The sequence below is a fragment of the Priestia sp. YIM B13489 genome (genome assembly GCF_042787645.1).
In the GTDB taxonomy this organism is placed as follows: Bacteria; Bacillota; Bacilli; order Bacillales; family Bacillaceae_H; genus Priestia; species Priestia megaterium.
Genome location: NZ_JBHZOQ010000036.1, coordinates 376,447 through 491,789, shown reverse-complemented (window position 1 = coordinate 491,789; position 115,343 = coordinate 376,447). Strand labels below are relative to the sequence as shown.

General features: G+C 37.9%; 108 protein-coding genes, 1 pseudogene and 1 riboswitch (1 of these 110 running past the window's edge). Of the genes and pseudogenes, 92 read left to right on the top strand and 17 right to left on the bottom strand.

The annotated features are described in order from the left end of the window. The 54 genes and pseudogenes from ACFX4W_RS04330 to spoVK all read left to right on the top strand — a co-directional run. Positions 1 to 230: the 3' portion of a PolC-type DNA polymerase III gene (locus ACFX4W_RS04330; RefSeq protein WP_028410838.1), read on the top strand. Its footprint begins 4,081 nt before the window's first position; 230 of the gene's 4,311 nt are visible here — the last part of the coding sequence; the start codon falls outside the window, past its left edge; it ends in the stop codon at positions 228 to 230. Positions 231 to 594: 364 nt separating this feature from the next. After that, entirely contained in the window at positions 595 to 1,065 is a 471-nt protein-coding gene (gene rimP, locus ACFX4W_RS04325) for a ribosome maturation factor RimP (RefSeq protein ID WP_303524837.1), read from the top strand. 37 nt (positions 1,066 to 1,102) lie between these two features. Then, the gene (gene nusA, locus ACFX4W_RS04320; protein WP_013058839.1) at positions 1,103 to 2,215 is read left to right on the top strand and encodes a transcription termination factor NusA; all 1,113 of its coding nucleotides are present in this window, start codon (positions 1,103 to 1,105) and stop codon (positions 2,213 to 2,215) included. A 13-nt stretch (positions 2,216 to 2,228) separates the two neighbouring features. After that, positions 2,229 to 2,510, top strand: a complete 282-nt coding sequence (gene rnpM, locus ACFX4W_RS04315; protein WP_013058838.1) for an RNase P modulator RnpM — start codon at positions 2,229 to 2,231, stop codon at positions 2,508 to 2,510. Further along, the gene (locus ACFX4W_RS04310) at positions 2,510 to 2,809 is read left to right on the top strand and encodes a YlxQ family RNA-binding protein (RefSeq protein WP_280560141.1); all 300 of its coding nucleotides are present in this window, start codon (positions 2,510 to 2,512) and stop codon (positions 2,807 to 2,809) included. Before rnpM ends, ACFX4W_RS04310 begins: the two co-directional genes overlap by 1 nt. A gap of 22 nt (positions 2,810 to 2,831) precedes the next feature. After that, positions 2,832 to 4,700, top strand: a pseudogene (gene infB / locus ACFX4W_RS04305) (translation initiation factor IF-2); the annotation flags it as partial. Next, positions 4,697 to 4,975 carry a DUF503 domain-containing protein gene (locus ACFX4W_RS04300; protein ID WP_016765375.1) on the top strand — a complete coding sequence of 93 codons (279 nt, stop codon included), beginning with the start codon at positions 4,697 to 4,699 and terminating at the stop codon, positions 4,973 to 4,975. The pseudogene infB and the gene ACFX4W_RS04300, both read left to right, overlap by 4 nt. Before the next feature lie 14 nt (positions 4,976 to 4,989). Next, positions 4,990 to 5,355 carry a 30S ribosome-binding factor RbfA gene (gene rbfA, locus ACFX4W_RS04295; protein ID WP_013058834.1) on the top strand — a complete coding sequence of 122 codons (366 nt, stop codon included), beginning with the start codon at positions 4,990 to 4,992 and terminating at the stop codon, positions 5,353 to 5,355. A 92-nt stretch (positions 5,356 to 5,447) separates the two neighbouring features. Then, a complete protein-coding gene (gene truB / locus ACFX4W_RS04290; protein WP_043976518.1) occupies positions 5,448 to 6,365 on the top strand; it encodes a tRNA pseudouridine(55) synthase TruB in 918 nt (305 codons plus the stop codon). Positions 6,366 to 6,393: 28 nt separating this feature from the next. Beyond that, on the top strand, positions 6,394 to 7,350 hold the full coding sequence (gene ribF / locus ACFX4W_RS04285; RefSeq protein ID WP_043976521.1) for a bifunctional riboflavin kinase/FAD synthetase: 957 nt from the start codon (positions 6,394 to 6,396) through the stop codon (positions 7,348 to 7,350). A 149-nt stretch (positions 7,351 to 7,499) separates the two neighbouring features. Beyond that, a complete protein-coding gene (rpsO, locus tag ACFX4W_RS04280) occupies positions 7,500 to 7,769 on the top strand; it encodes a 30S ribosomal protein S15 (protein ID WP_013058831.1) in 270 nt (89 codons plus the stop codon). Between the two features lie 168 nt (positions 7,770 to 7,937). Further along, on the top strand, positions 7,938 to 10,064 hold the full coding sequence (gene pnp, locus ACFX4W_RS04275) for a polyribonucleotide nucleotidyltransferase (protein ID WP_043976524.1): 2,127 nt from the start codon (positions 7,938 to 7,940) through the stop codon (positions 10,062 to 10,064). Positions 10,065 to 10,206: 142 nt separating this feature from the next. Beyond that, positions 10,207 to 11,187, top strand: coding sequence for a polysaccharide deacetylase family protein (locus tag ACFX4W_RS04270; protein ID WP_377559246.1), 981 nt, complete (start codon positions 10,207 to 10,209; stop codon positions 11,185 to 11,187). A gap of 28 nt (positions 11,188 to 11,215) precedes the next feature. Next, a complete protein-coding gene (locus ACFX4W_RS04265) occupies positions 11,216 to 12,460 on the top strand; it encodes a M16 family metallopeptidase (RefSeq protein ID WP_028411394.1) in 1,245 nt (414 codons plus the stop codon). 98 nt (positions 12,461 to 12,558) lie between these two features. Beyond that, positions 12,559 to 12,825, top strand: coding sequence for a YlmC/YmxH family sporulation protein (locus ACFX4W_RS04260; protein ID WP_043976526.1), 267 nt, complete (start codon positions 12,559 to 12,561; stop codon positions 12,823 to 12,825). Between the two features lie 188 nt (positions 12,826 to 13,013). Further along, complete coding sequence (dpaA, locus tag ACFX4W_RS04255; RefSeq protein WP_013058826.1) at positions 13,014 to 13,913, top strand: dipicolinic acid synthetase subunit A; 900 nt, start codon at positions 13,014 to 13,016, stop codon at positions 13,911 to 13,913. Continuing rightward, positions 13,913 to 14,518, top strand: a complete 606-nt coding sequence (locus ACFX4W_RS04250; RefSeq protein ID WP_025750286.1) for a dipicolinate synthase subunit B — start codon at positions 13,913 to 13,915, stop codon at positions 14,516 to 14,518. The genes dpaA and ACFX4W_RS04250 overlap by 1 nt, the downstream gene beginning before the upstream one ends. A 191-nt stretch (positions 14,519 to 14,709) precedes the next feature. Continuing rightward, positions 14,710 to 15,753, top strand: coding sequence for an aspartate-semialdehyde dehydrogenase (gene asd, locus ACFX4W_RS04245; protein WP_013058824.1), 1,044 nt, complete (start codon positions 14,710 to 14,712; stop codon positions 15,751 to 15,753). A gap of 39 nt (positions 15,754 to 15,792) precedes the next feature. Then, a complete protein-coding gene (dapG, locus tag ACFX4W_RS04240; protein WP_013084757.1) occupies positions 15,793 to 17,025 on the top strand; it encodes an aspartate kinase in 1,233 nt (410 codons plus the stop codon). A 75-nt stretch (positions 17,026 to 17,100) separates the two neighbouring features. Next, positions 17,101 to 17,973 (top strand): 4-hydroxy-tetrahydrodipicolinate synthase, encoded by an 873-nt coding sequence (gene dapA, locus ACFX4W_RS04235; RefSeq protein WP_043976529.1) that lies wholly within the window; start codon positions 17,101 to 17,103, stop codon positions 17,971 to 17,973. 194 nt (positions 17,974 to 18,167) lie between these two features. Further along, the gene (locus ACFX4W_RS04230) at positions 18,168 to 19,835 is read left to right on the top strand and encodes a ribonuclease J (protein WP_025750285.1); all 1,668 of its coding nucleotides are present in this window, start codon (positions 18,168 to 18,170) and stop codon (positions 19,833 to 19,835) included. A gap of 105 nt (positions 19,836 to 19,940) precedes the next feature. Next, entirely contained in the window at positions 19,941 to 20,693 is a 753-nt protein-coding gene (locus ACFX4W_RS04225; RefSeq protein ID WP_013058820.1) for a ClpP family protease, read from the top strand. Beyond that, complete coding sequence (locus tag ACFX4W_RS04220) at positions 20,690 to 20,899, top strand: YlzJ-like family protein (protein WP_043976531.1); 210 nt, start codon at positions 20,690 to 20,692, stop codon at positions 20,897 to 20,899. Before ACFX4W_RS04225 ends, ACFX4W_RS04220 begins: the two co-directional genes overlap by 4 nt. A 138-nt stretch (positions 20,900 to 21,037) precedes the next feature. Further along, complete coding sequence (locus ACFX4W_RS04215) at positions 21,038 to 23,395, top strand: FtsK/SpoIIIE family DNA translocase (protein ID WP_043976532.1); 2,358 nt, start codon at positions 21,038 to 21,040, stop codon at positions 23,393 to 23,395. Between the two features lie 358 nt (positions 23,396 to 23,753). Then, entirely contained in the window at positions 23,754 to 24,479 is a 726-nt protein-coding gene (locus ACFX4W_RS04210; protein WP_028411389.1) for a GntR family transcriptional regulator, read from the top strand. 133 nt (positions 24,480 to 24,612) lie between these two features. Beyond that, the gene (locus tag ACFX4W_RS04205) at positions 24,613 to 25,701 is read left to right on the top strand and encodes a BMP family lipoprotein (protein WP_013058816.1); all 1,089 of its coding nucleotides are present in this window, start codon (positions 24,613 to 24,615) and stop codon (positions 25,699 to 25,701) included. Positions 25,702 to 25,820: 119 nt separating this feature from the next. Next, the gene (locus ACFX4W_RS04200) at positions 25,821 to 27,350 is read left to right on the top strand and encodes an ABC transporter ATP-binding protein (RefSeq protein WP_043976534.1); all 1,530 of its coding nucleotides are present in this window, start codon (positions 25,821 to 25,823) and stop codon (positions 27,348 to 27,350) included. Continuing rightward, on the top strand, positions 27,347 to 28,408 hold the full coding sequence (locus tag ACFX4W_RS04195) for an ABC transporter permease (RefSeq protein WP_043976536.1): 1,062 nt from the start codon (positions 27,347 to 27,349) through the stop codon (positions 28,406 to 28,408). Before ACFX4W_RS04200 ends, ACFX4W_RS04195 begins: the two co-directional genes overlap by 4 nt. Next, entirely contained in the window at positions 28,405 to 29,364 is a 960-nt protein-coding gene (locus tag ACFX4W_RS04190; RefSeq protein WP_013084750.1) for an ABC transporter permease, read from the top strand. The genes ACFX4W_RS04195 and ACFX4W_RS04190 overlap by 4 nt, the downstream gene beginning before the upstream one ends. Positions 29,365 to 29,622: 258 nt before the next feature. Further along, positions 29,623 to 30,918, top strand: a complete 1,296-nt coding sequence (gene yfmF, locus ACFX4W_RS04185; protein ID WP_043976538.1) for an EF-P 5-aminopentanol modification-associated protein YfmF — start codon at positions 29,623 to 29,625, stop codon at positions 30,916 to 30,918. Continuing rightward, complete coding sequence (yfmH, locus tag ACFX4W_RS04180; RefSeq protein WP_025750276.1) at positions 30,905 to 32,188, top strand: EF-P 5-aminopentanol modification-associated protein YfmH; 1,284 nt, start codon at positions 30,905 to 30,907, stop codon at positions 32,186 to 32,188. Before yfmF ends, yfmH begins: the two co-directional genes overlap by 14 nt. Positions 32,189 to 32,251: 63 nt before the next feature. Beyond that, on the top strand, positions 32,252 to 32,977 hold the full coding sequence (ymfI, locus tag ACFX4W_RS04175) for an elongation factor P 5-aminopentanone reductase (RefSeq protein WP_162214894.1): 726 nt from the start codon (positions 32,252 to 32,254) through the stop codon (positions 32,975 to 32,977). A gap of 65 nt (positions 32,978 to 33,042) precedes the next feature. Then, positions 33,043 to 33,303: a DUF3243 domain-containing protein gene (locus ACFX4W_RS04170; RefSeq protein WP_013058809.1), complete on the top strand. Its 261-nt coding sequence runs from the start codon at positions 33,043 to 33,045 to the stop codon at positions 33,301 to 33,303. Positions 33,304 to 33,516: 213 nt separating this feature from the next. Further along, positions 33,517 to 34,308: a DUF3388 domain-containing protein gene (locus ACFX4W_RS04165; RefSeq protein ID WP_013058808.1), complete on the top strand. Its 792-nt coding sequence runs from the start codon at positions 33,517 to 33,519 to the stop codon at positions 34,306 to 34,308. Between the two features lie 12 nt (positions 34,309 to 34,320). Beyond that, positions 34,321 to 35,304, top strand: coding sequence for a helix-turn-helix domain-containing protein (locus ACFX4W_RS04160; RefSeq protein ID WP_241771330.1), 984 nt, complete (start codon positions 34,321 to 34,323; stop codon positions 35,302 to 35,304). Between the two features lie 144 nt (positions 35,305 to 35,448). Further along, the gene (gene pgsA / locus ACFX4W_RS04155) at positions 35,449 to 36,033 is read left to right on the top strand and encodes a CDP-diacylglycerol--glycerol-3-phosphate 3-phosphatidyltransferase (RefSeq protein ID WP_043976546.1); all 585 of its coding nucleotides are present in this window, start codon (positions 35,449 to 35,451) and stop codon (positions 36,031 to 36,033) included. A 16-nt stretch (positions 36,034 to 36,049) separates the two neighbouring features. Further along, the gene (locus ACFX4W_RS04150; protein WP_043976547.1) at positions 36,050 to 37,291 is read left to right on the top strand and encodes a competence/damage-inducible protein A; all 1,242 of its coding nucleotides are present in this window, start codon (positions 36,050 to 36,052) and stop codon (positions 37,289 to 37,291) included. A gap of 199 nt (positions 37,292 to 37,490) precedes the next feature. After that, positions 37,491 to 38,528, top strand: coding sequence for a recombinase RecA (recA, locus tag ACFX4W_RS04145; RefSeq protein WP_013058804.1), 1,038 nt, complete (start codon positions 37,491 to 37,493; stop codon positions 38,526 to 38,528). A gap of 280 nt (positions 38,529 to 38,808) precedes the next feature. Further along, positions 38,809 to 40,368 carry a ribonuclease Y gene (gene rny, locus ACFX4W_RS04140; RefSeq protein ID WP_043976549.1) on the top strand — a complete coding sequence of 520 codons (1,560 nt, stop codon included), beginning with the start codon at positions 38,809 to 38,811 and terminating at the stop codon, positions 40,366 to 40,368. Between the two features lie 81 nt (positions 40,369 to 40,449). Next, entirely contained in the window at positions 40,450 to 41,247 is a 798-nt protein-coding gene (locus tag ACFX4W_RS04135) for a TIGR00282 family metallophosphoesterase (RefSeq protein WP_043976551.1), read from the top strand. 223 nt (positions 41,248 to 41,470) lie between these two features. Further along, positions 41,471 to 41,731 carry a stage V sporulation protein SpoVS gene (gene spoVS, locus ACFX4W_RS04130; RefSeq protein WP_003181955.1) on the top strand — a complete coding sequence of 87 codons (261 nt, stop codon included), beginning with the start codon at positions 41,471 to 41,473 and terminating at the stop codon, positions 41,729 to 41,731. 75 nt (positions 41,732 to 41,806) lie between these two features. Further along, complete coding sequence (locus ACFX4W_RS04125; RefSeq protein WP_377559243.1) at positions 41,807 to 42,724, top strand: dipeptidase; 918 nt, start codon at positions 41,807 to 41,809, stop codon at positions 42,722 to 42,724. A 184-nt stretch (positions 42,725 to 42,908) separates the two neighbouring features. Beyond that, on the top strand, positions 42,909 to 43,085 hold the full coding sequence (locus ACFX4W_RS04120; RefSeq protein ID WP_157842229.1) for a hypothetical protein: 177 nt from the start codon (positions 42,909 to 42,911) through the stop codon (positions 43,083 to 43,085). Positions 43,086 to 43,102: 17 nt separating this feature from the next. After that, entirely contained in the window at positions 43,103 to 44,860 is a 1,758-nt protein-coding gene (locus tag ACFX4W_RS04115; RefSeq protein WP_237074174.1) for a 2-oxoacid:acceptor oxidoreductase subunit alpha, read from the top strand. Next, a complete protein-coding gene (locus ACFX4W_RS04110) occupies positions 44,847 to 45,713 on the top strand; it encodes a 2-oxoacid:ferredoxin oxidoreductase subunit beta (protein WP_377559242.1) in 867 nt (288 codons plus the stop codon). Before ACFX4W_RS04115 ends, ACFX4W_RS04110 begins: the two co-directional genes overlap by 14 nt. Before the next feature lie 498 nt (positions 45,714 to 46,211). Next, on the top strand, positions 46,212 to 47,741 hold the full coding sequence (gene miaB, locus ACFX4W_RS04105; protein ID WP_013084741.1) for a tRNA (N6-isopentenyl adenosine(37)-C2)-methylthiotransferase MiaB: 1,530 nt from the start codon (positions 46,212 to 46,214) through the stop codon (positions 47,739 to 47,741). Between the two features lies 1 nt (position 47,742). Then, complete coding sequence (locus ACFX4W_RS04100) at positions 47,743 to 48,174, top strand: YlbF/YmcA family competence regulator (protein WP_013058797.1); 432 nt, start codon at positions 47,743 to 47,745, stop codon at positions 48,172 to 48,174. 223 nt (positions 48,175 to 48,397) lie between these two features. Next, entirely contained in the window at positions 48,398 to 48,943 is a 546-nt protein-coding gene (locus ACFX4W_RS04095) for an outer spore coat protein CotE (protein WP_013058796.1), read from the top strand. A gap of 177 nt (positions 48,944 to 49,120) precedes the next feature. After that, positions 49,121 to 50,518, top strand: coding sequence for a branched-chain amino acid transporter BcaP (bcaP, locus tag ACFX4W_RS04090; protein WP_013084740.1), 1,398 nt, complete (start codon positions 49,121 to 49,123; stop codon positions 50,516 to 50,518). A 163-nt stretch (positions 50,519 to 50,681) separates the two neighbouring features. Beyond that, positions 50,682 to 53,339: a DNA mismatch repair protein MutS gene (gene mutS / locus ACFX4W_RS04085; RefSeq protein WP_043976558.1), complete on the top strand. Its 2,658-nt coding sequence runs from the start codon at positions 50,682 to 50,684 to the stop codon at positions 53,337 to 53,339. A gap of 18 nt (positions 53,340 to 53,357) precedes the next feature. Beyond that, entirely contained in the window at positions 53,358 to 55,235 is a 1,878-nt protein-coding gene (mutL, locus tag ACFX4W_RS04080; RefSeq protein ID WP_043976560.1) for a DNA mismatch repair endonuclease MutL, read from the top strand. Between the two features lie 100 nt (positions 55,236 to 55,335). Further along, positions 55,336 to 56,286, top strand: coding sequence for a tRNA (adenosine(37)-N6)-dimethylallyltransferase MiaA (gene miaA / locus ACFX4W_RS04075; protein ID WP_043976720.1), 951 nt, complete (start codon positions 55,336 to 55,338; stop codon positions 56,284 to 56,286). A gap of 32 nt (positions 56,287 to 56,318) precedes the next feature. Further along, on the top strand, positions 56,319 to 56,543 hold the full coding sequence (hfq, locus tag ACFX4W_RS04070) for an RNA chaperone Hfq (protein WP_013058791.1): 225 nt from the start codon (positions 56,319 to 56,321) through the stop codon (positions 56,541 to 56,543). 187 nt (positions 56,544 to 56,730) lie between these two features. After that, positions 56,731 to 57,687 carry a stage V sporulation protein K gene (gene spoVK, locus ACFX4W_RS04065; protein WP_016765353.1) on the top strand — a complete coding sequence of 319 codons (957 nt, stop codon included), beginning with the start codon at positions 56,731 to 56,733 and terminating at the stop codon, positions 57,685 to 57,687. Between the two features lie 32 nt (positions 57,688 to 57,719). Here spoVK and ACFX4W_RS04060 read toward each other — a convergent pair whose 3' ends face one another. Further along, complete coding sequence (locus ACFX4W_RS04060) at positions 57,720 to 58,331, bottom strand: trimeric intracellular cation channel family protein (RefSeq protein WP_013084735.1); 612 nt, start codon at positions 58,329 to 58,331, stop codon at positions 57,720 to 57,722. Positions 58,332 to 58,608: 277 nt separating this feature from the next. Here ACFX4W_RS04060 and hflX point away from each other — a divergent pair, with 277 nt between their 5' ends. The 7 genes from hflX to ACFX4W_RS04025 all read left to right on the top strand — a co-directional run bounded on the left by hflX (position 58,609) and on the right by ACFX4W_RS04025 (position 68,348). Then, positions 58,609 to 59,871, top strand: a complete 1,263-nt coding sequence (gene hflX, locus ACFX4W_RS04055; protein ID WP_080781559.1) for a GTPase HflX — start codon at positions 58,609 to 58,611, stop codon at positions 59,869 to 59,871. Between the two features lie 14 nt (positions 59,872 to 59,885). Then, positions 59,886 to 61,148: a methionine gamma-lyase family protein gene (locus ACFX4W_RS04050; RefSeq protein ID WP_043976562.1), complete on the top strand. Its 1,263-nt coding sequence runs from the start codon at positions 59,886 to 59,888 to the stop codon at positions 61,146 to 61,148. Positions 61,149 to 61,338: 190 nt separating this feature from the next. Next, positions 61,339 to 61,746: a MerR family transcriptional regulator gene (locus tag ACFX4W_RS04045; protein WP_013058786.1), complete on the top strand. Its 408-nt coding sequence runs from the start codon at positions 61,339 to 61,341 to the stop codon at positions 61,744 to 61,746. A gap of 83 nt (positions 61,747 to 61,829) precedes the next feature. Next, a complete protein-coding gene (glnA, locus tag ACFX4W_RS04040) occupies positions 61,830 to 63,164 on the top strand; it encodes a type I glutamate--ammonia ligase (RefSeq protein ID WP_013058785.1) in 1,335 nt (444 codons plus the stop codon). 729 nt (positions 63,165 to 63,893) lie between these two features. After that, on the top strand, positions 63,894 to 64,940 hold the full coding sequence (locus ACFX4W_RS04035) for an N-acetylmuramoyl-L-alanine amidase (protein WP_043976565.1): 1,047 nt from the start codon (positions 63,894 to 63,896) through the stop codon (positions 64,938 to 64,940). Positions 64,941 to 65,131: 191 nt separating this feature from the next. Further along, positions 65,132 to 65,272: riboswitch (cyclic di-AMP (ydaO/yuaA leader) on the top strand. A gap of 162 nt (positions 65,273 to 65,434) precedes the next feature. Beyond that, positions 65,435 to 67,261: an APC family permease gene (locus ACFX4W_RS04030; RefSeq protein WP_013084729.1), complete on the top strand. Its 1,827-nt coding sequence runs from the start codon at positions 65,435 to 65,437 to the stop codon at positions 67,259 to 67,261. 109 nt (positions 67,262 to 67,370) lie between these two features. Then, a complete protein-coding gene (locus ACFX4W_RS04025) occupies positions 67,371 to 68,348 on the top strand; it encodes a cation diffusion facilitator family transporter (protein ID WP_043976567.1) in 978 nt (325 codons plus the stop codon). Positions 68,349 to 68,670: 322 nt separating this feature from the next. Here the strand turns inward: ACFX4W_RS04025 and ACFX4W_RS04020 are convergent, their stop codons facing one another. Together ACFX4W_RS04020 and lexA are read right to left on the bottom strand one after the other, a co-directional pair. Further along, on the bottom strand, positions 68,671 to 70,116 hold the full coding sequence (locus tag ACFX4W_RS04020) for a magnesium transporter CorA family protein (RefSeq protein WP_043976569.1): 1,446 nt from the start codon (positions 70,114 to 70,116) through the stop codon (positions 68,671 to 68,673). Positions 70,117 to 70,328: 212 nt separating this feature from the next. Continuing rightward, positions 70,329 to 70,946: a transcriptional repressor LexA gene (lexA, locus tag ACFX4W_RS04015; protein ID WP_013058778.1), complete on the bottom strand. Its 618-nt coding sequence runs from the start codon at positions 70,944 to 70,946 to the stop codon at positions 70,329 to 70,331. 146 nt (positions 70,947 to 71,092) lie between these two features. On the opposite strand from lexA, the gene yneA reads away from it, so the two are divergent. From yneA to ACFX4W_RS03975, 8 genes are all read left to right on the top strand, one after another. Beyond that, entirely contained in the window at positions 71,093 to 71,422 is a 330-nt protein-coding gene (yneA, locus tag ACFX4W_RS04010) for a cell division suppressor protein YneA (protein ID WP_013084723.1), read from the top strand. A 53-nt stretch (positions 71,423 to 71,475) separates the two neighbouring features. Continuing rightward, complete coding sequence (locus ACFX4W_RS04005; protein WP_043976570.1) at positions 71,476 to 72,144, top strand: YneB family resolvase-like protein; 669 nt, start codon at positions 71,476 to 71,478, stop codon at positions 72,142 to 72,144. A gap of 69 nt (positions 72,145 to 72,213) precedes the next feature. Further along, positions 72,214 to 72,444, top strand: a complete 231-nt coding sequence (locus ACFX4W_RS04000) for a DUF896 domain-containing protein (RefSeq protein ID WP_013058775.1) — start codon at positions 72,214 to 72,216, stop codon at positions 72,442 to 72,444. A 167-nt stretch (positions 72,445 to 72,611) separates the two neighbouring features. Next, positions 72,612 to 74,618 (top strand): transketolase, encoded by a 2,007-nt coding sequence (tkt, locus tag ACFX4W_RS03995; RefSeq protein ID WP_013058774.1) that lies wholly within the window; start codon positions 72,612 to 72,614, stop codon positions 74,616 to 74,618. 148 nt (positions 74,619 to 74,766) lie between these two features. Next, positions 74,767 to 75,207: a sporulation inhibitor of replication protein SirA gene (gene sirA / locus ACFX4W_RS03990; RefSeq protein ID WP_013084721.1), complete on the top strand. Its 441-nt coding sequence runs from the start codon at positions 74,767 to 74,769 to the stop codon at positions 75,205 to 75,207. Between the two features lie 90 nt (positions 75,208 to 75,297). Next, positions 75,298 to 75,510, top strand: coding sequence for a YneF family protein (locus ACFX4W_RS03985; RefSeq protein ID WP_013058772.1), 213 nt, complete (start codon positions 75,298 to 75,300; stop codon positions 75,508 to 75,510). Between the two features lie 90 nt (positions 75,511 to 75,600). Further along, positions 75,601 to 77,364 carry an ABC transporter transmembrane domain-containing protein gene (locus ACFX4W_RS03980; RefSeq protein ID WP_043976573.1) on the top strand — a complete coding sequence of 588 codons (1,764 nt, stop codon included), beginning with the start codon at positions 75,601 to 75,603 and terminating at the stop codon, positions 77,362 to 77,364. Further along, positions 77,354 to 79,159 (top strand): ABC transporter ATP-binding protein, encoded by a 1,806-nt coding sequence (locus ACFX4W_RS03975; RefSeq protein WP_043976575.1) that lies wholly within the window; start codon positions 77,354 to 77,356, stop codon positions 79,157 to 79,159. The genes ACFX4W_RS03980 and ACFX4W_RS03975 overlap by 11 nt, the downstream gene beginning before the upstream one ends. A 21-nt stretch (positions 79,160 to 79,180) precedes the next feature. Here ACFX4W_RS03975 and ACFX4W_RS03970 read toward each other — a convergent pair whose 3' ends face one another. Continuing rightward, a complete protein-coding gene (locus tag ACFX4W_RS03970) occupies positions 79,181 to 79,357 on the bottom strand; it encodes an aspartyl-phosphate phosphatase Spo0E family protein (protein ID WP_013084718.1) in 177 nt (58 codons plus the stop codon). A 130-nt stretch (positions 79,358 to 79,487) separates the two neighbouring features. Here ACFX4W_RS03970 and ACFX4W_RS03965 point away from each other — a divergent pair, with 130 nt between their 5' ends. The 3 genes from ACFX4W_RS03965 to ACFX4W_RS03955 all read left to right on the top strand — a co-directional run bounded on the left by ACFX4W_RS03965 (position 79,488) and on the right by ACFX4W_RS03955 (position 81,558). Beyond that, a complete protein-coding gene (locus ACFX4W_RS03965) occupies positions 79,488 to 80,195 on the top strand; it encodes a cytochrome c biogenesis CcdA family protein (protein ID WP_034649306.1) in 708 nt (235 codons plus the stop codon). A gap of 209 nt (positions 80,196 to 80,404) precedes the next feature. Then, positions 80,405 to 80,962 carry a DUF2179 domain-containing protein gene (locus tag ACFX4W_RS03960; protein ID WP_013058767.1) on the top strand — a complete coding sequence of 186 codons (558 nt, stop codon included), beginning with the start codon at positions 80,405 to 80,407 and terminating at the stop codon, positions 80,960 to 80,962. Positions 80,963 to 81,066: 104 nt separating this feature from the next. Beyond that, entirely contained in the window at positions 81,067 to 81,558 is a 492-nt protein-coding gene (locus tag ACFX4W_RS03955; protein WP_013058766.1) for a CcdC family protein, read from the top strand. 31 nt (positions 81,559 to 81,589) lie between these two features. Here ACFX4W_RS03955 and ACFX4W_RS03950 read toward each other — a convergent pair whose 3' ends face one another. Continuing rightward, positions 81,590 to 82,015 carry a DUF2621 domain-containing protein gene (locus tag ACFX4W_RS03950; protein ID WP_013058765.1) on the bottom strand — a complete coding sequence of 142 codons (426 nt, stop codon included), beginning with the start codon at positions 82,013 to 82,015 and terminating at the stop codon, positions 81,590 to 81,592. 276 nt (positions 82,016 to 82,291) lie between these two features. Between ACFX4W_RS03950 and gabT the strand changes: the two genes are divergently transcribed. The 3 genes from gabT (at position 82,292) to ACFX4W_RS03935 (ending at position 86,622) form a co-directional block, all read left to right on the top strand. Next, a complete protein-coding gene (gene gabT / locus ACFX4W_RS03945; protein WP_043976578.1) occupies positions 82,292 to 83,647 on the top strand; it encodes a 4-aminobutyrate--2-oxoglutarate transaminase in 1,356 nt (451 codons plus the stop codon). Positions 83,648 to 83,795: 148 nt separating this feature from the next. Then, positions 83,796 to 85,166 (top strand): sigma-54 interaction domain-containing protein, encoded by a 1,371-nt coding sequence (locus ACFX4W_RS03940; RefSeq protein ID WP_043976580.1) that lies wholly within the window; start codon positions 83,796 to 83,798, stop codon positions 85,164 to 85,166. Between the two features lie 31 nt (positions 85,167 to 85,197). Then, positions 85,198 to 86,622 carry an NAD-dependent succinate-semialdehyde dehydrogenase gene (locus tag ACFX4W_RS03935; protein ID WP_043976581.1) on the top strand — a complete coding sequence of 475 codons (1,425 nt, stop codon included), beginning with the start codon at positions 85,198 to 85,200 and terminating at the stop codon, positions 86,620 to 86,622. Between the two features lie 36 nt (positions 86,623 to 86,658). On the opposite strand, the gene ACFX4W_RS03930 is transcribed toward ACFX4W_RS03935, so the two are convergent. Then, a complete protein-coding gene (locus ACFX4W_RS03930; RefSeq protein ID WP_157842230.1) occupies positions 86,659 to 86,907 on the bottom strand; it encodes a hypothetical protein in 249 nt (82 codons plus the stop codon). Between the two features lie 117 nt (positions 86,908 to 87,024). Between ACFX4W_RS03930 and ACFX4W_RS03925 the strand changes: the two genes are divergently transcribed. Continuing rightward, entirely contained in the window at positions 87,025 to 87,192 is a 168-nt protein-coding gene (locus ACFX4W_RS03925) for a hypothetical protein (protein WP_014458527.1), read from the top strand. 116 nt (positions 87,193 to 87,308) lie between these two features. Further along, the gene (locus tag ACFX4W_RS03920) at positions 87,309 to 87,794 is read left to right on the top strand and encodes a metal-dependent hydrolase (protein WP_043976585.1); all 486 of its coding nucleotides are present in this window, start codon (positions 87,309 to 87,311) and stop codon (positions 87,792 to 87,794) included. Positions 87,795 to 88,140: 346 nt separating this feature from the next. Here ACFX4W_RS03920 and ACFX4W_RS03915 read toward each other — a convergent pair whose 3' ends face one another. From ACFX4W_RS03915 to ACFX4W_RS03905, 3 genes are all read right to left on the bottom strand, one after another. After that, complete coding sequence (locus tag ACFX4W_RS03915) at positions 88,141 to 89,373, bottom strand: ATP-binding protein (protein ID WP_241771331.1); 1,233 nt, start codon at positions 89,371 to 89,373, stop codon at positions 88,141 to 88,143. Between the two features lie 213 nt (positions 89,374 to 89,586). Further along, positions 89,587 to 91,014, bottom strand: coding sequence for a cryptochrome/photolyase family protein (locus tag ACFX4W_RS03910; RefSeq protein ID WP_080781560.1), 1,428 nt, complete (start codon positions 91,012 to 91,014; stop codon positions 89,587 to 89,589). 810 nt (positions 91,015 to 91,824) lie between these two features. Further along, a complete protein-coding gene (locus ACFX4W_RS03905) occupies positions 91,825 to 92,238 on the bottom strand; it encodes an Lrp/AsnC family transcriptional regulator (RefSeq protein ID WP_043977947.1) in 414 nt (137 codons plus the stop codon). Between the two features lie 117 nt (positions 92,239 to 92,355). Here ACFX4W_RS03905 and ACFX4W_RS03900 point away from each other — a divergent pair, with 117 nt between their 5' ends. Continuing rightward, complete coding sequence (locus ACFX4W_RS03900; RefSeq protein ID WP_043977944.1) at positions 92,356 to 93,117, top strand: MBL fold metallo-hydrolase; 762 nt, start codon at positions 92,356 to 92,358, stop codon at positions 93,115 to 93,117. A gap of 54 nt (positions 93,118 to 93,171) precedes the next feature. Then, positions 93,172 to 93,579: an ester cyclase gene (locus ACFX4W_RS03895; protein ID WP_043977942.1), complete on the top strand. Its 408-nt coding sequence runs from the start codon at positions 93,172 to 93,174 to the stop codon at positions 93,577 to 93,579. A 319-nt stretch (positions 93,580 to 93,898) separates the two neighbouring features. Here the strand turns inward: ACFX4W_RS03895 and ACFX4W_RS03890 are convergent, their stop codons facing one another. Further along, on the bottom strand, positions 93,899 to 94,873 hold the full coding sequence (locus ACFX4W_RS03890) for a LacI family DNA-binding transcriptional regulator (protein WP_043977939.1): 975 nt from the start codon (positions 94,871 to 94,873) through the stop codon (positions 93,899 to 93,901). A gap of 553 nt (positions 94,874 to 95,426) precedes the next feature. Between ACFX4W_RS03890 and ACFX4W_RS03885 the strand changes: the two genes are divergently transcribed. The 7 genes from ACFX4W_RS03885 to ACFX4W_RS03855 all read left to right on the top strand — a co-directional run bounded on the left by ACFX4W_RS03885 (position 95,427) and on the right by ACFX4W_RS03855 (position 103,095). Then, positions 95,427 to 96,728 carry an ABC transporter substrate-binding protein gene (locus tag ACFX4W_RS03885; RefSeq protein ID WP_043977936.1) on the top strand — a complete coding sequence of 434 codons (1,302 nt, stop codon included), beginning with the start codon at positions 95,427 to 95,429 and terminating at the stop codon, positions 96,726 to 96,728. A gap of 21 nt (positions 96,729 to 96,749) precedes the next feature. Further along, on the top strand, positions 96,750 to 97,694 hold the full coding sequence (locus ACFX4W_RS03880; protein WP_043977933.1) for a carbohydrate ABC transporter permease: 945 nt from the start codon (positions 96,750 to 96,752) through the stop codon (positions 97,692 to 97,694). Beyond that, on the top strand, positions 97,694 to 98,542 hold the full coding sequence (locus tag ACFX4W_RS03875; RefSeq protein WP_043977930.1) for a carbohydrate ABC transporter permease: 849 nt from the start codon (positions 97,694 to 97,696) through the stop codon (positions 98,540 to 98,542). The genes ACFX4W_RS03880 and ACFX4W_RS03875 overlap by 1 nt, the downstream gene beginning before the upstream one ends. Before the next feature lie 149 nt (positions 98,543 to 98,691). Next, entirely contained in the window at positions 98,692 to 99,933 is a 1,242-nt protein-coding gene (locus tag ACFX4W_RS03870; RefSeq protein WP_043977927.1) for an MFS transporter, read from the top strand. Positions 99,934 to 99,954: 21 nt separating this feature from the next. Continuing rightward, positions 99,955 to 101,415 (top strand): glycoside hydrolase family 32 protein, encoded by a 1,461-nt coding sequence (locus ACFX4W_RS03865; protein WP_043977953.1) that lies wholly within the window; start codon positions 99,955 to 99,957, stop codon positions 101,413 to 101,415. A 53-nt stretch (positions 101,416 to 101,468) separates the two neighbouring features. Next, positions 101,469 to 102,458, top strand: a complete 990-nt coding sequence (locus tag ACFX4W_RS03860; RefSeq protein WP_043977925.1) for a carbohydrate kinase family protein — start codon at positions 101,469 to 101,471, stop codon at positions 102,456 to 102,458. A gap of 76 nt (positions 102,459 to 102,534) precedes the next feature. Then, positions 102,535 to 103,095, top strand: a complete 561-nt coding sequence (locus ACFX4W_RS03855; RefSeq protein WP_043977922.1) for a maltose acetyltransferase domain-containing protein — start codon at positions 102,535 to 102,537, stop codon at positions 103,093 to 103,095. A gap of 786 nt (positions 103,096 to 103,881) precedes the next feature. On the opposite strand, the gene ACFX4W_RS03850 is transcribed toward ACFX4W_RS03855, so the two are convergent. From ACFX4W_RS03850 to ACFX4W_RS03830, 5 genes are all read right to left on the bottom strand, one after another. Beyond that, positions 103,882 to 104,466 carry an NAD(P)H-dependent oxidoreductase gene (locus ACFX4W_RS03850; RefSeq protein ID WP_043977917.1) on the bottom strand — a complete coding sequence of 195 codons (585 nt, stop codon included), beginning with the start codon at positions 104,464 to 104,466 and terminating at the stop codon, positions 103,882 to 103,884. Between the two features lie 45 nt (positions 104,467 to 104,511). Then, the gene (locus tag ACFX4W_RS03845) at positions 104,512 to 104,814 is read right to left on the bottom strand and encodes a hypothetical protein (protein WP_043977915.1); all 303 of its coding nucleotides are present in this window, start codon (positions 104,812 to 104,814) and stop codon (positions 104,512 to 104,514) included. 119 nt (positions 104,815 to 104,933) lie between these two features. Continuing rightward, positions 104,934 to 106,301, bottom strand: coding sequence for an FAD-dependent monooxygenase family protein (locus tag ACFX4W_RS03840; RefSeq protein WP_043977912.1), 1,368 nt, complete (start codon positions 106,299 to 106,301; stop codon positions 104,934 to 104,936). 676 nt (positions 106,302 to 106,977) lie between these two features. Continuing rightward, complete coding sequence (locus ACFX4W_RS03835; RefSeq protein ID WP_377559238.1) at positions 106,978 to 107,316, bottom strand: VOC family protein; 339 nt, start codon at positions 107,314 to 107,316, stop codon at positions 106,978 to 106,980. A gap of 83 nt (positions 107,317 to 107,399) precedes the next feature. Next, the gene (locus tag ACFX4W_RS03830; protein WP_043977906.1) at positions 107,400 to 107,582 is read right to left on the bottom strand and encodes a hypothetical protein; all 183 of its coding nucleotides are present in this window, start codon (positions 107,580 to 107,582) and stop codon (positions 107,400 to 107,402) included. A 120-nt stretch (positions 107,583 to 107,702) separates the two neighbouring features. On the opposite strand from ACFX4W_RS03830, the gene ACFX4W_RS03825 reads away from it, so the two are divergent. Together ACFX4W_RS03825 and ACFX4W_RS03820 are read left to right on the top strand one after the other, a co-directional pair. Beyond that, positions 107,703 to 108,173, top strand: coding sequence for a DinB family protein (locus tag ACFX4W_RS03825; protein ID WP_043977903.1), 471 nt, complete (start codon positions 107,703 to 107,705; stop codon positions 108,171 to 108,173). Between the two features lie 273 nt (positions 108,174 to 108,446). Further along, a complete protein-coding gene (locus tag ACFX4W_RS03820) occupies positions 108,447 to 109,100 on the top strand; it encodes a hypothetical protein (RefSeq protein WP_043977901.1) in 654 nt (217 codons plus the stop codon). Between the two features lie 45 nt (positions 109,101 to 109,145). On the opposite strand, the gene ACFX4W_RS03815 is transcribed toward ACFX4W_RS03820, so the two are convergent. After that, a complete protein-coding gene (locus ACFX4W_RS03815) occupies positions 109,146 to 109,502 on the bottom strand; it encodes a hypothetical protein (RefSeq protein WP_043977899.1) in 357 nt (118 codons plus the stop codon). A 461-nt stretch (positions 109,503 to 109,963) separates the two neighbouring features. Here ACFX4W_RS03815 and ACFX4W_RS03810 point away from each other — a divergent pair, with 461 nt between their 5' ends. The 4 genes from ACFX4W_RS03810 to ACFX4W_RS03795 all read left to right on the top strand — a co-directional run bounded on the left by ACFX4W_RS03810 (position 109,964) and on the right by ACFX4W_RS03795 (position 113,518). Further along, positions 109,964 to 110,383 carry a hypothetical protein gene (locus tag ACFX4W_RS03810; RefSeq protein WP_043977896.1) on the top strand — a complete coding sequence of 140 codons (420 nt, stop codon included), beginning with the start codon at positions 109,964 to 109,966 and terminating at the stop codon, positions 110,381 to 110,383. 974 nt (positions 110,384 to 111,357) lie between these two features. Further along, positions 111,358 to 111,912, top strand: coding sequence for a DUF3231 family protein (locus ACFX4W_RS03805; RefSeq protein WP_237075583.1), 555 nt, complete (start codon positions 111,358 to 111,360; stop codon positions 111,910 to 111,912). A gap of 10 nt (positions 111,913 to 111,922) precedes the next feature. Then, a complete protein-coding gene (locus ACFX4W_RS03800; RefSeq protein ID WP_272911293.1) occupies positions 111,923 to 112,471 on the top strand; it encodes a DUF3231 family protein in 549 nt (182 codons plus the stop codon). 417 nt (positions 112,472 to 112,888) lie between these two features. Beyond that, positions 112,889 to 113,518 carry a vanadium-dependent haloperoxidase gene (locus ACFX4W_RS03795; protein WP_237075581.1) on the top strand — a complete coding sequence of 210 codons (630 nt, stop codon included), beginning with the start codon at positions 112,889 to 112,891 and terminating at the stop codon, positions 113,516 to 113,518. Positions 113,519 to 114,129: 611 nt separating this feature from the next. Here the strand turns inward: ACFX4W_RS03795 and ACFX4W_RS03790 are convergent. Continuing rightward, positions 114,130 to 114,468 (bottom strand): antibiotic biosynthesis monooxygenase family protein, encoded by a 339-nt coding sequence (locus ACFX4W_RS03790; RefSeq protein ID WP_237075580.1) that lies wholly within the window; start codon positions 114,466 to 114,468, stop codon positions 114,130 to 114,132. Positions 114,469 to 115,343: the final 875 nt, after the last annotated feature.

Below are 115,343 nucleotides of genomic sequence, written 5' to 3'. Positions count from 1 at the left end.
CAGACGAATTTTTAATTGACGGCACGTCTTTAGTTCCACCGTTTAATGCCATTCCCGGTCTTGGCACAAATGCAGCGCTGAACATTGTAAAAGCTCGTGAAACGGGAGAGTTTTTATCGAAAGAAGACTTGCAGCAGCGAGGCAAAGTATCGAAGACGATTTTAGAGTATCTAGACAACCATGGATGCCTTGAATCATTACCTGATCAGAACCAGCTTTCTCTTTTCTAACATTTGCATAAAATAAGCGGTTATGATATAGTAATTGTGGAAATGCTAAGGATACGGACGAGAAAGAGTGGGGAAACCCGCTCTTTCTTATTGATATGAACTTACTGACATAGTAAGTAGTATGGAGAACGAATCGGCTTCTAGCATGATTCGTTTTTTCTGTAGATTTTCAATCACCATGATTGATTTATTATGTGACGTTTAAAATCCTGCAACACAAATGACAACATTTCCACTCTAGTAGGTTAGACCTCTTATAGAGTGCAAAATAAAAATAGCAAATAAACCACTCTTTTTTGATATAAGAGACATAAAAAACGCGTAACCTAAACATACCATGCAATGTCTCGAAGGGAGGATTAGAATGAGTAAAAATGTAAAACAAACAGTGGAAGAAATGGTTTCCCCTATCTTAGAGGAAATGAATTTAGAGCTTGTTGAAATTGAATACGTAAAAGAAGGAAAAGATTGGTTTTTACGTGTGTTTATCGACTCTGATACCGGCGTGGATATCGAAGACTGCGGAGCAGTAAGTGAAAAATTGAGTGAGAAAATGGATGCAGTAGATCCAATCCCTCATAACTATTTTTTAGAAGTATCATCGCCTGGTGCGGAACGCCCATTAAAAAAAGATAAAGATTTTGAACGTGCAATTGGTAAGCATGTATACATAAAAACATATGAACCAATTGAAGGTACAAAAGAATTTGAAGGCGAATTACAATCATTTGACGGAGAAACTGTCACATTATCTATTCGTATCAAAACACGCACAAAAACGGTGGTTTTACCATATGACAAAGTCGCTTTTGCTCGATTAGCGATTGTATTTTAATGTGTAGGGGCCAATATTAAAGGGGGATTATCCAACGATGAGCAGTGAGTTATTTGATGCCTTAGTCATTCTTGAAAAAGAGAAAGGCATTAGCAAAGATGTAATTATTGAAGCAATTGAAGCAGCGCTAATTTCTGCTTACAAACGCAACTTTAACCAAGCGCAAAACGTACGCGTTGATTTAAATTTAGAAAGAGGTTCAATGCGCGTGTTTGCTCGCAAAGATGTGGTTGATGAAGTATATGATCCACGCCTGGAAATTTCGGTTGAAGAAGCACAAACAATCAACCCTAACTTCCAACTAGACGATGTGGTTGAAATCGAAGTAACGCCAAAAGACTTTGGACGCATCGCGGCCCAAACAGCAAAACAAGTTGTTACACAGCGTGTTCGTGAGGCGGAACGAGGCGTTATCTATTCAGAGTTCAGCGATCGCGAAGAAGATATTATGACAGGTATTGTTCAGCGTCAAGATTCTCGCTTCATCTATGTGAGCCTTGGCAAAATTGAAGCATTGCTTCCTCAAAGCGAGCAAATGCCAAATGAGCAGTATAAACCTCATGATCGTATTAAAGTGTATATTACGAAAGTAGAAAAAACAACAAAAGGCCCGCAAATCTATGTTTCACGTACGCACCCAGGTCTTTTAAAACGTCTTTTCGAAAAAGAAGTACCGGAAATCTATGACGGTACAGTTGAATTAAAATCAGTAGCTCGCGAAGCTGGAGACCGTTCAAAAATCTCTGTTCATTCTGAGTATGCTGAAGTAGATCCGGTCGGTTCTTGTGTTGGGCCAAAAGGTCAGCGCGTACAGGCTGTTGTAAATGAACTAAAAGGTGAAAAAATTGACATCGTTCGCTGGTCAAATGATCCAGTTGAATTTGTTGCCAACGCTTTAAGTCCATCTAAGGTAGTAGATGTGATTGTAGATGAAAATGAAAAAGCAACAACTGTTATCGTTCCTGACTATCAGCTGTCACTTGCAATTGGTAAACGTGGACAAAATGCACGTCTAGCTGCTAAGCTGACAGGCTGGAAAATTGATATTAAAAGTCAATCAGAAGCTGAACAAGAAGGCATGGTTGTAAAAAACAGCGATGATATGCTAGTAAGTCAACATGCATTTGATTCAGATGAAGATATGGAATAAGAGGTGAGCCAAGGTGAACAATCGTAAAAAAGTCCCGATGCGAAAATGTGTGGCCACTGGAGAAATGAAGCCTAAAAAAGAGCTAGTACGCGTTGTACGCTCAAAAGAAGGCGACGTTTCAGTTGATGTAACGGGTAAAAAGTCCGGGCGCGGAGCTTATGTAAGCAAGGATAAAGAAGCAATTTTATTGGCAAAAAAGAAAAATGTGCTTTCGACACATTTAGGCGCGTCAATAGATGAAGCGGTTTATGAAGAGTTGCTAGCGCTTGTAGAAAAGGAGAAACAGTCACGCTAATGAGTGAACAATGGATCTCCTTTTTAGGGCTTGCAAACCGTGCACGAAAATTGATTTCTGGAGAAGAACTTGTGGTTAGAGAAGTTCGGAAACAAAAAGCAAAGCTAGTACTTTTAGCAAGCGATGCGTCTGAAAACACAAAGAAAAAAGTAACGGATAAATGTTCTTACTATAACGTTTCGGTTAAAATCGTTCCCGATCGCTATACGCTAGGTCAAGCGATTGGTAAAGATGCTCGAGTTGTAGTAGCCGTGATGGACGAGGGATTTGCTAAAAAGCTAGCAACGATGCTCGGTTAATTTTATGGGGGTGAAAGTATTGAATAAAAATACAAAATCAACAGCTAACAAAGGAAACAATAAAGGTAACAAAAAGCCACAGGCACAAAAGTCACAGGCACCAAAAGGTAGACCAGCTCCAGCAGCTGCAAAAGAGTTACCGGAAAAAGTAACGTTTGTCGGAAGCTTAACGGTTTCTGAGTTAGCAAAAGAATTAGGCAAAGAGCCTTCTGAAATTATTAAAAAACTATTTATGCTTGGTGTAATGGCAACAATTAACCAAGAGTTAGATAAAGATTCTATCGAACTAATTGCCGGAGAATACGGTGTAGAAGTTGAAGAAGAAGTAGTGGTAGATGACACTGCTTTTGAATCATTAGAAATCATTGATGACGAAAAAGACCTTCAAGTGCGTCCTCCAGTTGTTACAATCATGGGTCACGTTGACCACGGTAAAACAACGCTTCTTGACTCTATCCGTAACACAAAAGTAACGGCTGCAGAAGCAGGCGGTATCACGCAGCATATCGGTGCTTATCAAGTTGTGGTTGACGAAAAGAAAATTACATTCCTTGATACACCAGGGCATGCTGCATTTACAACGATGCGTGCTCGCGGTGCGCAAGTAACGGATATTACAATCCTTGTTGTTGCAGCAGACGATGGTGTAATGCCTCAAACAATTGAAGCGATTAACCATGCAAAAGCGGCAGAAGTGCCAATTATTGTTGCGGTTAACAAAATGGATAAAGAAGCAGCAAATCCAGATCGCGTTATGCAAGAACTAATGGAGCACGGCCTTGTAGCTGAAGAGTGGGGCGGAGAAACAATCTTCTGTAAGCTTTCAGCCATTTCAGGTGAAGGGATCGATCAATTGCTTGAAATGATTTTACTTGTAAGTGAAGTAGAAGAGTTAAAAGCAAATCCTAACCGTCGTGCAGCAGGTACAGTTGTAGAAGCACAGCTAGATAAAGGCCGTGGGTCTGTAGCAACGCTTCTTGTTCAAACTGGTACACTACGCGTAGGTGATCCAATCGTAGTCGGAAATACGTTTGGCCGCGTTCGCGCAATGGTAAATGATATCGGCCGCCGTGTGAAGGAAGTAGGACCATCTACTCCGGTTGAGATTACTGGCTTAAACGAAGTTCCGTTAGCTGGAGATCGTTTCTTAGTGTTTGAAGATGAGAAAACAGCTCGTCAAATCGGAGAAGCTCGTGCTCAAAAGCAGCTTGAACAACAGCGCGGTGAAAAATCTCGCGTAAGCTTAGATGATTTATTTGAAAAAATTAAACAAGGTGAAATGAAAGACTTAAACCTTATCGTAAAAGCAGACGTACAAGGTTCTGTAGAAGCATTGGCTGCTGCTCTTCAAAAGATTGATGTAGAGGGTGTAAATGTTCGTATTATTCATACGGGTGTAGGTGCGATTACAGAATCCGATATCATTCTTGCAACTGCTTCTAACGCAATCGTTATCGGCTTTAACGTGCGTCCGGATGCTGGAGCAAAACGTACAGCTGACGTAGAAAACGTAGATATTCGTCTTCACCGCATTATTTATAAAGTAATTGAAGAAATTGAATCTGCGATGAAAGGAATGCTTGATCCTGAGTTTGCTGAAAAAATCATCGGTCAAGTGGAAGTACGTCAAACATTCAAAGTATCAAAAGTTGGTACAATCGCAGGAAGTTACGTAACAGACGGTAAAATTACACGTAACAGTGGAATTCGTTTAATTCGTGACGGAATTGTTATCTTTGAAGGTGAAGTAGATGTGCTAAAACGCTTTAAAGACGATGCAAAAGAAGTCGCTCAAGGATATGAGTGTGGTATTACAATTAAAAACTTCAATGATATTAAAGAAGGAGATATTATTGAAGCATATGTAATGGAGCAAATTGATCCTAAATGATTGGACTAGTGGAGTGTGAATGCTTAATTTACAATGCTGCTTCTCTTAAAGAAAAACGTGCCGTGCTTCAGCGCATCTTGATGCGCTTGAAGCAGCGGTTTAACGTATCAGTTTCAGAAACTGATTTTCAAGATGTGTGGCAACGAACAAAAATTAGCATTGTCGCAGTCTCATCTAGCCGTGTCACAACCGAACAAGAACTGCAAAAAGCGCTAAGCTTGATTGATTCTTTTCCAGAGATTGAACGTACCATTACAACTTTTGATTGGTTATAAAAGGGGTGACACAGATGAACATAAGAGCAACTAGAGTCGGAGAACAAATGAAAAAAGAGATGGGCGAGATTTTAAATCGTAAAATCAAGGATCCGCGCATCGGTTTTGTGACTGTAACAGATGTTCAAGTATCAGGCGATTTACAGCAAGCGAAAGTGTATATCTCTGTTTTAGGAGATGCTGAACAGCGTGAGAATACGTTAAAAGGCCTTGCGAAAGCAAAAGGATTTATCCGCTCAGAAATCGGTCAGCGCATTCGCTTACGTAAAACACCTGAAATTACGTTTGAGTTTGATGAATCAATTGATTATGGTAATCGAATTGAATCATTGCTTCATGAAATTAAAAAAGAAAGCGATGACCATCAAGAGAACGAATAAGATCAGTGAATGTAGAAACAAAAAAGGGTGTCTCAAAAGTGGTTTTTGCTTCTGAGACACCCTTTTTTAAATGAAAAGGAGATGAAGAATGAGTGGACGGTGTTTTAATTTTACATAAACCAGCTGGCCTGACTTCGCACGACTGTGTGTTTAAAGTCCGAAAGCTGCTTCGCACTAAAAAAGTAGGGCATACAGGCACATTAGACCCAGATGTTACAGGGGTATTGCCTATTTGTATCGGTAGAGCTACTAAAATTGTAGAGTATCTAACAGGAGCTACTAAAACCTATGAAGGAGAAGTTACACTCGGATTTTCTACAACAACAGAAGATTCTTCCGGAGAGGTTGTAGAAGAAAAGAAAGTAGTGGATTCTTTTTCACGTGCTCAAATCGAAGAAGTGCTGTCTTCGATGACAGGAGAACTTCAGCAAGTGCCTCCAATGTACTCTGCGGTAAAGGTCAAAGGTAAAAAGCTATATGAATATGCAAGGCAAGGAATCGAAGTAGAGCGCCCTGTTAGAACCATTCATATCTATAACTTTGAACTGCTGGACGACCGCGCTATATTTGAGGGAGAACAAATTTCCTTCAAATTCCGCGTAACGTGCAGCAAAGGTACATATGTGCGAACGCTTGCTGTGATGATTGGAGAAGCACTTGGCTATCCGTCTCATATGTCTTATTTGCAGCGAACGGGTTCAGGGCAGTTTTCACTGGAAGATTGTGTGACATTTGAAGATATTGAACGGGCGGTAGAAGAAGAAACGATCAATGAGAAACTGCATTCGATCGAAGAAGCTCTTAATCATTTGCCGAAACTTCAAATTAGTGATACATTAGCAGAGAAAGTGAAAAATGGCGCGGTATTGCCGTGCACAGAAGATGAAGAGTTAAAAAAAGAACCATTCTTTTTAATGATAAATTCAGCAGGCAAGTGCTTAGCAATTTATGCTCAGCACCCAACGAAAAAACATTTAATGAAGCCGGTTAAAGTGTTGGCAATCGACTAGACCGGTTAGGGAAAAGGTGAACTGTGTTTTGGAAACGATTGAAATTCGACATCCACACCACTTTCAACGAGAAGCTGTTCAACAATCAGTGTTAGCGCTTGGTTATTTTGATGGTGTGCATTTAGGGCATCAGCAAGTGATAAATTCAGCAAAACAGTTAGCGGATGAAAAAGGCATAGCTAGTGCTGTGATGACGTTTACTCCTCACCCTTCTGTGGTGCTTGGGCGCAATGTGCAGCACATTGATATGATCACACCACTTCAAGAAAAAAAGAAACTCATTGAGGAAATGGGAATTGACTTTTTATATATCGTTCATTTTGATAAACAGTTTGCAGCACTATTGCCTCAAGAGTTTGTTGATCAGTATATTATTGGCCTGAATGTGCAGCATGTGGTAGCTGGATTTGACTATACGTATGGAAAGTTAGGTAAAGGAACAATGGAAATACTACCATTTCATTCTCGATCAAAATTCACTCAAACAACAATTGATAAGTTAACAAATGGCGAAGAAAAAATTAGTTCAACGCTCATTCGCGAAAATTTAGCAAATGGAGACATGCATCGAGTAAAAGAGCTGCTTGGGCGCTATTATGAAGTGTCAGGTACAGTGACTCATGGAGAAAAGCGAGGCAGGCAAATAGGTTTTCCGACTGCTAACATCGCTTTAGACGATGAGTATTTACTTCCGCGCATCGGCGTGTATGCTGTTGAGCTTCAGCTCCACGGCAAGTGGTATGCAGGAGTATGCAACGTGGGCTATAAGCCGACTTTTCATGATAATTTAGAAAAGCCAACAATCGAAGTCCACTTATTATCATTTGACGAGCAAATCTACGATCAGCACGTAACGGTGAAATGGCACCGAATGATTCGTTCAGAAAAAAAGTTCAGCGGCATCGAAGAGCTTGTCGGTCAGATCTCAAGGGACAAGGAAGAAGCCCTTGCTTATTTTGAAGGAATTCAAAAGCATAAGAAATAAAAAAATATATATAAATAGTTGCTACGACTTGCTTTTTGTTCTAATAAGTAGTAACATAACACTTGTATGTAAAACAACCATTGCTTGGCATTACGATTCACCAACGTTTTGCTCGGTAACTGGGGTTTAATAATAAGGAGGTGAATAGGATGGCTATCACACAAGAGCGTAAAAATGAAATCATTAGTGAGTACAAAACTCATGCGAACGACACTGGTTCTCCAGAAGTTCAAATCGCTGTCCTAACAGAGCAAATTAACAATCTAAACGGTCACTTACGTACTCATAAAAAGGATCACCATTCACGTCGTGGTCTTTTAAAAATGGTAGGTCGACGTCGTAACTTACTTAACTACCTACGTAACAAAGACGTTACTCGTTATCGTGAGTTAATCAACAAACTTGGTTTACGTCGATAATAAGAAGAAAGCGGGAGCATTCCCGCTTTTTTAGTATGTACATTTAAGAAACATTAAAGATGCTACATAATGTGAAAAAAGCTATTGTTTTTGGATATTTCGTTTATAATAAAACTATCACATTTGATTACATACATATTTTATATGTAGAGAGGGGTACTCGTCGATATGGAACAAGAAAAACGAGTGTTCTCCGTAGATCTAGCTGGACGAAAGCTAGAAGTTGAAGTTGGCCAGTTGGCAAAACAAGCAAATGGCGCAGCATTAATCCGCTATGGAGACACAGTTGTATTAAGTACAGCAACGGCTTCAAAAGAGCCTAAAAATGTAGATTTCTTCCCGTTAACAGTAAACTATGAAGAGCGTTTATATGCAGTCGGTAAAATCCCAGGTGGATTCATTAAGCGTGAAGGCAGACCAAGTGAAAAAGCAATCTTGGCTAGCCGTTTAATCGACCGTCCGATTCGTCCTTTATTCGCAGATGGTTTCCGAAACGAAGTTCAAGTTGTCAGCGTTGTAATGAGCGTAGATCAAAACTGTTCTTCAGAAATCGCGGCAATGTTCGGTTCTTCATTAGCATTATCAGTATCTGATATTCCATTTGAAGGTCCTATTGCAGGCGTAATCGTAGGCCGTGTAGACAATGAATTTGTTGTAAACCCAACGGTAGATGAGCTTGAAAAAAGCGATATTCATCTAACGGTTGCTGGTACAAAAGATGCGATCAACATGGTTGAAGCAGGCGCTGATGAAGTACCGGAAGAAGTAATGCTAGAAGCAATTATGTTTGGACACGAGCAAATTAAAAAGTTAATTGCGTTCCAAGAAGAAATTGTAGCAGCAGTAGGCAAAGAAAAAGTAGAAGTTGCGCTTTATACTGTGGATGCTGACCTTGAGCGTCAAGTTCGCGAAATTGCAGAAGGTGACATGAACCGTGCCGTTCAAGTTCAAGAAAAGCATGCGCGCGAAAATGCGATTAAAGAAGTAAAAAGCGCAGTAGCTGCAAAATTTGAAGAGCAAGATGTAGAAGAAGAAGTACTAAATCAAGTGAATGAAATTTTATCGAAGCTTGTTAAAAGTGAAGTGCGTCGCTTGATCACAGAAGAAAAAGTGCGTCCTGATGGCCGTAGTATTGACGAAATTCGTCCACTTTCTTCTGAAACAAACTTGCTTCCTCGTACACACGGCTCTGGATTATTTACGCGTGGACAAACTCAAGCGCTTAGCATCTGTACATTAGGTGCACTTGGCGATGTGCAAATTTTAGATGGTTTAAGTGTAGAAGAATCTAAACGCTTCATGCATCACTATAACTTCCCTTCATTTAGTGTTGGTGAAACTAGACCGATGCGCGGACCGGGTCGTCGTGAAATTGGACATGGTGCGCTAGGTGAACGTGCACTTGAGCCTGTTATTCCAAATGAAAAAGATTTCCCTTATACAATTCGTCTTGTATCTGAAGTATTAGAGTCAAACGGTTCTACTTCACAAGCGAGTATTTGTGCAAGTACGCTTGCAATGATGGATGCTGGGGTTCCCATTAAAGCACCTGTAGCAGGGATTGCCATGGGTCTGATCAAATCAGGTGAACACTACTCGATTCTAACGGACATTCAAGGAATGGAAGATCACCTAGGAGATATGGACTTTAAAGTAGCAGGTACGGAAAATGGAGTAACTGCGCTTCAAATGGATATTAAAATTGACGGGTTATCTCGTGGAATTTTAGAAGAAGCCCTTCAACAAGCAAAAAAAGGCCGTATGCAGATCTTAAATCATATGATGTCAACGATTGCTACGCCTCGTCAAGAGCTTTCTCAATATGCGCCTAAGATCCTTACAATGGCTATTAACCCTGATAAAATTCGTGATGTTATTGGACCAAGCGGCAAGCAAATCAATAAAATCATCGAAGAAACAGGCGTTAAAATTGATATCGAACAAGATGGTACAATCTTCATTTCTTCTATTGATCAGCCAATGAATGAAAAAGCGAAGAAAATTATTGAAGATCTTGTACGCGAAGTTGAAGTCGGCCAAATGTACTTAGGAAAAGTAAAACGAATTGAAAAATTCGGTGCATTTGTAGAAATCTTCAGCGGAAAAGATGGGCTTGTTCACATTTCAGAGCTTGCAGAAGAGCGTATTGGAAAAGTGGAAGACGTTGTATCAATTGGCGACGAGATTCTAGTTAAGGTTATGGAAATTGATAAACAAGGCCGCGTTAACTTATCTCGTAAAGCAATTTTAAAAGAACAAAAAGAAAAAGAAGAAAAAGCAAAAGAAACAAAATAATCTTCTTTTACTACTATATAGATATTGTGAAATCGTCCATACATGAAGAAAATCCATGTGTAGGGCGATTTTATCGTTTGTAGATGTTTGTTCTACCTTGTCCCCTTTATACATATTTTAAATGGTAAAGGGGGAAGGATAAGTGAAGAGAACCATTGTGCAATTTGCAGCATTTCTATTTTTACTGGCAATTACATATAAATCTATTTATAATCCTTTTGCTGAAGCATATATAGAAGCACTTAAATCCGATGTACAACTTGTATCAGCTCAGCATGATGCGTTATATCAAAAGATTGAAGAAAAAGCAAAAGATTATGAAAAGCCGGCAGCGAATGCACGAATCGATCCCGTTTGGAAACGGGTTCCTGGCTATAACGGCATAAAAGTTGATCTTGCTGCTTCTTATAAAAATATGAAACCTGCGGGTAAATTTGATGAAAAAAAACTAGTGTACAAACAGGTTAGACCAAAGGTTCACTTGAAGGATTTACCACAGGAACCTATCTACCGTGGACACGATGAAAAGCCTATGGTATCGTTTACAGTGAACGTAGCATGGGGGAACGAGTATTTGCCTAAAATGTTAGAAGTGCTAAAAAAGCACCATGCTAAAGCAACTTTCTTTTTAGAAGGAAAATGGGTTAAAAATAATCCAGATATGGCAAAAATGATTGTAGACGCAGGGCATGAAGTAGGAAACCACTCTTATTCTCATCCTGATATGGCTACTTTATCGGCTAGTCAAATCAATCAGCAGCTTAAAAAAACGAATGATATTATTACGTCTACTACGGGACAAAAAGTAAAATGGTTTGCTCCGCCGAGCGGCAGTTTTCGCCCCGAAGTAGTAACGCTTGCTTCTCAGTTAAAAATGAGTACCATCATGTGGACGGTTGATACAATCGATTGGCAAAAGCCAAGTTCAGAAGTGTTAATTAATCGAGTAATGAAAAAGATTCACCCAGGGGCTATTGTACTGATGCACCCGACTGAATCAACGGCTGAATCGCTTGACCAATTGTTAACCGATATTGAACGCAAAGGCCTCAAAGTTAGCGATGTGTCAACAATGCTAGATGAAGAACGAATGATGAAAATACCTTCTTCTACTAAGAAGTAAGTGAGATAAGCAAAAGGGAGGCACTAGCTTGATAAAACGATATACGTGCAAAAATGGTGTAAGAATTGTATTGGAAAATATCCCAACTGTTCGATCTGTGGCCATTGGGGTGTGGATCGGAACGGGTTCTCGAAGTGAACACCCTGAAATTAATGGTGTATCACATTTTCTTGAACATATGTTTTTTAAAGGAACAAAAACAAGATCTGCTCGTGAAATTGCAGAAAGCTTCGACCGCATTGGCGGACAAGTAAATGCATTCACTTCTAAAGAATACACGTGTTACTATGCAAAAGTATTAGATGAACATGCAGATCAAGCGCTCGATGTGCTGGCGGATATGTTCTTTAATTCTTCATTTGATGAAGAGGAATTAGCTCGTGAAAAAAATGTTGTATATGAAGAAATTAAAATGTATGAAGATACACCTGATGATATTGTACACGATTTATTAGGAAAAGCCGTATATGGCAATCATCCATTAGGCTATCCAATTTTAGGAACGGAAGATACGTTAAAAACATTTAACGGTGATTCGCTTCGTCAGTATATGGAGCAAATGTATATTCCCGAAAACATCGTTATTTCAGTAGCTGGAAACATTGATGAAAGTTTTATTCAGCAGGTGGAAAACTATTTTGGTACATATACGTCAAGTCACTCCGCTCATCAATATGTTCAGCCAGAGTTCCATACAAATCATATTGCGCGCAAAAAGGAGACTGAACAAGCTCACCTTTGCCTTGGCTTTAAAGGTTTGCCAATCGGCGGAGAAGATGTATATAGCTTAATTGTATTAAATAACGTGCTTGGTGGAAGTATGAGCAGTCGTTTGTTCCAAGAAGTTCGCGAACAGCGCGGCTTGGCTTACTCTGTTTTCTCTTATCATTCTTCTTATCGAGACAGCGGTCTTGTCACGATTTATGGGGGAACGGGAAGCCATCAGCTCGACGTATTATATGATACGGTTCAAGAAACGCTTTATGATTTGAAAGACAAAGGGATTACGGATAAAGAACTTGCTAACAGCAAAGAGCAGCTGAAAGGAAACTTAATGCTGAGCCTTGAAAGTACAAATAGCCGTATGAGCAGAAACGGAAAAAATGAGTTAATGCTAGGCTATCACCGTTCATTAGATGAGATTTTAGATCTTGTTAATGCCGTGACTAAAGATAGTGTAAATGGTCTTGCGCGAGATATTTTCAAAGATGAATTTGCTCTTTCGCTAATAAGCCCGAGTGGAGATTTACCTAAAGGTTTTAAAGGAAATTAAACAGTAAAAGTAAGGTTGGCTAAAATAATTGAGCCAGCCTTATTTTTTTGTCATTTTTTGTACGGTTGTTCAATAAATTAGATGAAAGGAGGGATTCTATGAGATTAAGCGAACTGAGTGGAAAAGAAATTGTAGATGTTAAGCGAGCAGAGCGTTTGGGTATTTTAGGGCAAACGGATCTTGAAATTAATGAGCATACGGGACAAATTAATGCGCTTATTATTCCATCTGTGAAGTGGTTTGGGCTTCGAAAGCAAGGAGATGAAGTGCGAGTGCCGTGGGGGAATATCGAAAAAATTGGTACAGATATGGTGATTGTAAATGTCCAGCAGCTAGAAGACATAAACAATCAGTCAACAAAATAAGAAACGAGATGCTTCCTGCATCTCGTTTCTTTTATTTTCAGGGATAAAGATTCACCGATTCCTGTGTGTTTACATAGTATGTTGAAGAAAAGCAATAGGCATTCTAGGGCGTAATGATAGCACTTTACATCTCGATGGTTTAAGCGAAAGATACATCTATTTAATGTTAAAGAAGGTGAAAATGAAACATGTTAACGGATTTGCACATAGCTGTAATTGGCGGTGATGCTAGGCAGCTTGAAGTCATTCGAAAATTAATTCAATTAGATGCAAAAACCTCTCTTATTGGTTTTGATCAGCTAGATCATGGTTTTACAGGTGCGACGAAATATCAGATAGAGGAGCTGGATTTTTCAGATGTTGACGCCATCATCCTTCCAGTGCCTGGAACAAATCACGAAGGGCAAGTAGATACTATTTTTTCAAATGAAAAAGTAGTGCTGACTGAAGAAATACTTAAAAAAACGCCTGAGCACTGCATTATTTATTCTGGTATTAGCAATGGGTATTTAAACGAATTAGTCAAAACGACAAACCGTAAACTCGTTCAGCTATTTGAGCGTGATGATGTAGCAATTTATAACTCTATTCCTACTGTTGAAGGTACCATCATGCTTGTTATTCAACATACGGATTTTACCATTCACGGTTCAAATATTTCTGTTCTAGGTTTAGGAAGAGTAGGAATGAGCGTGGCGAGGTCCTTTGCTGCACTCGGTGCCAATGTAAAAGTAGGAGCTAGAAAATCTGAACATTTAGCACGTATTGCTGAAATGGGTTTGCAACCTTTCTATCTTTCTGAACTCGATAAAGAAATTGCTGATAGTGATATATGTATTAACACCATTCCATACCCCATCTTAACGGCTAAGACATTATCTAATGTCCCGACCCATGCGCTCATTATTGATTTAGCTTCAAAGCCTGGAGGAACCGATTTCCGCTATGCGGAAAAACGAGGAATTAAAGCTATTTTAGCACCTGGTCTTCCAGGAATTGTGGCTCCAAAAACAGCAGGTCAGATTGTCGCTAATGTATTAGTGAATTTATTAAAAGACGCTGCGGATGCGAGAGAGGAGAAAAAATAATGTCATTAAAAGGTAAAAGAATAGGATTCGGCTTGACGGGATCTCACTGTACGTATGATGCGGTTATGCCGGAAATTGAAAAGCTTGTTAATTTGGGAGCAGAAGTGTTACCGGTCGTTTCTTACACTGTACAATCCACAAATACTCGTTTTGGAGATGGAGAAGACTGGGTGAAAAAAATTGAGGAATTAACGGGTCACGCCGTCATCAATACAATTGTAAAAGCAGAGCCTCTAGGACCGAAAATTCCGCTTGATTGTATGGTGGTTGCCCCAATCACTGGGAATACGATGAGTAAGTTTGCAAATGCAATGACTGAATCTCCGGTACTCATGGCAGCTAAAGCAACGCTTCGTAATAATAAGCCGGTGGTACTGGGAATTTCGACTAATGACGCACTAGGGCTAAATGGTGTAAACTTAATGAGGCTAATGGCGACTAAAAATATTTATTTTATTCCATTTGGTCAAGATGACCCGGTGTTTAAGCCGAATTCAATGGTAGCGCGTATGACGATGTTATCAGACACGGTGTACGCAGCGCTTGAAGATAAACAGATTCAGCCTGTTATTGTCGAAAGGTTCCGCGACGGTCAAGAGTCATAGGACATATATGCCTCTTGCTGTTGCATGAATCTATTCAATACTGCGGCTGTAAGAGAACTCTCAATTTCAAAGAAGAGAAGATTTTAAAAATCTTCTCTTCTTTGACGCAATGAAGCATAATAATATGTTAAAATAGTCAGTATATGCAGATAAATGTTGAGTAGTTGAAAATTGTTGGAGGCGGTATTAAAATGACAAGAGAATTACATGTAGCAGTAGTAGGAGCAACAGGTGCAGTAGGACAACAAATGATTAAAACCCTACAGGAGCGTAATTTTCCAGTTGGTAAATTAACGTTATTATCTTCAGCTCGTTCAGCTGGTAAAAAAGTGTTGTTTAACGGAGAAGAAGTTGTTGTGCAAGAAGCAACTCCTGATAGCTTTGAAGGCGTAGATATTGCTTTATTCAGTGCAGGCGGGAGCATTTCAAAAGCACTTGCACCAGAGGCAGTAAAACGCGGAGCAATCGTTGTAGACAACACAAGCGCTTATCGAATGGATGAAAATGTCCCGTTAGTTGTGCCGGAAGTGAATGAAGACGCATTACACGCACATAACGGAATCATTGCTAATCCAAACTGCTCTACAATTCAAATGGTTGCAGCATTACAGCCATTACGCGAAACATACGGCTTATCTAAAGTGCTAGTATCAACGTATCAAGCCGTTTCTGGAGCAGGCGCCGCTGCAATTAATGAATTAAAAGAACAAGCCAAAGCTATTTTAGAAGAAAAAGAGTTTACACCGGAAATTTTACCGGTTGGTGGAGATAAAAAACATTATCAAATTGCTTTTAATGCCATTCCGCAAATTGATAAATTTCAAGATAACGGTTTTACATTTGAAGAAATGAAAATGATTAATGAAACGAAGAAAATTATGAGCATGCCTGAATTGCCAGTAGCTGCTACTTGTGTTCGTCTACCGGTTGTAACAGGTCATTCAGAGTCAGTGTACATTGAAATTGAAAAAGACGGTGTAACGGTAGCTGATGTGAAAAATTTATTGGCTGATGCACCTGGTATCGTATTGCAAGATGATCCAGAAAATCAAGTATATCCAATGCCAGCAGATTGTGTAGGTAAACGAGATGTGTTTGTCGGCCGTATTCGTAAAGATTTAGATCGCGATAACGGTTTCCATATGTGGATCGTTTCTGATAACTTGTTAAAAGGTGCAGCTTGGAATTCTGTACAAATTGCAGAATCACTTATTAAGCTTAGCTTAGTAAAATAAGCGCAACCAGGGTGTCTCGGAACATGATGAGGTGTAAGTATGAAAATAATCGTCCAAAAATTTGGAGGAACTTCCGTTCGTAACGAAGAAGGAAGAGCGAGAGCAATCTATCATTTAAATAATGCATTAAGTGAGGGTTACAAAGTAGTCGTTGTTGTATCGGCAATGGGACGAAAAGGTGAGCCGTATGCAACGGATACATTGCTTTCACTTGTTGATGGAAATAAAGCGTCTCTTAATAAACGTGAGCTTGATATGCTTATGGCATGCGGAGAATTAATTTCATCGGTTGTGTTTACGAATTTATTAAACGAAAATGGTATTAAAGCTACAGCGTTAAACGGTGCACAGGCCGGGTTTGTAACGAATGATGATTTTACCAATGCCAAGATACTAGAAATGAAATGCGACCGTTTGTTGAAAGAATTAGAAGAATACGATGTAGTTGTTGTAACAGGCTTTCAAGGGGCAACTACTGAAGGTGATACAACAACGCTTGGACGCGGAGGCAGCGATACATCTGCTTCAGCTTTAGGTGCAGCCCTTATGGCTGATTACATTGACATTTTCACAGATGTAGAAGGTGTGATGACAGCGGACCCGCGTATTGTAGAAGATGCAAGACCGCTATCCGTTGTCACATATAACGAAATATGCAACATGGCTTATCAAGGTGCAAAAGTAGTTCACCCACGTGCCGTAGAGATTGCCATGCAAGCCAAAGTGCCGATGCGCGTCCGTTCCACGTATGCTGATTCAACAGGTACGCTTGTTACATCTCAAGGTGAAGCACAGCAGCGTGGCAGCGATGTGCAAGAACGCCTTGTAACAGGCATCGCGCACGTATCCAACGTCACTCAAATTAAAGTTTTTAGTAAAGAAGGCCATTATGATACGCAAGCAGAAGTATTCAAAGCAATGGCACAAGAAAAAATCAGCGTAGATTTTATCAATATTTCACCGAAGGGTGTTGTATATACGGTAACAGATGAAGCAACTGACAAAGCGATTGATGTGCTTCATGCGCTAGGTTATGAGCCGGCTGTTATTCGCAACTGTGCCAAAGTGTCAACGGTTGGAGCAGGAATTGCAGGGGTGCCTGGTGTTACCTCTAAAATTGTTACAGCCCTTTCTGGCGAAGGTATTCAGATTTTACAATCTGCTGACAGCCATACGACGATTTGGGTGCTTGTAAAAGAAGAGGATTTAAAGAAAGCCGTTAATGCTCTTCATGGTGCCTTTGACTTGTCAAAAGCACCGCAAAAGAGATAAACTACATGTTCCGTTAGCTATAAGCTAACGGTTCATTACATGAATAGGGATAATGCAATTTCAAGGAGTGAAAACATGATTGATTTTGGGAAAGTCGCAACAGCGATGGTAACGCCTTTTGATCATAAAGGAAATATTGATTTTGAAAAAACAACGCAGCTTATTAACTATTTAATCAGCAACGGTTCGGATGCGTTGGTTATTGCAGGAACAACGGGTGAATCCCCTACGCTTTCAACAGAAGAAAAGCTGGCGCTGTTCCGCCACTCAGTAAAGGTAGTAGACGGCCGTGTACCTGTTGTGGCTGGTACAGGAAGCAACAATACGTATGCATCAATTGAATTAACGAAAAAGGCAGAAGAAATCGGCGTAGATGCGATTATGATTGTAGCACCTTATTACAACAAGCCGAATCAGGAAGGCTTATATCAGCACTTTAAAACAATTGCTGAAAGTACAGAGCTGCCTGTCATGTTATACAATATTCCGGGGCGATCCGTGATCAATATGTCTGTTGATACAATTGTGCGCCTAGCTGAACTGCCAAATGTTGTAGCGTTAAAAGATGCAAGCGGAGATCTTGACGCAATGACAGCTATTATCGCACAAACAAGCAATGATTTTGCTTTATACAGCGGTGATGATGGTTTAACACTACCGGTACTAGCAATTGGAGGAACTGGTATTATTTCTGTTGCCTCTCACATTATTGGGAATGAAATGCAAGAGATGGTTAAGCTGTATGAGTCAGGAAATCCGAAGGAAGCAGCAAAAATTCATCAGCGTATTGTACCTGTTATGAAATCTCTTTTTGCAGCTCCAAGTCCAACACCTGTTAAAACGGCTTTACAGTTGAAAGGGTTAGACGTAGGATCGGTACGATTACCTTTAGTTCCGTTAACGGAAGAAGAACGCCAAACGTTAGTCAGCACATTAAATACGCTATAAGCTATAAGTATGTTTTTTAAACGTCTCTTCATTGACCGTATATACGAGTCGATGAAGAGACGTTTTTTTCTTATAAGATAATAGAAGAGCAGATGACGGAAATAGACGAATGAAATTTCTTGTATTCCAATTCTTACTTCAGTTATAATGTAAGCAAATGAAATTGTACGGGTGAAAGTAAGTAGGAGGAGCTTATGGTACTAGAAAAGACAGAAAATATTAAAATTTCAGCCTTGGGTGGAGTCGGAGAACTTGGAAAAAACATGTATGTGGTGGAAATCAATGAAAACATATATGTGTTAGATGCAGGATCAAAGTTTCCGGGAGGGGAAATGTTAGGAATTGATATTGTCATTCCGGACATTACATATTTAGTAGAAAATCAGCAGAACGTAAAAGGCATATTTGTTACTCATGGACACGAAGAACAAATTGGCGCTATTCCCTTTATACTTCAAAAATTGGATGTGCCTGTATATGGTACAGAATTAACGCTAGCACTTATCAAAGAAAAGTTAAAAGAATATGGAATTAAAAAATATGAAGCTTTACATCCTATCACTTCGTCAACGGTTTTATCGTTTGAAGGAGTAGATATTTCATTTTTCAGAACGCAGCACAGCATCCAAGATTCAGTCGGTATTTGTTTACAAACAAATCAAGGTGCGATTGTATATACAGGTGATTTTAAATTTGATCAAAATTCAGTCAGCATTCAAAGCGCTGATATTGGAAAAATGGCTGCCATTGGGGAACAAGGCGTCCTGTGTTTGCTTTCAGACAGTACAAATGCGGATAAGCCGGGCTATACAGTTTCCGAAGCCGTCATTGGACAAAATATTACCGACGCTTTTTATAAAAGCAAAGGTCGAATCATTGTTGCTGCATACAGTTCCAATCTGCACCGTATTCAGCAAATCATTCATGCCGCATATCAGCACGGCCGTAACCTGATCGTTATGGAAAAAAATATGCTGAAAATCATTGATATTGCAGCAAAACTTGGACATTTGCAGCTGCCTGAGGATTTAATTGTTCCTGTGCAAAAGCTAAAAGATCTTCCAGAACATGAAACGGTTATTTTAACAACAGGTCATCACGGAGAGCCGATTTTAGGTCTTACTCGAATGGCTAAACAGTCCCATAAATTTATTCAAATCAAACAAGATGACACGGTCCTGCTGGCTGCTACACCTGTGGCGGGGCACGAAACGACCTTTTCAAAAACAATTGACGTCATCTTTCGTTTAGGAGCAAGCGTAGTGTTTGCTCAGAAGAAAGTGCAGGCTTCCGGACACGGCAGTCAAGAAGAATTAAAATTTATGATTAACTTAACAAAGCCGAAATATGTCATGCCTGTGAATGGAGAGTATCGAAAACAAAAAGCTTATGCAAAGCTGGCCGGTCAATTAGGAATATCAGAAGATCATATTTGTTTGCTTGAAAAAGGTGAGCGAGTTGAGTTTAAAGATGCTCGCATGTACCCTAGCGGTTCTATTCAAGCAGGAAATACGCTCATTGATGGACTAGGCGTCGGTGATATTGGAAATATCGTTCTGAGAGACCGCAGGCTGCTGTCACAGGACGGAATCTTAACGGTAGTAGTTACGATTAATAAACGCCAAAAAACGGTAGTAGCGGGGCCAGAAATCATCTCGCGCGGATTCGTCTATGTAAGAGAATCAGAAAAGCTTTTAGAAGAAGCAACGAAGATTGTTCAGCAAATTTTAGAAAAGTGTATGGAAGACAAAGTGATCGAGTGGTCTTCATTAAAATTAAAAATGAGAGAAAGTTTAAATCAATTTTTATATGAAAAAACCCGTCGTAAACCGATGATTTTACCGATTATCATGGAAATCTAATGTGAAGCCTTCCCGCTGGGAAGGCTTTTTATTTGCAGCTGATGCGGATGTAATAACTATGAGAAGTTCATACTACTACTATCAATAAGTGAAAGGAGCTAGAATATGTTTGAAAATAACGAAAGATTACATTCTGATGAAGCGCCTCAGCAGCCTAATAAAAATGAAGAAAGCAAGGGCGGAATATTAGATAAAATTCAACAACTAGGACAGACCAACGTGGCTCAGCTTCCTCAGGATTCTAATATTCACTGTTTAACGATTGTAGGACAAATCGAAGGGCACATGCAGCTGCCTCCTCAAAACAAAACGACAAAATATGAGCATGTCATCCCGCAAATTGTGGCGATCGAACAAAATCCAAAAATTGAAGGATTGCTTATTATTTTGAATACAGTAGGTGGAGATGTAGAAGCGGGTCTTGCAATTGCTGAAATGATTGCTTCGTTATCCAAGCCTTCTGTGTCGATTGTGTTAGGAGGCGGACATTCAATCGGTGTTCCAATTGCGGTTTCAACTGATTATTCGTATATTGCCGGTACAGCGACCATGACCATTCACCCTATTCGCTTAACAGGTCTTGTTATTGGTGTACCGCAAACATTTGAATACTTAGATAAAATGCAAGAGCGCGTGATTAACTTTGTGAGAGAACACTCTCATATTTCAGAAGAAAAGTTTAAAGAACTTATGTTTTCAAAAGGGAATTTAACGCGTGATATCGGGACAAATGTAGTTGGTGGAGATGCTGTTTCATACGGGTTAATTAACGAAGTTGGCGGAGTTGCTCAAGCAATCAAAAAGTTGAATGAACTGATTGAGCAAGGACGTCAGAATGAGGAGCAGCTGCTGCAATGATTTTGTATACAATGATGCCGCAAGAACTAATCTTTCAGCAGTCTTATCAACAAGAACAATCTCAGCCAAAGCTTATTAACCATAATGGAATCCCGGTTATTGTTGAAGAAAATGAACAAAAGCAACAGCAAATTGTGAGGATTTTAAGCACGAATCCTCAAGATTATTTGAATGAAAATTATTATCCTGGTCAAATTTTGTCGTAAGGATTTCAGTATAATTATGGTGAATATGGTATAATGAATATGACGAAGAAGGCAGCCGCTGTATTGGCTGCTTTTTTATTCAACTGATAAAAGAAACAAAATCAACATAGAGTGTTGGACGTTGATTGGAGTGGAAAAATGGCAAAGAAAAAACGAAGAGGTCAAATAAAAAAGGATGAATGGAAACGCATATTGCGCTTTGAGCTTATTGGCTTACTTTTATTAGCATTAACGTTAATTGCCATGGCAGGACTTGGTGCTGTAGGACAGGCCCTTGTACTAGTGGTCCGCTTATTTATTGGCGAATGGTATATGCTGTGTTTAATCGGAATGGCTATTCTATCTGTTTATATTATTTGGAAAAGGGAAATGCCTCCTTTAGTGACGCGGCAACTTATCGGTACATATCTCATTATTTTATCTATTTTACTGTTTAGTCATGTTACGTTATTTGAAAATTTATCAAAAAATGGAACGTTTACAGATCCGTCTGTCATTATGAACACGTGGGATTTGTATATGCTCGAAGCAACGGGTCAATCAAATCACAGCGATTTAGGCGGAGGGATGATAGGAGCTATTATGTTTGCCATGTTCTACTATCTATTTGATAGCTTAGGAACAGAACTTATCGCTGCCTTGCTTATTGTGATTGGGGTACTGCTTATTACCGGACGTTCGCTTCACGAAACGGTATTAAAACTTTTGTCACCTCTAGTGAATTTTTTAACAACGGAGTTAAAAGAAGGCTGGCAAGATATTCAGACGTGGAAACATAAAAAGAAAAAAGCCCCTAAAACAACAAAAAAGAGACGCCAAGAAAAAGCTGTTCAAGAACCTGAAGAAAGCATGGACATAGAAGTAGAAGCACCTTCGCCTCCAATTATTGAACACTTTGACTACGGAGAGGAAGAGTCTAGTCAACCTCCTGCTGCTCCTATAGCTCCGGTGCCGCCGGTTATGGAATCGAAGCCTGTAGCTGCTGCACCGCAACAGCCAAGGCCACAAAAGGAAAAGGAAGAAGAAAAAGCTCCTATGATTACATTTACTGAAACGGAAAATAAAGAGTATGAGCTTCCTCCTATCAAGCTATTAACGATGCCAAAGAAAAGCAACCAGGCAAAAGAGCATAAAAACATTTATAAAAATGCCGAAAAACTTGAAAAAACGTTTCAAAGTTTCGGCGTAAAAGCAAAAGTGGCAAAAGTTCACCTTGGACCAGCTGTTACAAAATATGAAGTATATCCTGATGTAGGAGTAAAAGTAAGTAAGATTGTCAATTTAAGTGATGATCTAGCACTTGCATTAGCTGCCAAAGATATCCGGATTGAAGCTCCAATTCCCGGGAAATCAGCGGTAGGAATTGAAGTGCCGAACGAAGAAGTAGCGATGGTTTCACTTAGAGAAGTACTTGAAGCAACTGAAAATAACCGACCGGATAAAAAGCTATTAGTTGGTTTAGGAAGAGATATTTCAGGCGAAGCTGTGCTAGCAGAGCTTAATAAAATGCCTCATATGCTTGTAGCAGGGGCAACAGGAAGCGGAAAAAGTGTGTGTATCAACGGTATTATTATTAGTATTTTAATGAGGACAAAGCCTCATGAAGTAAAATTAATGATGATTGACCCTAAAATGGTTGAGCTCAATATGTACAATGGTATTCCACATTTATTGGCTCCTGTTGTAACGGATCCGAAAAAAGCTTCTCAAGCCTTAAAGAAAGTTGTAAATGAAATGGAGCGACGTTATGAGCTGTTTTCACACAGCGGAACGAGAAACATTGAAGGATATAACGATTTAGTAAAACGTATGAATGACGATGGAGACGCCGATGCAAAACAGCCGACTCTTCCTTATATTGTGGTGATTGTCGATGAGTTGGCTGACTTGATGATGGTTGCTTCGTCTGACGTCGAAGATTCGATCACACGTCTTGCTCAAATGGCTCGTGCTGCCGGCATTCATTTAATTATTGCTACACAGCGACCATCAGTAGATGTTATTACGGGAGTTATTAAAGCTAACATTCCTTCCCGAATCGCTTTTAGTGTATCTTCACAAACTGACTCTCGTACGATCTTAGATATGGGAGGAGCTGAAAAGCTTCTAGGAAGAGGAGATATGCTGTTCATGCCTGTTGGAGCTTCAAAACCTGTGCGTGTGCAAGGTGCCTTTTTATCAGATGAAGAAGTAGAAGAAATTGTTGATTTTGTAATTGCACAGCAAAAAGCGCAGTATCAAGAAGAAATGATTCCAACCGATGCTCCTGAACAAGTTGATGATTTTGCAGATGAGTTATATGATGAAGCGGTACAGCTTGTAGCAGAAATGCAAACAGCTTCTGTTTCTATGCTGCAGCGACGCTTTCGAATTGGCTATAACCGGGCTGCACGCTTGATCGATGCAATGGAAGAGCGTGGAGTGGTGGGGCCTTATGAAGGAAGTAAGCCGCGTTCCGTGCTGATTTCTCAGCAAAATGAGGATGTTGGATCTTAATAAGTTTCATAAAAAAGATGACTTGCATATGTGCAAGTCATCTTTTTTATGAAACGAAAGAGAGGAAGAATAGTATCATACAAAAATATGTCATGCTAAATAAATGAAATAAAAACGAATATTAAAAAATTTAATGACTAAAATGTTTGGTTTTTATCTAATATTAGAAGAAAAGCAGGTTGTTAGGTATGCTGACATTAAAAAAATAACAAAAATTCATTTTTTTAAAAAAATAATAAAAATTTTAATAAAAAATTAATATAACCTATTTATTTATCTGTCGAAAAATGATATATTATTTTCGATTAAGTAGTCGAACATCAGAGGTCTGATGACTTTTTAATATGGAGGAAGAGTGATGTCTATACGTGCGGATAATCGGCACTTGTATTTACAAGTGATTGATAAAATTAAACAAAATATAGAAAAAGGAATTTTTAAAGAAAAGGAAAGACTCCCTTCAGAGTTTGATTTATCAAAGCAGCTAGGGGTTAGCCGCGCAACGCTACGTGAGGCACTTCGCATATTAGAAGAAGAGAATATTATTGTTCGCAGACACGGTGTGGGAACATTTGTCAACACGAAGCCTACTTTTTTGTCAGGGATTGAGCAATTAAATAGTATAACACATATGATTGAACAAGCCGGTATGAAGGCTGGAACAATCTTCTTATCTTCTCAAATACAAGAGTTGTCTGAAAATGATTTAACACGTTTTGCTTGCGGGGAAGATGAACAGATTTTATTTGTTGAACGGGTGAGAACGGCAAACGGAGAGCCGGTTGTATATTGCATGGACAAGGTTCCTCAAAAAATATTGCCTGAAAATTTTGAATATAAACAAGAGTCTTTGCTAGAAATTCTTGAAAAACAAGCAGGAAAGCACATTTCTTACGCCGTGGCAAACATTGAGCCTCTAGGCTATCATGAAAAAGTTTCTCCTATTTTACAATGCGAACCAGAAACCGCTTTGCTTGTACTGAAACAAATGCATTATGACCAGTATGATGAACCCATTTTATATTCCATCAATTATTTCAAAGCAGATCAATTTAGTTTCCAAGTACTGCGTAAACGCGTCTAGTTTTTTTGTGTTTAAATGTCAGAAAATTTACAACTGTTTAACATTGTCCTTTTAAGGAGGTGTCAAATGTAGGTCACAAGGACGAAATAGAAAATTGGCTTTATACTTTTAAAACTATTCAGGGGGTTAAAACATGTTAAAACGTAAAACGGGACTTGCATTATCACTAGTATTAGCGGCAGGAACACTTTTAAGCGCGTGTGGCTCAGACGACGCAGGTAAAAGCGGCGGAGATAAAAAAGCGGCGGATTTTAAAGTGGGAATGGTAACAGATACGGGCGGGGTAGATGATAAATCGTTTAACCAATCTGCTTGGGAAGGTCTGACAAAGTTCGGGAAAGATAACGGACTTGATGAAGGAACTGGATATAAGTATTTGCAGTCTACAAAAGCATCTGAATACGAGAGCAATCTTTCTAAATTTGCTGAGAGTGGCTATAACTTGACGTATGGAATTGGCTTTTTATTAAAAGAAGATATTAAAAAAGCAGCAAAGCAGTATCCTGATGCTAACTTTGCATTAGTAGACGATACGCTAAAGTCAGAGAACTTAGATAACGTGGCAAGCATTCTATTTAAAGAAGAGCAAGGCTCCTTCTTAGTAGGGGTAGTGGCAGCTAAACAAACAAAAACGAACAAAATCGGCTTTATCGGAGGCGTTGAATCTCCATTAATCAAGAAGTTTGAAAACGGATTTAAAGCAGGTGTTAAATCTGTAAACCCAGATGCTGAAGTTATCTCTCAATACGCAGAAAGTTTTAACTCTCCAGAAAAAGGTTCGGCTATTGCTTCTACGATTTACAGCAAAGGCGCTGATATTATTTATCAAGCGGCTGGCGGTACTGGAAACGGCGTATTTACAGAAGCTAAAAACCGTTCAAAAGGCGGGAAAGACAAAAAAGTTTGGGTAATTGGAGTTGACCGCGATCAGCATGAAGAAGGTATGCCTGAAAACGTAACGTTAACTTCGATGGTTAAACGCGTTGACTTGGCTGTAGAAGATGTTGCTAAAAAAGCAATGGACGACAAATTCCCAGGTGGTAAAGAAGTTGTGTTTGGCTTAAAAGAAGACGGAGTAGGAATCGCTCCATCACAAGATAATGTAAGCAAAGATGCGTTAAAAGCAGTTGATGAGTATAAGCAAAAAATTCTAGACGGTGACATTACAGTGCCTCAAACGGATAAAGAATTTAAAGAGTTTGAAAAAACGCTTAAAAAATAAGCTGACGTCTGTTAAGCAATGATTATATGAGTATAAAAGGCTAGTGAAAACTAGCCTTTTTTATAGCCAAAAAACCGAAGACAGAATCCTGTAGCAGGCAGGAATAGGGAGTGAAAGCAGTGGAATATGTTATTGAAATGCTAGATATTCGCAAAGAGTTTCCTGGTATTGTCGCTAATGACAATATTACACTCCAAGTGAAAAAGGGAGAAATTCATGCTCTGTTAGGAGAAAATGGTGCGGGTAAGTCAACGCTGATGAACGTTTTATTTGGACTTTATCAGCCTGAAAAAGGGCAGATTCGTGTAAACGGCCAAGAAGTCAAAATCACGGATCCTAACGTAGCGAATGACTTAGGAATTGGGATGGTTCATCAGCATTTTATGCTCGTTCAAAACTTTACAGTAACAGAAAATATTATTCTTGGAAACGAACCGACGCGAACGGGCAAAATTAATATTAAAAAAGCAGCTCAAGATATTCAAGAGCTTTCAAATCAATATGGATTATCGGTAGATCCATATGCGAAGATTCAAGATATCTCAGTTGGCATGCAGCAGCGAGTGGAAATTTTAAAGACGCTTTACAGAGGAGCTGACATTCTTATTTTTGATGAACCTACTGCCGCCTTAACACCTCAGGAAATTACGGAATTAATTCAAATTATGAAAAAGTTAATTCAAGAAGGAAAGTCGATTATTTTAATTACGCATAAATTAAAAGAAATTATGTCAGTGTGTGACCGCTGTACAATTATCCGAAAAGGCGTCGGGGTTGGCACGGTAAATGTGCAAGAGACCAACCCTGATGAACTTGCTGCTTTAATGGTAGGAAGAGAAGTGCATTTTAAAACTGAAAAGAAAACAGCGACTCCAAAAGAAGCTGTGTTAACAATAAAAGAATTAGTAGTAGAAGACAGCAGAGGAGTAGAGGCTGTAAGTTCACTTAATCTAAGCGTTCGGGCAGGCGAAATTGTAGGCATCGCGGGTGTAGATGGTAATGGTCAAACAGAGCTGATTGAGGCAATTACGGGTCTGAGAAAAATAAAGTCGGGCTCGATCACATTAAAAAATCAAGAATTGTCTACGTTATCCACTCGTAAAATTACGGAGTCAGGAATAGGACATATTCCGCAGGATCGTCATAAGCACGGACTGGTATTAGATTATACAATAGGTGAAAATATTGGTCTTCAAACGTATTATCAAAAGCCGATGTCTAAATCAGGTATTTTAAATTATAAAGAGATGTATAAAAAGGCAAAAGAACTAATTGCAGAATATGATGTGCGAACGCCTAGTGAATATACACAAGCGCGATCGCTATCGGGGGGGAATCAGCAAAAAGCCATTATTGCCCGTGAAGTAGACCGCAGTCCGGAACTATTAATTGCAGCTCAGCCAACGAGGGGGCTCGACGTAGGAGCCATTGAATTTATTCATAAAAAGCTGATTGAAGAACGAGATAAAGGACGAGCAGTGTTGCTCGTTTCGCTAGAACTCGATGAAGTAATAAATTTAAGCGATCGCATTGCGGTTATTTATGAAGGAAAAATAGTCGACATTGTAGATCCAAAAGAAACGAATGAACAAGAGTTAGGCTTATTAATGGCAGGCGGTACGCGTGAGAAAGCGGGTGGAACAGCATGAATAAACTTGTGAAAAATGAACGTGTAATGATGATTTTGATCCCTGTTGTATCGGCCATATTAGGACTCATTGCCGGAGCGGTTATTATGTTGCTAGGCGGCTATGATCCAATGCTTGGCTATCAATCTCTTTTTGACGGGATGTTTGGAACGCCAAAAGCCATTGGAGAAACGATTCGTGCCATGACTCCTCTTGCTCTGGCTGGTATCGCGGTTGCGTTTGCTTATAAAACCGGTCTCTTTAACATTGGAGTAGAAGGACAGCTTTTAGTTGGCTGGTTGGCTTCAGTATGGGTTGGGTATGCGTTTGATTTACCAGCGGTTATTCATATTCCTTTAGCTGTATTAGCAGCAGCTGCAGCTGGAGCAGTTTGGGCGTTTATTCCAGGGTTTTTAAAGGCAAAATTTCATGTTCATGAAGTAATTGTTTCCATAATGATGAATTATATTGCCCTTTATACAACGAGCAGCTTAATCCGTACGTATTTATATGCGGGTAATGAAAAATCGTATGATATTAAAGAATCGGCATCTTTAGCATCAAGCTTTTTAGCGCAGTTAACCAATAACTCCCGCCTTCATTACGGCATTCTTATTACCATCGCTGCAGCCGTCGTAATGTGGTTTATTTTGAATAAAACAGCTAAGGGCTTCGAGCTAAGAGCTGTTGGTTTTAATCAACATGCTTCACAGTATGCAGGAATGGATGTAGGCCGAAACATTGTGTTATCCATGGCGATTTCAGGGGCTTTTGCCGGGCTTGCCGGGGCAATGGAAGGGCTTGGAACATTTCAGTATATGGGCACATTCACTGCATTTACGGGTACGGGGTTTGACGGTATCGCCGTAGCCCTGTTAGGAGCTAACAGCGCAATTGGAATTTTATTAGCTTCATTCTTTTTCGGAGGATTGCAAACGGCGGCTCCTCAAATGAACTTTATGACAGGGGTACCGTCTGAATTAATTCAAATTGTCATTGCGCTTATTATCTTTTTTGTTGCATCTAGTTATTTAATTCGCTGGGTGCTTGGCCGTGCAGGCAAGGGGGGAGCAAAATGAACTTCTTAGAGGTGTTAGCCATTATTATTCCAGCGGCGCTTTATTCAGCTGCACCGCTTATCTTTACTGCGCTCGGAGGGATATTTAGTGAACGTTCCGGGGTCGTGAACATCGGGTTAGAAGGGCTGATGATGTTTGGCGCGTTCACAGGTATTGTTTCAACCCTTTTACTTCAGGATTCATTAGGTGCTTGGGCCCCGTGGGTAGCGATAGTAATTGCGGCTGTTGTTTGCGCTGTGTTTTCGCTGATTCATGCTGTTGCAAGTATTACATTAAAAGCAGATCAAACTGTAAGTGGGGTAGCGCTGAATTTTCTAGCTGCGGGTCTTTCAATCTTTTTAATCAAAAAGATTTTTGGAAAAGGACAAACAGATTTTATCCAATTCCGTATCGATAAAGTAAGTATTCCAGGTCTATCAGACATTCCAGTAATCGGCAAAATTCTGTTTTCGAATGTTCCTATTACGTCTTATATTGCAATTGCGCTAGCTTTTGCTGTATGGTACATCATTTATAAAACGCCGTTTGGTCTTCGTCTTCGTTCAGTTGGTGAACATCCAATGGCAGCAGACACGATGGGGATCAAAGTTGTGAGAATGCGTTACGTTGGCGTTATGATTTCCGGCATGTTCGCTGGAATCGGCGGAGCGGTGTATGCTACGTCTATCGCTACAAACTTTGCAGCGGGAACGATTGCTGGACAAGGGTTCCTTGCTATTGCAGCTATGATTTTTGGAAAATGGCATCCTATTGGTGCTTTAGGTGCAGCCATGTTTTTCGGATTAGCACAGTCCTTGAGTATCACGGGAGCTCAGATTCCGGTTATTCAAGATATTCCATCCGTCCTTTTAACCATTGCACCGTACGTATTAACAATTTTAGCACTCACTGGTTTTGTAGGACGTGCTGAGGCTCCTAAAGCGCTAGGCGTTCCTTATGAAAAAGGCCGCCGCTAATAAATCCTCTATACGAGGTCTAACAATGACTAAAGTTGGATAAATATAGAAGGTGGAGACAAAGAAATCATATTCTTTTCTCCGCCTTTTTTTCATTGAGAGAAAGAATATGAAAAGAAATGAGGAAGCGCGCGGCAAGTTACTTGAAAATGTTTCCTTGAATTCGATATAGTGGTTATAAGACTAAAATTAGCGTTAAAGATTCAAAATAGAAGTATTGTCTAGTTAATACATCAAAATTTAAAAGGAGGTTTATATATGAAATTATTGACTGAACAAAAACATGAACTAGAAGGATTGACTGTTCATACCATTCAAACAGCTAAGTACAAAACAAACACGTTCATTTTAAAACTAAATGCCCCTTTAGATAAGAAAACGGTGACAATGCGTGCCCTTTTACCTTATGTGCTTCAAAGCGCTACCGAGTCGCTGCCGTCTACGACAAAGCTTCGTACATATTTAGATGAGCTTTATGGTGCTACTTTACAAGTAGACTTAACAAAAAAAGGTGATAACCACGATATTACGATTCGCATTGATATAGCGAATGAAAAATATTTGAAAGATTCAACTCCGCTTTTGCAAAAAGCGTTAGCGCTTCTTGGCGATATTTTATTAAAGCCAGCAGTTGAAGGGGACTCTTTTTTAAAGGATATTATGACAAAAGAAAAGCGTTCGCTTCGTCAGAGAATTCAAGCCGTATTTGATGATAAAATGCGCTATGCTAATTTAAGACTAGTCGAAGAAATGTGTAAAGAAGAACCTTACTCTTTACATGTAAACGGTCAAATTGACGACGTGGAAGAAATTACAGGTGAAAGTTTGTACGCCTATTATCAGCAGGTGTTAAAAGAAGATGCCATTCACCTTTATGCTATTGGAGATTTGCAAGTCGAAGAGGTTTTACAAACAGTAAAAGAAACATTTACGTTACCAAAGCGCGAGCAAAAAGACATTGAAGATTCTATTACGTCTAAAGATATCTCAAAAGTAAATGAAGTAGTGGAAAAACAAGAAGTAAAACAAGGGAAATTAAATATTGGCTACCGCACAAATGTTGTATACGGAGATAGACAGTATTTTGCTCTGCAAGTATTTAACGGTATATTCGGAGGTTTCTCACATTCTAAGCTATTTATCAATGTGCGTGAAAAAGCAAGCTTAGCCTATTATGCCGCTTCAAGGGTAGAAAGTCATAAGGGGTTACTGATGGTCATGTCGGGTATTGATGCTAAAAATTACGACCAAGCCGTGACCATTATTAAAGAACAAATGCAGGAGATGAAGCAAGGGTCGTTCACAGACGGCGAAATCGCTCAAACAAAAGCCGTCATTCACAATCAGCTGCTTGAAACGGTGGATACTCCACGAGGACTAGTAGAGGTTATGTATCATAATGAATTAACAGGCAAAGACATTTCAATTGACGAATACTTAAAGCATATTGATGCGGTATCTAAGCAGGAAATTATTAAAGTGGCTGAGAAAATTGAAATGGATACAATTTATTTCTTAAAAGGAACGGGCGGTGAAGAAAATGGAGAAAATTGAATTTTCGCAGCTTCAGGAACAGCTGTATCATGAAAAAATGGATAACGGGCTACAGGTATATATTTTGCCAAAGCCAGAGTTTAACAAAACGTTTGCTACCTTTACAACGAACTACGGATCGATTGACAATCAATTCGTACCGCTAAATGAAAATGAAATGACAAAAGTTCCGGACGGAATCGCACACTTTTTAGAGCATAAATTATTTGAAAAAGAAGACGGGGATGTCTTTCAGCAGTTTAGTAAACAAGGCGCTTCGGCCAATGCATTTACTTCTTTTACCCGCACAGCTTACTTATTCAGCTGTACGTCAAATTTTGAAGAAAACCTTGAAACATTAGTGGACTTTGTACAAGAGCCGTACTTCTCAGAAAAAACGGTCGAAAAAGAAAAAGGCATTATCGGTCAAGAAATTACAATGTATGACGACAATCCGGACTGGCGCTTGTATTTTGGCACCATTCAAAATATGTACAAAAACCACCCTGTTAAAATTGATATTGCCGGCACAATCGAATCGATTTCACATATTAATAAAGATTTGCTGTATACATGCTATGAAACGTTCTACCATCCAAGCAACATGCTGTTGTTCATTGTAGGTCCTGTTGATGCAGAAAAAGTAATGAAGCAAGTCCGAGACAATCAGCAGAAAAAAGATTATAAAGAAATCTCTGACATACAGCGTCATTTTGACGAAGAGCCTGAAACGGTGGATCAAGAAAAACAAGTACTAAAAATGCCGGTGCAGTCTTCTAAATGTATGGTGGGTCTAAAAGCGAAAAATCCGCAGCGTTCAGGTGGAGAAATGCTTAAATATGAGTTAGCAATGAATATTATTTTAGATTACGCATTTGGAAAAAGCTCTTCGTACTATGAGGAATTATATGCAGACGGGCTCATTGATGAAACATTTGCTTATGATTATACGGAGGAAAGAGGATTTGGTTTTGCTCTTATCGGAGGAGATACGGACCAACCGGAGCAGCTGTATGATCGAGTTAAACAAATTTTACTTGAAATGAAAACAAAATCACTAACAGAAGAGGAGCTTGAGCGTATCCGTAAAAAGAAAATTGGCGGATTTTTACGTTCATTAAACTCACCTGAGTTTATCGCTAATCAGTTTACACGCTATGCATTTAATGATATGAATTTATTTGATATTGTTGAAACGCTGGAAAAACTGAAGGTGAACGAAATAAAAGATGTGCTAAACGAGATTATTGATGAAAAGAACTTTACGGTTTGTGAAGTAGTACCTAAATAAAGATGATTGTTGCCAAAAAAGCTGATGTTCATCAGCTTTTTTGCATGTAAAGGAGAGAAGGTTATGGAGAAATTTGCCCTTGTGACAGGTGCAAGCGGAGGAATTGGCACAGCGATTGCTAAGCAATTGGCTGAGGATGGATATTCGCTTATTTTGCATTACCATCAACGAAGAGACAGAATAGAGGCGCTTGCACATGAGCTTGCTGAAAAGGTAAAAACCGTGTTTACGGTACAAGCGGATTTATCATGTAAAGAGGGAGTGGAGAAGTTTTTAGAGGAAATTATTGTTCCGGTAGAAGTTATTATTCATAACAGCGGACGAAGCGTTAGCGGGTTAATGACAGATACTCCGGCAAAAGAAACTGAAGAAATGATCTATCTTCACATCACGGCTCCCTTTGTTATTACCAAAGCTTTATTACCTAAAATGATTAGTGCTAAAAGCGGACAAATCATCATAATTTCTTCCATTTGGGGACTTACAGGAGCTTCATTTGAAGTCCTTTATTCAATGGTAAAAGGTGCGCAAAATACATTTGTAAAAGCTTTGGCGAAAGAGGTTGCACTAAGTGGGGTTCGAGTAAATGGAGTTGCGCCCGGAGCGATTGAAACGGATATGATGGCCAGCTATTCAAAAGAAGAGGTCAAAGAGCTGGCTGAAGAGATCCCTTTAGGAAGAATAGGATATCCAAAAGAAGTGGCAGAGGCGGTTTCATATTTAATATCTTCACGAGCTTCCTACATAACGGGACAAATATTATCGGTTAATGGCGGCTGGTACATATAAAGTGTGCATAAAATCAAAAACAAGGTACAAACTATGATATGAATAAACCTTAAGGAGGGCTACTCATGTCAGTATTAGAAAATTGGGATAGCTGGAAAGATTTTTTAGGCGACCGTTTACATCATGCGCAAAACGAAGGAATGCAAGAAGAAGTTATTCATGATCTTGCTTATCAAATTGGTGGATATTTAGCAAACCAAGTTGATGCAAAAAATGATCAAGAGCGAATTTTAGCAGACCTTTGGAGCGTTGCTTCTAAAGAAGAGCAGCATGCGATTGCGAGCAGCATGGTGAAATTAGTTCAAAATAACGGATCAGTAAAATAAGTTATCGTTTCTAAAAAGGAGCTAATTCACAGCGTGTGAGAGCTCCTTTTTTCTTAGAAATAAATAGTACAAATAAATAAGCGCTTACATACATAACAAATGTAGAACTACTTGTCTTTAGGGTTTATAATAGAATGGAAATCATTTATAGTTAAACTAGGTGAAAAAAAGGGGGCACCTCTCGAAGGCCAGCCAAGAAATGGGAGGGGTTTGATGGAGAAAATTGAGTGGTATTTAGAATATCAAATACAAAAAAATCGTCCGGGTCTTTTAGGTGATATTTCATCGCTTCTTGGAATGTTGTCAATTAATATTGTCACAATTAATGGAGTGGATGATATTCGCCGCGGATTATTGCTGCGCTGTGATTCACATGAGCAAATAGACAGGCTTGAATCTATTTTGAAAACAATGGATAATATCATTGTGACAAAAATGAGACCGCCTAAATTGCGTGATAAGTTAGCAGTGCGTCACGGCCGCTATATTCAGCGGGACGCAGATGATAAAAAGACGTTCCGTTTCGTAAGAGATGAATTAGGTTTGCTCGTAGATTTTATGGCGGAACTGTTTAAACAAGACGGTCATAAGCTTATCGGCATTCGAGGTATGCCGCGAGTAGGCAAAACCGAATCCATTGTAGCAGCTAGCGTATGTGCGAACAAAAGGTGGCTTTTTGTGTCTTCTACACTCTTAAAACAAACGATTCGCAGTCAGCTTATTGCTGACGAATACAACGCCGATAATATTTTTATTATTGACGGGATTGTATCGACAAAACGAGCGAATGAAAAGCACTGGCAGCTTGTACGAGAAGTAATGAATGTACCCGCGACAAAAATTGTGGAGCATCCGGATGTATTTGTACAAAATACCGAGTATTCGTTAGATGATTTTGCCTACATTATTGAAATAAGAAACGACCCCAATGAGAAAATTACATATGAAATAATGGAAGGTCCTCAAATGTTTCAAGACGGTGGATTATCGATGTTTGATTTTTAGCATAATTGGTAGGTGTTAGCATTGACAGAGTTAGGACAAAGGTTAAGACAAGAACGAGAAAGCAAAGGATTGTCGTTAGAAGATTTACAAAAACTAACGAAAATTCAAAAACGCTATTTACTTGGCATTGAAGAAGGCAATTATGAGGTTATGCCTGGGAAATTTTACGTACGAGCGTTTATTAAGCAATACTGCGAAGCAATTGGGTTGGACACAGATGCTATTTTTGAAGAATACAAATCAGACATTCCTTCAACTCAAACAGAAGACATGCCGCAGCAGCTTTCGCGCGTTCGCAGCCGCAAAGAAATTCCTCAGCATACAAAAGGAGTTTCAAAAGCATATGACTACCTTCCAACTGTTCTAGTGGTGGCGGGAGTTGTAGTTGTTGGGATTATCATTTGGGTAATCGCTCAAAATATCGTCTCGGATAAAAACAAGGAGCAGGCTAACCAAGAAGCTCCAAACAGCGAAGTTCAGCAGTCTAACACGCAGGAAGAAACGAATGAAACTACTGCAAAAAATGACAATAGCAACTCAGAAGATGAACAAAGTGCTGCTGATAAGAAAGAACAAGAAAAAGAAAAAGCTGAAAAAGAAAAAGCCGCAAAAGAAAAAGCCGCAAAAGAAAAAGCTGAGAAAGAAAAGAAAGACAGCGGTAAACAAGAATACAAGGAAGTTCAAAAAACAGGCAGAAGTGCTACGTATGCTCTTTCCGGTGCAGATGCATTTAATCTAGAAGTAACATCCACTCAAGCAGATACTTGGTTAGATGTGAAAAATGGAAAAGGAAATGCTTTCTTTAGCTCCATTCTAAAAAAAGGTGAAACAAAAGAATTTGATTTGACGAAAGAAACTGAAGCTCGCGTCAACATCGGTTATTCACCTGGGGTAGAGTTAAAAGTAAATGGAAAAGCGGTTGACTTGCCGTTTGATTCATCCAAGCAAGTTCGACAAGTTGTAACGATTCAATATCAGCCGGCAGAAGCACAGTAAACACCCTGTTTTAAAAAGTGATCAGGGTGTAAATAAAGATAATATGTGAATTAATCACTCATTCACGCTATAATAAAACCAAAGCCGTGCAAACAACTTCGTTTGCACGCTTTCATTTTGTAACAGTAATTGGAGGCAGAAGAAATGAATTTACCAAACAAGATTACCATTTCGCGGATTTTTCTAATTCCCGTATTCCTCATTTTTATGATGGTGCCGCTACCATTTGGCACAGTAGAGGCGGCAGGAAAAGAGATTCCGATCGCTCACCTATTAGGGGCAGCATTATTTATTATTGCATCTACAACAGACTGGATAGACGGATACTATGCTCGAAAGTACGATTTAGTCACGAACTTGGGCAAATTTTTAGATCCACTAGCAGACAAGCTATTGGTTTCAGCTGCGCTTGTAGCTATTGTTGACTTAGATTTAATTGCAGGTGCAGGATGGGCTGCTATCATCATTATTAGCCGGGAATTTGCTATCACTGGTTTAAGACTTGTACTAGCAGGGGAAGGGGAAGTTGTAGCAGCAAATATGTTAGGTAAAATTAAAACATGGACTCAAATTTTAGCTATTTCAGCTATTCTGTTGTATAACTTGCCTTTTGAATGGGTTTCCATTCCATTTGCTAGCGTAATGCTTTGGATCTCAGTGGTTTTTACGGTTATTTCAGGCTGGGACTACTTTGCTAAAAACAAACAGGCTTTTGTTAACTCAAAATAAGTAAGATGGAGATGATATGATGAACGCTGAAATTATTGGAGTCGGCTCTGAGCTGCTGCTTGGACAAATTGCCAATACAAACGCTCAGTATTTATCGAAAAAATTAGCCGAACTTGGAATTAATGTTTACTATCATACGGTAGTAGGAGATAATGCACAGCGCTTAAAAGAAGTGATTGCTACAGCTCAAACGCGTGCGGAGTTAATTATTTTCACAGGCGGGCTTGGTCCTACAAAAGATGATTTAACAAAAGAAACAATTGCGAGTGTGCTAGGAGTAGAGCTGACAACAAATGCAGAAGCACTTGAAAGCATTGAAGCCTATTTCAAACAGTCAAATCGTATCATGACACCTAACAATAAAAAACAGGCAATTGTGCTAGAAGGTTCGGCAGTGCTTCCTAACGATTACGGAATGGCTCCAGGTATGGGGCTTACGGTAGAGGGAAAACACTATATGCTATTCCCCGGGCCTCCAAAAGAGCTTTATCCAATGTATGAATCGTATGGTCAAGAATTTTTAGCTCAAAAGCTTGAATTAAAAGAAAGTATTGAATCACGCGTTCTTCGCTTTTTCGGAATAGGAGAATCACAGCTTGAGACGGAAATTGAAGATTTGCTTGATGCGCAAACCAACCCGACGATTGCGCCGCTAGCAGGAGATGGAGAAGTGACGCTTCGCTTAACTGCTAAGCACGCTGATGCCGCTGAAGCACAGCGCATGTTAGACGAAGTGGAAAAAACCATTTCAGAGCGCGTAGGCGAGTATTTATATGGATACGAAGCAACTTCTTTACATAATGAATTGGTAAAAGAATTAACGGCGCAAGGCTTGACGATTGCTTCAGCCGAAAGTTTAACCGGCGGTTTATTCAGCGAACGTTTAACAACTGTTTCAGGTGCTGGAGAAGCTGTAAAAGGCAGCCTGGTCGCCTATCATTATGAAATCAAGCAAAATATCCTCGGAGTGAGCGAACACACGCTGAATCAGTACGGAGCCGTTAGCGAGCAGTGCGCGGCTGAAATGGCTCAGCGTATTCAACAGTTATACAAAACGGATATTGGCATCGGGTTTACAGGTGTAGCTGGACCTTCCAAACAAGAAGGACATCCTGTAGGAACAGTATATATAGGGGTAGCCTATAAAGATCAAGCTCCTCAAGTTTACAGCCTGCAGCTATCTGGAAGCCGCCAGGGGATTCGTTCACGAACGGTTAATTATGGCTGTCATTACGTATTAAAGATGATAAAGAAATAAAGAAAAAAGGCTGTTTGGTTTTTCCAAAACAGCCTTTTTTTTATAAAATAATAAACGAACATTTATTCGCTTTTTGCTTGTCAAACGACTCAAAAACTAGTATAGTAAGTTATAGAAAGTTGTTAATTCGACATTGCTACTACATCGTAGTAAGTTTGCAGTTTATAGATGATTTCAAAGAGATAGAGGAGGAAATTGAGTGAACGATCGTCAAGCAGCCCTTGATATGGCTTTAAAACAAATTGAAAAGCAATTTGGTAAAGGTTCAATTATGAAATTAGGTGAACAAACGGAAAAAAGAATTTCTACAATTCCAAGTGGTTCATTAGCGTTAGATATAGCTTTAGGTGTAGGTGGATATCCACGTGGACGCGTAGTTGAAGTATATGGTCCAGAAAGCTCAGGTAAAACAACAGTTGCTCTTCATGCGATTGCAGAAGTTCAACAGCAGGGCGGACAGGCTGCATTTATCGATGCGGAGCACGCGTTAGATCCTGTATATGCTCAAAAATTAGGTGTGAATATTGATGAGCTATTATTATCTCAGCCTGATACGGGAGAACAAGCTTTAGAAATCGCTGAAGCTTTAGTTCGAAGCGGTGCAGTAGATATTATCGTTGTTGACTCAGTAGCAGCATTAGTGCCAAAAGCGGAAATTGAAGGAGAAATGGGAGACTCTCACGTGGGTCTACAAGCTCGTTTAATGTCTCAAGCATTGCGTAAACTATCTGGAGCTATCAACAAGTCTAAAACAATCGCTATCTTTATTAACCAAATTCGTGAAAAAGTCGGCGTTATGTTTGGTAATCCTGAAACAACTCCTGGTGGACGTGCGCTTAAATTCTATTCTTCAGTGCGTCTAGAAGTGCGTCGTGCAGAGCAGTTAAAGCAAGGAAACGATATTGTAGGTAACAAAACAAGAATTAAAGTTGTGAAAAACAAAGTAGCTCCGCCTTTCCGTGCTGCTGAAGTAGATATTATGTACGGAGAAGGTATTTCAAAAGAGGGTGAAATTTTGGATATCGCTTCTGAACTAGATATTGTTCAAAAAAGTGGATCTTGGTATTCATATAATGACGAGCGTCTAGGTCAAGGTCGTGAAAATGCAAAACAATTCTTAAAAGAAAATACTGATATTCGTCAGGAAATTGCGGGACAAGTGCGTGAACATCATGGTTTAGACCAAGATGGAGAGCCAGCTCCTGAGGATGACGATCAAGGCGATTTAAATATTTAATTTGCTGCGAGATAAAAAAAGACTCCTCTATTTCAAAGAAGGGGTCTTTTTTTTGTAAAAATTGTTAATGATAGAAAAGTAACATACGAAATTTCAATATATACTGTAGAGGCAGGCTTGACAATAAAAATGCACAGATTTACAATTAAGATGTATATTTTCCCTTTTTAAAACATTTTAGCGTTTAAAAGCCTTTGTGTGTATATTGAAAGGTGAATACGATGTACATGCCGACATGAAATTTAAAACTTACAAGTTTATAGCAAGGGGAGGTGAAATGATGGATACTAATACAATCATCTTCGCTTTGCTTGGCCTAATCGTCGGTGCAGTTGTTGGCTTTTTTGTTTGTAAATCGATTGCTGAAGCTAAAATTGCGGGAGCAAAGTCTAGTGCAGAACAAATTATCGATGAAGGAACCCGCGAGGCGGAAGCTTTGAAAAAAGAAGCTTTACTAGAAGCGAAGGATGAAATCCATCAGCTTCGTACAGAGGCAGAACAAGATATTCGTGATCGTCGAGCAGAACTTCAAAAACAAGAAAATCGATTAATGCAAAAAGAGGAAAATCTTGATCGTAAAGACGAATCACTTGATAAACGTGAAGCGTTACTTGAAAAGAAAGATGATTCTCTTACTGTTAAACAACAGCATATTGAAGAGATGGAAAGCAAAGTTGAAGAAGTAGTACGTGCACAGCAAACAGAGCTAGAGCGCATTTCAAGCTTAACAAGAGAAGATGCAAGAGCGATTATTTTAGATCGTGTTGAAAATGAACTTTCCCACGATATTGCAATAATGGTAAAAGAAACAGAAAACCGTGCAAAAGAAGACGCCGATAAAAAGGCGAAAGAAATTCTTTCACTTGCTATTCAGCGTTGCGCAGCAGATCATGTTGCTGAAACGACTGTCTCAGTTGTTAACTTGCCAAATGACGAAATGAAAGGCCGAATTATCGGTCGAGAAGGTCGAAACATCCGTACGCTTGAAACTTTGACAGGAATTGATCTTATTATTGATGATACGCCAGAAGCAGTTATTTTATCAGGATTTGACCCAATTCGTCGTGAGACAGCAAGAATTGCACTTGATAAACTCGTTCAAGATGGTCGTATCCATCCCGCGCGTATTGAAGAAATGGTTGAAAAATCTCGCCGTGAAGTGGACGAATATATTCGTGAAGTTGGTGAACAAACGACGTTTGAAGTCGGTGTTCACGGGTTGCACCCAGACTTGATGAAAATTCTTGGTCGCTTAAAATTCAGAACAAGCTATGGTCAAAATGTGCTGAAACATTCAATGGAAGTAGCGTATTTATCAGGACTTATGGCTGCTGAATTAGGTGAAGATGAAACGTTAGCCAAACGAGCAGGATTGTTACATGATATTGGTAAAGCAATTGACCATGAGGTAGAAGGAAGTCACGTAGAAATCGGTGTTGAATTAGCTACAAAGTATAAAGAACATCCGGTTGTTATTAACGCGATTGCTTCTCACCATGGAGATACAGAACCAACATCAATCATTGCTGTACTAGTTGCAGCAGCGGATGCATTATCTGCTGCAAGACCAGGTGCTCGCAGTGAGACGTTAGAAAACTATATTCGTCGTCTTGAAAAGTTAGAAGAAATTTCAGAGTCTTATGAAGGCGTTGAAAAATCATTTGCGATTCAAGCAGGGCGTGAAGTTCGTATTATGGTGAAACCAGATACGATTGGTGATCTAGAAGCGCATCGACTTGCTCGAGATATCCGAAAACGAATTGAAGATGAGCTGGATTATCCTGGCCACATCAAAGTAACCGTTATTCGTGAAACAAGAGCAGTAGAGTATGCAAAATAAAAATGAAGTGGCGTTTCGCCACTTTATTTTTTTTCGTAGAGATGAAGATGCAGATTAAGAATGAAGTATAGGAGCTTTTACATGAGAATTTTATTTATCGGAGACGTAGTTGGTTCTCCAGGCCGTGAAATGGTTGAAGAATATTTACCAAGATTAAAAAGAAAATACTCTCCGGGACTTACAATTGTGAATGGAGAAAATGCAGCTTCAGGAAAAGGCATTACTGAAAAGATTTATCGTCAGTTCTTGCAAGCAGGGGCTAATATTATTACCCTTGGTAACCACGCGTGGGACAAACGTGAAATTTTTGATTTTATTGACGATGCAAAAAATCTTGTTCGTCCAGCTAATTTTCCTGAAGGTACACCTGGCAAGGGAATTACGTATTTTACGTACAATCAGCTTGAGGTAGCCGTGATTAATTTACAAGGGCGCACGTTTATGGCTCCGCTTGATTGTCCATTTCAAAAAGCAGATGACCTGATTGAGGAAGCACGTCAGCGCACTCCGCTCATTTTTATTGATTTTCATGCTGAAACAACAAGTGAAAAGCAAGCGATTAGCTGGTATGTGGACGGGCGTGTCAGCGCTGTTGTCGGCACTCATACGCATGTTCAAACAGCTGACAATCGTATATTGCCAAAAGGAACAGCCTACATCTCTGACGTAGGGATGACGGGACCATATGACGGCATTTTAGGGATGGAGCGCGAAGCTGTTATTAAGCGTTTTTTAACGTCTCTTCCTGTTCGATTTGAAGTGCCAAAAGAAGGAAGAACGCAGCTTAGTGGAATCGTTATTGATATTGATCAAAAGACGGGGAAAGCAACAAAAACAGAGCGAATTTTAATTAACGAAGACCATCCGTTTTTTGAATAAAGGGAAAAAGTCAATGTGTCGAAAGACGATACGTTGGCTTTTTTATTTTGTCAAAAACGTAAAAAGAAAAAAGAAAGGTGTAGAAATATAAGTTTTTGAATATTTAGGAAAAACAAGCAGGAATACGTTTGACATATCGTGAATATAGTAACATTGAAATCAATTAAGTCATTGGTCTAATGATCTCTCATCATACATTGTAAAGAATAAGGAGGAGCTAGATATGGAAATATTAAAAGTTTCAGCAAAGTCTAATCCAAATTCAGTTGCTGGTGCCTTAGCAGGCGTGCTGCGCGAACGCGGCGCAGCAGAAATTCAAGCCATTGGGGCCGGGGCGCTTAATCAAGCAGTAAAAGCTGTAGCAATCGCAAGAGGGTTCGTTGCACCAAGTGGGGTTGATTTAATCTGCATCCCAGCTTTTACAGATATTCAAATTGATGGAGAAGAGCGAACAGCCATTAAATTAATTGTAGAGCCGCGATAATTATAAAAACCACGGACCTGTAAAGCATAGAAGCCAAACAGGTCCTTTTTGTATAGAATTAAAGGGGTGTGGGTTGTGATATTTGATGCTCATTGTGATGTATTGATGAAGCTCTGGTTAAATAAACGTTTATCTTTTACATATGATTCAGCGATGCATGTGACGTTAGAAGGAATAAAAAAAGCAAACGGGAAAGTTCAGCTATTCGCTCTTTATATTCCAGAAGCGGTTCCGGCAGCTCAGCGCTTTGATGTTGCGTTAGAAATGATCCAGCTGTTTCAAAGTCATATTTTATCGCTTCCCGGTGTGAAATGGATTCGTTCAAAACGCGATATAGATAGCTTGAAAAAAGGTGAAATAGGAGCAATGCTGACGCTTGAAGGCTGCGATGCCATTGATACCAGTTTAGTTCGCTTAAAGACACTGTTTTCACTGGGTGTACGCTCAGTAGGTTTGACATGGAATTATAGCAATGCCGTGTGTGACGGTATTTTAGAACCTCGAGGCGCGGGGTTATCTTCTTTTGGAAGAGAAGTTGTTGAATTGAATAATGAACATAAAGTGTGGACGGATGTATCTCATTTATCGGTAAGAGGTTTTTGGGATGTGATTGAGCTAGCACAATATGTAGTGGCTACTCATTCCAATTCACACGTATTGTGTTCTCATCCGCGGAATTTAAGAGACGATCAAATTCATGCTTTAATAAAGCGAAACGGCGTGATTGGCATTACGTTTGTGCCTGAATTTTTAACGAGTTCTGCCAAAGCGCAAATAGCGGATGTGATCCGTCATCTTGATTACATGTGTGAAAGAGGAGGCGAATGCTCCGTTGGTTTTGGCTCTGACTTTGACGGCATTGACAAAACGGTTCATCGTCTCGGAAGATATGAACAGTATACGAATTTAATCGAAGAACTCCTTAAGCATTACACTGAGGAGCAGGTAAAACGTTTTCTGTTTCAAAACTTTGCTGATCGTGTATGCAGCTAATAAAAAAAGAGCTTTTTCTTCTTGGAAAAGCTCTTTTTTATAGAAGTTATTTATATACTAATGCCTCATGTAAAGACAGAAAAGATCATTAAAAAACTTCATCTTATTCATTAAATATAAATATAATTAAAACGATTGAGAATTCAATGAAAAGGGTTGCATTTTTCTGGCAATCGGAATAAAATTGAAAACGGATTATGGAGCTGCTCAAGCAGAAACGTATCCTGCACAGCCACAAGGTGCTGTGGGAGTTTTGCAGATGATTTTGGTTGGTGAAATGCAGAAGCAAATGAAATCGTTTGCTAATTTACTTTTTTCAGTTTTTATCAATAAAATAGATTTCTATATTATAAGCAATTAAAGGAGTGGCGTTGATTTATGGTACAGCAACTTTCATGGAAAGTTGGCGGACAGCAGGGTGAGGGAATCGAAAGTACGGGAGAAATTTTTTCAACCGCTTTAAATCGATTAGGTTATTACTTATACGGCTATCGTCATTTTTCTTCTCGTATCAAAGGTGGACATACAAATAATAAGATTCGAGTGAGTACAACTCAAGTTCGATCTGTGTCAGATGATTTGGATATTTTAGTTGCGTTCGATCAGGAAACAATCGATGTAAACGTCCATGAGCTGCGCGCAGGAGGCGTTGTAATTGCAGATGCGAAATTCAACCCAAGTCTGCCCGAAACATGTACAACTGCTACGCTATATGCTGTTCCGTTTACGGAAATTGCAACGGAATTAGGAACGTCGCTAATGAAAAACATGGTTGCTGTAGGCGCTTCAAGTGCTGTGCTTCATATTGACACAGAAGTATTTGAAGAAGTAGTACTTGAAATCTTCGGTAAAAAGGGCCAAAAAGTTGTACAAAAAAACATGGAAGCTATTAAAAAAGGTGCAGATTACATTCGTGAACAGCTAGGCGAACAATTAGAAACAATGAAACTAGATCCAGCGGATGGTAAAAAACGTATGTTTATGATTGGAAACGATGCGATTGCGCTGGGTGCTTTAGCCGGTGGGGCTCGTTTTATGCCAGCATATCCAATTACTCCTGCTTCAGAAATCATGGAATACTTAATTAAAAAGCTTCCTCAATTTGGTGGAACCGTTATTCAAACAGAAGATGAAATCGCAGCATGTACGATGGCTATCGGAGCTAACTATGCAGGCGTACGTGCGCTGACAGCATCAGCTGGACCAGGTTTATCCTTAATGATGGAGTCGATTGGATTAGCAGGAATCACTGAGCAGCCTGTTGTGATTATAGATACTCAGCGCGGCGGGCCAAGTACAGGTCTTCCAACTAAGCAAGAACAGTCTGATTTAATGGCCATGATTTACGGTACGCACGGTGAAATTCCGAAGATCGTCATGGCGCCAAGTACGGTTGAAGAAGCATTCTACGATACGATTGAAGCGTTTAACTTAGCAGAAGAATATCAGTGCCCAGTTATTATGCTAACGGATTTACAGCTTTCACTTGGGAAGCAATCAGTAGAACCGCTTGACTATAATCGCGTTGAAATCCGCCGCGGTAAGCTTCAGCAAGGAGAGCTAGAAGAGCTGGAAGAAAAACAATACTACAAGCGCTACCGCGTAACAAAAGACGGCGTATCACCACGCGTCATTCCAGGAATGAAGCATGGCATTCATCACGTGACGGGAGTAGAACATGATGAGACAGGAAAGCCATCTGAATCTCCGGTGAACCGCGATGATCAAATGAATAAGCGTCTTCGTAAAACAAAAGGAATTCGTTTTAATACGCCAATTCATGTTCACTCTCATGAAAAAGAGTCTGATATTTTATTTGTTGGATTTAATTCGACGCGTGGAGTTATTGAAGAGGCAATGGGACGTTTGGAACAGGACGGTATAAAAGTAAATCACGCTCACATTCGTTTGATTCATCCGTTCCCAGCTGACGAACTGCTTCCTTACGTGCAAGGAGCTAAAAAAGTAGTCGTCGTTGAAAACAATGCTACTGGACAGCTTGCTAATATTTTAAAAATGAATATTGCAAGTCATGATAAAATTCAAAGCGTATTGAAGTATGATGGAAATCCATTTCTTCCGCAAGAAGTATACGCAAAAAGTAAGGAGATGTTTGTGTTAAATGGCAACGTTTAAAGATTTTCGTAACAGTGTAAAACCTAACTGGTGTCCGGGGTGTGGAGATTTCTCCGTACAGGCAGCCATTCAACGCGCATCTGCTAACGTAGGTTTAGAACCTCATGAGCTTGCTGTTATTTCAGGTATTGGATGTTCTGGACGTATCTCTGGTTATATTAATTCATATGGTTTTCATGGTATTCACGGACGTGCGCTTCCAATCGCTCAAGGTGTAAAAATGGCTAATCGTGACTTAACCGTTATCGCATCTGGCGGTGATGGAGATGGGTTTGCTATAGGTATGGGACACACGGTACATGCGATTCGCCGAAACATCGATGTAACGTATATCGTAATGGATAACCAAATCTATGGTTTAACAAAAGGACAAACATCTCCTCGCAGTGAAGTAGGATTCAAGACAAAAAGTACGCCTGAAGGATCAATCGAGTCGTCTTTATCTGTCATGGAGCTTGCGTTAACTTCTGGAGCAACGTTTGTGGCGCAAAGCTTTTCAACGAATTTAAAAGAGTTAACAAGCTTAATTGAACAAGGCATCCAGCATAAAGGTTTTTCCTTAATTAACGTATTTAGCCCGTGCGTAACGTATAACAAAGTGAACACGTATGATTGGTTTAAAGAAAACCTAACTAGTCTTAGCACAATTGAAGGTTATGATGCAAACAATCGTATGCAAGCTATGCAGACGTTAATGGAGCATAACGGCTTAGTAACAGGGCTTATTTATCAAAATGCGCATCAGCCGTCGTATCAGCAGCTTGTTCATGGTTATAGTGAAGAGCCGCTGTCAAAAACAGACTTAGGTATGACTGAGGAAAAATTTGATGAGCTAGTAGCTGAATTTATGTAAAAGAGGCTGCAATAAAAGCAGTTTAGTAGAGGGGAAATCCGAACGGTGAACTGAGATTCTTGATGGAGAATCCAACTCGTTCGGATTTTTTCATAGTGATAGCGAACGTAGGTTTCATGTAGGGAGTGGCTTCTAGCTGTTAATTGGAGAGCTAGGAGAAGGCTCATCGGCCGCTCGCCGAAAGCGAAGTTTTGCACAGAAATCAACAGCGGTGTAATAAGCGAGTTTCTATGAGCTCTTTTATCCCATTTGTTCGTCTCTAAAATAGATTAATTTAGTTATGTATCAATCTCTTTTTGTTATTTAATAAATGTTTCGAAAGACGAAAGAAATTTTAACGAAACAGGTATAGAAAATAGGTATATGATTGTGTTCGCTACTTGAAAGTTATATACTATGTTAATGTGATGAGTTTTATGCATAAGCATAAGGCTGTCACATTTTTTTGCGATTTACAGGTGCAACGTGACAATTGTCATGGCGAAAGGAGATTTTTTTATGAACGAAAAACAACGTTTAGAAAGCAACCAAGTTAATCCAGCGGACAAAAAATCCGAAAAGGATTACAGTAAATATTTTCAAACAGTATACATGCCACCTTCTTTAAAAGATGCGAAAAAACGAGGAAAAGAAGAAGTTTCCTATCACAATGATTTTGCAATCGATGAACAGTTTCATGGAATGGGACAGGGACGTAAATTTTATATCCGTACGTACGGCTGTCAAATGAATGAGCACGATACAGAAGTAATGGCTGGTATTTTTCTAGGCCTTGGCTACGAGCCAACTGACTCTGTTGAAGATGCTCATGTTATTTTATTGAATACGTGTGCAATCCGTGAAAATGCGGAAAATAAAGTGTTTGGTGAATTAGGACACTTGAAGGCCTTAAAGCGCGAGCGCCCTGAGCTATTAATCGGCGTCTGCGGATGTATGTCTCAAGAAGAGTCAGTTGTAAATAAAATTTTACAAAAACATCAGCACGTGGATATGATTTTTGGTACACACAACATTCACCGTTTGCCTCACATTTTAAACGAAGCATACTTAGCAAAAGAAATGGTGATTGAAGTATGGTCTAAAGAAGGGGACGTTATTGAAAACCTTCCAAGAGCACGTAAAGGCAGCGTCAAAGCATGGGTTAACATCATGTACGGCTGTGACAAGTTCTGTACGTACTGTATCGTTCCGTATACGCGAGGAAAAGAACGAAGCCGCCGTCCAGAAGACATTATCCAAGAAGTACGTCATTTAGCTGCTCAAGGCTACAAAGAAATTACGCTTTTAGGTCAAAATGTTAATGCATATGGAAAAGATTTTGAAGACATAACGTACGGCCTAGGCGACTTAATGGACGAAATCCGTAAAATTGACGTTGCTCGTATCCGTTTTACAACAAGTCATCCTCGCGACTTTGATGACCGTTTAATTGAAGTTCTTGCTAAAGGCGGAAATCTTGTCGACCACATTCATTTGCCTGTTCAATCAGGAAGCAGTGATATCTTAAAAATTATGGCACGAAAATATTCTCGTGAACATTATTTAGAGCTTGTTCGTAAAATTAAAGAAGCCATTCCAACAGCATCATTAACAACTGATATTATTGTTGGTTTCCCAAATGAAACAGATGAGCAGTTTGAAGAAACAATGTCGCTATACCGTGAGGTTGAATTCGATAGTGCTTATACATTTATTTATTCACCTCGTGAAGGTACGCCAGCTGCTAAGATGCAAGACAACGTACCAATGGAAGTGAAAAAAGAGCGTCTTCAACGCTTAAATGCTCTTGTAAATGAAATTTCTGCAAAGAAATTGAAGGAATATGAAGGTAAAGTTGTCGAAGTATTAGTAGAAGGTGAAAGTAAAAATAATCCGGAAGTATTAGCAGGCTACACGGAAAAAAGTAAGCTTGTAAACTTCAAAGCACCTAAGTCAGTAATTGGGCAACTTGTAAAAGTAAAAGTTACAAAAGCCAAAACATGGACATTAAACGGGGAAATGGTAGAAGAAACAGCAGAGGTGAAGTAATATGGCGCAGTATAACAAGAGTGACGTAATTAAACGTGCTCAAGAGCTGGCAAAAATGATTGCTGAAACAGAAGAAGTAGATTTCTTCAAGCGTGCCGAAGCTCAGCTTAACGAAAATCAAAAAGTGCGTGAAACCATTGCAAGTATTAAAAGTTTGCAAAAACAAGCTGTTAATTTCCAACATTACGGTAAAACAGAAGCGTTAAAACAAGTGGAGGCAAAAATCGATCGTTTACAGGAAGAGCTGGATGAACTGCCGATTATTCAGCAGTTTCAAGAGTCTCAAATAAACGTGAATGATTTGCTTCAACTTGTTGCTAACACTATTTCAAACACAGTAACGGATGAAATTATTGTGTCAACAGATGGTGATTTACTGCGCGGTGAAACAGGTTCACAGGTGCGAAACAGCCCTGGATCTAGCTGCTCATAAAAAAAATGCCTCAGCAATTTGCTGAGGCATTTTTTTGTGCATCCCGTGGCATGAAAATTGGGCAGATTTTCTCTCTAATAATTGTCACGTTTTTCTATATCCTTGCATACAATGGAACATAGGTTTTTTATGCCTTAAACCTAGTTTCTTAAAAATAATGTGCAAACAAGTGAATGAGCCTGCATAGGATGAAATGAAGATAGTTTGAGGAGGGTATGCTCACATGTCACAACACTATAGAGAAATTATTACAAAAGCAGTCGTAGGTAAAGGTCGCAAGTTTACACAATCGTCTCATACGCTTGCACCGAAAAATCGACCAACAAGCATCTTAGGGTGCTGGGTGATTAACCATGAGTACAAAGCAAAGAAAAGCGGCAGCAATGTAGAAGTTGACGGCAGATATGATATTAACATCTGGTATTCGTACAATAATAATACAAAAACCGAAGTTTGGACGGAAACCGTATCATACAAAGATAATATTAAGCTGCGCTATAAAGACGAAGATTCGATTGGAGACGATTACGAAGTAATTGTTCGCGTGCTCCAGCAGCCAAATTGCCTAGAGTGCACAATTTCACCAAATGGCAATAAAACGATTGTTCAAGTAGAGAGAGAATTGTTGGCGGAAGTGATTGGCGAAACCAAGGTTTGTGTTGCAGTAAATCCGAAAGGCTGCGATGATGAAGACGAATTTGATTTAGACGTAGATGACGATGAATTTGAAGATTTGGATCCTGATTTTATATTAGGGGACGATGAGTAACTAGGAAGAAGTTCTTCCTAGTTTTTTTATTTTTACTATTTTAAGAAAATTCTTATAAAAATAAAAAAATATATTGCTTTTTGTCGAATCCGCAGTGTATAGTAAATCTAAAGAAAATAATGCATTAATTTTCAGAAAATTTAGTTATATCAGATAAGTATTTCTTGGGGGTTTACTATGAGCTTATTTCGTAAAAAATCAATTCAAACGTTAATTAGTGAAACCAACTCTAAAGGTGTTAAATTAAAAAAGGATTTAGGCGCTTTCGATTTAACAATGTTAGGAATTGGAGCTATTATCGGAACCGGAATTTTTGTATTAACGGGCGTAGCCGCCGCTGAACATGCCGGTCCAGCTTTAGTTATATCTTTCATTATGTCAGGACTTGCGTGTGTGTTTGCAGCTCTTTGTTATGCAGAGTTTGCCTCAACAGTTCCCGTTTCAGGAAGTGCATACACTTACAGTTATGCAACATTTGGTGAATTAATCGCTTGGATTTTAGGGTGGGATCTTATCTTGGAATACGGTCTTGCTTCTTCTGCTGTAGCCAGCGGATGGTCCGGGTATTTCCAAGGATTATTAGCAGGGTTTGGCATACATTTTCCAAAAGCTTTAACGAGTGCATATAATCCTGCAAACGGCACGTATATTGATATTCCAGCAATTATGATCGTATTTTTAATCACATTACTTTTAACGCAAGGAGTAAAAAAATCTTCACGTTTTAATGCTATCATGGTTATTATTAAACTGGCTGTTGTACTTCTGTTTATCGGGGTAGGAGTTAGCTATGTTAAACCAGAAAACTGGACGCCGTTTATGCCGTTTGGTTTCTCGGGAGTAGCGACAGGAGCAGCAACTGTATTCTTCGCCTACATTGGGTTTGATGCTGTAGCAACAGCGGCCGAGGAAGTACGCAAGCCTCAGCGGGATATGCCAATTGGAATTATCGCATCTCTTGCGATTTGTACAGTCCTTTATATCGTCGTATCGCTTATCTTAACAGGAATCGTACCTTATACAGAATTAAATGTTAAAAACCCTGTAGCATTTGCTTTAAGCTACATTAACCAAGACTGGGTAGCAGGATTTATTTCATTAGGCGCAATTGTTGGTATCACAACGGTACTACTCGTTATGATGTATGGACAAACTCGTTTATTTTATGCGATCAGTCGAGATGGTCTATTGCCAAAGCCTTTTTCAAAAATCAGTGAGAAAAAACAAACGCCAGTAGTAAATACGTGGATTACATGTTTACTAGTATCCATCTTCTCTGGTTTAGTACCATTAGGAAGATTAGCAGAATTAACAAACATCGGTACTCTTTTTGCTTTCATGACCGTATCAATTGGAATTTTATATTTGCGTAAATCAAAACAAACTTCAGAATCGACTGGTTTCCGCGTACCGTTCGTGCCGGTGATTCCAATTTTAGCTTTTGTGTTCTGTTTATACTTAGCACTTCAGCTTCCAAAGTTAACATGGATTAGTTTCGTAATTTGGCTTGTACTAGGGCTAGTGGTTTACTTCTTATACGGACGTAAGCATAGTCATTTGAACAGCAGTAAATAATGAAAAGCTTCGGACAAGCTTCTTCCTTCGTCCGAAGCTTTTTTATTTGTTTTATAAAAAGAAATTGAAGATTGTTCTATTTGAATAAATTAAGTTTAAGAAAGACTTATGTTATAATACGTGTAGCAAAAACGCACAACTAGATGTGGTATGGAGGAATAGTATGGCAGCGTATACGCCAATGATACAGCAATATTTGAGAATTAAGGCAGAGTATCAAGATGCCTTTTTATTTTTTAGATTAGGTGATTTTTATGAAATGTTCTTTGAAGATGCTACGACAGCTTCTCAAGAACTTGAAATAACATTAACAAGCCGAGACGGAGGAGGACAAGAGAGAATTCCGATGTGCGGGGTTCCGTATCACTCTGCTCCTACGTATATCGAGCGTTTAATTGAAAAGGGATTTAAAGTAGCTATTTGTGAGCAAGTAGAAGACCCTAAGCATGCAAAAGGTGTTGTAAAGCGGGAAGTGGTGCAGGTGATTTCACCCGGAACACTGATGAACGAACGCGGACTGCATGAAAAGGAAAATAACTATATTTGTTCTGTTACTGCGTTCGAGGATCAAACGTTTGGTCTTGCTCTTTCTGATTTGTCTACAGGAGAAAACAGCGTAACGCTTGTTAGTTCGTTTCACGATATAGTCTCAGAGATTTATGCAAAAGAAGCAAAAGAAGTCGTTGTAAGCTCTGAGTTTCCTGCTGACTTATTACAAACACTAAAAGAGCGCATGACGATTACCATTTCTTATGAGAATAGTACAGAGCAAGTAGAAGGACTAGATTATTTAGTCGAGTCGCTTCAGCAGCAAAAGCTTATTACAACATTTGCGCGTATTCTTCAGTATTTAACTCGCACGCAGAAGCGTTCGCTTGAACACTTACAGCCCGTGCAGTTTTATCAAATCAATGAATATATGAAAATTGATTTGTTCTCTAAGCGAAACTTAGAGTTAACCGAAACGATTCGTTCAAAAGGAAAGAAAGGCTCGCTTCTATGGTTATTAGACCAGACCGTTACGGCAATGGGCGGCCGTTTATTAAAAAATTGGATTGATCGTCCGCTTTTAAAACAAGCGGATATTGATAATCGTTTGAATATGGTAGATGTCTTAATGAAACAGTTTTTTGAACGAGAAGAACTGCGTGAGTTGCTAAAAGACGTATATGATTTAGAACGCTTAGCTGGTCGAGTCGCTTTTGGTAATGTAAATGCTCGTGATTTAATTCAATTAAAAAAATCATTGCAAAATGTGCCTCATATCCAAGAGGTTGTGAATCGTTTGAATCATCCTTATGCGACAAAGCTTGTTGAAGACATTGATCCTTGTGAGCGATTAGCTAATCTTCTTGAAAGAGGATTAAAAGAGCACCCTCCTTTGTCAATTAAAGAAGGAGACATTATTAATGACGGCTATCATGCACAGCTTGATCAATACCGAGATGCAAGCCGAAACGGAAAAACGTGGATTGCGTCACTTGAACAGCAAGAGCGTGAGAAAACAGGGATTCGCTCACTGAAAATTGGTTATAATCGCGTGTTCGGCTATTATATAGAAGTAACTCGGGCAAATTTGCATCTTTTGCCTGAAGGAATGTATGAACGAAAACAGACGTTAACCAATGCAGAACGTTTTATTACGCCTGAGCTGAAAGAAAAAGAAGCGCTAATCTTAGAAGCGGAAGAGAAAATTGTAGAGCTGGAATATGAATTGTTTTTACAAATCCGTGAAGAAGTAAAAGCATATATTCCAAGGCTGCAAGAACTCGCTAAAAAAGTAAGTGAGCTTGACGTACTGCAGTGCTTTGCAAAAATCAGTGAAGAACGCCATTACACGAAGCCTATTTTTTCAAGTGAAGATATTTCGATTCAAAATGGACGCCATCCAGTGGTAGAAAAAGTAATGAATTCGCAGGAATACGTGCCAAACGACTGTCAAATGACGGATGATAGTTCAATTTTACTGATTACAGGACCCAATATGTCTGGTAAAAGTACGTACATGCGCCAGGTCGCTTTAACGGCGATACTAGCTCAAATTGGCTGTTTTGTGCCAGCAGACGAAGCGGTTCTGCCGATTTTTGATCAAGTATTTACACGTATCGGAGCAGCCGATGACTTAATTTCAGGTCAAAGTACGTTTATGGTCGAGATGCTAGAAACGAAAAATGCAGTGACAAATGCCACTCAGTCGAGTCTAATTCTATTAGATGAAATTGGACGCGGCACGTCTACGTATGACGGAATGGCTCTTGCTCAAGCAATTATTGAATACGTTCATGAACATATTGGCTGTAAGACCCTATTTTCTACTCATTATCATGAATTAACCGTACTCGATGAGTCGCTTCCTGCGCTTAAAAATGTTCATGTAAGCGCGGTTGAAAAAAATGGGAAGGTGGTCTTTTTACACAAAATCAAAGATGGTGCTGCAGACAAAAGTTATGGTATTCACGTAGCGGAACTAGCAGAACTTCCAGATCCGCTTCTAGAGCGAGCTCGCGTCATCTTACAAGATTTAGAACAATCTTCTGAGCGTGAGCCTGTACGTCAGGCTCTAAAAAGAGAAGAGATGACACAACAAGTTCCACAAGAAGGTGCTTCTTTGGTTCAAGAAGAACGTGCAGATAGTAAAAAAGCAGATGAAGCCAACCAGCTTTCGTTCTTTGAAATAGAAGAAAAAAAAGAAAAGCCTGCGCTTTCGAAACGGGAAAAAGCAATTATAGATCGTTTAAAAGAGCTGGATATTTTAGAAATGACGCCTTTAGACGCAATGAATGCGATGTATGAACTGCAAAAATCATTAAAGAAGAAATAGAGTGAGAGGAGTGAGTCTGTGGGTAAAATTGTGCAGCTTTCAGACGAACTTTCAAATAAAATTGCTGCCGGAGAGGTTGTTGAACGACCTGCTTCGGTGGTGAAAGAACTAGTCGAAAATGCTATTGATGCAAACAGTACAGTTATTGAAATTGAGCTAGAAGAAGCTGGGCTTTCAAAAATTCGTATATTGGATAATGGAGACGGCATTGCTTCTGAAGACTGCTTGACCGCTTTTAAAAGACATGCGACAAGTAAAATCAAAACAGAACAAGATTTATTTCGAATTCGAACGTTAGGATTTCGTGGTGAAGCTTTGCCAAGTATTGCTTCAGTTTCAATGCTTGAACTCAAAACGAGTACGGGAGAAGAAGCCGGCACTCATCTTAAACTTAGAGGCGGAGAAATCGTTCATCACGAATTAACGTCAAGCCGAAAAGGTACCGAACTTGTTATTGAAAACTTATTTTTCAACACACCTGCACGTTTGAAATATATGAAGACGGTAAACACGGAGCTTGGTAACGTAACGGATGTCGTCAATCGCCTTGCGATGTCTCATCCTGAAGTTTCAATTCGGCTGATGCATCAAGGAAGACAGCTTCTGTATACGAACGGAAGCGGAGATGTGCGCCAAGTGCTTGCCGCTATTTATGGAATGGCGGTAGCCAAAAAGATGATTCCGATTAACGTTCAGTCACTTGATTATGAAGTGAATGGTTACGTCGCTCTTCCTGAAATTACAAGAGCTTCTCGCAACTATATGTCCACCATTATTAACGGTCGGTTTGTTAAAAACTACGGGCTGTTAAAAGCGGTACAGCAGGGCTATCATACCCTTTTACCTATCGGCCGTTTTCCAATCGTGTTTTTAACCATTACAATGGACCCTTTGTTAGTGGACGTGAATGTTCATCCAGCGAAACTAGAAGTGCGCTTAAGTAAAGAAGCGGAGCTGTTTGAGCTTATTGAACAAGGAGTGAAAGCTGCTTTTAAAAAGCAGCAGTTAATTCCGGATGCTGTAGTACCAACTAAGTCAAAATCTGCTGTTCAGCCAACTGAGCAGCAGACCTTTACATTTGATCATCAGTCTAAAACGTCTGGCTATCAGCCCTCTAATACGGTTCGCGAGCCTAGTTTTAAGGAGGCTCCTGCTCGTGTAGACGAGATTATGCCGCCTGTTAAAACAGAGGTCATACGTCAAGATGAAGAACTTGAACCAACGTTTCGAGAAATAGAACACTATGAAGAATCGGTGGAAGAAAACGCTCCAATTCCAGAACCGAACCATTCAGCCAAAGAGCAGCCAGAACCGCGTGTTCCTGCGATGTACCCAATTGGTCAAATGCACGGAACGTATATTTTGGCACAAAATGAAAAAGGATTATTTATTATTGATCAGCACGCGGCGCAGGAGAGAATTAAGTACGAATATTTTAAGCGAAAGCTTGGAGAAGTAGATTCAGAAGTTCAAGAACTGCTTATGCCGCTTACGCTAGAGTTCTCGGGAAATGAAGCCTTGATTTTAGAAGAATACAAAGACATGCTTGCTGAAGTGGGAGTCTTCTTAGAATCGTTTGGACAAAACTCCTATATAGTTCGTTCGCATCCGCAGTGGTTTCCAAAAGGAGAGGAACAGGAAACCATTGAAGAAATGATTCAGCAAATCTTTACGATGAAACGAGTCAATATCGAAAAGTTACGAGAAGAAGCGGCTATTATGATGAGCTGCAAAGGATCGATTAAAGCGAATCATCATTTGCGAAACGATGAGATTTTTGCTTTACTTGAAACGTTGAGAAAAACTACGGATCCATTTACGTGTCCGCACGGACGACCAATTATTATTCATCATTCGACGTATGAAATGGAAAAAATGTTTAAGCGAGTGATGTAGGCAATGCGGCTAGCTGCAGCTAGCCGTTTTGTTGAATAAATCATGGCCATTTGGATAAAATGGAATGATGTGAATGCCTATAGATGAAAGTAGTGTTGTTATGACGGGAGAGAAACCAAAACTTATTGTCATTATTGGACCAACTGCGGTTGGTAAAACAAAATTGAGCATTGAACTTGCCAAACAGTTAGACGGAGAGATTATTTCAGGTGATTCCATGCAAATTTATAAAGGGATGGATATCGGAACTGCCAAAGTGTCAGAAGAAGAGATGCAGGGTATTCCCCATTATCTGATCGATATTAAGGAGCCAGATGAATCGTTTTCTGTGGCAGAATTTCAAGAGATTGTAAGAAAACAAATCGATGATATTCACGCTAGAGGAAAAATGCCGATGATTGTTGGAGGGACGGGTCTTTATATTCAATCCGTTATTTATGATTATCAGTTCACAGAAACTCCTAGTGATGAAAGAGTTCGTGAACGAATGGAAGTATTTATTAAAGCTCATGGCATTGATCCCCTGTATGAAAAGCTAAAAGAGATTGATCCAGACAGTGCAGCTGCTATCCATAAAAACAACCATCGCCGTGTAATCAGAGCGCTTGAAGTTTATGAAGTAACCGGCAAAAAATTCAGTGACTATACAAAAGAACAGTCGCAAGAGTTATTATATGACGTAAGCATTATTGGGCTTACAATGGATAGAGACGTATTATATGAGAGAATTAATCAACGAGTCGATATGATGATGCAGGCTGGACTGCTTGATGAAGTCAAATCATTGTACGAAAGTGGTCTGCATGATGTACAATCAATTCAAGCTATCGGCTACAAAGAGCTTTATGCTTATTTTGAAGGACGCTGCACGCTCGAAGAAGCCGTTGAACAGTTGAAACAAAATTCACGCAGATATGCAAAGCGTCAGTTAACGTGGTTTCGGAATAAAATGCCTGTAAAATGGATAGAGATGGAAGTTGACAAATTTCCCGAAAAGTTTGCTGAAATTTTTACATATATTGCAGGAAAGCTGAAGAAAGAAGCGAATTAAGTAAACAGATAGAGAAACGAGGAGGCCGAATAATGAAACAATCAGTTAATATTCAAGACCAATTTTTAAATCAATTACGTAAAGAAAATATCTATGTGACGGTATTTCTTTTAAATGGTTTTCAATTAAGAGGACTAATTAAAGGATTTGATAACTTTACTGTGTTAATTGAATCTGAAGGAAAACAGCAGCTGATTTATAAACATGCGATTTCGACATTTGTACCAAATAAAAATATTACAGTAGAACTTGAATAGAGACTAAAGAGAAGCATCCGCATATTCGGATGCTTTTTTTATGCAAATGAAGGCTTAAAAAAGTTTCTTAACATTGTTTTTACTCATCGAACATAAACCTTATAATAGACGATTATTTCTTCGGTAATAAGAGATCATTGTCTTCGTATCGTTCATCGCATTCAGCTATGCGATACAGAGAAGTGGGATGAAACGAGAGGTGAACATGGTGGAGCAGCCGATAACTCTTAAAAATAATGGGCAAATTAATATCATTTTAAATAATGAAACAAAAAAGGAAAAATCGTATACGACATCAATTCCGCGTCCTGCCAAAAAAGCTGTCATAAATCATGAGCCGCTTCGGGAAATTGAACGAGAAATGAGCGGACTGGTTGGAATGGAAGAATTGAAAAAAATGATAAAAGAAATATATGCGTGGTTATATATTAACAAAAAAAGAGAGGAACAGGGCTTAAAAGCGGGAAAGCAGGCGCTGCATATGATGTTTAAAGGAAATCCAGGAACAGGGAAAACGACGGTAGCCCGCCTGCTAGGTAAATTATTTTTGAATATGAACATCTTGTCTAAAGGACATTTAATTGAAGCAGAGCGGGCAGATTTAGTTGGAGAATACATTGGTCATACCGCTCAGAAAACGAGAGATCTTGTAAAAAAAGCGCTTGGAGGTATTTTATTTATTGATGAGGCTTATTCTCTTGCAAGAGGGGGAGAAAAAGATTTTGGAAAAGAAGCAATTGATACATTGGTCAAACATATGGAAGATTCAAATGATAAGTTTGTATTGATTTTAGCTGGTTATCCAAGAGAAATGGAAAATTTCTTAAGTCTTAATCCAGGGCTACGCTCTAGGTTTCCGTTTATTTTTGATTTTCCAGATTATGATGTAAATGAACTGATGGACATTGCCGGTCACATGATGAATGACAGGCAGTATCAGTTTAGTACAGAGGCCTATAAAAAGCTAAAAGATCATTTTATGGACGTGAAGTACAATCAGACGCCTAGGGATTTTAGTAACGGTCGATATGTGCGAAACATTATCGAACGTTCCATACGTACTCAATCCATGAGGCTTTTAGAAGAAGAAAGCTTTGAGCGCAACGAGCTTCTAACTTTAACGTCAAGCGATATTCAGCTGTAAAAAAAAGCCTTTCGTTACGAAAGGCTTTTTTTCTACATGTTTGGTTGTCGAATCGTTTTGATCGGCAGGCGCCATTTGTAAATATATGAACACATCCGAAGACCTACAAGTAAGATAAATAACGTATAAAGTTCTATAGGCGTATTTGTAATATGCAGCCCTACGCTAAATCCTGCGATAATCGCCCATACCGCATAAATTTCATCTTTAAGAACAGTAGGCTTTCGGCGTGCTAATAAATCTCGGATAATTCCCCCGCCGCTTCCTGTTAAGACCGCAGCTACAATAACCGCGCTAAGCGGATGGTTCATATGAGTGGCATAAAGCGCTCCTTGAATCGCGAATGCTGCAAGGCCAATGGCGTCCGAAAAGTTTCCCCATCGCTTCCAATGTTTTAAGATATTGTTTGGAAATAAAAAAGTGGCAGTGATAGATAATAAAGCAATCTGAAAAAAGAGTCCTTGTTCCCAAAGGGCAGACACCGGTACACCGATAAGCAGGTTTCGAATGGCTCCTCCGCCAAAAGCCGTTACGATTCCCAGTATGTAAACGCCTAAAATATCATACTCCTCTTCCATGGCAATGAAAGCTCCGCTGATTGCAAAGGCAATCGTTCCAATAATGCTAAGTACGTCCCAAGTCATGATGCTATCCCCTTTATTCTGTTTTCACCAAGTAGCGACTATTATTTTAAAATCAGGCAGCCTGATTCAAATTTCGATAAGTAAACCAACTCAAATTGTATACAGAATTTCGTGATATTTCAATGTTTTTTTAATCATCGTTTTATAGATTTTAAAAAGGGTGTTAAACTAGTAAAAGACAATGTATTCTGTCTCTTTTGCAAAGATGGAGAAATGGACATTTTTTTGATATGATATGAATGATTTGTCAATTTAATAGTAAGGGAAGGAAAAATCTTTGACAGCAGAAATGAATACTGAACTTGAACGCGTAATTTTAGTCGGATGTCAGCTTCATGACGATGACGAACGTTTTGAATATTCAATGGATGAGCTAGCATCTTTAACTGAGACTGCAAAAGGCGAAGTGCTGGTAAGGTTAACGCAAAAGCGCGATCGCATTCATCCAGCTACTTATATTGGAAAAGGGAAAGTAGAAGAACTTGTGGCTCTTGAAGAAGAGTTAGAGCCTGATTTAATTGTATTTAATGATGAATTGTCACCGAGTCAAATCCGCAATTTGTCAGCAGGGTTATCTGCGCGTGTTATTGACCGTACGCAGCTGATTTTGGATATCTTCGCACAGCGTGCTCAAACGCGAGAAGGAAAAATGCAGGTGGAACTTGCTCAATTAAATTATCTGCTACCTAGGTTAGTAGGACAAGGTACCGCTTTGTCGCGTCTTGGAGGCGGAATTGGAACAAGAGGTCCTGGTGAAACGAAACTTGAAAGTGACCGCAGACATATTCGCCGTAAAATTGATGAAATTAAGCGTCAGTTAAAGACAGTGGTAAGTCACCGCGAACGTTATCGAGAAAGACGTAAGCGTAATCATGTCTATCAAATTGCAATTGTGGGCTATACGAACGCTGGTAAATCGACGATCTTTAACCGTTTAACAGAGGCGGGTATTTTTGAAGAAAATCAGCTGTTTGCAACTCTTGATCCAACGACAAGACAGTATACGCTTCCGTCAGGACTAACGGCTCTGTTAACGGATACGGTTGGATTTATTCAAGATCTTCCAACAACGTTAGTAGCCGCGTTCCGTTCAACACTTGAAGAAGTAACCGAAGCTGACCTTGTTCTGCACGTGGTAGATTCATCTAATCCAGATTACAACAACCACGAAAAAACAGTGCATCGCTTACTAGAAGAGCTGAACGTAACGGACATTCCGATGCTGACAGTTTACAATAAAGAAGATATGCAGCATGAACTATTTGTCCCATCCGCTTCGACATCTTTATCAATGAGCGCTTTTAAAGCTACTGATTTAGTGAAGCTTGGAGAAAGAATTCAAGAAGAAATGAAAAAAGAAATGGCGTTTTTTCATGTGCTGCTGCCGGCTTATGAAGGAAAAATGCTCGCTGAACTCAAAACGGTCTCTATTCTTGAGTCGTTAAAATTCAATGAAGAAACTGAGAGGTATCAGTGCAAAGGGTATATTGCAAAAGAGCATCCCCTGTACAAAAAGCTACAAACGCTTGAAGAAAGTTGAGGAACAAAGAAATGATGTTTGATCAGTTAAAAAACGGGGCACGCATTCGGGAACTTGCTGCAAAAGTAGAAAAAAAAATTAAGCCTGTACATGAGAAAATTGACGAGCGTATTGAAGCAAATCAATTTCGGGTGCTGCAAAGCTTTCAGCAAAATCGAGTGAGTGATTCACATTTTAATCCGACAACGGGGTATGGATATGACGATCTAGGCCGCGATACGTTGGAGAAAGTATACGCGGACGTTTTTGGAACAGAAGCTTGTCTGGTGCGTCCGCAAATTATTTCAGGTACGCACGCAATTGGCATATCGCTGTTTGGTGTACTGCGTCCTGGAGATGAACTATTATATATAACTGGAAAGCCTTATGACACCCTTGAAGAAATTGTTGGTATACGAGGAAGCGGCGTAGGCTCTTTAAAAGAATATAATATTAGCTATAAATCAGTAGATTTAACAGCGCAAGGTCAAGTGGATTTTGAAGAAGTGAAAGCGTCTATTCATGAGCACACAAAGATGATAGGCATTCAGCGCTCAAAAGGTTACGGCATTCGCCCTTCTTTTACAGTCGCGCAAATAAAAGAAATGATTTCTTTTGTAAAGAGTATTAAGCCTGATGTTATAGTATTTGTCGATAACTGCTACGGTGAATTTGTAGAAACGATCGAGCCAACGCATGTAGGAGCAGATTTGATGGCGGGGTCGCTCATTAAGAACCCTGGTGGAGGTCTTGCTAAAATCGGCGGCTATATTGCAGGACGAAAAGACCTAGTGGAAGCTTGTTCATATCGAATGACAACTCCTGGAATCGGTGCAGAAGCTGGAGCGACGCTGTATAGCTTGCAAGAAATGTATCAAGGTTTCTTTTTGGCTCCGCACGTAGTCGGTCAAGCATTAAAAGGAGCGGTTTTCTCATCCGCTATGTTCGAAGAGCTAGGGATGCAAAGTGAACCGAAGTGGAACAGTGAACGAACGGATTTAATTCAATCCGTGCAGTTCGATGACCGCGATAAAATGGTTTCTTTTTGTCAGGCTATTCAATTTGCTTCGCCAATTAATTCACACGTAACGGCCTATCCTGCTTATATGCCAGGGTATGAAGATGATGTGATTATGGCAGCTGGAACGTTTATACAAGGAGCAAGCCTTGAGCTGACGGCAGATGGACCTATCAGGCCTCCTTATGTCGCTTACGTGCAGGGCGGGTTAACGTATGCTCACGTAAAAGTAGCAATATGCATGGCAGTAGATCAAATGCTGACGAAAGAACTTTTATAAAATATAAGATAGAAAGACTATTTTCTCCCCGCTAAGAAAGAAAAGATAGGCTTATAAAAATAAACGAAGTGCTATTTATTTGTATAGAAGAAATGTTCAGAAAAATTTATGTTAGAATTACTAACATTCGGTTGACAGGTGAACTAACATAGCATACAATGTAAATAGTTAATCCAAAGGAGGAACTGAAATGAGTGACAACATTCGAAGAAATACGCCACTTTTCCCAATTGGAATTGTGATGCAGTTAACTGAGTTGTCGGCTCGCCAAATTCGCTACTATGAAGAACATGAATTAGTTGCACCAGTAAGAACAGAGGGAAATCGACGATTATTCTCATTTAACGATGTTGATAAGCTGCTTGAAATCCGTGATCTTATTGAACAAGGTGTAAACTTAGCAGGTGTAAAGCAGCTGTTTCATCTTCAAAAGGAGCAAAAAGGGCATAAGCAAGAAGAAAAAGTTGTGGCAGCAACAGCAAAGCCAGAATTAACGGACGATGAATTGCGAAAAATGCTTCGTGCAGAACTTATGCAAGCAGGCCGTTTTAATCGAGCAACTTTAAATCAAGGAGATATGTCCAGGTTCTTTCATTAATAAAGTTATCAATATTTATGCCGTTCGTATATGAGGGGTATAGATTATAAATATTATATAGAGATTTAGGGGAGGATCACACGATGGCAAAGTACACAAAAGAAGATATTTTCCGCAAAGTTCAAGAAGAGAATGTAAAGTATATTCGTCTTCAGTTCACTGACATTTTAGGAACAATTAAAAACGTTGAAATTCCAGTAAGTCAATTAGAAAAAGCGTTAGACAACAAAATGATGTTTGACGGTTCTTCTATTGAAGGGTTTGTACGTATTGAAGAATCAGATATGTACCTATTCCCGGATATTGATACATTTGTTATTTTCCCTTGGACATCTGAAAAAGGTAAAGTAGCACGTTTTATTTGTGACATCTACAATGCAGATAGAACTCCGTTTGATGGCGATCCACGTAATAACTTAAAACGTGTGTTAAAAGAGATGGAAGAGTTAGGATTTACTGATTTTAACCTTGGACCTGAGCCAGAGTTCTTCTTATTCAAATTAGACGAAAAAGGCGAACCTACATTAGAATTAAATGATAAAGGTGGCTACTTCGACTTAGCGCCAACTGACCTTGGTGAAAACTGCCGTCGTGACATCGTATTAGAGCTTGAAGAAATGGGCTTTGAAATTGAAGCATCTCACCATGAGGTAGCTCCTGGACAACACGAGATTGACTTCAAATATGCTGCTGCATTAAAAGCTTGTGATGATATCCAAACGTTCAAACTTGTTGTAAAAACAATTGCACGTAAACATGGCTTACATGCTACATTTATGCCAAAACCATTATTTGGTGTGAATGGTTCAGGTATGCACTGTAACGTTTCATTATTTAAAGATGGTCAAAACGCATTTTATGATGAAAACGGTAATCTAGAGCTAAGTGATACTGCTCGTCAATTTATCGCAGGTATCATCAAGCACGCACACAGCTTTACAGCAGTAACAAATCCTACTGTAAACTCTTATAAGCGTCTAGTGCCTGGATATGAGGCTCCTTGTTACGTTGCATGGTCTGCTCGCAACCGTAGCCCATTAATCCGTATCCCAGCTTCTCGCGGCGTAGGAACTCGTGTTGAGGTACGTAGCGTAGACCCAGCTGCTAACCCATATTTAGCAATGGCTGTTCTATTAAAAGCTGGTTTAGATGGAATCAAGAACAACCTTGAAGCTCCAAAACCTATCGATCGTAATATCTATGTAATGACAAAAGAAGAGCGTATTGAAGAAGGTATCGTAGATTTACCTGCAACATTAGCTCAAGCTTTAGATAGCTTCCAATCAAACGAAGTTATGGTTTCTGCATTAGGTGAACACTTAGCAGAGCACTTCGTTGAAGCGAAAGAAATCGAATGGGATATGTTCCGTACACAAGTTCATCCTTGGGAACGTGACCAATACATGAGCCAATATTAATTCCTAAAAGTCCGAGAGATCGTTTATACGTTCTCTCGGACTTTTTTTGTTTTTCAAAATGAATAACATTGCGCATATTAAATATCGAACTAAGCTGTTCATAAAACAAGTATAGCTGCCTGTCGTACAATTTACGGGAGGCTTTTTTATGGTTTTGTTAGATACAGGAAAGAATTTGGTTATAAGAATTAAAAAGGATAAGCTTTTTGTCTCATTGAATCTATATGTAAAAGTAGTGTATAACAGATAGAGAGATTGTTTATGTGTTCACTCTGCACTTCAGTATAACTTCAAAGAATTTTCAGCCAGTCGTAGTATCATTAGAAAATACTGTTGGAGAGGAATGGAATGAAAATGCAAGAAGGAAATTTTTTTAAAGGTTTAGTAATAGGCATATTAATAAGCATTCCAATTTGGATTATTCTCATTGTTATAGGCGTTCTGCTTTTTAAATAGGCCCGTTCTCATAATAGAATAGACAAAACTTTCCTTTTAGTGTATACTTCAAATGAAAATGATAATTATTATCATTTAATCAACGAATCAACACTCTGCATATAGCTATCACTCCTTGAGAGCTATCCCTATTTAATATTCTGTCTACAACGCAGAATAAACCGCTGCCTTTGAGTAGCGGTTCTTTTTTTAGTAATTTTCTACTTAGTAGGCTAGTATACGTAGCACTTTTTTCCCTCATACATATGTTAACAATAAGGAGGGACAAGTAATATGAAAAAAATCTATCTAGATGCAGGACATGGTGGGGCAGATGCAGGAGCAGTTGGAGCGAACGGACTGTATGAAAAAAACTTAGTTTTAAAAATTCAACAATATTTAATAAGCTATTTAAATAGCACCTACAGTGACTTTACGATTAAAACCACTCGTACCACAGATACTTTTTTATCGTTATCTCAGCGCGCTTCTCAAGCTAATTCGTGGGGAGCAGATGTATTTATGTCTATTCACGTAAATGCCGGTGGAGGAACAGGATATGAAGATTATGTTTATAGAAGCGCTAGCAATGCCAGTAAAACGTTTCAATCAATTGTCCACGGCCAAGTACAGCCAACGCTGCTGTCGTATAATCATCCGAATCGCGGTCGAAAATCAGCCAATTATGCGGTGCTTCGCTTAACAAATATGCCCGCAGTACTAACTGAAATAGCCTTTATTGATAACCGCACCGATGCAGCACTTCTCCAAAACGAAGCTTTTTTAAAAAGCATGGGTGAATCGTATGCAAAAGGAATTGCCGTATATTTAAATTTACCTCGTCGTGCAGTTCCAAACCCCAATCCAACACCAACTCCGAATCCATCACCTTCTGAACCAGGTACAAAAACGTATACGATCAAGCAAGGAGATACGCTTTACAGTATTGCACAGAAGTACAACATAACAGTACAAGCGCTTCAAGAAGCGAATACAGGGCTTTCTGATCCTTTAACACTACAGGTTGGAAAAACAATTGTTATTCCTTCAGGGACTTCACCAAACCCATCTCCAACACCGTCACCAACTCCACCTTCGGAACAATATCCACTTCCAAATGGAATTTTAAAACAAGGTGATTCTGGAGAAGCCGTGAAGCAGCTTCAAAAAGCATTAAACGCGGTGAATTTTAAAGTAGGTTCAGTAGACGGAATATATGGAGTTCAAACGAAAGATGCAGTCAGACGTTTTCAGCTTGTGTATCTTCCTTATGATGTGGATGGCATTTATGGTCCTCAAACGAAAAACAAGCTAGCAGCCGTTTTAAAAGCAAAAAGTTAAAGCAAAAAGGTCTTCTGTAAGCGGGCAGAAGACCTTTTGTTTTTCTGTTAAAAGCGCCTTAAGCACTATTTTATGGTTTGCGTAAAATAATGCTTTACAAACCATTTGTACGGGAGTATATTATCTAAGAACAAAGGATAGTTATGAAAGAAACATGTTATCGATCATACCCTTTAACCGAAAATTATATTGACCTGTTATCGCTTAATTCGTCAGAAGTGGGGGACCCAAATTTGTGCATTGTCACTTGGGGTGAATCCTTTTTTAAAGGTAGGGCTACTCTCATAGCCCGAATCCGACAGCTAACCCCATAAGCGTTTTGGAGAGGAGGTTTAAGCTGTGTAAAAACGCTGAGAACCCTTAGTGTTTTTTTTGTGCGCTTTTTTAACATAAAAAGGTATTTTTTAGGAGTAATATCACTTATTCGTGAACTTGTAACGGAGCTTAGCAATGAACAGTAAATAGTAGCTAAGCAATCATCGGAGGGAAATTACGTGAACTATTCAGTTCTCAAACGATTATTGATTGGAAAGCCGCTTAAAACAAAAGAGTTAGGCGATCAAAAGCTTAGTAAGCTTAAAGCGCTGGCTATTTTATCATCAGATGCCTTATCTTCAGTGGCTTATGGAACAGAACAAATTTTGATTGTACTTGCAACAGTCGGCGTTCTTGCCTATTGGTATTCGATTCCAATTGCGCTTGGGGTATTGGTTCTGCTCACGGCTTTAATTCTTTCGTATCGTCAAATTATTTATGCGTATCCGCAAGGCGGAGGAGCTTATATTGTTTCGAAAACCAATTTAGGAGAAAATCCTGGGCTTATAGCTGGAGGATCACTGTTGGTGGATTATATTTTAACAGTTGCTGTGAGCGTTTCAGCAGGAACCGATGCTTTAACTTCGGCTTTTCCAACGCTGCATCATTACAATGTAGTAATTGCGTGTTTGCTGGTGATTTTTATTACCGTCTTAAATTTACGTGGTGTAACAGAATCCGCTTCTGTATTAGCTTATCCGGTTTATTTATTTGTTATTGCTCTTATTTTGTTAATAGCGGTAGGCTTGTTTAAAATAGCGACAGGTCAAGTTTCACCTGAGCTTCATCCCTCTCTCGGTACAGTAGTGCCAGGTATTAGTTTGTTTTTATTATTAAAAGCTTTTTCGTCAGGCTGTTCAGCATTAACAGGTGTAGAAGCTATTTCAAATGCAGTGCCTAACTTTAAAGAGCCAGGTGCAAAAAATGCTGTTCATACATTAATGCTGATGGGCGGTATTTTAGCCGTTTTATTTTCTGGCATCACGTTTTTAGCTTATTGGCTTGGCATTTCTCCAAAAGCAGATGAAACGGTTGTATCACAAATTGCATCGAGTGTGTTTGGGCGAAATGGATTTTATTATTTTATTCAAGGCACAACAGCTCTAATTCTAGTGCTAGCGGCGAATACGGGCTTTTCAGCTTTCCCTTTGCTGGCTGTCAACTTATCGTCTGATAAATACATGCCAAGAATGTTTCAAATTCGTGGCGATCGACTAGGCTATTCAAATGGAATTGTGACCCTTGGAATTGCTTCTATTGTCTTAATTGTAGCTTTTAAAGGAGCGACTGAACAATTAATTCCTCTTTATGCAGTCGGGGTGTTTATTCCATTTACGCTTTCTCAAACAGGCATGATTGTCAAATGGCTTAGAGAAAAGCCGGCCGGTTGGCAAGGGAAGCTAACCATTAACTTAATTGGTGCCCTCATTACCTTAACTGTGCTAATTATTTTGTTTACAACGAAGTTTTCACAAGTATGGTCCGTGCTCATTTTCTTACCGGTTATTGTCTATATTTTTCATCGCATTCATACGCATTATGAAGCGGTAGGAGAGCAGCTTCGCATTAAGCAAGGAGAAAAGATTGGAAAGCTTGAAGGAAGTGTGGTCATTGTTCCTGTAGCAGGAATGACAAAGGTAGTAGAAAATTCATTAAATTATGCAAGAACGATTGGCGATACCGTTATTGCAGTGCATGTAGCCTTTGATCGAGAAAGCGAAAAGAGAATGGAAGAGAAGTGGGAGAAGTGGCAGCCTGATATTCGTATTGTTACGTTTCATTCTCAATACCGCAGCTTAGTGCGGCCGCTGTTTCGATTCATCGATATGGCTGAGGAAAAAGCCCGGGAAAATAATATGGCTATTACGGTCGTTATTCCGCAATTCATTACGAAAAAAAGCTGGCAAAATATCCTTCACAATCAGTCCAGTCTGCTGTTAAAAGCACATTTGCTTTACCGTAAAAATGTAATTGTTACAACTGTACCGTACCGTTTTAAAAAATAATGAAACATGACTAAAAACCTCCAACTTGTATGTTGGAGGTTTTTAATTTTTAAATTCACATACACTAACCGTAATCGAATCTCATCAAAGGCGCAAACGGAGGGATTGTATGAGTGAATTAATTAAATTGTTGCGAAAGGGAAATAAATCGGCCATCATGGCCGCTGTAGTTAATACCATTATCTCTATCATTAAAGGAATTGCTTTCGCTTTAACAGGGAATGTAGCAATGTTTGCTGAAACGATGCACAGCTTAGGAGATGCAGCTAATCAGTTTTTTGTCTTTATAGGTTCGGCATTAAGTAAAAAAGCCCCGACCAAAAGATTTCCAAATGGTTTCGGCCGATTGGTTAATCTCGTTCTATTAGGAGCGGTTCTTGTAGTAGGGATTATGGCGTTTGAAACGATTAAAGAAGGATATCACCACATTCTTCATCCCACGAAGTCTTCAGGCTTTATTTTAAATATTGCAGTACTTGGCATCTCGGTGTTACTTGAGATGTTTGTCCTATTTAAGGCGATGAAAGAAATTTTGCACGATGTCGGAATGAATACCGCAGAGGTCAATGTTTTTACGCAAAGCTTTGTTCATTTAAAGAAAGCAAAGCCGGCAACCAAGCTGGTCTTTATGGAAGATCTGGTAGCTACTGGAGGAGGCGTATTGGCGTTAATAGCCGTTTTCATTTCACGGTTTACACCTTTTCACCAAGCTGAAGGAATTGCTTCTATTTTGATTGGGCTTATGATGTTTTTTGTAGTAGGACGAGTATTTTTAGATAATGCTGCTGGAGCGCTAGGTGAAGCAGATAAAGAAATGGAAATAAAAATTGGCGCGATTGTCATGCAAGATGTACAAGTGCGTGATATTCAAACGTTAATGGTGATGAAAGAAGGAGAAGAGCTTCACGTTGAATTAAAAGTAGAAATTGATCCTTCTTTAACAGTGGCAGAAGCTGATGATATTAAAGATCGTCTGGAAAATCGTATTTTACAGGAAAAAGGAGTAACGGATGTCATTATTGAATTTGATGAAGATGATGGAATTCCGGACTGGGCGCCAAGTGATTTACAGCTTCAAAAAGAATAAAAAGAAGAGGTTAGGACAAAATTATTTTAATTGAAGAAGATCCGAACGATGAATCGAGGTTCTTGACGGAGAATCCAATTCGTTCGGATTTTTTCATTGGTATGGTGAACGTAGGTTTCGTGTTTTTAGTTGCTTTTAGAGGTTGATTGGAGGGCAAGGCTCACCGCCCGCGGAAAGCGAAGTCTTGCACGGAAGTCAACAGCGGTGTAACAAGCAATCCCTACTAGCTTATTTATTCCATTTGTTCCCCTATAGATTCGCTTGATTTAGTTATGTCTCAATCTCTTCTTTTTTATCATGTGTTTTCTGATGCGAACAGCTTTTATGTTTTAAACCGATCTTTTAATAAATTCCATAGGGAACTCACTCCGAGACTAATGCTGATCAGAATTCCTGATAGAGCTACTATTAAAGCGATATATTCAAAGATAGAAAACTGCTTCATACTATCCCAATTGATGTTTCCCTTTAGTTTGCTAATAACTAAATTCATTCCGTAAATACCGGAAAGAACCGTGTAAATCGTTAAAATTAATAATAAGTAATTGTGACGCTTAGCTGCGATTTTCTCTTGATTTTGGTACAAAGTACCAAGAGTTTCTTTGACTTCTTGATAAAGAGAATTGATATGGAAGATTTTTTTAAAGAGCTCAGAAAACTCTTGACCTTCTGTGCGAGAGCTAATTTCTAAAAATAAATATTTACCTGAGAACACGGTAATAGAGCGGATTAGTCGTTCAATGCCCTCTGAATTTTTATGAAACGTGAGCTGAGAATACTCATAAGATAGTTTTAGCAACACGATTTTATAGAAAAAATGTAAAAATAAATTATAGTAATGCTGGCCAAATAGATGATTCATCAAAAGCTGATCCGTTTTAGAGTCTGTCGATTTAGAAATACATGAAAACACATGGTCTGTTATGACGTAATAGGTTTCAGGAGCCCATCTGGAATACACGTGTTTAGTATTATACGTTTTAATATACTCATGATTGTGTGCAGAAATAAACGCTTTCCCGTCAGGCATATAGCTATTTAGCTGTCCAGTACGAAATAAAGTTGTGGAATTAATCTCTTGCTCTTGATTTACCGTTACATAACTTAACACAAACATCCGTTCATCGATAAAATAAGGAAGGCTCCCCACATGCTGTTTACGTGTGGCTTCTTTCTTGATGTGTTTGTTCAAAAATGGCGCGAGCTGTGAAAAAATATAATCTTGTACTTTGCTATAGCGGTGGTGTTCATAGGTAATGGTGGATCCATGCTCTTCAGCAAGCTTCGGTTCTAATACACGAAAATGATTCATGAACTCTAAAATATCATCATAGGTGTAATGATTATGGCTCATCTCAGTGCGAATGGTCATGACGCCAATTTCAAAAGGACATAAAAAAACATCCACAGACAGCACGTTGCTAGACACGGTGGTGGAGGAAGTGTGTAACGTAATGGCATGGTCTATTTTTTTTGAAAATCGAAGCAACCCTTCTTTTTCGCACGAGTCAGGGAATAGAATGCATTCAATGTAAGGAAGAAAATATTGATCCAGGCTATCATGAGATACGTAATATTGTTCTCCGTAGTATTCTTTTTCTAAATGTTTGTTTTGAATGGAGAAAAACTCGAACAAATTTGCTTTCAGCGCATGAACAAGCTGCTCTTTATTTTTTCGGTCAAAGGAAAAAGGAAAAAGAAACATGTTCATTGCTTTGGTAGGTACAATGGTTTGAAATGGTTCTGTTTTCCTTGGTGTATTGGTCATAAACTACATCCTTCTTATGGTCGGTTGTATTTCCTTGTAAGAGTCGAGGAAATGCAGGTAGAAAGTAAAAGGTAAAACAAGCTTTATAAAAACCGTTCTACCTGCCTGCAATGATTCAACGTATCATTTATAATATGCCAATTTTTTTAGAAAACAAACGTAAAAAAAACCAACTAACATCATCATTAGTTGGTTTTACATACAGTGTCTGATTAGTGAATCGTGCGATATACACCAGTTACTTTTCCTAAAATCGTTACGTGGCGAAGAATAATAGGCGCCATCGTTGAATTTTCAGGCTGTAAACGAACGAAATTTTCTTCTTTAAAGAAACGTTTTACCGTTGCTTCGTTGTCTTCGGTCATAGCGACCACAATATCTCCATTATTAGCTGTTTGCTGCTGACGTACGATTACCATATCGCCATCTAGAATACCTGCTTCAATCATACTTTCTCCCATAATTTCAAGCATAAATACATGATCATCTGGAGAAACGAATTTATCTGGAAGAGGGAAATATTCTTCCACATTTTCAACAGCTGTTATAGGCAGACCCGCTGTTACTTTACCGATAACAGGAACATTAATGACATTGCTTTTAGGGATGTTTACTTCGTCTAGTTGAAGAACTTCGATTGCTCTTGGTTTTGTCGGATCTCTGCGAATTAACCCTTTGCTTTCTAAACGAGCTAAATGCCCGTGTACAGTGGAGCTAGAGGCTAATCCTACCGCTTCCCCAATCTCACGAACAGAAGGCGGATAACCTTTTAATTTTACTTCATGCTTAATAAAATCTAGTATGTCTTGTTGACGTTTTGATAGCTTCATATTTTTCACCTCGATTTTAGCTATTCTTTAGGTGAATTATACCACGTGATGTGTCAATATACAAACATAAGTTCGAAGAATTCCATTGACAGAAACAAATGTTCTCAATAAAATAAGAACATATATTCTGACAGGGGGATCATAATATGCAACAATTCTTACATTCTATGAAACATTACGCTATTTTTTTTGCAGTTATCGCTGCACTTACATATGTATTGACGCTGGTTTTAGGAGCGGATAAAGTAGATTTAGACAAATATTCAACGGTTACTATTACAAAAGGAGATACGCTTTGGGAATTGTCCAACAAGTATCATAATCACCATCATTTGACCACCAATGAATTTGTCAAATGGGTTGAAGACGTCAATGATTTAAACTCAGACACTGCCCAGTCTTTATCTCCTGGAGATAAATTATATATTCCTGTTTTAAAAAAAGAGTTACATAATCAAGTGGCAATTGAACAGTAGTGTGTAACGGCCGTTCCTGAATATTGTTAAAAGCCGAAAAGGTCGTGATAAAAGTGGATGCCATTATTTATTGCCGTGTCAGTACGGATAAAAAAACCCAAGAAACATCTTTACAGCGCCAGCAAGAAGAATTAAAAAAGCTTGCTGCTCTTCACCATCTAGACGTAAAAAAAGTCGTAATGGAAAAAGCAAGCGGATATGAAGTAGACAGAGAGGGTATTTTGGATGTTCTTCATACAATGAAAGAAGAAAAAATATCTGTGTTGCTTATTCAAGATGAAACACGATTAGGCAGAGGAAATGCTCGAATTGCGCTGCTTCATGCTTTTCATAAAGAAAATGCTACCATCTATACGATTAGTCATCAAGGCCAGCTTCAGCTTTCAGAATCTGATTCAATGGTGTTAGATATTATTAGCTTAGTGGAAGAGCATCAGCGGAAATTACATAATGCTAAAATTAAAAGAGGAATGAAAAGAGCTGTAGAAAACGGTTATCGTCCGCAGCAAAATTTAAAAAATCAAGGAGTTAACTCGGGAAGAGAAAAAAAAGAAGCGCCAATTGAAGAAATTGTCCGTCTTCGTCATAACGGCTTAACCTTTGCTGAAATTTCAGTTACGCTAAAAGGTTTTGGCTATAATATTTCAAAAGCGACGGTACATCGCCGCTATCAAGAATACCAAGAGAATGCTCAATCTCTTGATAAAACGAAAGAGATTTAGTAAGATGACTACATGTTGCCGGAACGGTTCGGTAATTTTAATTATTGATTATAAGGAGATAGGTTTTATATGCTATCAAAAGATAAACTTGCTCGTATTAATGCTCTTTCAAAAAAGGCAAAGGCTGAAGGTCTGACAGAATCTGAAGCGAAAGAACAGCAAGAGCTACGTCAGGAATATTTAAAAGTTTTCCGACAATCTATGACAAATCACCTTCATACGATTAAAGTTGTGGACGAAGAAGGTAAAGATGTTACGCCTAAGAAGTTAAAAGAGAGTAAAAAGAAGCGTCTTCACTAAGACGTTCTAGTAAAACTAGAGGGAGTGTTCCTTCTAGTTTTTTGTATATTTTTAATAAGGCACACAAAAACTGTAAAAGTGGAAAATTTTTTGGTTCAAGTATTGTACAAATAAGCAAATCATTAGTATGATAACATATGTACATAGTTTTGAAAGGAATGAAGAGTATGACACAACGTATTGAAGATCTTTCGATTGCAACAATTCGTACTTTATCAATCGATGCGATTGAAAAAGCAAATTCAGGTCACCCAGGTATGCCAATGGGAGCTGCTCCAATGGCATATACATTGTGGACAAAATTTATGAACATCAATCCAAAGAATCCAAACTGGTTCAACCGTGACCGCTTTGTATTATCAGCAGGACACGGATCGGCACTATTATACAGCTTGCTTCATTTAGCTGGATATGACTTATCAATTGAAGACCTTAAAAACTTCCGTCAATGGGGAAGTAAAACACCAGGTCATCCAGAGTTCGGTCATACAGCAGGTGTTGATGCAACAACTGGTCCACTAGGACAAGGTATTGCAATGGCTGTTGGTAAAGCAATGGCAGAACGTCATTTAGCTGAAACATACAACAAAGAAGGTTTAGAAATTGTAGACCACTTTACGTATGGTATTTGTGGTGACGGAGACTTAATGGAAGGTGTATCTGCTGAAGCAGCTTCATTAGCAGCACACTTAAAATTAGGACGTTTAGTTGTTTTATACGATTCAAATGATATTTCTTTAGACGGAGATTTAGATCGCTCGTTCTCTGAGAACGTAGAAGATCGTTTCAAAGCTTACGGATGGCAAGTAATCCGCGTTGAAGACGGCAATGACTTGACAGCGATTGCAAACGCAATTGAAGAAGCAAAAGGCGATTTAACACGCCCGACGCTAATTGAAGTAAAAACAACAATCGGATTTGGTTCTCCAAACCACGCGGGTACTTCTGGCGTGCACGGTTCTCCATTAGGTTCCGATGAAACAAAATTAACAAAAGAAGCTTATGCATGGACATTTGAAGAAGATTTCTATGTGCCAGAAGAAGTGTATGCTCACTTCAAAGCTACAATTGCTGAAGATGGCCAAAAGAAAGAAAACGAATGGAACGATGTATTTGCACAGTATAAAGAAAAATACCCTGAACTAGGTCGTCAATTTGAACTGGCAGTAGAAGGAAAGTTACCGGAAGGCTGGGAAGAAACGCTTCCAGCATACGAAACGGGTTCAAGCCTAGCTAGCCGTGCTTCTTCTGGAGAAGTATTAAACGCAGTAGCACAAGCTGTACCTCAATTCTTCGGCGGTTCAGCTGACTTAGCTGGCTCAAATAAAACAATGATTAAAGGTTCAGAAGACTTCACTGCAGCTGATTACAGCGGACGTAATATCTGGTTCGGTGTACGTGAATTTGCAATGGGAGCTGCATTAAACGGTATGGCTCTACACGGCGGTGTAAAAGTATTCGGAGGAACATTCTTTGTATTCTCTGATTATCTTCGCCCAGCAATTCGCTTAGCAGCTTTAATGAAGCTTCCTGTAACATATGTATTCACACATGACAGTATCGCAGTTGGAGAAGACGGCCCAACACATGAGCCAATTGAACAATTGCCATCACTTCGTGCAATGCCAGGTCTTTCAGTGGTTCGTCCTGCAGATGCAAATGAAACAGCTGCTGCATGGCGCTTAGCATTAGAGTCAACTGACCGCCCAACGGCGCTTGTATTGACTCGTCAAAACTTGCCAACGCTTGAAGGTACAAAAGAAAATGCATACGAAGGCGTGTCTAAAGGTGCATATGTTGTATCTAAAGCTGGTAAAGACCAAGCGGATGCGTTAATACTTGCAACAGGCTCTGAAGTAAGCCTAGCAGTAGAAGCACAAAAAGCATTAGCTGCAGAAGGCATTGATGTATCTGTAGTAAGTATGCCTGCGTGGGATCGTTTCGAAGAGCAATCTGCTGAGTACAAAGAAAGTGTTATCCCTAAATCAGTGAAAAAACGTTTAGGTATTGAAATGGCTTCTACACTTGGCTGGGAACGCTATGTTGGAGACGAAGGACAAGTTCTTGGTATTAATCACTTCGGTGCATCTGCTCCTGGTGAAACAATCATGAAAGAATTTGGTTTTACAGTTGAAAATGTAGTAGCAAAAGTGAAAAGCTTGCTTAATGCATAATTCTTTTTCATAAGAAAGAGCAGACTCCTGTGGTCTGCTCTTTTTTTCGACAAAAAAACAAAGGAATTTTTTCATCGATAGACAAGCATTGCGTACACCATTCGGTATAATGGTACAAAAAAGAACGAGCCGAAAGGGAGGATGAATCGTGAGAACGTATGAAGTATATTTAATGGAGGAAGAAGTTGCATCATCCTATTTTCGAAGAGAAAAGCTCATTTATCAGCTGCTGATTGAATATAGAATGAAACGTCACTTGCAGGAAACGCACTTACAAAAACAAGTTCATTACATTACTCGCCAACTGCCCATTTCATTTATTCAACGAGAATTGCTTCAGGCGTTTTCTCATTATCCTCATTTTTTTACTCATCAAGAGACGTTTGTGCTGGAATATCCTCATAAAAAAAGTCGAGCATCTATAAAATTAACGAATCGCTGTATAACAATTGAAGGAGATGGCAATGTTGATGCTGAGACAGCTTTTTTTGAAGTATTACGCAAGCTAGATCCTTGTTTTTTAGCAGTGAATTATGGAACGGATGAATACGGCTGGCTGAGGCCTGTGAAAACAAGAAAATTTGTGTAATTATTTAAGGAAATTGGAACGGAAATATTGTATAATAGCGTATGGTCTAGTACACTGTAAGTTAGACAACACGAAGGAGGAAGTAATACCATGGGAATGTATATTCTAGTTGGTGTTCTAGCATTAATTGTTGGGATAGCGCTAGGATTTTTCATTGCTCGTAAGTATATGATGAGCTATCTGAAGAAAAATCCACCAATTAATGAACAAATGTTAAAAATGATGATGATGCAAATGGGCATGAAACCATCGCAGAAAAAAATTAACCAAATGATGAAAGCAATGAACGGCCAAATTAAATAATGGTTAATTGGACAGACACTCTCTATTCAGAAGGGTGTCTTTTGTTTTATGATAGAGATAAGAAAATGGTTGTGGGGTTAGGGGGATACGATGAAAATTTTTCGAGAGTTATGGTGGTTTTTCAAACAGGAAAAAAAGTCTTACATAACGGGGATAGCGTTGCTCATTATTGTGGCAGCATTAGAACTTCTCCCGCCTAAAATTATTGGTTTAACGGTAGATGGCATTAAAGAAGGGACGCTGAATGGAAAGCGCTTAATGCAGATGGTTGGAATTTTGCTAGGAGCTGCTGTTGTGGCCTATTTCACAAGATACATATGGCGTATTATGATATTTGGTTCATCTGTTAAACTAGCCAAGCAGCTGAGAAATACCCTCTACACTCATTTTACCAAGATGAATCAGGCCTTTTATCAACGGCGGCGAATTGGGGATTTGATGGCCCATGCAACAAACGATATTCAAGCTATTCAACAAACTGCAGGTTCGGGCGTTTTGACACTCGTGGATTCCATTGTCACAGGAGGGCTTGTTCTATGCACAATGGCCCTCACAATCAGCTGGAAATTAACGCTTATTTGCCTTATTCCTATGCCGCTTATGGCCGTTTTAACGAGTTACTATGGTACATTGCTTCATGCGCGGTTTCATCACGCACAAGCAGCATTTTCTACTTTAAATGATAAGGTTCAAGAAAGCATTAGCGGAATTAAAGTCATTAAGACGTTTGGGGAAGAAGCAGCTGATGTCGAAGAATTTCGCATCAAGTCTGCAGATGTTGTGCAAAAGAACATGAAAGTAGCCCGAGTAGATGCATTGTTTGATCCGACCATTTCGATTATTGTAGCACTTTCTTTTTTACTTGCTCTTATTTTTGGCAGCAAGATGGTTATTAGTGAAGAGTTGACACTGGGGCAGCTTGTTACCTTTACAACTTATTTGGGCCTTCTTATTTGGCCGATGCTCGCGTTTGGCTGGCTATTTAACATTGTGGAACGAGGAAGAGCATCATATGACAGGGTATTTTCTTTATTAAAAGAAGAAAATTCGATTGAAGAAGCAGCGCATCCCAGTGTTGAAATGCCAACAGGAAATATTGAAGCTGTTATTCAGAGGTTTTCGTATGGTAAAGAAAACGGATATACGTTAAACGAAATTTATTTTACACTTTCTCGCGGTCAAACGTTAGGTATTGTCGGAAAGACGGGAGCTGGGAAAACCACGCTTTTAAAGCTGCTGCTTCGTGAATTTGATGTAAGCGACGGAGCTGTTTTATGGGGAGGAAAAGACATTAAAGACTATGCTTTTGATTCATTGTACCAAAGCATTGGGTATGTTCCTCAAGATCACTTTTTGTTTTCAACAACAGTTGCTGATAATATCGCGTTTGGAAAAAAAGAAGCAAGCAATCAAGAAGTTAAAGAAGCGGCTAAAGTTGCCAATGTACATAGAGACATCCTCGATTTTACGGATGGCTATCAAACAATAGTAGGTGAAAAAGGCGTTTCGTTATCGGGTGGACAAAAACAGCGTATCTCGATTGCAAGAGCTCTTCTATTAGATCCTGAGCTTTTAATTTTAGACGACTCGCTATCAGCGGTAGATGGAAAAACGGAAGCGCGTATTTTACAAGCGCTGAAGCAGAAACGTCAAAATCGAACAACGATTATTACAGCGCATCGGCTGAGCTCGGTTACTCATGCAGACCTGATTCTTGTACTTGATAAAGGGAAAATTATTCAGCGAGGAACTCATGAGGAACTGCTTAGCGTGAGCGGCTGGTACCAGGATATGTACGATAGACAGCAGCTTGAACGTGCGGTAGAAGAAGGAGAGACGAAAAATGAAAATTGAGCATTCTTCGGTACATAAACGTCTGTTTCGCTATACAATTCCGCATAAAAAATCATTTTTTTTAGCGTTCACATTATTATTAATTGCTACGGCTGCGGATTTATTAGGGCCCATTTTGATTAAAATTTTCATTGACGATTATTTAACTCCTAAGTATTTGCCTCTTCAGCCTCTTGTGTGGCTTGCAAGCAGTTATTTGCTTTTACAGCTTTTAAAAATTTTCGTTCAATACTTTCAGCTTCTGCAGTTCCAAAAAATTGCGCTTCAAATTATTCAGCAGATTCGAATTGACGTTTTTTCTCATGTTCATCGCCTGGCTCTTCGCTTTTTTGACAACACGCCAACAGGAAGCCTGGTATCTCGAATTACAAATGACACGGAAGCCATGAAAGAAATGTTTGTGGAAGTCATCGCGGTTTTTATTCAAAATGGGGTATTTTTGGTCGGTATTTTTATAGCCATGTTTATGCTAGATGTGAAGCTGGCTTTTTATTGTTTAGTTCTTCTCCCGTTCATTTGGGGACTTATGAAGCTTTATCAGCATTACAGCGCTATTTACTACGGACAGCTTCGAGAAAAGCTAAGCCAGTTAAATGCCAAGCTTCATGAGTCTTTGCAAGGCATGTCTATTATTCAGTTATTTCGTCAAGAAAAGCGGCTGCGCTCGGAATTTGAAGAAATCAATGATGAGCATTACAAAGCGGGGATGCGCAATATTAAGTTAGATGGTTTGCTGCTAAGACCGGCAGTCGAAATTCTTTACATGTTAGCCGTTATTCTTGTGCTCAGTTATTTTGGTGTTTCCGTAGCTGACAGTCCTGTTAAAATTGGTGTTCTTTACGCGTTTATCAACTACTTGGATCGTTTTTTTGAGCCTGTTAATGAAATGATGCAGCGTCTCTCTATGTATCAGCAAGCGATGGTATCAGCCTCTCGGGTGTTTAACTTGATGGATGAAAAAGAAAAAAATCCAGTCATGACAGGAGAACAAAAGCAGGGGGTACAAAAAGGAACGGTAGAATTCAGAAACGTAACGTTTTCCTATGACGGTGTTCGAGATGTACTTTCTGATATATCGTTTACGGTAAACGAAGGAGAAACAGTGGCTTTAGTAGGCCATACGGGAAGCGGAAAAAGCTCCATCATTAATTTATTAATGCGTTTTTATGAGCAGCAAAAAGGAGACATTTTGATCGATAGTAAACCGCTATCGTCTTTTTCAAATAAACAGCTTCGAGATGAGGTAGGGCTAGTGCTTCAAGATGCCTTTTTATTTGCAGATACCGTAAAACGAAATATTACGCTGCACGAAGACCATTTTTCTGATGAACAAGTAAAAGCAGCGGCGGAATTTGTGCAAGCTCATGCATTTATCGAAGCCCTTCCTAATAAGTATAATGAAGTGCTAGTCGAAAGAGGTTCCACTTTATCAAGCGGCCAGCGTCAGCTCTTAGCATTTGCAAGAACGGTCATCCGGAATCCTAAAATCCTTATTCTTGATGAAGCAACAGCACACATTGATACAGAAACAGAAGAAGCGATTCAAGAAGTGTTAAGAGATATGGGAAAAGGCCGTACAACAATTGCGATTGCCCATCGTTTATCCACTATTCAACACGCCGACTGTATTTTAGTACTGCATAAAGGAAAAATCGTCGAAAAAGGCACACATACTGAACTGCTAAACAAAGGCGGTTTGTACTATAATATGTATCAGCTTCAGCACAGTGAAAAAGAAGAGAATTTCAGCAAAGAAACAGGAGTAAAAGAGATTTATACAGAATTGATAGAGTGAAGGTAAAAAAAGAAACAACCTTCATGAAGAGGTTGTTTCTGTTGTTTGAGCAGGGAATTCATTGTAAACGTTTAATAAATGATCTAATTCTTGACTATGTTTAATAGCAGGTGGAGAGTTTAATCCACTTACTCGGACTATGCGGATGAGTTCTTCTCGTTTCTTTTCAATCGCTAATAGAATATCTTTTTTGGCCAATGCTATGTATCCCTTCTAACAAGTCGTTTACCTAATTATACAAGATAATGGTACTATTTGAAAGAAGTGAGATAAGACAATTTGGTTACAAAATGGTAACGAAAAAGAACAAAAAAGGGAAGTGGGAAATGTGGGAGATTTAAATTTGTTTTTGGCATTCGGCGCGGGGTTTTTATCGTTTATTTCACCCTGCTGTTTGCCTTTGTACCCAGCTTTTTTATCGTACATAACGGGAGTGTCAGTTAGCGAGCTAAAGGAAGGCGCTAAGTCACATCAGCGCAAAGCTTTTATTCACACAGCATTTTTTCTATTGGGGTTTTCTGTTATTTTCATTATGATTGGCTTTGCTACTTCTTTTATTGGTCAGTGGTTTTTTAACTATAAGGATTTAATTCGGCAGATTGGCGCTATTCTTATTATTTTCTTTGGTCTAGTTGTACTAGGAATTTTTAAGCCCCGAATTCTTATGCAGGAACACAAGCTTAAATTCGCAAATAAGCCGGCTGGACTCTTAGGTTCTTCTTTTATTGGTATGGCTTTTGCTGCCGGCTGGACTCCGTGTACGGGCCCTATTTTAGTATCGGTTATGGCCCTTGCAGCGACAAACCCAGGCTCCGGTCTTTTGTATATGATAGCTTATTCACTTGGGTTTTCTATTCCATTTTTTATTATGACGTTTTTTATCGGGAAAATGAACTGGTTAAAAAAACATATGAATTCCATGATGAAAGTTGGCGGATATGCAATGATTGGTATGGGATTTATTTTGTATTTTGACTGGATGACAAAAATTATTATTTATACAACGAGCGTATTTGGAGGGTTTACGGGCTTTTAAAAAGGGAAAATGATAAAAAAAGAATCTGATAATTGGCAGATTCTTTTTATTTTTCAAAAGATAAAATAGTTACTTTTGCTCTTAGGAAATATACAAGAATATGATGTAAAAAATATATAGAAAAAATTTATTTTTACTATATCTTCTATAAATACGGAGTGATACAATGAAATCGTCATATTTTTAATTGTTAAAAAGAGGTGTATAAATTGAAAGATATTTTGTTAATCTTGCTTTTGCAACTGATCTATGTACCGATCTTGACGCTGCGCACAATTTTTTTAGTCAAAGGTATGAGTATGTATGCCTCGGTTTTTGGATTTGTTGAAGCGTTAATTTATGTATTCGGCTTATCTCTTGTATTTTCAGGAGATCAAAGCACGCTTGCTATGGTTGTATATGCAGTTGGGTTTGGAGTGGGAATTATTCTTGGAAGTTATATCGAATCTAGACTTGCTATCGGATATACAACATTCTTAGTTAACCTTATGACCAAAAATGAAGAGTTGATTAACCGCCTTCGACAAGAAGGTTTTGGTGTTACTGTTTATCAAGGAGAAGGAAGAGACAGTGCACGCTATAGATTAGACATTTTAACAAAAAGAAGTAGAGAAGAAGAGCTATTAGCATTCATTGAAGAATATGAGCCTCGTGCTTTCATTATTTCATACGAGCCGCGTAAATTTAAAGGCGGGTTCTTACTAAAAGCAATGAAAAAGCAAAAACAAAAGCAAAAAGCAAAAGCAGATATCACCTCTACTAAATAAAAACAGAAGAGATCCTCTTCTGTTTTTTTGTTGCACTTTTACTTCTGATGTTTTTTGGATTATAATATAAGTAAACACTAAACTATAGTAAAGGAAGGATTTCATTGGTTATTGCTTCAACACTTGTCGCAATTTTTATGGCTTCTTTCATATTAGTTGTTCGAATGAAAGCTGCTGATAAACCAACGAATGCAAAAAAAATTATACTCCCGCCTTTTTTTATGAGTACGGGAGCGTTAATGTTTATCTTTCCAATGTTTCGAGTAACGGGTGCAGAACTGCTTGAGGCGTTAATAGCAGGCATGATTTTCTCAATCCTGTTAATTAAAACGTCTAAATTTGAAATTCGTGACGATCATATTTACTTGAAGCGTTCAAAAGCTTTTGCATTCATTATTATTGGTTTGCTTATTATTCGAATTGCAATGAAAATATATTTAAGTTCTTCAATTGATGTTGGCCAGCTTGGCGGTATGTTCTGGATTTTAGCATTTGGTATGATTGTACCGTGGCGCATTGCTATGTACACATCGTACAAAAAGCTCGAACGAAAGCTGCATAATGATCGTCTTGCTAATACAACGATATTAAACTAAAAAAGGTGGCTGCGCAGCCACCTTTTTTAGTTTAAAATAAATGCTGATAAGGGACGGCATCTATTTTTTGCTTTTTTAATGTTTTTAATAAAAATTTATGATCACGTTTAGGCGTAGCTAAAATGTATCCGCGTACGATTAAGTCTTCCGTTATAGAGGCTGCTTGTTCCTCAATTGCGAGTTCCCCAATTTTTCCCGCGATTTTTTGTTTGGCTACATCGCGAAATAGTTCAGGTACTGGTTCAACAAGAACGTTTAATAGCTGCTTTTGATCCGCTGACCAAAGGTGGACGGTTTTGGAAAGATAGTGATCTTGCCAATCAAGCTCAGACATGCCGTCTTCTTTTGGTAAGCGCTTTAAAAATTTCCTGAACATAAAAAATCCGCCGATAGCAAACATGCTCATTAAAAAGACCACCCAAAATAAAATAACCCATAAAAACCAGCCCTCTAGCATATTTTTCACTCCTTTATAAAGAGGTCAATCCTAACATTACTATATTTATACATTTATTATAAAAGCCTTGTTCCTTTTATGGCAATATAAAATTCCTGTACTTTATGCGAGAGGAAAGTCTTTTTTGACTTATCAATAAGTCTATATAGACTTATTGATGATTCAAATATCGTTAGAATTATCTAAAAATGCTTATTTTTCAGCTTTTTAAAAGTTGGCACGTTTTTTGCATATAAACTAATTGAAGAATTATTTAATATGAGAGGAAGATAAAAAATGAGTCAAACTTTTAGCAAAGTAGCAACAAATTTACCGGGAGAAAATGCAAAGCAATTATTAGATAGAAGACACCGTGCCATTCCGAAAGGTGTAAGTTATGGCATTCCGACATTTGCTGATACGGCTGAAGGGGCGATCGTTAAAGATGTCGATGGCAATACGTTTATTGATTTCGTAGGCGCAATTGGCACAATCAATGTAGGACACAGTCATCCAAAAGTAAAAGAAGCGCTTCACAAACAAGTAGACCGTTTTATTCACACGGGATTTAACGTAATGATGTATGAGTCATACGTAGAGCTTGCAGAAAGATTAGCAGCAATTGCACCGGGTGAATTTGACAAGAAAGTATTACTTTTAAATAGCGGAGCAGAAGCTGTAGAAAACGCAGTGAAAATTGCTCGTAAATATACAAAGCGCCAAGGAATTATTTCCTTTAACCGCGGTTTCCATGGTCGTACATTAATGACAATGACAATGACAAGTAAAGTAAAACCATATAAATATGAATTTGGACCGTTTGCTCCTGAAGTATACAAAGCTCCATATCCTTATGAGTATCGCCGTCCACAAGGGTTATCAGTTGAAGCATACGAAGATTTCATGATTACAGAATTCAAAAACTTCTTAAATACAGAAGTAGCACCGGAAACGATTGCAGCTGTTGTAATGGAGCCGATTCAAGGTGAAGGTGGTTTCATTGTTCCAGGTAAACGTTTTGTGCAAGAAGTGTATCAATTATGTAAAGAGCACGGAATTTTATTTGTATCAGATGAAATTCAAGCAGGATTTGCACGTACAGGCCGCTACTTCGGTATTGAACATTTTGACGTTGAGCCTGATTTAATTACGGTATCAAAATCACTAGGAGCTGGCGTACCAATCAGCGGTGTCATTGGCCGTGCTGAAATCATGGATGAATCTAATCCTGGTGAGCTTGGCGGAACTTATTGCGGAAGTCCTCTTGGATGTGAAGCAGCTTTAGCTGTACTTGATATCATTGAAGAAGAAAAACTAAATGAACGCGGTGAGTACCTTGGAAAAGTGGTAACATCACGATTTGAAAAACTAGCAGAAAAATATGACTGTATCGGTGATATTCGCGGATTAGGAGCGATGTCTGCGATTGAGCTTGTGAAAGACCGTAAAACAAAAGAAGCAGACAAAGAGCTTACACAGCGCATCGTGAAAGAAGCAAACAACCGTGGATTATTACTGCTTAGCGCAGGAGTATTTGGAAACGTTCTTCGTATCTTAATGCCGATTGTTATTACAGATGAGCAGCTGGAAGAAGGCTTAGCTATTTTTGAAGCAGCACTAGAAGCAAGCGTACAGCAAACGGTTGAAGTGTAAGTGGAATTGAGGCATGAGTGAAGAGAGAACTCTTCACTCATTCTTCATGAATCACAAAGAATGGGTATGTTTGGACACTCTATTTATAGATTTTTCATTTTCTGATAAAATAAAATAATAATTATTTTTTGACGAAAAGGTGATTCAAATGACCATTCATAAAAAGCATATTCAGCAAATTAACGACGAACTTTACGATATATTTGAGTCATCATTTGATGAAATCTTCGTAACTGATGCAAATGGATATGTGTTAGTTGTAAATTCAGAGTGTGAAAAAAACTATGCTTTGAAAGTGGAAGATTTTATTGGAAAGCACGTAAAAGAACTGCAGGAAATGGGTATTTTTTATCCTTCGGCCACGCTAAAAGTGATTGAATCTAATCAAGCAATTGAATTGGTTCAAAAAACAAACTCCGGCCGGTATCTTCACGTGCGGACAAGGCCGGTATTTACAAACGACGGGCATTTAAAAAGCGTTATTAGCTATTCTCGGGATCTCACAGACTTAATGGAATTAAAACGAAAAGTAGAAGAGATGGAAGAACAGCTTGAAAACTATAAAAAAGAGTTAAACGAATCCGTGGATTTAGAAGGCATCGTGACAAAAAGTGAAGCGATGAAAAAAATTTTTTCAACCATTCAACGAGTTGCTTCCGTAAATACAACCGTTCTTTTACTTGGAGAAACAGGGGTAGGAAAAAGCAGAGTGGCAAAACTGCTTCACCAGCTTAGTACAAGAAAACAGCAGCCGTATCATGAGCTTAATTGTGCAGCGCTTCCTGAACAGCTTATTGAATCAGAGCTATTTGGCTATGAAGGCGGTACGTTCACTGGAGCATTTCGAGAAGGGAAAAAAGGGATCATTGAGCTTTCAAACGAAGGCACGCTTTTTCTAGATGAGATTGGTGAACTTTCTCTTTCAGCACAAAGTAAGTTGCTCCACGTGCTGCAAGACCGTACAATTCGTCCCGTGGGCTCAACAAGAGCAGTATCAATAGACGTACGAATTATTGCTGCTACGAATCAAAATCTAGAACAAATGGTGGAAGAAGGAAAGTTTAGACGTGATTTGTACTATCGACTTAATGTAGTGCCCATTACCATTCCTCCTTTACGAGAGCGAAAAGAAGATATTCTGCCGCTTGTCTATCAGTTTCTTCACCATTTTAATACGGTATACGAACGTAATGTACGTTTATCACCAAAGGCGTTAGATGCGTTTTTAGGACAAGAATGGAAAGGAAACGTTCGTGAAGTGGAAAATATCATTGAGCGTCTGGTTGTTACAGGGGAAGAAATGATTACGCTTAAAGATTTGCCTTTTGCAAAAGAGTTTGCTATCGATCCACCTGTGCATACGCTTCCTGAAATGATTGAACATGTGGAAAAAGAGATGGTCATAAAGGCGTTTGAACAGCATAGGTCGTCTTACAAAGTAGCAGAACAGCTTGGTATTAGCCAATCGCAAGCCAGTCGTAAAATTCGAAAGTACGTTTCGGACAGCACAGAATATTGAGTAGATAAATTTAAGCAGGGAGTGAAGAAATATGAAGCAAGCAAACTTATATATTAACGGAGAATTTGTTTCAGCAAATGATACATATGAAGTGGTAAATCCAGCAACAAATGAAGTAGTGGCTGCTGTTGCAAAAGGTGGAGAAAAAGAAGCGAAGCTAGCAGCAGATGCTGCCTATGAAGCGTTTCAAACATGGTCTAAAAAAACAGCAGAAGAGCGCGGTAAATTATTATTTAAATGGCATCAGCTGATCGAAGAACACACGGATGAACTTGCTGAAATAATGACAGTTGAGCAAGGTAAGCCTCTTAAAGAAGCAAAAGGTGAAATTGGCTATGCCAACGGATTTGTTTCATGGTACGCAGAAGAAGGCAAGCGCATTTACGGAGAAACAATTCCAGCTTCTTCTCCTAATAAACGATTATTTGCTCATAAGCAGCCTGTGGGAGTCATGGCAGCTATTACGCCTTGGAACTTCCCGGCAGCTATGATTACGCGTAAAGTAGCGCCAGCTTTAGCAGCTGGATGTACAGCGGTTATTAAACCCGCAGAACAAACGCCACTAACGGCTCTTCGACTAGCAGAGCTTGCACAAGAAGCGGGTATTCCAAAAGGCGTAATTAATGTAGTTACGGGAGATGCAAAAGCGATTGGAGAAGCGTGGCTTCAAGATGGACGTGTACGTAAACTATCGTTTACGGGCTCTACAGAAGTAGGTAAACTGTTAATGCGCGGAGCAGCTGATACGGTTAAAAAAGTGTCTTTAGAGTTAGGCGGACACGCTCCGTTTATCGTAACAGCAAATGCTGATTTAGATAAAGCAGTAACAAATGCAATTGCTTCTAAATTCCGCAACGCTGGTCAAACATGCGTATGTACAAACCGCATCTACGTGCACGAATCTGTTGCTAAACCGTTCGCAGAGCAGTTTGCAGCGGCTGTTAGTCAGCTGAAAGTCGGAAACGGCTTAGAAGAAGGTACGGATATCGGACCTTTAATCGATGAAAAAGCGTTAGCAAAAGTAAAGCGCCACTTAGATGATGTTGTAGCAAAAGGCGGAAACGTCTTAACTGGAGGGGCTGTACGCGAAGAGGGAAGCGGACTGTTTGTTGAACCTACGGTTGTAGATGGCGCAACGGACGATATGCTTTGTATGTACGAGGAAACATTCGGGCCAATTGCTCCAATTGCGACGTATCAAACAGAAGAAGAAGTTATTCGCCGTGCAAATAACTCGCCTTACGGATTAGCGGCCTATGTGTTCACTGAAAATATTTCAGAAGCTATTCGTATTGCTGAAGCTTTAGAATATGGTATTGTAGGGCTAAATGATGGACTACCTTCTACACCACAAGCGCCGTTTGGCGGCTTTAAAGAAAGTGGACTTGGACGTGAAGGCGGACATTACGGAATTGAAGAATATTTAGAAGTAAAATATATTTCTTTAGGCTTTTAACAAAAAGTGATTTCGCTTTCCTGCGAAATCACTTTTTTAGTAATAGTACACGTGGGGAATTTGTGCATGTATGGATTGGAAATTCATAAATAAAAAACAAAATTCTTCTAGAGTACAGCATTCGAGATCTTCGCAATCGTGAGAGTTAAAAAAATCTTCAAGTATAGCTGCCTCCACGTCTTTAAATAACCAGTGATGTTCAACATCCTCGAAATTGCCGTGATAAACCTCACTTAACCCATAGAAGTCGAATATATCTTCCAGCTGCTTCTGTTGCATAGCCATCCCTCCTCTTCCTAGTATAAGAAAAAGAAAGAGATATTAAACAAGCCGTCATACTACTTTGTTTTTTTTATAAAATCTCGTATAGTTAATAGTAATGACAAGCAAAGGAGTTTCGGTATGTTTACATATATCACGTTATTTGGTTTTCTTGGATTCGCTGTGTATTCGAGTACGTGGATTTATTCTATCGTCAAAAAAGATGGAAGAGCAAAGAAAAATGGAAAGGGTACTCTTATTAGTTTTCTTGTGATGCTTATCGGGTTAGTCGGTCTGCAGCTTACGTAATCATAGATTATTTTGACATTTTTACCACCTTCACTTATAGTTAACGTTGGGCGAACGTATGTGTGATTTTGATCACAGTGCTTGCCTTAAGTTGAAAAAGAAAGAAGGTGGCATATTTGAGATATCACACACATATTGCAACATCGATTGCTGCCGGTGCCGGCGTGGCTATAACAGGAGACGCTTCGTTTACATTTCCTTATGTTGTAGGCATCGCGATTGGAGCACTGCTTCCTGATATTGATGAACCAAATTCATATATTGGTAGAAGATCTCTTGGTCTCGCAAAAATAATTAAATCTATTTTTGGACACCGAGGTATTACGCATTCTATTCTTGCAAGCGGACTTATTTTTTATTTACATACGATGTATGACAACGACTTTACATTAGGAATAGCCTATGGATACGCTTTTCATATTCTTGGAGATTTCTTTTCTAAACGAGGGGTACCTTTTTTCTCACCTCTTAGCAAGAAGAAGTTTAAGCCTCCTTTAACATATGAAACAGGCAGCGGAGCAGAGACTCTTATCTTTTACCTGGCAGTGATAGGAAGTTTCTATATGCTTTATAAGTATCAGCTGTACAGCCAGCTGTTTTAAAGGAAAAAGAGGCTGGGATAAAAGTATGTTAGCCAAGATAAATGACGAACTATTGATCAAAATATTTGATTGGTGGTTCGTTTTTTATTGGAATGGTGAACGTAGGTCTTATCTGTTTAGTTGCTTCTAGCAGTTGATTGGAGGGCAAGGCGAAGACTCCTGCGGGAAAAGCGGCCTAGATGAGACCCCGCAGGAGTCTAGCGACGAGGGGGCTTGTCTAGGCCCCGCGGAAAGCGAAACCTTGTACGGATATCAGCAGCGGTGTAAAAGGCCATTTATACTAGAGCATTTATCTAATTCGTTCGTCTTTAAATGGAAGTGATTTAGTTATGTCTCAGCCTCTCTTTTAGGCTTCCACTACGTAAAGTTCAGTCGTTTTCATAGGAAGGGTAATGGTAATACTTGTGCCATCATTTTTTTCACTGGATACATGAAAAAAACCATTATGTTCGTTAATAATTTTGTTGCAAATTGTTAGTCCCAGGCCTATTCCTCGTTCTTTTGTTGTATAAAAAGGCTCTCCTATATGAGGAATACGCTTTGAATCAATTCCACATCCATTGTCTTTTATCACAATGCACAGCGTTTCTCTAGCTGATTTTTCAATCGATACCGCCAGCTTGCCGCCGCTTTCCATCGAATCAATGGCATTTTGTATAATATGAATAAATACTTGGGTTAGCTGTGTTTTTTGCCCACTAACGAGCAGAGGATGTTCTTTTGGATAATGACGGAAGATGTGGATGTTTTTAACTCCAGTAGCCGGTTCAAATTGCTTTAATACCTCATCTAACAAGTCGGTAATAACAAGGTTGTCTGTATATACGTATTCTTGTTTAGCTAAACTCATAAACTCTGTGATGATATGTTCAATTTGTGAAAGTTCATGCTGAATGAGATCTTGATAAATCATTGTTTTCTTCGGCTGCTGTGTCTCACTGAACAGTTGTATAAATCCTTTAATGGTTGTCAAAGGATTTCTAACCTCGTGTGCGATACTTGCAGCAAGGTGACCAATGACAGAAAGTTTTTCTGAATTTCGGATCTTTTTCTCTGCTTGTCTTTTTTCTGTTACGTCTCGTGAGACAAATACAAACCCTTCGATTTCTCCAGTGGATGTGATAATTGGAGCGCCTTTACATTCTAATAAAACGATGGTGCCGTTCACATGAAACTTTCGGTATTCAAATGTAGAGGCGTCTTTTGTTTTGCTCATGTTAGCTAAAATAGTCGAGATTATGTGTTTGTCTTCGGGATACGCATTGATAAGCACATGTTGTCCAATAAGTTCATCAGGATAAACGCCTAACGTTTTAGCGTAAGAAGGAGAAGCGTATTCATAAATGCCATCTTCAGTAAGAGCACATACTAAATCATGGGTATGAGATAAAATAGCTTGATGCTTTGGTTCATTATTATCCGTAATGATTCGATCTTTTAATGGATAAAAAAGCTGATCTTCTTGATTGATGAAGGTGTGCCGAACTTGAGTACCGCACATTCTGCAAAAATTATAATCTTCCTTATAGTTACAAGAAGGACAAACGGGCATCGAATCACTCCAATCAGATCTATGCAATGAGAGAGTTCCCCAGCATATATAATCATTATTATATATTCAAATTATAGGAAAAAATATGAAAAATCAAATGTGCTATAGAGAGGAGAATTGGGCTTGAAAACCCTATAAAAAGATTTCAAATACATGTTTTTAGTTGCAAATAGATAAGAAAGGGAATTTTTTACACGTTTAAAAAATTCAGCATATCAAATAAGAGGTAAATCACGCCTCTTATTTGATATGCTGATAATGCTCTAGAGCTCGCTCTCTAGCTGCTTTATGATCGACAATTGGAGCCGGGTATGTTTTATTAAGTGTAACGTTTGCTTTTTCTAATACGTCTGCTGGGGCCTCCCAAGGTTTATGAATATAAGAAGATGGAATATCTTTAAGTTCTGGAAGCCACTTTTTAATATATTCTCCTTCTTTATCAAATTTTTCTGATTGAGTAATTGGATTAAAAATACGAAAATATGGCGCGGCGTCTGCACCCGAGCCTGCAACCCACTGCCAGCCCATTGTGTTATTAGCTAAATCTGCGTCTACTAAGGTATCAAAAAACCAATTTGCTCCGTGTTTCCAATGAATTAAAAGGTGCTTTACTAAAAAGGAAGCAGCTACCATTCGAACTCGATTGTGCATAAAACCTGTTTCCCACAGCTCCCGCATTCCGGCATCGACAAGGGGATAGCCGGTTTTTCCATTTTTCCAAGCTTGAAGCTCTTCATTGCCGTCAGCCCACTGAAATTGCTTGAATTTTTCATTAAGCGGTTCAGTTGTAGTGTGCGGGAAATGATAAAGCAGCTGATAAGCAAAATCTCTCCATATAAGTTGACGAATAAACATTTCAGCTTGCTGTTCAAAAGCATCAGAACCTACTTTTTCAGCTTTAGTTCTCAAATAATGATAAAGAACTCGAGCCGAGAGCTGTCCTGTAGCCAAATAAGGAGATAGAAATGAATTTAATGCTTCAGAAGGAAAATCTCGTCCTTTTTCATAATGAAGCAGCTTATTCTTTGAAAACGTTTTGAGCACATTAATAGCGCCTTTTTCCGTAGCTTCCCACGTCGACTTAATCGTTTCATCCCACGGTATGCTTGGAAGTAAATCAAGATCTGAGACTGAAAGAGATTCAACCGGTTTAGAGAAGGCCTGTATGGAAGTAACTTTTTTTACAGCAGAAGATACTGAATGTTTTTGAGAAGCTTTATAGTAAGCTGTAAACACTTTATAAGGATCTCCATTTTCTTTTGTGATTTTCCAAGGTTCATGAAGGAGAAACCCCTCAAATGTGCGAATATTTATTTGTTGCTTTGAAAAAAAAGCTTGAAGCTCTTTATCTCTTTTTAGCGCATGTGGTTCATAGCGTCTATTCCAATAAATATCTTGTGCATTCGTTTCATGGAGTAATTTTTGCAACACATCTTTAGGGTTTCCTTTTTGTACAATCAGCGTTCCTTTTATTTTTTCGATCGAGGTTTTAAAGTCATTCAGCGCATGGTGAAGCCACCATTTACTTGCACTTCCCATTGAGCTTTCTTCATAGTCGTCATGGATATAAACAGGTACAACCATTCCTTCTTTAGCTGCGTGAAATAGAGCTGGGTTATCAACCAGCCGAAAATCTTTTCGAATCCATACGATAATGGTTTTATTCATCATGTGCCACCTTTCTATCTGCATTTTGCCTCGATTATAGCTTTTTTCTTATACGTTCTACAATTTTGAATGTGTAGAAGGCCTATTTTCTTATGGACGAATTTCAGATTGATGGTAAAAAGAATAACGTAAACAGAGTAAGAGAATGGGAAGGAGCCCTTAAAAATGAGAAATTCGTATGGAATGAAACAAACCGGACAACCGATATCCAATCCATATATGCAAGCAGCACCTAAACCTGCTAAAATGCCGCCTATGCCTTCTGCAAAAGAAATGCAGGCAATGCCGATGCAAGAAGGCGCAAATCAAATGCCAATCCACGGAGAAATGCCGCAGATGAAAGATTCAATGCCGTCGATGCATGGAGGAATGAATCAAATGCCAATGCAAGGCGGAATGCCGCCGATGCAAAAAGAAATGAATCAAATGCCAATGTACGGAGAGCTACCGCCAATGCATGAAGGAATGGGTCAAATGCCGATGCAAGACGGAATGCCGATGCACGGAGGAATGGGTCAAATGCCGATGCAAGGAGGGATGCCGCCAATGCACGGAGGAATGTGCCAAATGCCGATGCAAGGTGGAATGCCGCCAATGCAAGGAATGGGTCAAATGCCGATGCAAGGTGGAATGCCGCCGATGCAAGGAATGGGTCAAATGCCGATGCAANTCGGATGGAGATCATCTTCGCGTCTAGATGAGTAGCGTTAGCTACACTGTAAGAAAGCGACTTCTTGTCGCACCATAAAACCAATTATAGGTACTAAAAAGCCTTATATTTCTATATAAGGCTTTTTTTAATGCTATTTATTACAGCTTTTTAATGATAGTGGATATTTTATAATTTGCAAACTCATTTAAATTCTCTAGAAATTCATTTAAATACTCATTAGATGGAAATCTACATTCAAGCAGATAGCATCCATCTCCACTAATTTTATAGTTATTTAAGATGAATTGAGTTTGCGTTTTTACGAACGAGAGAAAGGGATGATGATGAATATCATTTAAATAAATATTGATAAAAGCATGCATAAAACATCCTAACTTCGCTTGATTTACTGTAATTGAATATCCTTCAATTACACCCGCATCTTTTAATTTTTCCACTCTTGAAGCAGCTGCTTGACCGGTCAAATGAACTTTCTCACCCAGTTCCTTCATTGTCATTCGGCTATTTTTAGAAAGCTCACGTAAAATGTTCATGTCTGTATGATCTAACATTGTTTTAACTCCTTTCAAAAACCAAGTCAAACGACCAAAAGACTTGATTTTATCTATGTATTCAGGCACTGGGCATAGTATAAGCTATATGTAGATCAAAGAAAAGGAGAGAGTAAGATGAAAATTAACCAAATTCGAAATGCAACAATCGTTGTTGAGTATGCAAATAAAAAATTTTTAATAGATCCAATGTTAGCTGAGAAAGGTACGTATCCACCTTTCCCAAATTCACCAAGACAAGATCAAAATAATCCTTTAGTTAATTTGCCCACATCTGTTGAAAATATCATCGAAGGTATTGATGCAGTCATTGTCACCCACTTACATTTAGATCACTTTGACGAGGCTGCGCAAAGAATATTGCCAAAAGATATTAAACTATTTGTTCAAAATAAAGAAGATGCGACAGAGGTAAAAAATGCGGGTTTTCAGAATGTAGAGGTATTGCAAGAAGATACAGTGTTTGAAGGTATCCACTTAATTAAAACAAAAGGTGAACACGGAAGAGGAGAAATTTTAAAACTTGCTGGTTTAGTATGCGGTGTGGTCTTCAAACACCAAAGCGAAAAAACGTTATATGTAGCCGGAGATACCGTATGGTATGACGAGGTTCAAAAAGTTATCGATACACATAAACCAGAAATCATTGTGGTAAATGGTGGAGATAATCAATTCTTTGAAGGCGGCTCTCTTATCATGGATAAAGAAGATATCTATGAGGTATACAAAGCTGCCCCTAATTCTCAAATCATTGTAGTCCATATGGAAGCAGTGAATCATTGGAATTTATCAAGAGAAGAATTAAAAAGTTTTATTAACGAAAAAGGAATTGCTTCTATTGTTTCAGTACCAGATGATGGTGAATCGTATACGTTTTAAACCCAAAATAGACAAACATGTGTGTTACTAGGTTAAAAGAGAGGAGAAATAATTATGTCAGTTGAAATGAATAAAGAATTAGTGCGTCGTTTTTATGAAGCCATTCAACAAGAGAACTATGAAGCATTGAAAGACTTTTGCCATAAAGATTTTGTATTTTATCCTCAGGTTGATACGCCTTTTTTAGGTGCAGAAGGTCTGATTGAATCAGAGAAGAAAAATTTTGATGCTTTCCCAGGATTTAAAATGCCAATTAAAACGATGGTTGCTGAAGGCAATCAAGTAGCCGTTTATTTTGTTTTCGAAGGAACACATACAGGTATACCTTTTGCTGGCATTTCGGCAACAGGAAAAAATGTGAAATTTGCTCTAATGACGCTTTTACGAATTAAAGACGGCAAAATCATCGAAAAAAGAGCCCATGCAGATGTAAATCATATTATAAGTCAAATTAGTGCTTAATCTTTAGCATTGTATAAAAAACGAACAGAACAGTATCTGTTCGTTTTTTCAAGTTGAATATCCTATACAATTTCAGTCAACATAACAGGTATTATCGGAAATCAAATAAGCAGAAGCCCTTTTAAAATAAAGAACTTCTGCCTATTAGATTTTTATTTAATATGGTTAGCATATGGATCATATATTCCAGTTAACAATAGAATGCTTGTAAATAATGCAGCTGTTCCTACTACCAACAATGCACTACTTATAATTTTATTCTTTCGCTTCCGAGTCTTTAAAGAGAAATTTTTTTCCCTTGTAAATGTTATGTATTTATTCAAGTAGTTCCACCCTCTAAAAGCTTAACAGGCAGATAAGTTTCAAGTTCTATACTTTTGAATTCGCCTTCAATCTCTTTAGATAAAATGTCAATTGCTACCTTCGCAATAGAATCGATAGGTTGTTGTATAGTCGTTAGTTCTGGCAGTATAGCCTTTACTGTTTCTGTTCCATCGTAACCAATCACTTTTAATTGAGTAGGTATTTCTTTTCCTCTTTTTCTAGCTTCTGTTATGACAGCAGCCGCAATTAAATCATCACTTGCAAAAATACCGTCTACTTCTGGATGTTCATCAAAAAGCTTAGCGATTACCTCCTCACGGCTCTTTTGAGGAGAGACTTCGTATGTAATTGGTAATTTTCCGTATTCCTTCATAACATCCTCATATGCTTTTCTTCTTAAGTTTGCTGGTGTTTCCAAGTCGAGTGGACCATTAATATGAATAATATTTTCACACTGTTTCTTTATTAACAATTCTGTAGCTTTTTTACCTCCATCATAATTATCGGATCCTACAACAGGAATCTTTTCAGACAAATAATGATCAATTGCTACGATAGGTAAATTTTGTTTATGATAATCTAGGACTCCTCGGTTGTATGTTACAACAATGACCCCATCTACCTGATTTCGTATAAGCATTTCTAAGTATTTTTCCTCTTTATCCATACGGTTTAAACTGTTACAAAGTAACAATTTATAGCCTAGTAAAGTACAAATACTTTCAATATGAAAGGCTAGCTCACCGAAAAACGGGTTACTTGAATTAGGTATAATTAACCCTATCAAATTTGTTTTTTTATGAAATAAGGAACGTGCTAAATCGTTTGGAAAATAATTAATTTCCTCCATCGCTTTATAAACTTTATCCTTTGTTTTTTCACTTATGTAACCTCGATTATTTAAGACACGTGAAACTGTTGTTGATGAAACTCCTGCAACTTTTGCTACGTCATGGATATTAGGTTTCATTCTATTTCCTCCTATCCTACTAAATACCACTTTTTAATATTATATTAGGATTTTTTTCTTTGCTATTTAAATAAGCTTTTATATTTTTTAGTTGCATAATAATTTTTTATTTAGGTGAGGGAAATAGCTTATTAAACATTAGATAAACACTTCATAACAATTAAAATTAATTCCTCCTTTGGTAGCTTTATGATTTTCTGATTAATAAAAACTATGTATTTTGAAATACTTTACTGTGAGGAATGTTTTAATTAATTAAAGTTTACTTGGTATGGGCTTATTGTAGAAAAGATCTCTAACATGTGCAAGAAGTAGGGATTAATTACTATTACCTTATATCAAACAAACATTAACTTTTATTATGAATGAGATATTGGTAATACATATATTCTAATATATTATACCTTCGTTTTAAGGATAGGGATGAAAAGTTTGATATTTCAAAAAAAACATGTCAACCGATTGACATATGTAAACGGTTGACATAGAATACTCCTTGAAAGCGCTTTTATATTTTTTTGTGAATAAGGAGAAATAAGGGGGACTGGACCGTATGAAGAAATGGTTTTTATTAGGAATATCTCTACTATTAATTTTTGCTGTAGCAGGTTGTAGTAAGGGTAAAAACGTAAGTAGTGACGGCAAACAAATGGTTACAATGTGGGTACACGTATCAGACGATAGTGAAGAAGGTAAAGTGTATAAAAAACGAGTAGATGCTTTTAACAAGAAGTATAAATCTAAAAATGTTAAAGCTAAAATTGAATTTATTCCACGAAGTGGGAACGGCGGTGGGTATGAGGATAAAGTAAACGCAGCGTTGACAACTGATACATTACCCGATGTTATTACGTTGGATGGTCCAAATACAGCTGCTTATGCAAAATCTGGAATCATTGCTCCACTAGATGATTACGTGAAAGATCAAGGTGATTTACTACCTAGTATTAAGCAACAAGGAACATACAAAGACAAATTGTATGCAATTGGTGCGAGCGAATCGTCCGTGGGAATTTACTACAATAAAAAAATGCTAAAAGAGGCAGGCGTTGATTTAAATACGTTACCGACAGTAGATCATCCTTGGACATGGGATCAGTTCATGGCCCTGTGTAAAACGTTGAAAGAAAAATATAATAAACCAGCTATTGATATGCAATTACAATCAAAAGATGAAATGTTAACGTATGCGCTAACGCCATTTGTATGGTCTGCAGGTGGAGAAATTCTCTCGAAGGACGGTACTAAAGCAGAAGGTGTGTTTAATAAAAAATCTAGTGTTGAAGCCATGACTTTTATTCAAAAGATGTTAAAAGAAGGTTATACAACGCGTACTCCTGTCAAACAAGCTTTTGAAACAGAAAAGTACCCAATGAAGTTTAGTGGTGTATGGACAGTAACGGATATGAAAACAAATTTTCAAAAAGTTGATTATGGTGTTATGCCTTATCCAGTATCACCAAAAACAAAGAAACTGGTTTCACCTTCAGGAAGTTGGCAGTTTGCAATGACCCAGAAATCTGAAAATAAAGAATGGTCTGCTAAACTAGTAGATTGGATGACAAATAAAGAATCGAATTTAGAATTAAGTCGTACAATTGCAGCACTACCAGTTCGTTACTCTTCTGAAAAAGTACTTACAAAAGAATTTTCTGATCAAATGAATGTGTTTATGAAGCAATTAAAGGAATCAGGACACGCACGACCAGTAACACCAGCTTATCCACAAGTAACACGTGCTTTCCAACAAACAATTGATGATATCAGTTTCTATGATCAAAACAAAAACATTAAAAAAGTCTTAGATACACGTGCTACAGAAATGCAAGCAGCTATCGATAAGGCTAATCGATAAAAGCAGCTAGAAGGAGGCATTATGATTAAAACTGGATTAAAAGGAAATAAGACTGTTTACACATTCCCAGGAACAGAAAAAGAGACTAAAAATAGAATTAAATGGAAAGAAAATGTGGTAGCTTATACATTTTTAGGACCAGCATTATTACTTTTATTGTTGTTCCTCATTATTCCAGCTATTATGTCTGTCTATTATGCATTTACAGACTATTACCTGCTAACACCTGATATGCGTAAATTTGTCGGATTAGATAACTTCATCAATTTATTTAAGGATCCTATTTTCTTGAAAAGCTTGGTGAATACCCTGAAATTTGTCGTTTGGGTAATTCCTTTACAGATAGGGGCAGCTCTTGGGCTGGCCCTGCTGTTGAACAAACAACGTAAAGCTAACACCTTTTTTAAAGTAGCTTACTTTAGCCCTGTGGTAATGTCGCTTGTTGTTATCTCTGTTCTGTGGCTATATTTGTTAAACCCAAATGAAGGAATTATCAATAATGTACTCACGTACTTTGGCATTTCAGCTCAACCTTTCTTAACGAGTCCTAAACAGGCAATGTTTACAATTGTTTTCGTTTCGGCTTGGCAGGGAGCTGGCTTTCAGATGTTAATTTTTCTAGCAGGCTTGCAAAATATACCTGGAGACGTCTATGAAGCTGCACAGCTAGACGGAATGAATAAATGGCAACGATTTATTTATATTACGTTACCATTATTAAAGCCAACTTCTATTTTTATTTTTATTACGACATTAATTGGTGCATTTAAACTATTAGTTCAACCAATGGTTATGACACAGGGGGGGCCAGTAAACTCTACAATGACAGTTGTATATTACATTTATCAAACTGGCTTTACGGATCGAATGGTTGGATATGCTAGTTCGATTGCTCTTCTATTTGGAACAATTATTGGATTGGTTACGCTAGCGCAACGGAGATTAGTGAAGGAGGAAGATGACTAATGAGACGGAAATTCGGGCCTTTAACAATCTTAGAATACATTTGTTTAGTTTTGCTGGCGGTATTATTTATATTCCCATTGTTTTGGATGATCGCATCTTCAATGAAACCTGAAGCAGAAGTTTATAATAATATGAGCAGTATTAAGGCTTTTTTACCTTCCTTTCATCCGTCAGATTGGTTTATATCCTATAAGCAAGTTCTGTCACGTTTTCACCTAATTGGTTATATAATAAACAGCCTGTTTTATGGTTTATGTGTAGCAGCAGGTTCTGTTATTATCAACGGGATGGCAGGTTATGCTTTCGCTAAATTGAATTTTAGTGGAAAAAGAGTGCTATTTGGTCTTTTATTGGCGCTTTTAATCGTACCACTAGAAACAATCTTAATCTCACAATTTACTATAGTTCACAAACTGGGATTAGTAGACACTCGTCTTGCTGTAATTCTGCCAGCCTTAGCAGGGGCATTCAATATCTATTTATTCCGAAACTTTTTCATGGCTATTCCAGCAGAGATTATTGAATCAGCCAAATTGGATGGAGCAAATACCTGGAAAATATTCTTGAGAATTATGCTCCCAATGTCTAAACCGGCTGTTGCTACGGTTGGAACTCTAGCTTTTATCGGAAGTTGGAATGATTATATTTGGCCTTTAATGGTTTTAACGGACAAATCAAAATTCCCGATTCAAGTAGCAATTACAGCAATTAATAGTACGGAGCCAGTTTACACGAATCAAGTTATGGCTGTTTTAACAATATCCACCATCCCATTAATTCTTATCTATATAGTGGCTCAGCGCTATATTTTAGAAGGAATTGGAGGTTCAGGAACAGGTATTAAATAAGAAAAAAATTAGGTTATTGCTTCGAATACAATACCTATGTATGGGTAATTTTTTAACAAAATGTCAACCGGTTGACATAAAATGAATATGAAAGTGCTTTCAGTTTTTGTTTCAAGGATTCTATATATCTAGTTAAAGGAGCAACAAACATGAAAAGTTCAAAAGTTCTCTATTGGAAGTTAAGTGCTTATTTTTTCTTTTTCTTTTTTACTTGGTCTTCTAGCGCCTCTTTATTTCCTATTTGGTTAAAGCAAGAATTAAATTTAAGTGGATCAGCCACAGGTTTGATTTTCTCTGTAAACGCTATCTTCGCATTGTGTATACAGCCTTTATATGGTTATATCTCCGACAAGATAGGTCTAAAGAAAAATATATTATCTTTTATTAGTTTACTGCTTGTATTTGTAGGACCATTTTATATCTATATATATGGGCCACTATTAAAATATAATGTGATTTTGGGTGCAACTGTGGGAGCTATCTATTTAGGTATTGGTATTTCCGCAGGTATTGGCGCCATTGAAACCTATGTTGAAAAAGTTAGTCGCAAATACAACTTCGAATACGGAAAGTCTAGAATGTGGGGCTCGTTAGGTTGGGCGTCAGCAACCTTTTTTGCAGGTCAGCTATTTAATATTAATCCAAATATCAACTTTTGGGTGGCATCTATTTCAGCAATTATCTTAGTTGCAATTATTTTATCAGTAAAAATAGAGGTTACAAACTTTGAATTGGAAAAAGCTGAATCCGTTAAATTAAAGGATGTTGGACAACTTTTTCTTTTAAAGAAGTTTTGGTTTTTGATTATGTATGTGATTGGAGTAACGTGTGTATATAGTGTGTATGATCAGCAATTTCCAATTTACTACACATCTTTATTCGCGACTGAAGCTACAGGGAATCAGGTGTTTGGATATTTAAGTTCTTTTCAAGTATTTTTAGAGGCTGGAATGATGTTTATTGCACCTTTTATTGTAAATAAAATTGGAGCCAAAAATGGACTATTGTTAGCCGGTCTTCTAATGGCACTTCGCATTATTGGTTCGGGGCTTGTAGTAGGGCCAGTCGGTATTTCTTCAATGAAATTAATACATGCATTAGAATTACCCATTATGTTGATCGCTATTTTTAAATATTTTGCAGCTAACTTTGATACACGACTATCATCCGTTTTGTATTTAGTGGGATTTCAGGCTGCCTCTCAAATAGGTGCATCTTTGTTATCACCTTTTGCCGGTAAATTATACGACATGATAGGCTTCCGTCATACTTACCTTATTCTAGGAATAATGGTCCTTTGTTTTACGATTATTTCAATGTTCACTTTATTAGGTTCTAATAAAAGCAAAGGGTTAGAAGAAAATATAACGGACATAAAACAAGTTATATAAGGAGATGTTAGAATGTTCACAATAAACAAACTTAAACAAGCGCAAGATGCATTGGATACTGCAAAAGAAGGAATAAATAACCGTTATCGGTTAGGTTATCATATTATGGCACCTGCCAACTGGATTAATGATCCAAATGGTTTAGTACAGTATAAAGGAGAATATCATGTATTTTATCAACATCATCCTTATGATGAAAACTGGGGTCCAATGCACTGGGGGCATGTAAAGAGTAAAGATCTTGTGCATTGGGAACACTTGCCCATCGCTTTAGCTCCTGGTGATGCTTGTGATACTAACGGGTGTTTCTCGGGAAGTGCCGTAGATAATGATGGTGAATTAACGTTAATCTACACAGGTCATCACTATATAGATAAAGAAAAAGATTTATTTTATCAAAATCAAAATATTGCTGTTAGTACCGATGGTGTCACATTTCATAAGGTTGCGGAAAATCCAGTAATTACTGAACCACCTACGGATAGTAGTCATCATTTCCGTGACCCTAAAGTATGGAGACACAAAGATAGTTGGTATATGGTAGTAGGAAATTCGAACAAGGAGAATGTAGGCAGAGTAATTATATACCGTTCTACGGATTTACGTAAGTGGTCATACATTGGTGTACTGGCACAAGGAAACAAAAAACTCGGATTCATGTGGGAATGTCCAGATTTCTTTGAATTAGATGGGAAATACGTTCTCATGCTTTCTCCACAAGGGATTAAAAAAGATGGAGATTTATACAACAACCTCTTCCAGACGGGATATTTAATTGGAGATTACAATTACGAAACAAACGAGTTTATACACGGGTCATTTAATGAGTTAGATAATGGACATGACTTTTATGCAGTTCAAACGTTATTAGATGCAAAAGGACGCCGAATCGCTATTGGTTGGATGGATATGTGGGAGTCAGATATGCCAACAAAAGAAGATGGATGGTGTGGAGCACTTACATTACCACGTGAAGTTACTTTAGGAGAGAATGATAAAGTTTTAATGAATCCTGTGGAAGAATTGAACTTATTGCGTGAGATTGAACATAATACACTTACCAATGTAACTTCTAATAGCTATTTAATAGAAACAAACGAAGATTTACTTGAAATAAAAGCTATGTTTGACCTAACCAATTGTAACGCTCAGTCAGTTGGAATAAGAATTCGTGGAATTAACCAGGAAGAGACTGTATTAACGTATCACTTGGACAAACAAACACTAAAACTCGATTGTTCTAAGTCTGGTAAAGTTGAAGATGGTGTAAGAAATACCATTCTTAGGGCAAATCAAGAGCTTTCCTTACGCATATTCCTTGATCGATCCTCTATTGAAGTATTTGCAAATGAAGGACAAGCAACTATGACAAGTCGTATTTATCCAACTGAAGATAGATTAGGCATTGAAGTATTTGCAGATGTTGAAGATGTAAAGATTAAGGAATTAACATATTGGAAGTTAAAAGATATCTGGAAATAAACTATGAATGAACAAGTGTACAAGCACTTGTTCATTGTTTTGAGGTGAGGATGTTGAAAAAAGTTTTTTGTATTGGCGAAACATTAATTGATTTTATTCCTGTTCAAAAAGAAAAGTCTTTAAAAGAAGTCACTAGTTTTGAACGTGTGGCTGGGGGAGCTCCTATGAACGTTGCAATTGCAATTGCAAAATACGGGGGGAATTCTGTTATGCTAACCAAAATAGCTAATGATAGCTTCGGTGATTATTTAGTAGATGTGCTTGAACAAAATGAGGTAAATACTTCCTATATTATTCGGTGTGATGAAGGAGAGACTGGTTTGGCATTCGTATCTGTAGATAAATTGGGAGATAGGGACTTCAGTTTTTACAGAAAGAATTCAGCTGACTTATTACTCTTACCAAACGAGGTGAAAGTAGAGTGGTTTGATAAAGGAGACCTTCTTCATTTTTGTTCTGTAGATTTAGTCCAAAGTCCAATGAAACAAACTCATATAAAAGTAATAGATAGCTTTCAAAAGATTGGTGGGATTGTCAGTTTTGATCCCAATGTTCGTCTTCCCTTATGGCCTGATAAAGAAAGCTGTCGTCGAACAATTCTAGACTTTTTACCTTTAGCAGATATTGTGAAAGTATCGGATGAAGAATTATTTTTTATAACCAATATTGAAGGAGAAAGAGAGGCTATTAACTCTCTTTTTATTGGCAATGTAAAATTAGTCGTTTATACAAAAGGAAAAGATGGGGCTATTATTTATTTGAAAAATGGAGAACAATTTGAGGATAAAGGATTTAAAGTAACTGTTTCAGATACAACTGGAGCAGGTGATGCATTTATAGGTGGTTTTTTATATCAATTGCTTTCAATTGATATATCGAGCGGAAATTTATGTCAAAAAGTAAGTGAACATCATCAACAATTGCTTACCTTTGCTAATGCAAGTGGGGCACTTACTGCCTCAGTAAAAGGAGCGATTCACGCAGCACCTGGAAAACAACATATAATGAATTTTATTGCTATTCAAAGAGGCAGATTAGCATAAGAAAATATGTATTTATAGTTAGGAATTAGTATGAAATTCACGATATAAGTAAGGGTCAAAAGAAAGGATTTAAATAATGAGGACTGAAAAAGAAAAGATGTTAGATGGAGAAATGTATAATCCTGCAGACGCACAATTAAGAAAGGATCGAGAACATGCTAGAAGGCAGGTTAGAATATATAATGAAACTTTAGAGAGTGAAGATAATAAGCGCATTAAATTACTAAAAAGTTTATTCGGTTCTACTGGGGAAAACGTATATGTTGAACCAAATATTAGAGTTGACTATGGCTATAACATATTTGTTGGCGAAAACTTTTTTGCAAACTTTGATTGTGTCATCCTAGATATTTGTGAAGTGAGATTTGGAGACAATTGTTTACTTGGTCCGAGTGTACATATCTATACAGCAACTCATCCAATTGACCCAAATGAACGAAATTCGGGAAAAGAATATGCAAAACCAATTATTTTTGGAGACAATGTATGGATTGGTGGAAGTTCAGTGATAAATCCAGGGGTAAAAATAGGAGACAATGTTGTGATTGCATCTGGATCAGTAGTGACCAAAGACATACCTAACAATGTAGTCGTGGGTGGAAACCCCGCAAAAATCATTAAAAAGATTGGAAATTAAGGATACATGGATATTTAACCAAATTTTGATAACAGGATTCTAAATGAAATTTGAATTTCTAACTTATTAGTTAATTGGTGATTAAATTGGATATATGGATAGGGAAAATTAGAGATTATAATTATTTGGGTCATTATTTAGGGACCTATCAAGCAATTATAGAGAAACAAAATGAGATGCTTTATAAGATGACACTATCGTTTAATTCAACATATACGCTAAAAAAGCGAGATAAAAATAAGCATTTAAAAGATAAAATATTGTATAGTTCAAGTGTAGNTAGAGTTCTAGCTTATTGAAGCAAAAGTGTAAAATTACATTGAGCAAAAACTGTCAATTATATTCTAGCGTTTACAGTAGATCTACTTAAAAGAAAATTCAGAAATAAAATTCCTCTTTTAAAGCAACAAACAAAAGTAGTATGGATAAAAAGAAGGTTAAATATTTAATTTCTTCAAGTGAAAGGTCATGATGCAAGCCAACCCATGATTATGCATTTTAAGTATATACAGAGTAAAATAAATTAAAAGGACATATCTTATGATATGTCCTTTTAATATGGTTAATTTTCATCTTTTTTTCATTGTTAAATGATAAATTAATTGCTAATCATGCTGTAAAGCATTTTCCATAGATATTCCCTTTCAAAAGCTTATCTAAAAAGGTAAGCTTTTTTCTTATACTCTGCATTTTGTTTACATAATGTAAATTATCAGTAGTAAATAAAAAAGAGAGCCTTAAAATAAACAAGGCTCTCTTTTTATTTGTAGTCATTTTTGTATCCTTCTAAAAAATAGAATTTATTCTCTCTTCAATTTGTTTTAGCATTTCCTTCAGCACTGACTCTTCAAGATGTTCAGAGACATTTCCAAACAATAAATGATCTATAGGTTCAATTCCTGTAAACTCAAATATCCCAACATCTGACGTAATTTTTAACCCAGCTGTCATTCCGATTTTGTCATACATCTCTTTTGGAGCACCGTGAGTATTAATTATCAAACCTTTCTTACCTTTGAGTAACTGAATAATTCCTTCCTCACCATAAGCATACGCATAGCCATAAGAAAATACACGATCTACATAGCCTTTGATAATGGCAGGAAGACCAGCCCACCAAATTGGATATATAAATATTATTACATCTGATTGAGTAATGAATTCTTGTTCCGTTTTAATATCATCTGGGATATGGCCAGATTTCATAGCATCCGTATCTTCAGGTTTCAGTACAGGCTGAAAGTCTAAGGCATACAAGTCTCTCACAACAACCTCATGACCATTGTTCTCTAAGGCTTGAACAATGGTTTCCATTATAGAATAATTAAAACTTTCTGGATGTGGATGGGCATATACAACAAGATGTTTCATTTATATTCCTCCATTTATATTGGATTTCTTCTACCAGAACCAACGTTACTGTTCTTTTAAAATATTATTATTTCTTTTTCTTCTTATTATGAGAATAATAGCGACGACAAAGGCAATTGCACTATATATCCAGGTAAACATAAAGGAAAGACCCAATCCTATATTAGCGTCCACATAGTGGCTGTTCATATGGTCTATAGCTAAATAGAGAAGTGGAAAGCCTCCAATAATAAGTAAGGGTATCAAGAGAATACTTTTTTTCGTCTTTCTGGTTGTTAAAAAGATAATCAAAAAGGATAGCAACAGAAACATTTCTGAAGCTATGGTCAAAATTAATAGCTTGTTCATACTAAATTTTCTCCTTTATGTAATTGTTTATAATTTTAGAATTACTTGTAATATATTCCATGATATCTATCATATGAAAATTTTTAGTACGTTTCTACATAGAACCCAACATTCGTATCTTAATTTTCATAGGGAGCTGACTTTTGACTATTTACTTGTTTCTTACTTTTTTTCTTCCGGTTGGTCAATATAGCAAATCCAACTCTAGGATGGAAAAGGTGCAAAGGAGGGCGTATTAAATTCATCACTCTAACTAATCTAAGATAAATCTCAGGATCAGAAGCCGAAAGCTGGTAAACTTTCTTACTATACCATTGTTTAATCGGCTGTATGAAAGGTTTCTCTCCATTAATATCGGGATGGCGAAATGCTTCTGTAATTGCCATATCCCATGGAGTCGCAATAAGAGTAGAAAATCTCTTGTGAAGTATTTTGGTAAACCTTCTATTAGGATATGCAGAATTCCCGAAATAGTATTGCAACTCTAAGGCCTCCATAGCCGCAACAGATATTCCCTGTCCAAATACCGGATCGAATCGACAGTGAGCGTCTCCAACAACTAGAAAACCTTTTGGGACATTTGCAAGGTCAAAGCGTCGACGTACTTGATAGGGAATCGCATGTATTTTGATTTCTGAAATTGGTTCCACTTGTTCTAGGAAATGAAGCACATCAGGTACAGGTAACTTTTGTGCATAAGAGAAAAATTCTTCAGTTGTTCTTGGCGCCTTTTCATTTGCATAACCACTAAAGGTAACAGAAAAACGGTTTCCTTCAATCGTTTGAATATATGCACCGTAAGGATTCTCAGGGAAACTAGGAGAAATTAAAAGATTAGACCAGTCAGGTCGTCCCTGATTTTTCAGCCGAAAGAGTCTAGTAGCGTAAAAAAGGTTAATCCAGACCTTTTCTTCCTTAACCTCTATATCGTATGATTTTAGCCACTCTATACTCTTTGAACCAAACCCACTAGCATCAATAACAACATTTGCAAGAATTGTTTTTTCGCTTCCTGTCTTAAGGGAGCGCGCTCGTACTCCGGATATTTTATTACATTGATGATCTAATAATAGTTGCTCGACCTTTGTTTCATACTCGGTTGTAATATTAGGAATTTGATCAATACGATGTTGCAAATGCCACTCTAACATAGGGCGGCTTTGTTGAATCATCTCTAATTCTCCTAAAAATCGTTTTTTCCAGGAACCAAAATGGTGCCACTTTAAATCTTTTGTAAAGTTATTTATAACGCTCCCATCCTCGATTAATTGATTAAAGAAGTGAGGGAACAACTTCTCAATTGCTTGTTCTCCTCCTTTTAATAAAACATGAGGATGATAACTTTGCGGCAATCTCTTTCTAGGGGCTTTCTCCTCGCACTTTTCCCCAGCTTCTAGAACAATTACTTGCCGAAAAGTATGTGATAGGGCTTTAGCAGCTAGTTTCCCAGCAATGCTTCCTCCGATAACTATTGCTTTCTCCAATATGATTCTCCCCTCAATCTATAATTAGCATAAAATACTATGTGGAATTTTTTTTATTATACTTCATGAGAATTACCTTTGAAATGAACTCCTCATAAAATCAAAAGTTTTTAGAACGCTGAAACTTGCATGGAGTGATTGATATAATTATCGATAAACTCACAGTTAATTTCCTCAGTGAGCGTTTCTCTGCATATTAGATACATATATTTGATGTTTTTCCCCCATAAAAAAGAACGGGTTTTTTTATTTAATGAACAAATTAAGCACTTAATAGGACTACTTAATCAAGTTTGTTAGTTGTTTTATTCCATTTATTCAATATCGTGTAGAATGTAGTGTGATTATTAGTAAAACATGTTGATACAATGTAATCTATATGATTGCAAGAGGCTTCATTCCATTAAATAAAAAAGACTTGCTTTAAATGAAAAGCAAGTTAAAAGAAAGAAGACTGATTTAACAGCTCCATTATAATCCAATGAATATAACATAACATTAAAATATGGTTAAGAAATAATTTAAAGTAAATTAACTCATAAAAAGGGTAAATTTACTTTCCTGATTTTGAGTGTATTAAAATAATTTCAATAATTTAAAGAAAATTGGTGTTCTATGTTTCTAAAAATGGGTTTTTACACCAGAACCACTAAAAATAGATAAGAGTGGCTCTGATAGTTTAACAAAGTACCTCAACTGTAAATCCTCCAGGTGCTTCCACGTAAAATGTATAACCATGTAATTGTTTTGGAGGTTCGACATTAAATCCATCTTCTTTTAACCTCCGATTAATTTTATCTACCTCCTCTTCATTCTCTTGGGGGAATCCAATATGAAAGGTCTTTGGATAATTGACTTTGCTTCCCTTCATTAAAGTTAGTACAAAGCCATCTTCATCATGCATTATAGCAAAATCTTTACCTCTGTTTGCCTTGCATGTCATACCAAAATAAGTTTCCAAAAATTCTTGAGTAGCAGAGACATCTGTAACTGTTAGATTGAGATGATGAATTTTCATGTTTACACCCTTTCTTTAATACATTCAATAATAAGTCTTGCGTCGTATCCTATAAAAACCATTAATTAGATGAATAGTTTACTCTATGAATGTAAATATTTATCTATATCTCTTTTAACCATTCGTTTTACTTCTTCAAAAGCTTTGGTTTGTCCTTCGTAAAATATGGAGCTGTTTAAATCCTTTCTTTTTTCTGCATCCTTAGACCATCTTTCCGACCTTTCAATTAACTTATCAAGTACCTCAACTAACTTTTCATTTTCCACGAATACCCCACCTTTAACTGGGAATTTTACACAACTGGAAGTACCTTAATTTAATTATATTCTTCTTCCTATAGTGATGGTATAATATGGATGATTGTATCAGTGAAAGGGGAGAAAGAGATGAACAAACTTGTATTCAAGCAATTTGAAATCGAAAGAGAGTACTTCCTCAAAACCATAGGGTCTGTTTCTAAGGGTCAAACTGATGTGCAGCCAGATGGTTTCAACAACACAATTCATTGGCATACAGGTCACGTTTTGACAGTTACTGAACAAACTATGTTTGGTTTTCCTCATGCAACAACTCATCTTCCAGCAAACTATATGGAATTGTTCGGGAATGGTACCAAACCAGCCGATTGGACTGGGGATGTACCTACCATGGATGAGCTTATGATACAGCTAAAGGATCAATTAGCTCGTATTCAGCAAATTCCTGCTGAACAGCTAAACGATACCTTGGAAAAGCCATTTCTAGGATGTAATACCTTTGGAGAGCTGGCGGGTGTTACATTGATGCATGAAGCAACTCATATGGGGCAGATTCAAGCAATGAAGCGAATTATTGAACATGTGGGTGTGAAAAACTGAATTTGACAAAATGATATAACAAAGTTATCAACGGGCATAACCATTTTCTCTTTTTCTTTACGTTAGAAAGGGAGGGTGGGGTTCATGTTATTACCTTGTTTTAAATAAGCTTTCTTCTTCAACTATTGGGGGCATGGCTTTAAGAAAGGGATTGCTGTTGTGATCCCTTTTTATTATGCAAAATGATATGGGTATTTTTTGAGTATTCTAAAATATGTAAGATATAATTAAATTAAATACATTGATAATAGTCTGTAATAAAGGAGTGTATAAATGAAGAAAATCTTTTCCTTTCTAATGATTGTATGGGTGTGCGTATTTGTATCTGCTTGCTCAAGTCAAACAAAATCAGAAACAGAAAGCAAAGCTGATAGCGAGGAAAATTCCACAACACTTAAACCGAATGTAGAAGTTAAAGCTTATAAAGAACCATTAACTAGAGTAGGAGAGAAAGCATCACATCCTCTTGGAATATTTGTCTTGAATCAATTAAGTGAACCAAATACGAAGATTGAAGTAAGTCCACTCCATATCCGAGTGGAACGAGTTAAAGTGGTACAAAGCACTGAAGTAAGTGATCTCGGCAAGTATAATCTGAAAGAACGAGGATTGAATACAGAGAAAATGAATGTGATTCAACTAACAACCACCTTAGAAAATACTTCGAATCAACCACTTGATTTAGGAAAAGGACCTATAAAAACATTAATTTTAAGTAATGGAGAACAAGTTGAAGTGTCTAAAATGAACGCAGACCCCAAAGATCGGAGCATGGAAGCCAAAGAGAAAACTAAGTTTACACTAATCTGTTTCCTATCCCGAGATGCAAAAGACCTAAAGTATGTAAAAGTGATTACAGATGTGGTGCGAGACCAAACGACAAAGAAAGAAGTAAGTCCTCCAAAGACAGTAGAAATCAAAATGTAAGTAAAAAAACAGCCTCTTATGAGGCTGTTTTCTATTTTCTTATGATTAAAATGAACAATATTCAACAACAGGACCAGATGTACCAGTTTTAATAAAATAATCAGGAGCATAACCAGTGTCAAAATCGCCGCGCCACCAATCATCATCCACCCAATCCCAAATTTTACTTCCATTGTAAGATTCACCATTAACATAACAATATAAGTAGAGTTTGTGCCCATCTGGAATATCTGTTTCAGTCCGTGTACCATTTATGGTTGGAGTCTTACGAAGATCTAAACCTGCACCACCAGTCTTTTGAACTGGATATAACCCGTCAGCATGGGTTACGGTTTGGTTTGTAAGTAAAACAACACCAGCTATTGCCACTGAAGCGATGGAGAATGCAACTTTTTTTAACATACGTTACCTCCCATATAATATTTTATTACATTTTTGGATCCCTCATGATGTCTATCAAACTGAGATAAGTAAATACCCGGTTTAGTTTACTAGACACCTAGTTAACCCAAAAATATACAATTCTAGTATAAAATACATTAAAAATCTTTAAAAAACAATAAAAAGAAATAATATTTTGAAAATTGATACTTTTAACTTATGTTAAATGAAAATAAATTCCTAAAGGAATATTAAGATTAACCCTCAAGCGAAATTAATATTTCTTTTATGCATATTCCATCATTCAATGCAAAATTCAAAACCTCAAAATACTTTGATACTCCTTCCTAAATATCTTCATTGGAGAGGCAAAATGTATCCCTTTAGTTACCATAATGTGCGTTATCGGTACATACAAAACTTATTTAGATATGTTATGGTGAAATAGAAAGATTCATTCTTTAATTGAAAGGAGCTAGAATATGGATACTTCTACAACTAAATGGATTCCTGTTCCTTATTTTCAAATCAATCAAGAGGGTGCAATTCTAAATTCTTCAAACATAACTCATTCATATTTTCCTCCTATATCTAATATATGGACGATCATTCATAAAGAAGACCGGAATAAAGCTATAGTAATGCTATCACAAAGTACTAATTCTCATTCTGTAACAAAACATCTAATTTTACAGATAAAGAACGGGTTCTTTGGAAATTTTAAATGTACGATCCAATGGAAAGATGAGATAGGTCATCTAGTATGTACGGAAGTAAAGAGTAGTAAAGTTCTTACACCGTTATCTGTTGAACGCTCTTTACTAAATACCCAAAAACGGTTAAAGGAATCAGAAAAAACTATAAACAAAGTTGGTAAAATACTAAGAATGAGAAAACACTAATTCTTTGTTTTTCCTTACATGAATTCTTTATATCTTGAGCAAACTATTCAAGAAGCCGCGAGGCATCAGCTTAACATCTATATTTTACAACTAGAAAAACTACCTTATGTTGCCACAAAGGTAGTTTTTTCTGTTCTTAGTCTGTGTATGGTATACAAATCCAGTTAACATAATTTTTATTTTCTTGAACGTACTCACCCTTATGAATACTTTTCTTTTATTCGAACATTTTATTACTGAAGAAACCCTAGAATGTTTACTCTAAAATATAAAGGGGGATCTAATATAAATGAATAATAAGGTTTATATGGTCTTTCGTGAAATTTTCATTGTTTGCATTGTTCCCTTTATTATTATCTTTCTTACCGATTTTTTGGTGCAAATAACCAATAAAAGAAATTGATTTAAATTCTTCCCCACTATAAACGGATAATAAATAGCAACTTGGGCAAACTACTCAAGATGTCTCCGAGCATCGACTCATACAACTAAATTCTGTAGCAGAAAAAACCTACCTCTTTTGACTGGGAAGAGATAGGTTTTTCTGTTTTTTAAGATGACTACGATATACGCCCTTAGTTACCATAATCACAAATATAGGCACCAATAAGGTCATGAATCTTATAGATTCATGACCTTTCTTTTTACTGTCTACTATAAGGGGAGAATATCAAAAATAACCCTCTTTAAATCTGCCTATTACATTAAAGATCTCGTTAATGGATAACTATAATTTTGGAAATTCTAACTGTCTTTCGACAAGTGATTAGTTCCTTTTAAAGGGTTTTCCTCATTTTGTCCAATAGGAAAGTATAACTCTCCTATCAGGTATAAGTACAAATAAGCTTTTGTTTTTTCATCCTAAGAGGCTCACTAATCAGCCCGTTTTCTAATAAGTGTTGCACCAAAAAGTCTTCTGTGTATTAGAAATTCTCGTTAGGGGAAAGTAAAAAAAAGAAAGGAAGGTGAAATATGTGCCTGATCTTTTGCAAGCCTTGAAAAATGTAGTTCAGTCTTTTATTAAAGATGAGAATAAAACGCCTCTTCACATTGGTGAGGCAATGGGGTGCTGGATATTTTTAGCGTTAGCCGGTGAGACACAAGTACAGACTGAAGCAGGAATTAACAGTACAACGGACCCTGAATTGAGAAAAGCGCTTCAAGAAGCCGTCAACATGTTTAAGTCAGAAAAAGAACGGATTGTAGCATTTATGCGGTCAGAAGGAATTCCGTCACCACCTCTTAGTGAATCTAAACCAATCTCCGATCCCAATAGTGTTCCCTTAGGGGTTAAGCTGACGGATAATGAACTTGCAAACAGCCTTAAGAAAAAGATATCGATGGCAATTACAAACTGTTCGGAGGCGGCGTCGCAATCCCTTCGCAGCGATGTTAGTCTGATGTGGGCCGAATTCTTGCAAGAACACATAACCTTTTTAATAACATTTAAATCATTGATGCGAAAACGGGGATGGCTCAAGGTTCCACCACCGTATCATCCTACAGGTCTACCCCAAATAGAAAAGTGAGGTAAGGAAGATGCCAGATGTCGGAAAAGCTCTTAAAAATATTATTCAATCATTTGTTGACGAGGAACCCAAATCACCCTTACATGTGGGGGAGGTCATGTCCTGCTGGTCCTATCTTTCTGAATTAGCTGACGAACAAGTTCATTCCGAAGCAGGGATTAACAGTACAACGGATCTCGAATTAAGAAAAGCTTTCCATGAAGCAGTTAAGATGTTCAAATCACAGAAAGAACGAATTATTGCCTTTATGTTATCAGAGGGAGTTCCTATTCCACCATTAAGTGAATCCAAGCCGCAGTCTAACCCAAGCGATGTTCCATTGGGGGTCAAGTTAACGGATGATGAACTTGCAAACAGCCTTAATATTAAAATGGTTATTTTAATTACCTATTGTGCAAATGCCATCATTCAATCTACACGCAATGATGTTACTTTGATATGGATTGAATACCTGCAGGAATATATGACATTTGGAGCAACCCTAAAAGAACTTGTGAAAAGACGAGGGTGGCTTAAAGTCCCTCCATACTATTATGCTCCGGGAGCGCCGATAAAATGAGGCATCAACAGAAATTCTTAAGAAAGGGGACCTTAAGGTCTCCCTAGGTCTAGGAGGTCTTTCTTTGTTAGGGATAAGTTATTGATAACTTGAGCAAACTACCCAAGACACTATAAGGTGTCAAATATATCTATTTAGAGCATTCACCAGAAGAACTATCTTACTCGTATAAGGTAGTTTTTTCTGTTTTTAAGCTACATATGATTTACATTCTTTCCTCTATAAATTGAGTAAGTAATATCGGGGGTTTATTTCTAAAAAAAGATATTGACATATTTTATTATTCTTAATCATAAAGAACAAGAAGAATAAATTCTGTAAGGGGTTGAGACTGATGCGAGCAAGTTATAGAAAATGGAAAGAACATCCTTATGACGGAGAGAATACCCCTCCTAAAGGCTCTTCAGAAGCAGGATATTGGCCAATGTTTTTTTTTCAAAAGGCAGAGATAATAATTTCTTAGATCCCTTTCATCAACCTATCAATTGGAGAATTAAAAATCCTGATGATATTAATTGGCAAACAGAACTTTTTCTAGTAGATCAAACATTAAAGTCGCTAACTCCTCAACAAAGACAAATTGCGCAATATTGGGGTACAGGTGAACTAAGTGCAAAAATTACTGCTACGATTTTTGATTTAGGTGAAAAATATCGGCTAGGATCACCTCATATTGCTAGAGCTCTAGGGTATTCCAATGCTGCTATAAACGATACATTCGTAATCACATGGTTTTTAAAATATCTATGGGATGTAGCACGACCAAATCAATATGGGAGAAATTTATCTACTGTGTTGATTACTCCTAGTTTTCCATCTTATCCTTCTGCCCATGCTACTATTGCAGGATGTTCAGAAATATTATTAAGTTATTTCTTCCCCTCAGAGTCAGCAAGAATAAAAAATTTGATGAAAGAAAGTGCTCAATCTCGTTTGTACGCTGGGGTACATTTTAAAGTAGACAATGATGAAGGTTTAAGATTGGGAAGGCAAATTGGTGAAACAGTCGTAAAACTAATGAGTTCACAAAACTTAAACACCATTTAATAAAAAGCAAGATTATTATAATTGTTTCTCTTAGAAATCATAAAAGAATAATTATATGTAACTTAACACTTAACCACTATGAATATTTTTTTATAACTGAAGTAAACTGCTTATGAACTTAAAAGACATTAGAGTATGTATAGCATACTGGTAACCAGAAAAATCACTGACGGAAGCAGTGATTTTTCGCTTTTTTTAGACTGTATACTCCATTTAAAGCTATATTAACTATATAACTCATTATGATTTCATCATATTTTCACTTTCCTTTTTTATAATGTACTTTGTAAAAAGAAAACTAATCTGTTCATCTAATATAAATCTTAAAAATCGTACGATTAGTTAAGCTCACTTTGCTAATCGTACGATTTTTGATTATCTGAACCATGAGAAATAGAAAAATACCCACTCAAAGCAGTACATACTTAACTTTTCTCAAACAAAAACTACTTTTTGTGAATGCATAAATTTATTTACTAAGAGCAAACTACTCAGGATGTCCCAAACATCGACTCATACAACTAAATTCTGCAATAAAAAAACCTACCTCTTTTGACTGGAAAGAGATAGGCTTTTTGTTTTTAAGCTCTAACAGATAATCAATTATTAATTTATATATTTTCTATTACTCTAGCAACATGATAACTGTTAAGCTTTAGTGTTGTAACCTCACAATTTTTAATTATTTCATCATTAGTAGTTTGGACCTCATTACGACCTGAGGCTTGAAACGAGTTAGACCAAGCTTCTCTCGATACCCACTGAGCATAGTTAATGACTCGTTTACCGTCTTCACTAGCATGGAAACTTGTTGAAATAAAGCCATCATAATCCTTAAAGTATGTGTCGATTTGATTTGAAAGACCATTAATTAATTCTTGTTGATATTTCGGATTAACTTCCCATTCAATAATCACCGTAAACAACTGATTTTCTTCAATTTTTGGCATGTGACCTCTCCTTTATTAATCCTGCTACCTATAGTTTATTACAATAAAGTTGTTCTAACATACAGCAATAGTATGAATCCTCCTATAACTTTAGCATGGTTGAAAATGTATAGATTTTTATATCTTGAGCAAACTACTCAAGAAAAAACGGGACATCAGCTTACAAAACCCAATTACTCAACAGCGAAAAAACTACCTTACCCCCATTGAGGTAGTTTTTTCTGTTCTTTTGATGTATATGAGATACATCTTTACTTTAAAGTGTTAAATTGATAGTCTTTTAGGTGATATTTTATCTTTCATCAGTATTGACTAAATAAAAAAGATCAACCTATGTATGAGGTTTAGCTTTTTAAGTTTATATATTTTATTACCTATAAATTAATTAGGAGATGACATTAGGCTAATGTTAAAAAATAAAGAGGAAAAGTTGAAAAAATTCGAGGTGGAATACTCTATACAAAAGAATAATAGTATCGTTAATAGATCCATAATTATAGAATCTATTAACGATCCAAATAAAATTATAAGATTAGCCAAATTAAATATATCTACAATGGAAAGAATCTTCATTCAAGATGTGAAAATTTTGGGATTCAAGACTGTATAATAAGCTTCTTTCTATAATGAATAAATTTTGATACCTTGAGCAAACTACTCACGATAGATGGATCATCAAAAATAATGGTGCAAGACAGAAAAACTCCCTACGGAAATAGGGAGTTTTTTTGCTTTTTAAGCTGTATACTCTATACAAAGTTAGTTAACATAATGTCTCTTTCCGGAACACACGACAAAAACAACCCCTTGTGGCAGAAGGGGTTGCGCTAAGAGTGTGTTTCTGTTTTATGCAGCTTTTTATACATCCTTGATAG

Bases quoted from the DNA above. Each gene is read 5' to 3' on its own strand.
- rimP (WP_303524837.1), top strand. From the start codon at position 595: ATGAGTAAAAATGTAAAACAAACAGTGGAAGAAATGGTTTCCCCTATC.
- nusA (WP_013058839.1), top strand. From the start codon at position 1,103: ATGAGCAGTGAGTTATTTGATGCCTTAGTCATTCTTGAAAAAGAGAAA.
- ACFX4W_RS04310 (WP_280560141.1), top strand. From the start codon at position 2,510: ATGAGTGAACAATGGATCTCCTTTTTAGGGCTTGCAAACCGTGCACGA.
- ACFX4W_RS04300 (WP_016765375.1), top strand. From the start codon at position 4,697: ATGATTGGACTAGTGGAGTGTGAATGCTTAATTTACAATGCTGCTTCT.
- rbfA (WP_013058834.1), top strand. From the start codon at position 4,990: ATGAACATAAGAGCAACTAGAGTCGGAGAACAAATGAAAAAAGAGATG.
- rpsO (WP_013058831.1), top strand. From the start codon at position 7,500: ATGGCTATCACACAAGAGCGTAAAAATGAAATCATTAGTGAGTACAAA.
- pnp (WP_043976524.1), top strand. From the start codon at position 7,938: ATGGAACAAGAAAAACGAGTGTTCTCCGTAGATCTAGCTGGACGAAAG.
- ACFX4W_RS04260 (WP_043976526.1), top strand. From the start codon at position 12,559: ATGAGATTAAGCGAACTGAGTGGAAAAGAAATTGTAGATGTTAAGCGA.
- dpaA (WP_013058826.1), top strand. From the start codon at position 13,014: ATGTTAACGGATTTGCACATAGCTGTAATTGGCGGTGATGCTAGGCAG.
- ACFX4W_RS04250 (WP_025750286.1), top strand. From the start codon at position 13,913: ATGTCATTAAAAGGTAAAAGAATAGGATTCGGCTTGACGGGATCTCAC.
- asd (WP_013058824.1), top strand. From the start codon at position 14,710: ATGACAAGAGAATTACATGTAGCAGTAGTAGGAGCAACAGGTGCAGTA.
- dapG (WP_013084757.1), top strand. From the start codon at position 15,793: ATGAAAATAATCGTCCAAAAATTTGGAGGAACTTCCGTTCGTAACGAA.
- dapA (WP_043976529.1), top strand. From the start codon at position 17,101: ATGATTGATTTTGGGAAAGTCGCAACAGCGATGGTAACGCCTTTTGAT.
- ACFX4W_RS04230 (WP_025750285.1), top strand. From the start codon at position 18,168: ATGGTACTAGAAAAGACAGAAAATATTAAAATTTCAGCCTTGGGTGGA.
- ACFX4W_RS04225 (WP_013058820.1), top strand. From the start codon at position 19,941: ATGTTTGAAAATAACGAAAGATTACATTCTGATGAAGCGCCTCAGCAG.
- ACFX4W_RS04220 (WP_043976531.1), top strand. From the start codon at position 20,690: ATGATTTTGTATACAATGATGCCGCAAGAACTAATCTTTCAGCAGTCT.
- ACFX4W_RS04215 (WP_043976532.1), top strand. From the start codon at position 21,038: ATGGCAAAGAAAAAACGAAGAGGTCAAATAAAAAAGGATGAATGGAAA.
- ACFX4W_RS04210 (WP_028411389.1), top strand. From the start codon at position 23,754: ATGTCTATACGTGCGGATAATCGGCACTTGTATTTACAAGTGATTGAT.
- ACFX4W_RS04205 (WP_013058816.1), top strand. From the start codon at position 24,613: ATGTTAAAACGTAAAACGGGACTTGCATTATCACTAGTATTAGCGGCA.
- ACFX4W_RS04195 (WP_043976536.1), top strand. From the start codon at position 27,347: ATGAATAAACTTGTGAAAAATGAACGTGTAATGATGATTTTGATCCCT.
- ACFX4W_RS04190 (WP_013084750.1), top strand. From the start codon at position 28,405: ATGAACTTCTTAGAGGTGTTAGCCATTATTATTCCAGCGGCGCTTTAT.
- yfmF (WP_043976538.1), top strand. From the start codon at position 29,623: ATGAAATTATTGACTGAACAAAAACATGAACTAGAAGGATTGACTGTT.
- yfmH (WP_025750276.1), top strand. From the start codon at position 30,905: ATGGAGAAAATTGAATTTTCGCAGCTTCAGGAACAGCTGTATCATGAA.
- ymfI (WP_162214894.1), top strand. From the start codon at position 32,252: ATGGAGAAATTTGCCCTTGTGACAGGTGCAAGCGGAGGAATTGGCACA.
- ACFX4W_RS04170 (WP_013058809.1), top strand. From the start codon at position 33,043: ATGTCAGTATTAGAAAATTGGGATAGCTGGAAAGATTTTTTAGGCGAC.
- ACFX4W_RS04165 (WP_013058808.1), top strand. From the start codon at position 33,517: ATGGAGAAAATTGAGTGGTATTTAGAATATCAAATACAAAAAAATCGT.
- pgsA (WP_043976546.1), top strand. From the start codon at position 35,449: ATGAATTTACCAAACAAGATTACCATTTCGCGGATTTTTCTAATTCCC.
- ACFX4W_RS04150 (WP_043976547.1), top strand. From the start codon at position 36,050: ATGATGAACGCTGAAATTATTGGAGTCGGCTCTGAGCTGCTGCTTGGA.
- rny (WP_043976549.1), top strand. From the start codon at position 38,809: ATGGATACTAATACAATCATCTTCGCTTTGCTTGGCCTAATCGTCGGT.
- ACFX4W_RS04135 (WP_043976551.1), top strand. From the start codon at position 40,450: ATGAGAATTTTATTTATCGGAGACGTAGTTGGTTCTCCAGGCCGTGAA.
- spoVS (WP_003181955.1), top strand. From the start codon at position 41,471: ATGGAAATATTAAAAGTTTCAGCAAAGTCTAATCCAAATTCAGTTGCT.
- ACFX4W_RS04115 (WP_237074174.1), top strand. From the start codon at position 43,103: ATGGTACAGCAACTTTCATGGAAAGTTGGCGGACAGCAGGGTGAGGGA.
- ACFX4W_RS04110 (WP_377559242.1), top strand. From the start codon at position 44,847: ATGGCAACGTTTAAAGATTTTCGTAACAGTGTAAAACCTAACTGGTGT.
- miaB (WP_013084741.1), top strand. From the start codon at position 46,212: ATGAACGAAAAACAACGTTTAGAAAGCAACCAAGTTAATCCAGCGGAC.
- ACFX4W_RS04100 (WP_013058797.1), top strand. From the start codon at position 47,743: ATGGCGCAGTATAACAAGAGTGACGTAATTAAACGTGCTCAAGAGCTG.
- ACFX4W_RS04095 (WP_013058796.1), top strand. From the start codon at position 48,398: ATGTCACAACACTATAGAGAAATTATTACAAAAGCAGTCGTAGGTAAA.
- bcaP (WP_013084740.1), top strand. From the start codon at position 49,121: ATGAGCTTATTTCGTAAAAAATCAATTCAAACGTTAATTAGTGAAACC.
- mutS (WP_043976558.1), top strand. From the start codon at position 50,682: ATGGCAGCGTATACGCCAATGATACAGCAATATTTGAGAATTAAGGCA.
- miaA (WP_043976720.1), top strand. From the start codon at position 55,336: ATGACGGGAGAGAAACCAAAACTTATTGTCATTATTGGACCAACTGCG.
- hfq (WP_013058791.1), top strand. From the start codon at position 56,319: ATGAAACAATCAGTTAATATTCAAGACCAATTTTTAAATCAATTACGT.
- spoVK (WP_016765353.1), top strand. From the start codon at position 56,731: ATGAAACGAGAGGTGAACATGGTGGAGCAGCCGATAACTCTTAAAAAT.
- ACFX4W_RS04060 (WP_013084735.1), bottom strand. From the start codon at position 58,331: ATGACTTGGGACGTACTTAGCATTATTGGAACGATTGCCTTTGCAATC.
- ACFX4W_RS04050 (WP_043976562.1), top strand. From the start codon at position 59,886: ATGTTTGATCAGTTAAAAAACGGGGCACGCATTCGGGAACTTGCTGCA.
- ACFX4W_RS04045 (WP_013058786.1), top strand. From the start codon at position 61,339: ATGAGTGACAACATTCGAAGAAATACGCCACTTTTCCCAATTGGAATT.
- glnA (WP_013058785.1), top strand. From the start codon at position 61,830: ATGGCAAAGTACACAAAAGAAGATATTTTCCGCAAAGTTCAAGAAGAG.
- ACFX4W_RS04035 (WP_043976565.1), top strand. From the start codon at position 63,894: ATGAAAAAAATCTATCTAGATGCAGGACATGGTGGGGCAGATGCAGGA.
- ACFX4W_RS04025 (WP_043976567.1), top strand. From the start codon at position 67,371: ATGAGTGAATTAATTAAATTGTTGCGAAAGGGAAATAAATCGGCCATC.
- ACFX4W_RS04020 (WP_043976569.1), bottom strand. From the start codon at position 70,116: ATGACCAATACACCAAGGAAAACAGAACCATTTCAAACCATTGTACCT.
- lexA (WP_013058778.1), bottom strand. From the start codon at position 70,946: ATGAAGCTATCAAAACGTCAACAAGACATACTAGATTTTATTAAGCAT.
- yneA (WP_013084723.1), top strand. From the start codon at position 71,093: ATGCAACAATTCTTACATTCTATGAAACATTACGCTATTTTTTTTGCA.
- ACFX4W_RS04000 (WP_013058775.1), top strand. From the start codon at position 72,214: ATGCTATCAAAAGATAAACTTGCTCGTATTAATGCTCTTTCAAAAAAG.
- tkt (WP_013058774.1), top strand. From the start codon at position 72,612: ATGACACAACGTATTGAAGATCTTTCGATTGCAACAATTCGTACTTTA.
- ACFX4W_RS03985 (WP_013058772.1), top strand. From the start codon at position 75,298: ATGGGAATGTATATTCTAGTTGGTGTTCTAGCATTAATTGTTGGGATA.
- ACFX4W_RS03980 (WP_043976573.1), top strand. From the start codon at position 75,601: ATGAAAATTTTTCGAGAGTTATGGTGGTTTTTCAAACAGGAAAAAAAG.
- ACFX4W_RS03975 (WP_043976575.1), top strand. From the start codon at position 77,354: ATGAAAATTGAGCATTCTTCGGTACATAAACGTCTGTTTCGCTATACA.
- ACFX4W_RS03950 (WP_013058765.1), bottom strand. From the start codon at position 82,015: ATGCTAGAGGGCTGGTTTTTATGGGTTATTTTATTTTGGGTGGTCTTT.
- gabT (WP_043976578.1), top strand. From the start codon at position 82,292: ATGAGTCAAACTTTTAGCAAAGTAGCAACAAATTTACCGGGAGAAAAT.
- ACFX4W_RS03940 (WP_043976580.1), top strand. From the start codon at position 83,796: ATGACCATTCATAAAAAGCATATTCAGCAAATTAACGACGAACTTTAC.
- ACFX4W_RS03935 (WP_043976581.1), top strand. From the start codon at position 85,198: ATGAAGCAAGCAAACTTATATATTAACGGAGAATTTGTTTCAGCAAAT.
- ACFX4W_RS03930 (WP_157842230.1), bottom strand. From the start codon at position 86,907: ATGGCTATGCAACAGAAGCAGCTGGAAGATATATTCGACTTCTATGGG.
- ACFX4W_RS03925 (WP_014458527.1), top strand. From the start codon at position 87,025: ATGTTTACATATATCACGTTATTTGGTTTTCTTGGATTCGCTGTGTAT.
- ACFX4W_RS03910 (WP_080781560.1), bottom strand. From the start codon at position 91,014: ATGAATAAAACCATTATCGTATGGATTCGAAAAGATTTTCGGCTGGTT.
- ACFX4W_RS03905 (WP_043977947.1), bottom strand. From the start codon at position 92,238: ATGTTAGATCATACAGACATGAACATTTTACGTGAGCTTTCTAAAAAT.
- ACFX4W_RS03900 (WP_043977944.1), top strand. From the start codon at position 92,356: ATGAAAATTAACCAAATTCGAAATGCAACAATCGTTGTTGAGTATGCA.
- ACFX4W_RS03895 (WP_043977942.1), top strand. From the start codon at position 93,172: ATGTCAGTTGAAATGAATAAAGAATTAGTGCGTCGTTTTTATGAAGCC.
- ACFX4W_RS03890 (WP_043977939.1), bottom strand. From the start codon at position 94,873: ATGAAACCTAATATCCATGACGTAGCAAAAGTTGCAGGAGTTTCATCA.
- ACFX4W_RS03885 (WP_043977936.1), top strand. From the start codon at position 95,427: ATGAAGAAATGGTTTTTATTAGGAATATCTCTACTATTAATTTTTGCT.
- ACFX4W_RS03880 (WP_043977933.1), top strand. From the start codon at position 96,750: ATGATTAAAACTGGATTAAAAGGAAATAAGACTGTTTACACATTCCCA.
- ACFX4W_RS03875 (WP_043977930.1), top strand. From the start codon at position 97,694: ATGAGACGGAAATTCGGGCCTTTAACAATCTTAGAATACATTTGTTTA.
- ACFX4W_RS03870 (WP_043977927.1), top strand. From the start codon at position 98,692: ATGAAAAGTTCAAAAGTTCTCTATTGGAAGTTAAGTGCTTATTTTTTC.
- ACFX4W_RS03855 (WP_043977922.1), top strand. From the start codon at position 102,535: ATGAGGACTGAAAAAGAAAAGATGTTAGATGGAGAAATGTATAATCCT.
- ACFX4W_RS03850 (WP_043977917.1), bottom strand. From the start codon at position 104,466: ATGAAACATCTTGTTGTATATGCCCATCCACATCCAGAAAGTTTTAAT.
- ACFX4W_RS03845 (WP_043977915.1), bottom strand. From the start codon at position 104,814: ATGAACAAGCTATTAATTTTGACCATAGCTTCAGAAATGTTTCTGTTG.
- ACFX4W_RS03835 (WP_377559238.1), bottom strand. From the start codon at position 107,316: ATGAAAATTCATCATCTCAATCTAACAGTTACAGATGTCTCTGCTACT.
- ACFX4W_RS03825 (WP_043977903.1), top strand. From the start codon at position 107,703: ATGAACAAACTTGTATTCAAGCAATTTGAAATCGAAAGAGAGTACTTC.
- ACFX4W_RS03820 (WP_043977901.1), top strand. From the start codon at position 108,447: ATGAAGAAAATCTTTTCCTTTCTAATGATTGTATGGGTGTGCGTATTT.
- ACFX4W_RS03815 (WP_043977899.1), bottom strand. From the start codon at position 109,502: ATGTTAAAAAAAGTTGCATTCTCCATCGCTTCAGTGGCAATAGCTGGT.
- ACFX4W_RS03810 (WP_043977896.1), top strand. From the start codon at position 109,964: ATGGATACTTCTACAACTAAATGGATTCCTGTTCCTTATTTTCAAATC.
- ACFX4W_RS03800 (WP_272911293.1), top strand. From the start codon at position 111,923: ATGCCAGATGTCGGAAAAGCTCTTAAAAATATTATTCAATCATTTGTT.
- ACFX4W_RS03790 (WP_237075580.1), bottom strand. From the start codon at position 114,468: ATGCCAAAAATTGAAGAAAATCAGTTGTTTACGGTGATTATTGAATGG.